The sequence below is a fragment of the Thalassotalea euphylliae genome (assembly GCF_003390395.1).
Lineage (GTDB): Bacteria > Pseudomonadota > Gammaproteobacteria > Enterobacterales > Alteromonadaceae > Thalassotalea_F > Thalassotalea_F euphylliae_C.
On the sequence record NZ_QUOV01000001.1, the window covers coordinates 3690973 to 3806315 of the forward strand.

Annotated in this window: 102 protein-coding genes and 4 pseudogenes (2 of these 106 only partly in view); 42 read left to right on the forward strand and 64 right to left on the reverse strand. The window is 41.7% G+C overall.

Annotation, left to right across the window (positions count from 1 at the left end):
- A protein-coding gene (locus tag DXX92_RS16175) for an efflux RND transporter periplasmic adaptor subunit (RefSeq protein WP_181901770.1) crosses the window boundary here: on the forward strand, positions 1-106 show its 3' portion. 1022 nt of this gene lie to the left of the window's left edge; 106 of the gene's 1128 nt are visible here — the last part of the coding sequence; its start codon lies beyond the left edge, outside the window; its stop codon occupies positions 104-106.
- On the forward strand, positions 103-3201 hold the full coding sequence (locus tag DXX92_RS16180) for an efflux RND transporter permease subunit (protein ID WP_116001539.1): 3099 nt from the start codon (positions 103-105) through the stop codon (positions 3199-3201). Before DXX92_RS16175 ends, DXX92_RS16180 begins: the two co-directional genes overlap by 4 nt.
- 134 nt (positions 3202-3335) lie before the next feature.
- Here the strand turns inward: DXX92_RS16180 and DXX92_RS19110 are convergent, their stop codons facing one another.
- From DXX92_RS19110 to DXX92_RS16200, 5 genes are all read right to left on the reverse strand, one after another.
- Positions 3336-3494: a hypothetical protein gene (locus DXX92_RS19110; RefSeq protein ID WP_181901565.1), complete on the reverse strand. Its 159-nt coding sequence runs from the start codon at positions 3492-3494 to the stop codon at positions 3336-3338.
- Between the two features lie 49 nt (positions 3495-3543).
- Positions 3544-3894, reverse strand: a complete 351-nt coding sequence (gene rraB / locus DXX92_RS16185; RefSeq protein ID WP_116001541.1) for a ribonuclease E inhibitor RraB — start codon at positions 3892-3894, stop codon at positions 3544-3546.
- 1 nt (position 3895) lies between these two features.
- Positions 3896-4648, reverse strand: coding sequence for a 1-acylglycerol-3-phosphate O-acyltransferase (locus tag DXX92_RS16190; protein WP_116002476.1), 753 nt, complete (start codon positions 4646-4648; stop codon positions 3896-3898).
- A 231-nt stretch (positions 4649-4879) separates the two neighbouring features.
- Positions 4880-5635 (reverse strand): MlaA family lipoprotein, encoded by a 756-nt coding sequence (locus tag DXX92_RS16195; RefSeq protein WP_116001543.1) that lies wholly within the window; start codon positions 5633-5635, stop codon positions 4880-4882.
- Positions 5632-6951 carry an alpha/beta hydrolase gene (locus DXX92_RS16200; RefSeq protein WP_147301978.1) on the reverse strand — a complete coding sequence of 440 codons (1320 nt, stop codon included), beginning with the start codon at positions 6949-6951 and terminating at the stop codon, positions 5632-5634. The genes DXX92_RS16195 and DXX92_RS16200 overlap by 4 nt, the downstream gene beginning before the upstream one ends.
- A gap of 474 nt (positions 6952-7425) precedes the next feature.
- Here DXX92_RS16200 and DXX92_RS16205 point away from each other — a divergent pair, with 474 nt between their 5' ends.
- Positions 7426-8193, forward strand: coding sequence for a hypothetical protein (locus tag DXX92_RS16205; RefSeq protein ID WP_116001547.1), 768 nt, complete (start codon positions 7426-7428; stop codon positions 8191-8193).
- Positions 8194-8306: 113 nt separating this feature from the next.
- On the opposite strand, the gene DXX92_RS16210 is transcribed toward DXX92_RS16205, so the two are convergent.
- The 3 genes from DXX92_RS16210 to DXX92_RS16220 form a co-directional block, all read right to left on the reverse strand.
- Complete coding sequence (locus DXX92_RS16210; protein ID WP_116001549.1) at positions 8307-9335, reverse strand: HD-GYP domain-containing protein; 1029 nt, start codon at positions 9333-9335, stop codon at positions 8307-8309.
- A gap of 233 nt (positions 9336-9568) precedes the next feature.
- The gene (locus tag DXX92_RS16215; protein WP_116001551.1) at positions 9569-10147 is read right to left on the reverse strand and encodes a glutathione S-transferase family protein; all 579 of its coding nucleotides are present in this window, start codon (positions 10145-10147) and stop codon (positions 9569-9571) included.
- A 239-nt stretch (positions 10148-10386) separates the two neighbouring features.
- Entirely contained in the window at positions 10387-12168 is a 1782-nt protein-coding gene (locus tag DXX92_RS16220; RefSeq protein ID WP_116001553.1) for an acyl-CoA dehydrogenase C-terminal domain-containing protein, read from the reverse strand.
- Positions 12169-12343: 175 nt separating this feature from the next.
- Between DXX92_RS16220 and DXX92_RS16225 the strand changes: the two genes are divergently transcribed.
- Positions 12344-13285 (forward strand): hypothetical protein, encoded by a 942-nt coding sequence (locus DXX92_RS16225; RefSeq protein WP_245961504.1) that lies wholly within the window; start codon positions 12344-12346, stop codon positions 13283-13285.
- On the opposite strand, the gene DXX92_RS16230 is transcribed toward DXX92_RS16225, so the two are convergent.
- The 3 genes from DXX92_RS16230 to DXX92_RS16240 form a co-directional block, all read right to left on the reverse strand.
- The gene (locus tag DXX92_RS16230) at positions 13282-16662 is read right to left on the reverse strand and encodes an ATP-binding protein (RefSeq protein WP_147301979.1); all 3381 of its coding nucleotides are present in this window, start codon (positions 16660-16662) and stop codon (positions 13282-13284) included. The genes DXX92_RS16225 and DXX92_RS16230 overlap by 4 nt on opposite strands.
- A gap of 150 nt (positions 16663-16812) precedes the next feature.
- The gene (locus tag DXX92_RS16235) at positions 16813-18240 is read right to left on the reverse strand and encodes a coniferyl aldehyde dehydrogenase (protein WP_116001557.1); all 1428 of its coding nucleotides are present in this window, start codon (positions 18238-18240) and stop codon (positions 16813-16815) included.
- A 52-nt stretch (positions 18241-18292) separates the two neighbouring features.
- The gene (locus DXX92_RS16240; protein ID WP_116001559.1) at positions 18293-18850 is read right to left on the reverse strand and encodes a TetR/AcrR family transcriptional regulator; all 558 of its coding nucleotides are present in this window, start codon (positions 18848-18850) and stop codon (positions 18293-18295) included.
- Positions 18851-19319: 469 nt separating this feature from the next.
- On the opposite strand from DXX92_RS16240, the gene DXX92_RS16245 reads away from it, so the two are divergent.
- The 3 genes from DXX92_RS16245 to DXX92_RS16255 all read left to right on the forward strand — a co-directional run bounded on the left by DXX92_RS16245 (position 19320) and on the right by DXX92_RS16255 (position 23323).
- Complete coding sequence (locus DXX92_RS16245; protein ID WP_181901771.1) at positions 19320-21158, forward strand: tetratricopeptide repeat-containing diguanylate cyclase; 1839 nt, start codon at positions 19320-19322, stop codon at positions 21156-21158.
- Between the two features lie 490 nt (positions 21159-21648).
- Positions 21649-22458, forward strand: a complete 810-nt coding sequence (locus tag DXX92_RS16250) for a spondin domain-containing protein (RefSeq protein ID WP_116001563.1) — start codon at positions 21649-21651, stop codon at positions 22456-22458.
- Positions 22459-22474: 16 nt separating this feature from the next.
- Complete coding sequence (locus tag DXX92_RS16255) at positions 22475-23323, forward strand: spondin domain-containing protein (protein ID WP_116001565.1); 849 nt, start codon at positions 22475-22477, stop codon at positions 23321-23323.
- A 104-nt stretch (positions 23324-23427) separates the two neighbouring features.
- On the opposite strand, the gene DXX92_RS16260 is transcribed toward DXX92_RS16255, so the two are convergent.
- Together DXX92_RS16260 and DXX92_RS16265 are read right to left on the reverse strand one after the other, a co-directional pair.
- Positions 23428-24213 carry a ParA family protein gene (locus DXX92_RS16260; RefSeq protein WP_116001567.1) on the reverse strand — a complete coding sequence of 262 codons (786 nt, stop codon included), beginning with the start codon at positions 24211-24213 and terminating at the stop codon, positions 23428-23430.
- 229 nt (positions 24214-24442) lie between these two features.
- Positions 24443-25150 (reverse strand): PEP-CTERM sorting domain-containing protein, encoded by a 708-nt coding sequence (locus DXX92_RS16265; RefSeq protein WP_116001569.1) that lies wholly within the window; start codon positions 25148-25150, stop codon positions 24443-24445.
- 678 nt (positions 25151-25828) lie between these two features.
- On the opposite strand from DXX92_RS16265, the gene DXX92_RS16270 reads away from it, so the two are divergent.
- On the forward strand, positions 25829-26719 hold the full coding sequence (locus tag DXX92_RS16270) for a substrate-binding periplasmic protein (RefSeq protein ID WP_116001571.1): 891 nt from the start codon (positions 25829-25831) through the stop codon (positions 26717-26719).
- A 167-nt stretch (positions 26720-26886) separates the two neighbouring features.
- Here DXX92_RS16270 and DXX92_RS16275 read toward each other — a convergent pair whose 3' ends face one another.
- The 4 genes from DXX92_RS16275 to DXX92_RS16290 all read right to left on the reverse strand — a co-directional run bounded on the left by DXX92_RS16275 (position 26887) and on the right by DXX92_RS16290 (position 33024).
- Positions 26887-28074, reverse strand: a complete 1188-nt coding sequence (locus DXX92_RS16275; protein WP_181901772.1) for an ABC transporter substrate-binding protein — start codon at positions 28072-28074, stop codon at positions 26887-26889.
- Between the two features lie 325 nt (positions 28075-28399).
- Positions 28400-29548: an alpha-hydroxy acid oxidase gene (locus DXX92_RS16280; RefSeq protein ID WP_245961505.1), complete on the reverse strand. Its 1149-nt coding sequence runs from the start codon at positions 29546-29548 to the stop codon at positions 28400-28402.
- 17 nt (positions 29549-29565) lie between these two features.
- Positions 29566-31266, reverse strand: a complete 1701-nt coding sequence (dld, locus tag DXX92_RS16285; protein WP_116001574.1) for a D-lactate dehydrogenase — start codon at positions 31264-31266, stop codon at positions 29566-29568.
- Between the two features lie 57 nt (positions 31267-31323).
- Positions 31324-33024 carry an L-lactate permease gene (locus DXX92_RS16290; RefSeq protein ID WP_116001576.1) on the reverse strand — a complete coding sequence of 567 codons (1701 nt, stop codon included), beginning with the start codon at positions 33022-33024 and terminating at the stop codon, positions 31324-31326.
- Positions 33025-33231: 207 nt separating this feature from the next.
- Between DXX92_RS16290 and DXX92_RS16295 the strand changes: the two genes are divergently transcribed.
- Complete coding sequence (locus tag DXX92_RS16295) at positions 33232-34137, forward strand: LysR family transcriptional regulator (protein ID WP_116001578.1); 906 nt, start codon at positions 33232-33234, stop codon at positions 34135-34137.
- A gap of 95 nt (positions 34138-34232) precedes the next feature.
- Here the strand turns inward: DXX92_RS16295 and DXX92_RS16300 are convergent.
- Positions 34233-34772 (reverse strand): annotated as a pseudogene (locus tag DXX92_RS16300) (PhoH family protein); the annotation flags it as partial.
- Positions 34773-34883: 111 nt separating this feature from the next.
- Here DXX92_RS16300 and DXX92_RS16305 point away from each other — a divergent pair.
- The 11 genes and pseudogenes from DXX92_RS16305 to DXX92_RS19360 form a co-directional block, all read left to right on the forward strand.
- Entirely contained in the window at positions 34884-38162 is a 3279-nt protein-coding gene (locus DXX92_RS16305; protein ID WP_116001580.1) for a hypothetical protein, read from the forward strand.
- On the forward strand, positions 38146-40515 hold the full coding sequence (locus DXX92_RS16310; RefSeq protein WP_116001582.1) for a hypothetical protein: 2370 nt from the start codon (positions 38146-38148) through the stop codon (positions 40513-40515). Before DXX92_RS16305 ends, DXX92_RS16310 begins: the two co-directional genes overlap by 17 nt.
- Positions 40508-41212, forward strand: coding sequence for a hypothetical protein (locus DXX92_RS16315; RefSeq protein ID WP_116001584.1), 705 nt, complete (start codon positions 40508-40510; stop codon positions 41210-41212). The genes DXX92_RS16310 and DXX92_RS16315 overlap by 8 nt, the downstream gene beginning before the upstream one ends.
- A 3-nt stretch (positions 41213-41215) precedes the next feature.
- Positions 41216-41659: a hypothetical protein gene (locus DXX92_RS16320; protein WP_245961506.1), complete on the forward strand. Its 444-nt coding sequence runs from the start codon at positions 41216-41218 to the stop codon at positions 41657-41659.
- A complete protein-coding gene (locus tag DXX92_RS16325) occupies positions 41659-43890 on the forward strand; it encodes an ATP-dependent DNA helicase (RefSeq protein ID WP_116001587.1) in 2232 nt (743 codons plus the stop codon). The genes DXX92_RS16320 and DXX92_RS16325 overlap by 1 nt, the downstream gene beginning before the upstream one ends.
- The gene (locus tag DXX92_RS16330; protein ID WP_116001589.1) at positions 43883-45232 is read left to right on the forward strand and encodes a hypothetical protein; all 1350 of its coding nucleotides are present in this window, start codon (positions 43883-43885) and stop codon (positions 45230-45232) included. Before DXX92_RS16325 ends, DXX92_RS16330 begins: the two co-directional genes overlap by 8 nt.
- A 496-nt stretch (positions 45233-45728) precedes the next feature.
- A complete protein-coding gene (locus tag DXX92_RS19355; RefSeq protein WP_281269088.1) occupies positions 45729-45863 on the forward strand; it encodes a hypothetical protein in 135 nt (44 codons plus the stop codon).
- A gap of 153 nt (positions 45864-46016) precedes the next feature.
- Positions 46017-46394, forward strand: coding sequence for a MerR family transcriptional regulator (locus DXX92_RS16345; protein ID WP_116001594.1), 378 nt, complete (start codon positions 46017-46019; stop codon positions 46392-46394).
- 59 nt (positions 46395-46453) lie between these two features.
- Entirely contained in the window at positions 46454-46843 is a 390-nt protein-coding gene (gene merC, locus DXX92_RS16350) for an organomercurial transporter MerC (protein ID WP_116002479.1), read from the forward strand.
- 149 nt (positions 46844-46992) lie between these two features.
- Positions 46993-48170, forward strand: a protein-coding gene (locus tag DXX92_RS16355) for an IS3 family transposase (protein ID WP_115999378.1) whose coding sequence is annotated in 2 segments (ribosomal slippage) — positions 46993-47260 and positions 47260-48170 — 1179 coding nt in all. Because the reading frame shifts where the segments join, the coding sequence is not laid out codon by codon here.
- A gap of 10 nt (positions 48171-48180) precedes the next feature.
- Positions 48181-48312: pseudogene (locus DXX92_RS19360) on the forward strand (GDCCVxC domain-containing (seleno)protein); the annotation flags it as partial.
- A 22-nt stretch (positions 48313-48334) separates the two neighbouring features.
- Here the strand turns inward: DXX92_RS19360 and DXX92_RS16360 are convergent.
- The 7 genes and pseudogenes from DXX92_RS16360 to cadR form a co-directional block, all read right to left on the reverse strand.
- Positions 48335-48874 (reverse strand): annotated as a pseudogene (locus tag DXX92_RS16360) (manganese efflux pump MntP family protein).
- A 51-nt stretch (positions 48875-48925) separates the two neighbouring features.
- A complete protein-coding gene (gene qatD, locus DXX92_RS16365; RefSeq protein ID WP_116001596.1) occupies positions 48926-49657 on the reverse strand; it encodes a Qat anti-phage system TatD family nuclease QatD in 732 nt (243 codons plus the stop codon).
- Entirely contained in the window at positions 49654-50988 is a 1335-nt protein-coding gene (qatC, locus tag DXX92_RS16370) for a Qat anti-phage system QueC-like protein QatC (RefSeq protein ID WP_116002480.1), read from the reverse strand. The genes qatD and qatC overlap by 4 nt, the downstream gene beginning before the upstream one ends.
- Positions 50981-51868, reverse strand: coding sequence for a hypothetical protein (locus tag DXX92_RS16375; RefSeq protein ID WP_116001598.1), 888 nt, complete (start codon positions 51866-51868; stop codon positions 50981-50983). Before DXX92_RS16375 ends, qatC begins: the two co-directional genes overlap by 8 nt.
- Position 51869: 1 nt before the next feature.
- Positions 51870-53630, reverse strand: a complete 1761-nt coding sequence (locus DXX92_RS16380; RefSeq protein WP_116001600.1) for a KAP family P-loop NTPase fold protein — start codon at positions 53628-53630, stop codon at positions 51870-51872.
- An 18-nt stretch (positions 53631-53648) separates the two neighbouring features.
- Complete coding sequence (locus tag DXX92_RS16385; protein WP_116001602.1) at positions 53649-54218, reverse strand: recombinase family protein; 570 nt, start codon at positions 54216-54218, stop codon at positions 53649-53651.
- Between the two features lie 129 nt (positions 54219-54347).
- Positions 54348-54737: a Cd(II)/Pb(II)-responsive transcriptional regulator gene (gene cadR, locus DXX92_RS16390; protein ID WP_116001604.1), complete on the reverse strand. Its 390-nt coding sequence runs from the start codon at positions 54735-54737 to the stop codon at positions 54348-54350.
- 82 nt (positions 54738-54819) lie between these two features.
- On the opposite strand from cadR, the gene DXX92_RS16395 reads away from it, so the two are divergent.
- From DXX92_RS16395 to DXX92_RS16425, 7 genes are all read left to right on the forward strand, one after another.
- Positions 54820-55476, forward strand: a complete 657-nt coding sequence (locus tag DXX92_RS16395; protein WP_116001606.1) for a cation transporter — start codon at positions 54820-54822, stop codon at positions 55474-55476.
- Positions 55477-55488: 12 nt separating this feature from the next.
- The gene (locus tag DXX92_RS16400) at positions 55489-56217 is read left to right on the forward strand and encodes a transglutaminase-like domain-containing protein (protein ID WP_116001608.1); all 729 of its coding nucleotides are present in this window, start codon (positions 55489-55491) and stop codon (positions 56215-56217) included.
- Complete coding sequence (locus tag DXX92_RS16405) at positions 56210-57109, forward strand: cation diffusion facilitator family transporter (RefSeq protein ID WP_116001609.1); 900 nt, start codon at positions 56210-56212, stop codon at positions 57107-57109. Before DXX92_RS16400 ends, DXX92_RS16405 begins: the two co-directional genes overlap by 8 nt.
- 45 nt (positions 57110-57154) lie before the next feature.
- On the forward strand, positions 57155-57517 hold the full coding sequence (locus tag DXX92_RS16410; RefSeq protein WP_116001610.1) for a hypothetical protein: 363 nt from the start codon (positions 57155-57157) through the stop codon (positions 57515-57517).
- A gap of 70 nt (positions 57518-57587) precedes the next feature.
- On the forward strand, positions 57588-58916 hold the full coding sequence (locus DXX92_RS16415) for a TolC family protein (RefSeq protein ID WP_211185362.1): 1329 nt from the start codon (positions 57588-57590) through the stop codon (positions 58914-58916).
- A gap of 2 nt (positions 58917-58918) precedes the next feature.
- Positions 58919-59833 carry an efflux RND transporter periplasmic adaptor subunit gene (locus tag DXX92_RS16420; RefSeq protein WP_116001611.1) on the forward strand — a complete coding sequence of 305 codons (915 nt, stop codon included), beginning with the start codon at positions 58919-58921 and terminating at the stop codon, positions 59831-59833.
- A 54-nt stretch (positions 59834-59887) separates the two neighbouring features.
- A complete protein-coding gene (locus tag DXX92_RS16425; RefSeq protein WP_116001613.1) occupies positions 59888-62998 on the forward strand; it encodes an efflux RND transporter permease subunit in 3111 nt (1036 codons plus the stop codon).
- A 105-nt stretch (positions 62999-63103) separates the two neighbouring features.
- On the opposite strand, the gene DXX92_RS16430 is transcribed toward DXX92_RS16425, so the two are convergent.
- The 31 genes and pseudogenes from DXX92_RS16430 to DXX92_RS16580 all read right to left on the reverse strand — a co-directional run.
- Entirely contained in the window at positions 63104-63478 is a 375-nt protein-coding gene (locus tag DXX92_RS16430) for a hypothetical protein (RefSeq protein ID WP_116001614.1), read from the reverse strand.
- Between the two features lie 18 nt (positions 63479-63496).
- Entirely contained in the window at positions 63497-63754 is a 258-nt protein-coding gene (locus DXX92_RS16435) for a DUF5676 family membrane protein (RefSeq protein ID WP_116001616.1), read from the reverse strand.
- A 36-nt stretch (positions 63755-63790) separates the two neighbouring features.
- Positions 63791-64144 (reverse strand): hypothetical protein, encoded by a 354-nt coding sequence (locus DXX92_RS16440; RefSeq protein WP_235938782.1) that lies wholly within the window; start codon positions 64142-64144, stop codon positions 63791-63793.
- Between the two features lie 44 nt (positions 64145-64188).
- Positions 64189-64560: a cation transporter gene (locus DXX92_RS16445; RefSeq protein WP_116001620.1), complete on the reverse strand. Its 372-nt coding sequence runs from the start codon at positions 64558-64560 to the stop codon at positions 64189-64191.
- Positions 64561-64570: 10 nt separating this feature from the next.
- Positions 64571-64993, reverse strand: a complete 423-nt coding sequence (locus tag DXX92_RS16450; RefSeq protein WP_116001622.1) for a hypothetical protein — start codon at positions 64991-64993, stop codon at positions 64571-64573.
- Positions 64977-65642 (reverse strand): methyltransferase family protein, encoded by a 666-nt coding sequence (locus tag DXX92_RS16455; protein WP_116001624.1) that lies wholly within the window; start codon positions 65640-65642, stop codon positions 64977-64979. The genes DXX92_RS16450 and DXX92_RS16455 overlap by 17 nt, the downstream gene beginning before the upstream one ends.
- Complete coding sequence (locus DXX92_RS16460; protein WP_116001626.1) at positions 65635-65970, reverse strand: DUF2933 domain-containing protein; 336 nt, start codon at positions 65968-65970, stop codon at positions 65635-65637. The genes DXX92_RS16455 and DXX92_RS16460 overlap by 8 nt, the downstream gene beginning before the upstream one ends.
- Positions 65960-66313 carry a P-II family nitrogen regulator gene (locus tag DXX92_RS16465; RefSeq protein WP_116001628.1) on the reverse strand — a complete coding sequence of 118 codons (354 nt, stop codon included), beginning with the start codon at positions 66311-66313 and terminating at the stop codon, positions 65960-65962. Before DXX92_RS16465 ends, DXX92_RS16460 begins: the two co-directional genes overlap by 11 nt.
- An 8-nt stretch (positions 66314-66321) precedes the next feature.
- Entirely contained in the window at positions 66322-66675 is a 354-nt protein-coding gene (locus tag DXX92_RS16470) for a cupredoxin domain-containing protein (protein WP_116001630.1), read from the reverse strand.
- 24 nt (positions 66676-66699) lie between these two features.
- Positions 66700-68943 (reverse strand): heavy metal translocating P-type ATPase, encoded by a 2244-nt coding sequence (locus DXX92_RS16475; RefSeq protein WP_116001632.1) that lies wholly within the window; start codon positions 68941-68943, stop codon positions 66700-66702.
- A 101-nt stretch (positions 68944-69044) separates the two neighbouring features.
- Positions 69045-69458, reverse strand: coding sequence for a MerR family transcriptional regulator (locus tag DXX92_RS16480; protein ID WP_116001634.1), 414 nt, complete (start codon positions 69456-69458; stop codon positions 69045-69047).
- Positions 69459-69540: 82 nt separating this feature from the next.
- Positions 69541-70068, reverse strand: coding sequence for a c-type cytochrome (locus tag DXX92_RS16485; protein WP_116001636.1), 528 nt, complete (start codon positions 70066-70068; stop codon positions 69541-69543).
- Positions 70069-70081: 13 nt separating this feature from the next.
- Positions 70082-71146: a porin gene (locus DXX92_RS16490; protein WP_245961507.1), complete on the reverse strand. Its 1065-nt coding sequence runs from the start codon at positions 71144-71146 to the stop codon at positions 70082-70084.
- Between the two features lie 253 nt (positions 71147-71399).
- Positions 71400-71822: a hypothetical protein gene (locus DXX92_RS16495; protein WP_116001640.1), complete on the reverse strand. Its 423-nt coding sequence runs from the start codon at positions 71820-71822 to the stop codon at positions 71400-71402.
- Positions 71823-71928: 106 nt separating this feature from the next.
- Entirely contained in the window at positions 71929-72402 is a 474-nt protein-coding gene (locus tag DXX92_RS16500; protein WP_116001642.1) for a YybH family protein, read from the reverse strand.
- A gap of 29 nt (positions 72403-72431) precedes the next feature.
- Positions 72432-72902 (reverse strand): YybH family protein, encoded by a 471-nt coding sequence (locus DXX92_RS16505; protein WP_116001644.1) that lies wholly within the window; start codon positions 72900-72902, stop codon positions 72432-72434.
- Positions 72903-72917: 15 nt separating this feature from the next.
- Positions 72918-73814 (reverse strand): copper resistance D family protein, encoded by an 897-nt coding sequence (locus tag DXX92_RS16510; RefSeq protein ID WP_116001646.1) that lies wholly within the window; start codon positions 73812-73814, stop codon positions 72918-72920.
- A gap of 18 nt (positions 73815-73832) precedes the next feature.
- Positions 73833-74180 carry a copper resistance CopC family protein gene (locus DXX92_RS16515; RefSeq protein ID WP_116001648.1) on the reverse strand — a complete coding sequence of 116 codons (348 nt, stop codon included), beginning with the start codon at positions 74178-74180 and terminating at the stop codon, positions 73833-73835.
- Between the two features lie 24 nt (positions 74181-74204).
- A complete protein-coding gene (locus DXX92_RS16520; RefSeq protein WP_116001650.1) occupies positions 74205-76037 on the reverse strand; it encodes a 2Fe-2S iron-sulfur cluster-binding protein in 1833 nt (610 codons plus the stop codon).
- Positions 76037-76744, reverse strand: a complete 708-nt coding sequence (locus DXX92_RS16525) for a PepSY domain-containing protein (RefSeq protein WP_116001652.1) — start codon at positions 76742-76744, stop codon at positions 76037-76039. Before DXX92_RS16525 ends, DXX92_RS16520 begins: the two co-directional genes overlap by 1 nt.
- Positions 76737-79901: an efflux RND transporter permease subunit gene (locus DXX92_RS16530; RefSeq protein ID WP_116001654.1), complete on the reverse strand. Its 3165-nt coding sequence runs from the start codon at positions 79899-79901 to the stop codon at positions 76737-76739. The genes DXX92_RS16525 and DXX92_RS16530 overlap by 8 nt, the downstream gene beginning before the upstream one ends.
- A 15-nt stretch (positions 79902-79916) precedes the next feature.
- A complete protein-coding gene (locus tag DXX92_RS16535; RefSeq protein ID WP_116001656.1) occupies positions 79917-81674 on the reverse strand; it encodes an efflux RND transporter periplasmic adaptor subunit in 1758 nt (585 codons plus the stop codon).
- Positions 81674-83101 carry a TolC family protein gene (locus DXX92_RS16540; protein ID WP_116001658.1) on the reverse strand — a complete coding sequence of 476 codons (1428 nt, stop codon included), beginning with the start codon at positions 83099-83101 and terminating at the stop codon, positions 81674-81676. Before DXX92_RS16540 ends, DXX92_RS16535 begins: the two co-directional genes overlap by 1 nt.
- Complete coding sequence (locus DXX92_RS16545) at positions 83101-83598, reverse strand: DUF411 domain-containing protein (protein WP_116001660.1); 498 nt, start codon at positions 83596-83598, stop codon at positions 83101-83103. The genes DXX92_RS16540 and DXX92_RS16545 overlap by 1 nt, the downstream gene beginning before the upstream one ends.
- A 107-nt stretch (positions 83599-83705) precedes the next feature.
- On the reverse strand, positions 83706-84086 hold the full coding sequence (locus DXX92_RS16550; RefSeq protein ID WP_116001662.1) for a hypothetical protein: 381 nt from the start codon (positions 84084-84086) through the stop codon (positions 83706-83708).
- A 172-nt stretch (positions 84087-84258) separates the two neighbouring features.
- Positions 84259-84591, reverse strand: coding sequence for a hypothetical protein (locus DXX92_RS16555; protein ID WP_116001664.1), 333 nt, complete (start codon positions 84589-84591; stop codon positions 84259-84261).
- Positions 84592-84604: 13 nt separating this feature from the next.
- Positions 84605-84922 carry a hypothetical protein gene (locus DXX92_RS16560; protein WP_116001666.1) on the reverse strand — a complete coding sequence of 106 codons (318 nt, stop codon included), beginning with the start codon at positions 84920-84922 and terminating at the stop codon, positions 84605-84607.
- 2 nt (positions 84923-84924) lie between these two features.
- Positions 84925-85956, reverse strand: coding sequence for a hypothetical protein (locus DXX92_RS16565; RefSeq protein ID WP_116001667.1), 1032 nt, complete (start codon positions 85954-85956; stop codon positions 84925-84927).
- A 208-nt stretch (positions 85957-86164) separates the two neighbouring features.
- The gene (locus tag DXX92_RS16570; protein WP_116001669.1) at positions 86165-86527 is read right to left on the reverse strand and encodes a hypothetical protein; all 363 of its coding nucleotides are present in this window, start codon (positions 86525-86527) and stop codon (positions 86165-86167) included.
- A gap of 194 nt (positions 86528-86721) precedes the next feature.
- The gene (locus DXX92_RS16575) at positions 86722-88104 is read right to left on the reverse strand and encodes a PhoH family protein (RefSeq protein WP_116002482.1); all 1383 of its coding nucleotides are present in this window, start codon (positions 88102-88104) and stop codon (positions 86722-86724) included.
- Between the two features lie 258 nt (positions 88105-88362).
- Positions 88363-89217: pseudogene (locus DXX92_RS16580) on the reverse strand (PIN domain-containing protein); the annotation flags it as partial.
- 772 nt (positions 89218-89989) lie between these two features.
- On the opposite strand from DXX92_RS16580, the gene rapA reads away from it, so the two are divergent.
- From rapA to DXX92_RS16595, 3 genes are all read left to right on the forward strand, one after another.
- On the forward strand, positions 89990-92893 hold the full coding sequence (rapA, locus tag DXX92_RS16585; protein ID WP_116001673.1) for an RNA polymerase-associated protein RapA: 2904 nt from the start codon (positions 89990-89992) through the stop codon (positions 92891-92893).
- A gap of 26 nt (positions 92894-92919) precedes the next feature.
- Complete coding sequence (locus DXX92_RS16590; protein WP_116001675.1) at positions 92920-93606, forward strand: RluA family pseudouridine synthase; 687 nt, start codon at positions 92920-92922, stop codon at positions 93604-93606.
- Between the two features lie 96 nt (positions 93607-93702).
- A complete protein-coding gene (locus tag DXX92_RS16595; RefSeq protein WP_116001677.1) occupies positions 93703-94683 on the forward strand; it encodes a DUF3530 family protein in 981 nt (326 codons plus the stop codon).
- A gap of 68 nt (positions 94684-94751) precedes the next feature.
- Here the strand turns inward: DXX92_RS16595 and DXX92_RS16600 are convergent, their stop codons facing one another.
- The 4 genes from DXX92_RS16600 to DXX92_RS16615 all read right to left on the reverse strand — a co-directional run bounded on the left by DXX92_RS16600 (position 94752) and on the right by DXX92_RS16615 (position 98080).
- Entirely contained in the window at positions 94752-95327 is a 576-nt protein-coding gene (locus tag DXX92_RS16600) for a YSC84-related protein (protein ID WP_245961508.1), read from the reverse strand.
- 109 nt (positions 95328-95436) lie between these two features.
- A complete protein-coding gene (gene djlA / locus DXX92_RS16605; RefSeq protein WP_116001679.1) occupies positions 95437-96258 on the reverse strand; it encodes a co-chaperone DjlA in 822 nt (273 codons plus the stop codon).
- Between the two features lie 56 nt (positions 96259-96314).
- Positions 96315-97037 (reverse strand): N-acetylmuramate alpha-1-phosphate uridylyltransferase MurU, encoded by a 723-nt coding sequence (gene murU / locus DXX92_RS16610; protein WP_116001681.1) that lies wholly within the window; start codon positions 97035-97037, stop codon positions 96315-96317.
- Positions 97034-98080: an aminoglycoside phosphotransferase family protein gene (locus tag DXX92_RS16615; protein WP_147301980.1), complete on the reverse strand. Its 1047-nt coding sequence runs from the start codon at positions 98078-98080 to the stop codon at positions 97034-97036. The genes murU and DXX92_RS16615 overlap by 4 nt, the downstream gene beginning before the upstream one ends.
- A gap of 172 nt (positions 98081-98252) precedes the next feature.
- Between DXX92_RS16615 and lptD the strand changes: the two genes are divergently transcribed.
- From lptD to DXX92_RS16655, 8 genes are all read left to right on the forward strand, one after another.
- On the forward strand, positions 98253-100532 hold the full coding sequence (gene lptD / locus DXX92_RS16620) for an LPS assembly protein LptD (RefSeq protein ID WP_116001685.1): 2280 nt from the start codon (positions 98253-98255) through the stop codon (positions 100530-100532).
- Between the two features lie 12 nt (positions 100533-100544).
- Positions 100545-101846 carry a peptidylprolyl isomerase SurA gene (surA, locus tag DXX92_RS16625; RefSeq protein WP_116001687.1) on the forward strand — a complete coding sequence of 434 codons (1302 nt, stop codon included), beginning with the start codon at positions 100545-100547 and terminating at the stop codon, positions 101844-101846.
- A complete protein-coding gene (pdxA, locus tag DXX92_RS16630) occupies positions 101846-102829 on the forward strand; it encodes a 4-hydroxythreonine-4-phosphate dehydrogenase PdxA (RefSeq protein WP_116001689.1) in 984 nt (327 codons plus the stop codon). Before surA ends, pdxA begins: the two co-directional genes overlap by 1 nt.
- A gap of 78 nt (positions 102830-102907) precedes the next feature.
- Positions 102908-103735, forward strand: coding sequence for a 16S rRNA (adenine(1518)-N(6)/adenine(1519)-N(6))-dimethyltransferase RsmA (gene rsmA / locus DXX92_RS16635; protein WP_116001691.1), 828 nt, complete (start codon positions 102908-102910; stop codon positions 103733-103735).
- Positions 103736-103758: 23 nt separating this feature from the next.
- Entirely contained in the window at positions 103759-104157 is a 399-nt protein-coding gene (gene apaG, locus DXX92_RS16640) for a Co2+/Mg2+ efflux protein ApaG (RefSeq protein ID WP_116001693.1), read from the forward strand.
- A 47-nt stretch (positions 104158-104204) separates the two neighbouring features.
- On the forward strand, positions 104205-105011 hold the full coding sequence (locus DXX92_RS16645; RefSeq protein ID WP_116001695.1) for a symmetrical bis(5'-nucleosyl)-tetraphosphatase: 807 nt from the start codon (positions 104205-104207) through the stop codon (positions 105009-105011).
- Positions 105012-105229: 218 nt separating this feature from the next.
- Entirely contained in the window at positions 105230-107248 is a 2019-nt protein-coding gene (locus DXX92_RS16650) for a methyl-accepting chemotaxis protein (RefSeq protein WP_116001697.1), read from the forward strand.
- A 167-nt stretch (positions 107249-107415) separates the two neighbouring features.
- Positions 107416-107928 carry a putative 4-hydroxy-4-methyl-2-oxoglutarate aldolase gene (locus DXX92_RS16655; protein ID WP_116001699.1) on the forward strand — a complete coding sequence of 171 codons (513 nt, stop codon included), beginning with the start codon at positions 107416-107418 and terminating at the stop codon, positions 107926-107928.
- 95 nt (positions 107929-108023) lie between these two features.
- On the opposite strand, the gene folA is transcribed toward DXX92_RS16655, so the two are convergent.
- Complete coding sequence (gene folA, locus DXX92_RS16660) at positions 108024-108515, reverse strand: type 3 dihydrofolate reductase (protein WP_116001700.1); 492 nt, start codon at positions 108513-108515, stop codon at positions 108024-108026.
- 213 nt (positions 108516-108728) lie between these two features.
- On the opposite strand from folA, the gene DXX92_RS16665 reads away from it, so the two are divergent.
- Positions 108729-109535: a MipA/OmpV family protein gene (locus DXX92_RS16665; protein ID WP_116001702.1), complete on the forward strand. Its 807-nt coding sequence runs from the start codon at positions 108729-108731 to the stop codon at positions 109533-109535.
- 85 nt (positions 109536-109620) lie between these two features.
- On the opposite strand, the gene cgtA is transcribed toward DXX92_RS16665, so the two are convergent.
- The 3 genes from cgtA to rplU all read right to left on the reverse strand — a co-directional run bounded on the left by cgtA (position 109621) and on the right by rplU (position 111597).
- Complete coding sequence (gene cgtA, locus DXX92_RS16670; RefSeq protein ID WP_116001704.1) at positions 109621-110784, reverse strand: Obg family GTPase CgtA; 1164 nt, start codon at positions 110782-110784, stop codon at positions 109621-109623.
- Between the two features lie 225 nt (positions 110785-111009).
- Positions 111010-111267: a 50S ribosomal protein L27 gene (gene rpmA / locus DXX92_RS16675; RefSeq protein WP_116001706.1), complete on the reverse strand. Its 258-nt coding sequence runs from the start codon at positions 111265-111267 to the stop codon at positions 111010-111012.
- Positions 111268-111285: 18 nt separating this feature from the next.
- Positions 111286-111597 carry a 50S ribosomal protein L21 gene (gene rplU / locus DXX92_RS16680; protein WP_116001707.1) on the reverse strand — a complete coding sequence of 104 codons (312 nt, stop codon included), beginning with the start codon at positions 111595-111597 and terminating at the stop codon, positions 111286-111288.
- Between the two features lie 230 nt (positions 111598-111827).
- Here rplU and ispB point away from each other — a divergent pair, with 230 nt between their 5' ends.
- The 3 genes from ispB to ccoG form a co-directional block, all read left to right on the forward strand.
- Positions 111828-112799 (forward strand): octaprenyl diphosphate synthase, encoded by a 972-nt coding sequence (gene ispB / locus DXX92_RS16685; RefSeq protein WP_116001709.1) that lies wholly within the window; start codon positions 111828-111830, stop codon positions 112797-112799.
- Between the two features lie 123 nt (positions 112800-112922).
- The gene (locus DXX92_RS16690; RefSeq protein ID WP_116001711.1) at positions 112923-114398 is read left to right on the forward strand and encodes a sigma-54 interaction domain-containing protein; all 1476 of its coding nucleotides are present in this window, start codon (positions 112923-112925) and stop codon (positions 114396-114398) included.
- A gap of 219 nt (positions 114399-114617) precedes the next feature.
- A protein-coding gene (ccoG, locus tag DXX92_RS16695; RefSeq protein WP_116001713.1) for a cytochrome c oxidase accessory protein CcoG crosses the window boundary here: on the forward strand, positions 114618-115343 show its 5' portion. The gene runs 657 nt beyond the window's last position; the window shows 726 of its 1383 coding nt (coding positions 1-726); it begins with the start codon at positions 114618-114620; its stop codon lies off the right edge, out of view.

Consider the following 115343-nt stretch of genomic DNA (forward strand, 5'->3'; position numbering starts at 1 on the left):
GGCTTACATCACTGGCCTAGATGAAACTAAGATAGCCATTGTCGAGGAAGGCCTTCATCGCTATGTACCCGGCCAAGTCGTCAGAGCTGCTGGAGCTGAACAATGATCCGTTCATTTGTTCGCAATGGCCGCGTAATGTCGCTGGTTATTGCCTTACTGATAGTTTCGGGCCTTGGCGCACTTTCCACATTACCGAGAACCGAAGACCCGCATATTGAAAACCGTAACGCCAGCGTGCTGACTCGTATGCCTGGTGCAAGTGCCGAGCGAATTGAGGTACTAATTACTGAGAAAATCGAACAGAAACTGCGGAAAATACCTGAAATTGACCTCATTACCTCAACATCTAGGCCAAGCCTTTCCGTTGTTCAAATCAAACTTAAAGATGAGATTGTCAATACCCGCCCAATATGGTCTCGAATTCGCGATTTAATTGCGGAAGTTGAACCTGAATTACCTAAAGGCTCGCTCTCGCCAACGTTAGAAGACGATCGAGGCTACGCCTATACCCAGCTCATCGCGTTAAACTGGCAACAACAAGGCGAGCCTGACATTGCCAGCCTAGGCCGCTACGCTAATGATTTACAAAACCGCTTAAGGCTTATCCCTGGCACCGATATCGTCACAATATTCGGACAGGGGGAGGAAGAAATCCTAGTTGAAGTTGATGACAATAAAAGTGCTCAACTTAAACTAAGCTCTGCGCAAATTTCTCAAAAAATACTGATGGCAGATGCCAAAGTCGCAGCAGGTCAACTGGTTAACACTAACAATCAAATGCAAGTAGAGCTAACGGGAGCACTCGAAACTGTTGAGCGAATACGCAATATTCCCTTAAAAAAGAATGAGCACGGCGGCTTAATCACCTTAGGAGATATTGCTGAAGTTGATAAAACGCTGACTTGGCCAGCTCGTGAAATTACATTAGTAAATAACCAAGCGTCGCTGGTTGTCGCCACACGAATGCTGCCTGACTTACGCATCGATAAGTGGACTAAAGAAGTAGAAGCAGCGCTTGAAGAATATAAAGCTAAGCTACCGTCCTCAATTGAGCTAGAAGTGCTCTTCGATCAAAACACCTACACGGAAACTCGCCTAGGCGAATTGGTCAGCAATATTGCGCTAGGCTTTGTGCTTATCTCCTTAGTATTGCTGGTTACCCTGGGTTGGCGCAGCGCAGCAATTGTTGCAACCTCATTGCCATTAACCGTATTTTTCACGCTCGCTGTCATGAATATTTATGGTTTGCCGATTCATCAAATGTCGGTAACCGGCTTAGTTGTGGCATTAGGCATTATGGTTGATAACGCGATTGTAATGACGGATACGATCCAATTTAAACGCCAGCAAGGTATGCGACGCCTAGACAGTGTTGCTTACGCCGTTAAACACTTATGGCTGCCGTTATTAGGCTCAACCGTAACCACAATATTAGCCTTTATGCCTGTCGTACTCATGCCTGGGCCAGCTGGCGAATTTGTCGGTGGTATTGCGCTCAGTGTTATCTTTTCACTGATAGGCTCTTATATTATTTCCCACACTATCGTTGCTGGCCTTGCCGGTCGTTTTGTCGCCAAGAAAATGGGCGATAAGCACGTTTGGTATAACTCAGGCATTAAACTGACGCATCTTAGTAAGACATTTGAAAAAAGTGTCAACCTTGCCCTCAACTATCGCAGGACAGCGGTTATTACCGTGTTTTGCTTACCGCTATTTGGCTTTATTGCAGCGCAACATTTAACAGAGCAATTTTTTCCGCCTTCGGATCGGGATATGTTTCAAATCGAGCTCTTTATGCCCGCACAAAGCAGTATCGATAATACTCGCGCTAAAGCAGAGCAAGTCAGCCAATACCTATATCAGCTAGAAGGTATCGACAAAGTACGCTGGTTTATCGGCAAGAATGCACCGTCGTTTTACTACAACATGATCCCCAATAAAGACGGACTGCAAAACTATGCCCAAGGAATGATCACCGCTGTTGATTTTAAAGCCGCGAATAGACTGCTCCCCATTATTCAGCGAGAGCTTGACGACATGTTTCCCGGTGCACAAATTTTGCTGCGTAAACTTGAACAAGGGCCCCCGTTCAATGCCCCTGTTGAACTGCGTATTTTCGGACCAAACTTAGATACGCTCAAAACCATTGGCGATGAAGTGCGCCGAATTATGATGGCAACAGAAGACGTTGTTCACACCCGCGCAACATTGCAACCAGGCACCCCAAAGGTATGGGTGCAAACCGACGAGTATGCGGCAGCATTAACAGGTTTAAACTTGGTCGATATTGCCCAGCAAATGAGCCAATCGTTATCTGGCTTAGTCAATGGCTCAGTTATTGAAGCAACGGAATCTATTCCTGTACGCGTGCGCATTAGCAATGAGGCGCGTAATGAGTTAGTTGATGTTGCTAATGTTAATTTACTTGCGGCTAATGGTACTGCCATGGTGCCGCTAACAGCCCTGTCTGAGCTAACGATTAAGCCTTCACGTGGCGCTATTCCACATCGTGACGGGATGCGTGTTAATGTCATCGAAGGCTATTTACGCGCAGGTATATTGCCCTCTGTGGTGCTAAACCGCGTTCAACAAAATATGGCCAATGCCAATTTTAATATTCCAAGTGGCTACCGTATTGAGGTTGGCGGAGAGTCTGCTGAGCGCGACACGGCCGTTGGCAAACTACTCGCGAGTATTGGCGTTATCCTTACCTTGCTAGTGACTGTGGTCGTGCTGTCGTTCAATTCATTTAGAATCAGCGCTATTATTTTTCTCACAGCCTTCCAATCGATTGGCTTAGGCTTATTAAGTGTTTACCTATTTAATCACCCATTTGGCTTTACGGTAATTATTGGTTTATTAGGTTTGATGGGCCTCGCCATCAATGCAGCTATTGTTATTATTGCTGAGCTCAAAGCAGATCCACTTGCCGTTCAAGGAGATAAACAAGCCATTGTTAAAGGTGTGCAAAATTGTACTCGCCATATCACATCGACAACCATTACGACGGTTGGTGGTTTCCTGCCGTTAATATTGGCAGGTGGGGGTTTTTGGCCGCCATTTGCTATCGCGATTGCCGGCGGTACTGTGCTAACGACCTTGTTGTCGTTCTATTTTGTGCCTGCTGCATTTTCATTGTTTAGCTGTAAAACGCCATTCGAGCTAACCGAGCAAGGTGCTCACAGCAGTATTAATACGTAGTGTTTATTAGGGCGTGTTAATACAGATTGAAAATAGCTAGCGACAAATACAAAAAAGAGCCAAGTTCAAATGAACTTCGCTCTTTTTTGCATATGTCCCAAATTGCGGGGATTGATATTGCAGTGTTTTGAGATTTACTTTTCCGGGTTAAATCCTTGCTTAATCTTCTCAATGCGCTCTTGATGTTTATGGTGTGCGTTAAGCGCTGCTACAGCAAACGCACCAACAATTGCGACGATGGGAATTAACAATGATAAAACTTCTGGTTGTAATAACTGACTAAACCACTCCATCGGTACTCTCCTAAAATCAGCTGTATATTCGCGTTAGCCTATTCGCTAACTATTCTTCAAAATAGGTGCCCCAGCCGTCATAGTCAACATTACACTGCTGAGCTAATTGCACCATTTTTTGGGTTTCGTCTAAAATTAGTTCACTGTCTAAGTATTGCTCGGTAATTATGTCAAAGGCAAATACTTTTTCACCTGTTTCTAATTCTGCTTCTTCTGGCTCTTCTACTTCTAGTCCCATCTTAAACGCGGCAATGGCTGCTTTTTCCAATAGATTAAAGTCAGCAGACGAGAAATGATGCTCTATGGTGTGATACACCTCATCGTTACTACCGTCTTCGAGTAGTTCATTCACCAAAGACTCTGTGTACTCGGTCCAATGGCTTAGCTCTTCATTTGTCATCTTATTTACCTTTACTCTTTACATTGTTCGACGGTAATTCGGTGCCCGCTTCTAAACTTAGTGCTTGGATTCTTTCCAGCATAGACGTTCTTACGCGATCAGCCATAGCGCGAATATTTGTTTTATCTTCTTCTGTGAAGTGCACTGGTGGCATAAATTCAATAATCATTTTGCCATTATTCCAACGGTTAAGCTTTACCACGCCGTGGGTATTACTAGCGCAAATAGGCACGATTGGCGCATCAGCTTGTAATGCGGTGCGAAAAGCGCCCGTTTTAAACGGTAATAAACCGCGCCCGTAGCTACGTGTACCTTCGGGAAACAGCCATACAGACAAGCCCTTCTCTTTCATTTTATCGGCACTTGAAGCAATGGTATTGATTGCTTTGCCCGTATTTTTACGGTCGATTAGGATGTTGCCAGTTAGCCAGTACATCTGACCAAAAAACGGGATCCATTTAAGGCTTTTTTTACCAATACTCACAGTATTAGGCTGAACCGCACCGCTTAATGTATAAATGTCGTAAGTATTCTGGTGATTACAGACATAGACAACGGGCTCATGCTTGCTGACATCATAAGGTAGCCTTACTTCGACATCTAAACCGATAACTTTTGACAACTTGCCAAGGAGTTGTGCCGCATGACAAACATTATTACGGTGAAATGGTCGTAACAAACTAAATATGCAGGCATAAATAGAAATCGCCATTAACGCGATTGCTAAGATGATAATTCGTACTACTGCTAACAAGTGATTGCCCCAATCTGATCTAACAAAATGCAAGGGGCGCAAGTATACATGGATTTAGGTGAATGTTTAATCGGTAGTACACAATATTGCTAGCCTAACTCGCGAGTAAGTCACATCAAGTTAACTGAGGAGGGAGCTCTTGGGGTAGCGAGAGCTGAAAGTAATATCAAGCGAGCTGCAACACAACGCTTAACAGCTCGCCCTGAAATATTAGCTAGTTTACTGGTTCAGTTAGCGCTTTATTTGTATCTCTCTAAATTTCATATAGAGTAGCTTAATACGCTCATATTCAAATGCAGAGCCTGTTTGGTAATATTTGAATGGCACATTAGCACGCCCGTTAACACTGCGCAGAGCATCCAAAAACAGTTCTTCTTCACTGGTTAAATCTAACTCTTTAACTAGCTCTCGATAGCCAAGCGTGTCAACAGCTAGCCCAGTAGCGTCCCTCATTGACGATGGCCCAAGTAAAGGTAAGACCAAGTATGGCCCAGAACCTACGCCCCAGTAGCCAAGGGTTTGGCCAAAGTCTTCATTTTGCTCTTTTAAGCCTACTGGTGAAGCGACATCAAACAAACCAACCAGCCCAATGGTTGAATTGAGTGCAAACCGGCCAAAAGATGTAGCAGCCACATCAAATTTCAATTGCAAAAGAGCGTTAGCCAGCGTTGGTAACTCGCCTAAATTACTGAAAAAGTTACTGACACCTTTTTCAACGGGATCTGGCGTAATCGCTTTGTATCCAGAAACAATAGGCAGCAGCACGTATTCATCCGCTTTGGCATTAAAGTAATACATGCGACGGTTAAATCCTTCAAATGGATCGGCATAACGCTCAAATAACGAATGTTGCTTGATGTCGTCAGCGATTTTTACACGCGGCGGTTCGGTATTTTCGGCCAGTTGAGGCTTTGCTGAGCAAGCTGATAGCAACAGGGTGATGATTACCAATGCAGTATGCTGAAAGTTTAGTGTTTTACGCTTCATAGGGTGCTAGCTCCAACAAATTGGCCACGCATATATTCAACAAAACTGTGACGATCCATATTTCCGCAATGACCACCACGTTCAAAGATTTGGGCGCGTGCTCCAAATACCTCTCGTAAATAGTCCACTTCACCTTCCGCTAGAATGATATCGTCTTGGTTTGTCACCACAGTGACTTTTTCCGCCGATTTTAAGTAGTCTTCAATTGCCACTAAACTCAAGCGCTCAATCATGTCGTCACGAGTAACGTTTGGCTCTAACTTCTGTGTCCAAGGCAACATATGGCGATCAAAGTATCGGGTAAAGGTAATGTCGTCAGCACGATGCATTGAGTGCGTAATGCTTTCAAATTTGCTGATGTCATGATTTTTATAGATTAATGCACCAATATTGTAGGTTGCATCAATCGCAAACATCATATCTGCTGAAGACATGCGAAATGATGCGCCAATAAGTAACTTCAGCTCTTGTTCAGTCATCTTGGCACCAGCAAATAGCGAATAAATGCTTTCCTGTGAAAGCTCAGATGATTCTTGCAATGCATATTGCTCTGCTAAGCGATCGAAGATACGGTCAACCATGGCGACCGCCGCTGGGCGGTTGTACTCCAAGTCCAAATAGCCATCTAGTATTTGCACTGAATTGTATAGACTAACTGGCGGGTTAATGAGTACAACCTTTTCAAAATTAAAAACTTTAGCCTCTTCATCTAATTGAGAAATAAAAGCGGAGTGTGCTCCGCCCAAACTGTAACCCGTTAACGAGAAACTCGTCGCCTCAACGTTGTGACTCGATTGCAGTTGCTCATAAATTGCCGACATCTTGGCATATAACGACTTAGCATCTTTGGCTAAATCGCCAACCATATCGTCGCGAGTTGTCGCATTAATTATGTAGTTCGGATAAGTTGGTGACGACAATGAAACAACATGGTAACCCTGACTAAACAGCGTTTTTTGCAGTGTCTTCATTTTTGGGCTGTCATGAGCCGCGCCAGTACCAGCAATAACAAAGGCTAAAGGTGCTGAGTTAGGCTGCTGATTTAGCGTGTAGGCTAACTTTTGATTAAACCAAAAGACTTCAGGGATTTGTTCAACGGGACGAAATTCAAGTGTTAAGGTTTCACTGGGAATCGTTTTTGGCAGTTCTGCTGCGACTTCTTGGCAATACCCAGTCACCGTTGACTGGAACTTGGTATAAGGTAGATCACAAACCTTAGTTTCTTGATTCGCTGCCGCTTGTTGTTCAGGCTGCGTGGCAGTATGGCTGCAAGCTGTTATTGTAAACAACAAAGCTAGCCCTATTAAATTCCGCACATATCCTCCTTTTAGTAACGCTTTTGAACGTAACACAATATTGCTCATTCAATTAGACGATATTGTGACACAGAATCAGTAAATTGCCTCATATACCAAAAGATTTTCTTTTTTATCAAACAAGTAAAAAGCATGACTTAAAAAGCACTCACGCACTCCAAAATAGCAACTATACTCGTTTATATAACCATAATAACGATAAATCAGCGGCACCTGCCCGCTCAGCATTCAACTTTTACTTACCTTACACATATTGGTGAGTTGCGAGCTGGAATGGCATTAGTTAAAAAGCAATGAGTTGGAAGGTGATAAGTTGGAAGGTGATAAGTTGCCCAACATAAGTTACTTAGGTTAAGTGAACCACGTTAACGCAAAAAATACCGCTGAAAAAATTATCGCAAAAAAGTTACCAAATATAATGGTTTTCTACACTAGATGACCCACGTTCGGCAGTTGAAGTACCAAGGGGATTTCATGGTTAAGCATTTGTTTATTGCGGCACTGTTGATGTGTTATTGCACCATTGTCTACAAAGCAGTGGCGTTCGAGCATAGCCAACAAACTCATCAGGGTTTAGTTACTCAACAAAGTGCTCCTAATCCATCAAGTGGTAGTTTATTTGTTGAGCCTTCACTTATTGATAGTGGTTCGCCTGAAACCTCTGCACAACAAACCATTCAAGAGACACCAAAGTCACAGCGCACATTCAATACTGAAGTAAGTTGGCTACAGCACAACGAAATATTCGCAGCACAAGCGCTCCAAGCCGTAACAAATAATAAAGGAAGTGTTGAGAGTGAACCCAATATCGCCACTGATGCACAATTTTTATCGCCAGCAATTACGCAATATTCATTGATGCAGTTTTCTACTCAGCCACTTGCCTTAACACCACAAACTGCTGAACTGGCAAAAGACAATGCCTATTTGCAAACAAGCTATGTGGTCGCTTCCTACCAAGCACTAGACATTGCTTTGTCAGCCAAAATTGAGCAACTAGATACAACCGTTGCCACGTCATTCTACGGCCCCGTTCCCAACTTGTTTGAAACACAAAACCTTATCGGCACTGACATTACCAGTGCAACATTTGGCATTATCGGTAACTATCAACTCACACCAAATTGGTCTATTGTGGGTGCAATTACTGCGACATCAGTTGCCGAAGATACAAAGCTTTCAACATTGGATGCCGACGCACTTGCTCATATGGCTCTTATCGGCGCAAGCTATTCCTTCTAAATATATTGTCAGCTAGTGAACGAAGCTTAAGGCGAACGACTTAAAGAAGTGAAATAAGAGGCTATTTTAATCAATGCTAACGCTAACTTTTTCACAGTTAACTGAAATCACTTTTACTCATCTGAAAACTGTGCCTTGACCTCAAGTACCTGAGGCATACAAGCCAAAAACTCTGGCACAAGCGCTGGGTCAAAATGTTTACCGGCTTGTTCATTCAAAAAAGTAATAACCTCTTCGTCTGACCAGGCTTTTTTATATGGACGTGTTGAAGTCAGGGCATCAAAGACATCAGCAATAGCAACAATGCGACCACTTAACGGTATTTCCTCACCTTTCAAACCGTTAGGGTAACCACTACCATCCCATTTTTCATGGTGGGTTAAAGCGACTTCCCGAGCTAGCGAGAGTAGCTCTGAATCATGGTTACCTAAAATGTCGGCACCGTATTCAACGTGCTTTTGCATAATTCGCCACTCATCTTCATTTAACCGACCTTCTTTGAGCAAGACATGATCAGGAATGCCGATTTTGCCAATATCATGCATGGGTGCGGCATAAAACAATAACTCTACCCATTCGGGCGCTGCGCCAATTCGCTCTGCTAAGAAACGTGCATAGTAGCTCATGCGAATAACATGCATACCTGTTTCATTGTCTTTGTATTCAGCAGCACGCCCTAAACGTTTGATGATTTCATGGCGTGTTTCTTCTATCTCCTCAGTTCGCTGCTTAACTTGCGCAGCTAATTCCCGCTGCTGATCATAAAGAGCCAAATGGGTGCGAATTCGCGCCAACACAATTGGCATACTCACTGGCTTAGTAATGTAATCAACAGCGCCTAATTCAAAACCTCTACGCTCGTCTTCAGCTTCACTTTTGGCAGTCACGAATATCACTGGAATATCGCGCGTAATAGGATTGGCTTTCAATTGTTCACAGACTTGATAGCCGTCCATTTCAGGCATCATAATATCGAGCAAAATGAGATCAGGCTTTTGCTTGCCGCCTGCAATTCTTAACGCTAGCTTGCCTGATACTGACGCTTTGACCTTATATTGAGGTCTTAGAATACCGCTCAAGACATCAATATTGTCAGGGTTGTCATCAACCACCAAAATGGTTTGTAAATCAGTATCGGCCATTACACTACCTTAGGTAAATCCTTCTATTTTTATAATATGAGTTCGTTAATAGACTTTTTTGTTCAAAATTAATTCAATTTATTAGCTCGGCATTCGTACACAAGATAAACCCCGTATGGCTTTTGCATCATTACTTTTGAAAACGAACAGCTAGTCCAGCCGTTAGCAATACTAATACATTAATGCCTTATTTTCATAGAGTTACCTTACTACACAAGCGAAGATTCGCTTTGCTAATTGCGAGGGTTGGTATCAATGAAAAATTGGCTACTCTGGTATTTAGCCACAAATGCGCTTAACCCTGGGTAGTCCCGGTACGTTTTCAGCTCTCTAAACTCTGCCCAATCCAGCAAACAATAAAGGCAAATGGTTGGGTAGTGACTGTGATCAAATGCACCGTTTAGCACTTCTTGATCCAGTACTTGATAAATATCGGCTATTCGTTCACGCTGAATTGCATAGAACATATTATCAGCGTTGATATCGATGCCTGAGCGTATTGAAATCAGCTGCGTCACCAAAGAGTCATTGGCGGCATCAATTAAGGTAAGTAAATTTTCTTGTGACCAAGAGAAAGCGCGAATTCCAGCCTTATTCATAATATAGCGGGCAATAACACGTGAGTCGTAAATAGTTTGCTCGTCGTCTACAAGTGCAGGAACTTTAAGTACCGGATTCTTTTCTTTGAGTTGTTCACGCCCTTCAGGAGAAAAAATATCAAGACTATCAAGCTGGCATTCAAGCCCATACTGCATACAAAGTGCACGAATTCGACGGACGTAAGGAGAAGTAGAAGAACCGAGAAGCTGCATAATTACCGTGCCGTTATCACTGAGACTAACTATTAGCCTACTGCATAACTGATAATTAGCAATCGCTCTGTCTTAATTTAAACAAAGGGAACTAACGTAGCGAGAGTTAACCGAGCAAGAATTGACTGAGCAGGAATTAATACTAAGTAACTTGGCTAGCACTTTTTCTAATTAAGGATATAAAAAAGGAGCACCGCAGTGCTCCTTTTTCTTTGGTATTTATTATTCAATCAATATGATTAGAATAATTCGTCTTCAATATCGAATAACACTTCGCTTGATTGACGAGCGGTTTCGATCAATGACAAACGACGCGGTAACAAGCGAGCGAAGAAGTAGCGTGCTGTTTTGATCTTGCTTTGATAGAAGTCATCACCACTGTCTACTTTTGCTAATGCCGCTTTAGCTTGCAGTGCCCACGTGTAAGCCATTGCTGTGTAACCAAACACGTGTAAGTAATCATTTGCTGCTGTACCTAAGATATTAATATCGTTTTGGCTTTGCTCGATAAGGTGAGCAGTTAACGACTCTAAGTCACCTAAGGCTTCAGCTAGTGGTGCAACGAACTCTTGCAATTCAGCTTGTGAATTTTCAGCAACAAAAGCTTTCACTTCTTCAGCAAATGGTTGGAACAATGCACCTTTAGAGGCCACAACTTTACGCGCTAACAAATCCATTGCTTGAACACCGTTAGTACCTTCGTAAATCTGTGTGATTCGCGTATCACGAACTAGTTGTTCTTGACCCCATTCACGAATGAAACCATGACCACCGAATACTTGTTGACCTGTAACCGTTGATTCTAAACCTAAATCAGTAAAGAAGGCTTTAGCAATTGGTGTTAATAAAGCGACTAAAGACTCACTTGTCTTCTGTGCATCACCTTCACCGTAGGCAGAAATATCAAGCTTCATCGAAATGTATGAAGCAAGTGCACGCGAACCTTCAGTTAATGCTTTCATGTTCAATAACATGCGGCGAACGTCGCCGTGAACCATGATTGAATCAGCTGGTTGCTCTGGAGATTTTGCACCGGTTAATGCACGGCCTTGTAAACGCTCTTTTGCGTATTCAACAGCATTTTGGTAGCTGCGCTCAGCAGCGGCCATACCTTGAATACCAACGCCAATACGCTCGTAGTTCATCATAGTGAACATACATGCCAAGCCCTTGTTGATTTCACCAACTAAGAAGCCTTGTGCGTCGTCAAAGTTCATCACACAGGTCGCTGAACCGTGAATACCCATTTTGTGCTCAATTGAGCCACAGCTAACGCCGTTTGGCTCAGCTAAGCTGCCATCGTCGTTAACATTAATTTTTGGTACTAGGAATAAAGAAATACCACGTGGGCCAGCTGGCGCGTCTGGTAATTTAGCTAGTACTAAATGAACAATGTTTTCTGCTAAATCATGCTCACCTGCCGTGATAAAGATTTTGTTACCTGTGATGCGGTAGCTACCATCTTCTTGCGGAATAGCTTTGGTGCGAATCATACCTAAGTCAGTACCAGAATGTGCTTCAGTTAAACACATGGAACCAGTCCAATCACCGGCGTACATTCTTGTTAGGTATTTTTCTTTTAATTCTTCGCTACCGTGCTTGGCTAATGACAACGCCGCACCAGCAGTTAATGTCGGGTATAAAGAGAAAGAGATATCACCTGAGCACAACATTTCTTCATGAAGGCCAGTGATCATTTTCGGCATGCCCATACCACCGTATGCTGGGTCGCCGCCTAGTGCTGTCCAACCACCTTCAACGTAAGTTTGGAACGCTTCTTTGTAGCCAGTTGCAGTGGTCACTTTACCACTGTCAAAGCTTACGCCTTCTTCGTCACCAACACGAAGTAAAGGTGCAACTTCTTGCTCAGCAATTTTTGCACACTCTTGTAAGATGGCGTCCGCAGTATCGCGGTCTACGGTTTCAGCAAGCGCTGGCAATGATTGCCAAAGCTGATCCGCTTTTAACACATCATACAAAATAAAACTCATGTCTTTTAACGGTACTTGATATTCAGCCACGGTAAACCTCGGTAATATTAAACAGGCAATTTAAACACGCGTTTAAATATAGTAAATTCACGCTGAATGTAAAGTAAAACCGCAAAAAATAGTGCTTTTAAGCATCAACTTAAAATTCGCTGGATTTCGCGGTATAGTCCACAAAGCCAGTAATTTTCAATTTTGGAACTGCTCTTTGAAAAAGATTTTATGTCTTTTAATTACTTACCTCAGCATTGTTGCAAGCTCAGCGTTTGCCGAACAACTGCGCTTTAGTAAATCTGATGCTGGCGATGGTTATGAGTTTAGCTATCAGTGGGTCGACTATGCTCAGCAAACTCAAAACATGCGCTTTACCCTTCCAAAAAAAGCGCTATTTTCAAAGTTTCGTAAGTTTCGTGCTTACAACCCAGATTTCGCAGTAAAGCATGTGCAGCGAGAAGTACGTAAGTACCTTAAGCAAAACCCATTATCAGGTATTAACATTAGCTATGGTAATGAACTCAGCGACATCAGTATCTCAGGGCGTAACCCAAGCGATGTTGCTAACGCAAGCCGAGAAATTCGAGCGCAAGAAACAGCCATTTTTAACGATTACTTAGCGAGCCAGTTTTATCATCAATTTACGGACCACCAAAATTCGCCTGGCATTAAACCGGATCACGTTCGCATTGCTCAAGAATCTGTTGCCATGCTCGCCTCCACCAAATCTGTGATCTTAGACATCGTGAATGTTAAAAATATCCGTTTGGTGACTAATTATGTGCTTGGTTTTGTGCAAAACATTCCTTACTCGCCACTCGAGTCACGATTAACATCTTCTGGTGCAGGCTTTAATGTGCCAGCGAAAGTGTTGTGGGAGAACCAAGGGGATTGTGATAGTAAAATGACATTAACCATTGCCATGTTGCGGGCATTAATGCCGCGTATAAAAATGGTGATGATTTATATCGACCAGCATGCTTTTATTGGTCTTGAAGTATTACCCGAACCAGGTGATGTCACCATAGTGCATCAGGGCAGAACCTTTTTATTGGGCGATCCAACAGGACCACGCTTAATGCCGCTAGGCCAATTATCTTTTGAGTCAGAACAAGCAATTCGCGCCAAACACTATACTGCCGAGATATTTGACTAATCTACCGCGCTAAACTGCATGACTTTTATAATACTCTGGCAAAGATCTTCCGCACTTACCGGCTTAGCAATATGTAAGTTCATTCCCGCAGCTAAGCTTGCGCTTTTATCTTCAGAGCTTGCGTGTGCCGTCATCGCAATTATGGGTAAGTCTTTGAACTTATCTTGCTCGCGTATCTTTCTTGCGGCCGTCAAGCCATCCATTTCAGGCATTTGAATGTCCATCAACACCACATCGAAATGTGATTGCGCTAAACACTCAAGCGCAACGCGACCATTTTCAGCAACAACAACCTCTGCCCCCATTGAGGCCAATAATTCTTGGGCAACCATTTGATTTACTAGGTTATCTTCAACAAGCAATACCAAAACGCCAGCTAGTGTGCCCGCTAAAGGTGCATTCGCTGGTCGCTCGCTCTCTGCGCTCGGTAAACCAATTACCTCAGGCTGTTCTGCTCCTGCATTAACTTGAATTAGCTCAGGAGCATCGGTCACGACAGCCTCTTTGGGCGTATGTTCGAGTACTTGCTCAGTATCAGTGGCCGCTACTTTTTCGTGCTGCAAATGATGATTTATCTTAGCTAAGGTGTGACGATATAGCGGACTATCAAACAATAAGTAAGATGAACTTAAGCTGGATAATTGATTCGCAATCGACGGTGAGATATTGGCCATAATTGGCTGGCATAGACCAATAAGCGCAATGTTTTCACATGCCTGCTCAATCGCCACCAGGTTATCATTAGCCGAGGCATGCTGTGCCTTATCATCAGTACTAACTAAGACAACTGCCCTACCGCCTAGCTTAAGCACTTGTAATTGCACTAAGCTTTCAACGAAATAGTACTGCCAATGATAGCTAGCAATAGCTTGTTGCATAGACTCAGGCAATTCAAAACCCAAACTAATAATGCTGATATCTGAACAAACCTTTTCTGTGCTCGGTGCAGCCAGTCGCAACGGGATTACAAAGCTAAACTCGCTGCCTTGCTCGGGCGTAGAACTGACCTTAATTTGCCCGCCAAACAACTCAATGATTTGTTGACTAATTGATAGCCCAAGGCCAGATCCCCCGTATTCTCGCGTCATTGATTCATCTGCTTGCACAAACGCATCAAACAATCGAGCTTGTTTGTCTAAAGGAATACCTATGCCAGTATCTGTCACGGCAAACTTGAGCAGTACATTTTGCTCATCTTTGCCCGCAACGGTGACACTGAGTGCAACCGAGCCTTGATGTGTAAATTTGATAGCATTGTTAATCAGGTTGGTCAGTACCTGAGTTAGGCGCATTTCATCAACGATAACTTGAGCAGGTACATCAGCATCTATGTCAACAGCAAGCGTTAGTGCCTTTTGATGTGCCGCTAGTGTGTTAAGCTGTAAAACACGATCAACAATGTCATCAAAGTGCGCTGGTTCAAGGTTCAACCTGAGCTTGCCCGCTTCAATTTTGGCTAAATCTAAAAGTTCATCGATTAAGTGCAGTAAGGAAGAAGAGGCACTTTGTGCATTGGTCAAGTATTGCTGTTGGAACGCACTCAAGCGAGTGTTTGATAACAGCGCAATCATACCTTGAATTGCATTTATTGGCGTACGGATTTCATGACTCATGTTAGCCAAAAACTGACTTTTCGCCTGACTCGCTTGTTCTGCTTGCTCTTTGGCTGTTTGTAACGTTGATTGCACCGCGGTTTGTACCGAAACATCCCGTAAAATAGCAATTGAACCTAACGGTTGGCCTGCTTCATTAAAATAGCGGGTACAGAAAATCTCATAGGTGTCACCGCTTGTTTCAATCAGATCTTGATAACCAATGCGGCTTTCTTGTTCCGGTAGTTCACTGAAGTTTTTCAATGCTTCTTGAACCGGTGGTAATAACAAGTTGTGAATATTCTTGCCAAGGAGCTCTGTTTCTCGGCTGCCGATATAGTGCTCGAAAGCTTTGTTACAGCCCGTTAGCAGATGCTGATCGTCGTAAAATATAATAAATTCAGGAATGCCATTAATCACTGAGCGCAGCAATACATAAGCCCTTTTTTGCTCTTCACTACGCTCAATTAAGGCTTGTGTTTTCTCGGCTACACGCGAGTCCAGTGCAGCGTTTTGCTGCTTTAATTGCAATAATAAACTACTGTTTTCACCGAATATATTTTCGACTAAACGAAACCATGGCAACCATTCTTTTGTTGGTTTTACCTTACCTGGGCTACCCTGTGCACAATGCTCAATATGACTGATAAACTCTGTTGCAGGCTTAATAAAGGTTTTGCGTGTCATGACATAAACTAGAGCTAGGAACGCCACTAAGCCGCAGTTAAACATGGTAATGTTAAAAGTGATACGATTTTTCACTTGTCCAGTAAAATCATCATACGCTTGATATTGAATTAAGCTCCAACCGTTTACCGCTAAATAATGCTTTTGCAGCAACCAACCACGATAAACCATATCTCCTTTAAAACTCATCAAATTCACTTGAGGTAAGGTCTGTAAGCTGTCTGGGACGATATCACGCCATGTGCTATTGGCAGTCATCTCTCTTTGATCTGAGGCTCGATGAACAAGCGCACTACCAACGCGATTAATCAACACATAACCTTGCCGCTCACCTTTCAGTGTTGGAAGCTTTTGCTGCAAGCTGGCAAGGTCAACATCAATAACAATCGCGCCTTTAAAGTTACCATCAAGAAATACCCCAGTGCCGATTGCCGCTTTTAGTCCTTGACCCGCAGCATCTTGATAAGGCTCTGACCAGAAAAATGGCTCACCGGCTAAATTTTGCTGCCGCACTTGCCAAACAAAAGTTTCATTAAGCATGTGATCAGAGTAGCGCCACGCTTGATGACCAATCCAAGGAAAAATACTGACAAAACGGTTCAAGGATAGGTAATAAAACCAAGTCGCATCAGGGTTATTATGGCTTGCAGTGACAAACCCCGGCGTTAATGCATTTGCCATCGCCAGCTCTTGCCACATGGCTTGATCAAAGCCACTAATTTGGCCTCGCCCTGTGATATTGCCGCGCAAGCGTTTGCGTTTTGTTAGCTCATCACGTGATGGGCTGTTTAGAAAATAACTATCCCCTTGCTGGACAAGCTCAGGCTGGTTTGTGAAAAGCTCTTCTGGGTGGTCTAGGTAATATTGTGCAAATTGCTTCAAGCCAAGCAAACTTTGCTGGCTTTGCTCAAGGCTGTGATTAAGAATTTTGGCTTGTTCAGCAAGTTCCTGCTGATTATGTTCAAGGCGATGTTCTAGCTCGTGATAATAGCGATATACACCGACAGCAATGGCAAATAATGACAATAAAACAAACAGCACAAATACCGCTAGGTTATAGCGACTAAACAAATTTACTTGTGGGATGTTTCGGTTCACTGAGCTGTCTTTACGATGCAAATCAATATCTTTGGCAGTATATACGTAACTCAGCTATGGCGCACAGCAAATACTAATGTAGAGTGTGTAAAACTCATAAAAAAATAGCCGGCAGATGCCGGCTATTGGATAGTTGTGCGGGTTGAAAGCTTATCTTAAGAATAAGCCTCGCAACGCTTTAAACATAACGTCACGGTACTTCAAGATAAAGCGGTTTTTAGGTAACCAAGCTTTTGAATGTAATACTGTTTTTGCTTTTGAGAAAGTTAAGAAACCTTCGTGGCCATGATAGTGACCAATACCTGAATTACCTACGCCACCAAATGGGGCGTCATCCGCCATTACGTGCATTGCCGTATCGTTAATTGACACACCACCACTGTGGGTGTTTTTCAGAATATGGTCAATCTTCTGTGCATCTTTCGACATGATATACAGCGCTAATGGACGTGGACGATCATTAATAAAGCTTATGACTTCACTAATGTTTTGGTACGTTTTAATTGGCAAAATAGAACCAAAGATTTCTTCCTTCATCACCTGCATACCATCATGCACATTCGTTAATAAGTGCGGGTAGATCAAACGGCCATCACCTTCTTGTCGCTCTTTAACGGCATGAATATTCGCACCTTCAGCTTTCGCATCTTCTAGGAAGCGTTCAATACGTGCAAATTGGCGATCACTGACAATATGCGTTTGGGTATTGTTGTTTTTAGTCTCAAAGTGATATTCGCGGTAGCGCTTAACAAAGGTTTCAACAAACTCTAACTCGCGGCTTTCCGGCACAAACACATAGTCAGGAGCAACACAAATTTGCCCAGAGTTCGTTGACTTACCCACGATTACTGCGTCTACAGCAATATTCATATTGGCTGTTTCATCAATGATCGTCGGTGACTTGCCGCCCATTTCTAAAGTGATCGGTGTTAGGTTCTCAGCAGCGGCTTTAGCCACCATGCGGCCAACATTTGTTGAACCGGTGAAGATTAAATGGTCGAATGGCAATGCCGAGAATGCCGCACCAACATCTGCTTCACCTTCGATAATGCTGATGTGATCACTGATCACAGAAACGACTTTACGCAATGCTTGGTTGGCGTGAGGCGTGAACTCACTCATTTTAATCATTACACGATTACCCGCTGCAATCGCTTGAATTGCCGGGCTAAGTGCAAGGAAAATTGGGAAGTTCCACGGCGTGATAATACCAACCACACCAAGTGGTTGATAATGTACTCTAACCGTTGATGGCGCCAACATTAAGCCAGCGTGACGCTTTGAAGGCTTCATCCACTTCTTCACGTTTTTTAGCGAGTAGTTGACCGCCATTACCGTCGACAGTAAATCAGAAATTAATGTGTCAAACTCACTGCGGTAACCGTAATCTTGCTTAAGTGCGTCGTAAATTTCCTGCTCGTGAGCAATCAAGGATTTTTTAAGTGCTAACAATACGTCTTTACGTGCTTGCAAACTTGGGTATGGTGTTTGTTTAAAGTTTGAGGTCATCACCTCAAAATCATTGTTGAGCTGAGCTAGGTTATCTTGATGCTCGGCAAGGTTTGCAACATTACTCATAATATTCTCCACTCACGGTAGCTAAATCTTGAATTCTTTTAACTTCAAATAGTTAATTTTTAACAGCGACAACACTGTCGATAATAATGCTCATTTCCTTAAGAAACTGGTCACGGGAAGACTCTTCCAGTAACAATCCTTTGCCTGCGGCAATCAAAGTAAACGCGATACCATCAGCATGCTCACTGGACACTAGATTATGGCGAGCTAAAAAATCAGCGAGTCGCGTTTTTAAACGCAATGGCCAATCATCCCCTGAGCACTTTTCTGACTGAAATACATCGTCTAGGATTTCAGTGCCATGCGGGTTACTGACAATTTCAATCGCATCACCAATAAATATGTCAAACACTTGATGCAAGGTTTGCATTGGAGGCTGTTGATCATTGGTTAACGCCGCAAATATTCGGCCATACATCACCGAAAGATACGTATCTATTGTCCATTCATGACAACGTGTTTTAGAGCCAAACTTTTTATAAATCGACTGTCTTGAAACTCCCGCTGCATTGGCAATTTCTTCCATCGATGTTTTGCGAACCCCATAACGGGCAAATGTTTCCAGAATATTTCTGGCACTTTCTTGTTCTTTAGTAAGTACAGCAGACAACGTCTAACCCTCAATAGATTGCAGACATAAATAACAAATTTGACGGTGGCCAATAATACACCACAACCACCCTATGTCAACAAAAGGGTTACAAAAAGAATTAAATATGTAAACATTGTCAATTATGAATGGGCTGTTCTAGACTGTTAAGCCACCAACACAAGGCTAGTTTGAGTGTGATTCAACACCAATTATTTGTTTGCGTTACGAATTTATAGAAACGTGAGTTAACCAGACCAGAGCTGTTCGGTTAGTTTTAATGCTTTCAGTGGCTTGATAGGGATCAAGCAAAGTTATTTTTTGTGGACTTTCTCTCGCGAAGAAGGAACCAATATCGGGTAGCTTGCTATGATAAGCTAGCTAAATTTTTACGCCGGATACATTACACATGGTAAACAACGCACATCGGTTATAACGAGGAGATTAAGGTATCAATAATTTTTATCGACTTTTATTTATGCTAAGCACCTTGCTTATTAGCCTGGATAGCCATGCCAACGACGAAGATTACCAAAGTAATGAATATTGGCAAACGCTGGCTGATCGCATTAAAGAAGATCCTAACCTCGTTATTGAAAAAGCGCTCACTTTGCAGCAAAAGTTTAAGCAAGACCACCAAAGCTACAACGAGCTACAAGCGATGGCAGTATTGAGTAGCGCCTTAGTTGCAACCAGTCAATTTGATCACGCAGAAATGGTGATTAACGAAGGGCTGGCGCGCGTTGACAAAGAAGGCTCTAGCATGCTCAAAATGCGATTTTTACGTGAACAAATCTTGCTTACCCATGAGCGTGGTCAGTGGCAACAGGTGATTATACTGTCATCTCACGCATTAGCACTTGCTGAGCAAGAAAATATGCCACAAATGATCGCCCACTTTCTTCACAATCGTTCGCGAGGATTAAGGGCATCAAGCCAGAACCAACAAGCACTAGCAGACATGCTAGCGGCTTATCAAATTGCCAAAGCGCACGATATGAGGCTTATTTTAGCGGAAATCGTAAATAGCATTGCGTTAGTGCACCAAAATCTTGGTCAATTCGACGAAGCAATTCATTATTTTAAAGAAGCACTGACATTTATCGATGCCGACAAAGACAAATTTGGCACCTCTATTTTACTTTACAACATCGGAACGCTTTACATACACAAACAAGACCTAACGCAAGCGAAAGAATATCTGCAACAAAGCTTAGCATTAAGCTTAACTTTGAATGACGAAATAGGCGTCGCTTACGTACACAGTCAACTCGCCACTATTGCCTATAACACTGGCGACTACCAAAGAGCATTAAATCATATTGAGCAATCACTACCGGTATTTGAACAAGCAAAAATTTACCAATCGATCACTTTAGGTAAATTAAATTTGGCGAAAGTAACGCTCGCACAAGGGGATCACCAAAGGGCGCTAAATATGTTGCTCGCCCTTGAAAATGACATCGCTAACTTAAACAACGATACCCATAGCAAGGGCTATTTGCTTGCTTTAGCACGCAGTTACCAAAAAAGTAGGCTTTTTCAACAGGCATCTGAGCAGTACGAGGCTGCCATTGCTCATATTGAACAAACCGCTAGCAAAAATAACAAAGAGTCACTGCAGAAAATTCAAACGCAGATGAATATTCAGCACGAACAGCAAAAAACTGAATTGCTAAAAAAAGAAAATGAACTGCAAAAGCAACGTATTGCGCAGCAAGATTTAAGGCAAAAGCTAGTCTACCTTGTCGCCACCACTGTCGTGGTGTTGATCTTAGTGATTCTGGTGATTTTGTTTCAGCAAATTCGATCACGCCGCAAGTTTCTTCGTTTGGCGCTAAGTGACGAACTGACGGGCGCCCCTAACCGCCGAAACATTCGTGAAAAAGGCGCAGTCATGTTTAGCCAAGCAAAAACAAATGCCACTGAGCTGGCAGTTGCTGTGATTGATTTGGATAACTTTAAAACCATTAACGATAATTTTGGTCATGAAGCCGGTGACAACGTACTTAAAGCCTTCTATCAAGCATGTAAGCACAGTATTAGGTCGTCAGACAACATAGGTAGAATTGGCGGTGAAGAATGGTTATTAATCATGCCAGCGGCTAGTGAACAAAACATCACAGATGCATTCAAGCGAATAAGACAGACATTAAGCCAACAACAAATTGCTGGTGTTCCATCAACCCACCCAGTGACATTTAGTATGGGAGCTGCTGCGATAAAACCTGATGATAAAAAACTCGACGACGTGATTAGACGTGCTGACAGCGCTGTCTATAAAGCAAAAGCACAGGGCCGCGATCAACTGACCTTAGCTGCCATTTAACTTAGTTTTACACAAGCAGTAATTGGTTGGGGAAGTATTATAGATCAAGCTTACTTTTGTTTCAGGCTTACTTTTGTTTCAGGCTTACTTTTATTTCAGGCTTATAGGATGAGTGTATTTATATTTATCACAGCGCTGTGATAAATATGAAACCATTTAGAAACTACAAAATAGCTGCGATTTAACGTAACAATGACTGAGATTGCTAATCTTGCCGGTTCGTAATACAGTATTCTAACATTGTGATGTACAGTGATGCTGTATTGCAGGCATTTATAGTAGCCTCAGAATCAGCTTCATAAGCTCTTCTTGCAAGTCACGTTAACACCACCAGACCTACCGAAACGCCTTTAAATTCGTTGCTTTTAAACCACTTGTATAAGCCTCAGATACTTTTGTAATCAATTCGTTATAATTTTGTGAAGATTAGTTAGAAACAAACCTCTACTTTTAGATTGTTGCTCAGCACATAAAATAAGAGGAAACAAAAATGAGATTTAACAAAGTTGTAACAGGCCTAGCGTTCGGGCTCGCAGCTTCAAGCTTCGCCAACGCGCAAACTATCGATATTAGCATTACCAACCTTACACACGCACAAAACTTCACACCACGTTTAGTGATTGCTCATGACAACACAGTTGACGCATTTGAAGTGGGTGAAGAAGCTTCAACAGCACTAGCATGGTTAGCAGAAGCAGGCGTTATTGAAGACGAGCAAAATGCAGCTTCTAGCGGTCAAAACTTCGAAGCCTTACTAGGACCAGAAGATACTGACAATGGCTCAAACACTTGGCACCGTTTTGGTGGTTTACTAGCACCATCAATGACACTCAGCTACCCGTTCGATACCATGGACAAGCCTTACTTATCTTTACTATCTATGTTGGTACCTACTAACGATGCTTTCGTTGGTTTAGACTCAATTGTCATCCCAACAGAACCAGGCACATACACTTACTTCCTAAACGCATATGACGCTGGTACTGAATTAAACGACGAGTTAAACAGTGCACGTACCGATGTTACCGAAGCAGGTACAGGTAATGCATTAGGCGGCTATGGCGTACCTGGTGTTGCCGGTGGCGGCGCTTCTCCAGTGCCATTAGGCACAGGTGGTACAGGTGTTGGTGCCGTTATCGAAAGTGGTCAAGTTGAAGATGGTACAGATGGTCCAGTACATATTCACCGTAACGTTTTAGGTGACACAAGCGATTCAGGTGGCGCTAGCGACCTTGACTCTACTGTACACCGTTGGTTAAACCCTGTTGCTCGCGTTACTATTACTGTACCAGCACCATAAGTTGGAGGAGTAAATCATGAGAAAGTCAACACTTAGCGTGAGACTCCTGGTTTTGTCATTGGCATTAGGCCTAGGTGGCTGTTTCGATGACGGTGACGATGGCGCTGACGGTGCTCAAGGCCCACAAGGTGAGCAAGGACCAGCAGGTCCGGCTGGCCCAGCAGGCCCTGCGGGTCAAGATGGACAGGACGGCACTGGCACTACAGCAGTCTACACAGTACAAATTACTAACTTAACTTACGCTCAACCATTCTCGCCAGCAGCAATTATTTTGCATGAGGCAGGTTACAGCGCATTCACCGATGGTGAGCCAGCGAGCGTAGCGATTGAAGAATTAGCAGAAGGCGGCAGCAACGCAAGTTTACTTAGCGAAGCGATGGGCTCTGTATATTACCTTGACTCACAATCAGGTAGTGGCCCAATTCCACCGCGTTCAATTGGTAATACTTATACGCTTGTTGTACCAGCGTTAGACACCGATAACCTTCGTCTATCGTTTGCAACTATGCTAGTGAATACCAATGATGCTTTTACCGCATTAAATGCGATGGATGTGAGTAACATGACGGTCGGCCAAAGCGCGAGCTTTATGACACCAACATGGGACTCTGGCACAGAAGCGAATACTGAAACGGCTGATACTATGCCTGGGCCTGCAGCAGCGGCAGCAGGTGGCGGCGGTGCAGCAGCTGGCTTCGATGCAGCACGTGATGATTTATTTGATCGCGTACACTTCCATCGTGGTGCAACGACTAGCGCCAATGCTACCGACCCAAGCATGGAAGGTTTAAGTACTTCTGTGTTAACTGAAGGTCACCGTTGGGATAACCCTACGGCAAAAGTCACCATTACTCGTACTCGATAATAATTGTGACTTTATTATTAACTTACTCTTAGCGGCGTAAGAAAAGTAAAAAGGCTTCCATTGGAAGCCTTTTTTATTGCCCTTGACCCGTCTGACGCACAGCGCTATTGGGCACTAGCTAACGCTTGCTCTTCAATAAAGTCATAGCAGGCTGCCACAGCCAATGTCAGCTTATGCTTTGGCGCCATATGAATTAGTGGTGATTTTTGTTGATGTGATTCACGCATTTTTACCGACTGTGGAATATAGTCAGCAATAACCGGGTATCCTTCGTCAATCAGCTCTTGAATAATGCGACCCGGTAAATTGGCATTCGCCATGTACTGGTTGGCAATAATACCTTCAACGTGCAAATTTTCGTTGTGATCTTCTTTAATCTCTTGAATTTGCTGCTGCAAGCTATACAGGCCCTGACGCGCAAAGTCGTCACAATCGATAGGAATTAAGCAACTATCTGCCGCAATTAACGCAGACAGGCTGTAAAAATTCAGCGCAGGTGGTGTATCAATGTAAATGCGGTCAAAATCATCACGTAAAGTCGCTAGTGCATCGCGTAATTTATAGATTTTGTGACGACTATCGAGTTCACTTTCAAGCTCTTTAATTCGCTCAGAGCCACGAATAATAAACAAGTTCTCGTAACTCGTTGGTTGGCAATACTCAATGATAGGACGTTTGCGTAAATGAAAGGTAATGGTCTGTTCAAATAGCGCCGCGATAGAGTCATCATCGCTAATATCAAGTGCGGATAAATAAGAAGAGGTATTGCACTGCGTATCGAGATCTAACACTAAGGTACGTAAACCACTTGCAGCCGACATCGCGGCAAGATTAACAGCAAGGCTTGATTTACCTACCCCACCTTTTTTATTAAAAAGCACTCGGATCATGAACTTCCCTATCAACTCTTTGTAAGTAGTAACAATTAATACTTACTCACGTTAACAAATAATAAGCAACGTCGCTATGTCGAAAAGTACTAAATAAGTTCAACTATTGCTGACAATAACCAGAATAACAGAGCGGTGGGGGTGGTTTTATTGAAATAACCGAGTGACTAGCTGATCTGCTTGATAGCTCAAGACAAATCAGCATTCACACTATTAGCCTGACATTGGTTTAACGGCGAGATTTACGCACCGCGACGCCAAGTAAAACTAAACCAAGCAAGGCTAAGGTATCTGGCTCTGGAATTTCAGCACTGTTTGGACGACCAGCTAAGCTCGAAAAGCGCGCGGTTTGACTCTCTGTGTAAAAGCCAACATGGCCAGCAGTAAAGCTGTTATCGGTAAACGACTGCTCTACACCACCTAAGCTAAATGAAATTTCCTCACCTGAACGTGCAACGTTAAAGCGGTAATTAACATCATCTTGCCAAAATAATTCCTGCTCGAACAAAGTGCTTGAAACACCATCGACTTCTTTAACTAAAAACAGACCACTTGAAACGGAGAATCGGCCGTCACCGCGATCACCACGATCGTTTAAGCCACCTTGCTCCCAACCCAAGCGGTAGTGATTGCGTTCGTCCTGCCAGCCAAACACAACACCGAGAATATCGTCATCATCAAATAAATCCGATGTCGGTGTCATAAAGCCACTAAATACAAAGTCGCCATCAAAGATGAAATCACTAATTAAAGCGCCATTGGCATTATTATTTTGTATTGCTTGATTACCATTTGCACTGGTAATACCTTGCGAGCCACCACGTGCAGGGGATTCTGCTAATGTCCACAAACTGGTATCAATAATAATATTGGCTTGCGCATTAGTAAAAATTAGGAATAGAGATAAAAATGAAAGGCTTTTAATAGACTTCAACATGCTACAACCTAAAACAAGTTAATTAAAAGATAAAACAGTAATGTTTTCTATGTTAAACAACTAGTTAGTCTGTTCAACATGATAGTTAACAGGTGCTTAAGCAAAAACAACACCATTATAAAAAGTTTTTAATTATCATGAGGTTAAAAACCTTTCTTTTTATCAGCAAAAGAAAGTGTTAAATAACCTGACACTTGGTAGTAATTATTTACTGTTCAATGAGTTAAAGAGTTAGAAGCCAGATATCGGACAGCTACCCCCTAAGAAAAACAGCCGCCTTGAGCGAAGAGCACTATAATTAAAAGAGAGCACTTAAAGTAAAACACGTAAACCAAAACAAAGCGCCCGAGTCAAAGCAGGGCATGACCTTCAGCTAAGTATTACTAAATCAGCTAGCTGACTTTTGCCATAACATCGCCTGACCAAATAGGCTGGAGATCAGGGCGTGTTGAGCTTTCGAGGTTGAATTTTGTTCAATCTAAACGCTTTCTGATCGCGACGCTCGTTTTGTCGCATAGTTGTTCTCGGCTTTGTCTCCTGAGTCGCTCTACCTCCTGCATCCATGCAGTCGTATGTAAAAAGCGAGCAACAATGAGCAGGAGGCGTTTAGATGAACCCAATCAATTAAAATAAAAGGGCAGCGTCTGTTTGAGTTTTCTACTTTGTTGGCACTTATTTATGGAGAATGACTACACTGCACAAGTGCCGCCTTGTATAAAACCCAAACAGACTGCTGCAAAAACAACCCTGAAAGATCAACACGCCCTAATACCAACAACAAGTGTTCAAACCAACATTAGTGGAAGGCTTTCGACATTGCGCACCATGAGCTATCGCTTAATAATCATACTATTGTCAGTGTTTTTTACACTGCCTGTTACTCTGTTCGCCCAAGACACTGCTTCGCATGCCGAAGGTTGTGAAGTTACCGCATCGGTATCACCAGATTTTCCCAAAGGTTTACACGCCAAATATATGCGCTATCTCGGCCAAAAGCTCAACCTGAAAGTCAATATCAAACCTATGCCATTGGCGCGGCGAATCAAAGAGCTTGAGAAAGGCACTATCGATATCATTATTCTCAACTACCGAGAAAATCCAGCACTCACCTTTTTGCAACCCGCCTACAGCCCAATTACCGAATATCTGTTCGTCAATCACGATGACAAAGATAAAATCACCAATTACCGACAACTCATCAACGCTGCCATTGGCTTAAACACTGGTTCAGAAGTCTTTCCGATATTTGACAACGATAAGGCATCGAAAAAAATCACGGTTAATACGTTAGAACAAAAAATATTGCTGCTGAAGCACAATCGAATTGACGGTTTTTTTCATACGAATCTGAGTACTAAGGCTGTACTGCAACAAATGGGTTTAACTGAAGATATAGTCAAGTCTACTTGGCAGCCTCAATACTTGAGAAAGCAATCACATTTTGTCATTTCGCCAAATTCAAAGCTCTTTCATCGTAAAGCTGAGTTAGAGAAGATTATCGAGCAGGGAGTTGCTAATGGCGAGTTTCTTGAGATTCGGCGAGTTCACTACAAAGCTACCAACAAGTAGTGATCCCAAAAAACGTAGTCTTCTTGTTGGAACAATCAGTACATGCGCTTAATAACAAAAACGCCCCTTTGCTAACCCTTGGGCTAGGCGCTAAAACATGAGTTAGCCATATAACGGCGTAATCAAGTCATCTGGACACCAAACCAACCCCAGCGTGTTAACTACGCTCACTTCGGTAACTCATTGTAAAGGTTAAGCATACTCGTTATCGAAAGTCTTTGTGGCGCGAGCCCTACACCATGATAAAGGTAACGTTGATAAGATAAAGATTGCCAGCCTTTGCGTTTGATAAAACGGCTAAACTGACGAACATTCGTTTGTGTGATTAACTCAAAAGAATATTTTTCTAATGCCCCCTGATAGCGCTGAGGATTTTCAGCTAGCTGGTGTTGTGCAATTCGCAATACAGCTTGTCCTGCCATTAAAAAATGTCCACCGACTGATGCTGTCAGTTTACCTTGCTCGATACTATCAATAGCACCTGGCAGCCAATCAAAACCACCAATAAAGTATGGCTGGCTTTGTTGATTACTAGCTAATTGATAGGCAGTCAGTGCCAAGTCGTCGTTAGCGCACCAAATTAATCGAGCTTGTGGGTAGCGACGTAAAATCTCGGGCAATTTGTCCTGCGCAACTTGCTTATCCCAATTAGTCGAAAAGACCTGCTTTAGCTGGAGCTTTTGCTTAGCGTCCATATCCATCAGTATTTGCTCGCGCTGCTTGGAAACGGAATTAAAATTGCCACCCAAACCCACCACATTTATTGGCTTATTTGGATATGCATTTTGATGCTCACGCATCAAAGCATCCAGCAGCAGTTGACTACCTTGTTGATTATCATAAACAACTTCCCCTATCCAATTAGGATAAGATTCAGTGGGGTATTTAATAATGCCATCTTGGTTATCAAAATCGGTATCTTCTAATGTGATAAATTTAACGTTTGCTTGGTTAAGTAGATCAAACAATGATTTGGCATTACCTTGGTAGGGGCGAATAATGACATAATCAGGTCTTTTATCCTGACGGAGCAGATGACTAACGGTAGCCAGCAACGAAAATCGGCTTTCTACTGATGAATAAGTTTGGATATTAATATCAAGATCAGCAGCCACTGCAAAAGCGACATCTTCGACGATTCGCCAAAATCCGTGCTCAGCAGCTTGAGGTAAAATTAACGCAATGGAGAGCTTGTCTTGAACAAGCGAGTCACCATTTTTTCGGGCTTGTTCGTTTGCTTCTTTGCTAAATACCAAGCTACTAGCGCTGGCATTAACGCTTACGCAGAGTAATAGTAATAAAACATACCAATACAAGCGAGCAACTTGGCGAGTTAGAATATTGATATGTAACACCCCATCATTGCCAGCACTTGTAACAAGATTAGCACAGAAGACAAAGCATATTTTTATCTTTACTTATTGAATAAGTTTCTTCAATTCTAGAATTATTTATTAGCTGTTCGGCAGCTAATAACAGCACTTTCAGAAATCTAGATTAAAAGTAGCTATGCCAGCGTGCAGCATTTTGCGTGCAATTCCGACTCGCTAAAGTGACTTTCGAATCCTTTAACAAGCATCTGAATTTTATAGAGAGGTTTTCTTGATAATGTTGAGAGAATGGCAATAACTGAACAAATCAGCAAAGGCAGCATACACTGCCTAAGCTCATCACCAAGGATTATCTAAAACGTAGATTACCTCGCGATAGTTGATCTAGTGAGTTGCAGCCCATTAAGCGCATATCACGTAACAATTCTTCTTTCATTAAGCCAAGCATACGCTCAACACCCGGTTGACCGGCTGCGGCTAATGGGTACAAGTAACCGCGACCAATACCGACCGCTTTTGCACCAAGTGATAAGGCTTTAAGCACATGGGTACCGCGCTGCACACCGCTGTCGAACAACACATCAATACGATCACCAACGGCATCAACAATTTCTGCCAGTTGGTCAAATGAGCTGCGAGAGCCATCAAGCTGACGGCCACCATGGTTAGAGATCACGATACCGGTACAGCCGATATCAGCAGCGCGTTTCGCGTCTTCAACCGTCATAATGCCTTTTAAGCAGAACTCGCCATCCCAGAATTTCACCATCTCTTCAACGTCTTGCCAATTCATTGATGGATCAAGCATTTTAGTGAAGTAATCACCAATTGAGCTACTGCTATTGCCCATATCAATATGCGCATCGAGCTGAGGTAGGCTGAAACTCTCATGGGTAACATAGTTAATGCCCCACATTGGCTTAATGGCAAATTGGATCATGCCTGCAAGGGTTAAGCGGAACGGAATTGAAAAACCTGTGCGCAAGTCACGTTCACGGTTACCACCAGTGATTGAGTCAACGGTTAGCATCATCACTTTAACGCCGGCCGCTTTGGCACGCTCCATCATGGCTTTGTTCAAGCCGCGATCTTTGTGGAAGTAGAACTGGTAAACTTGCGGAGTATCTACTAGCTCGGCAATTTCTTCTAGACTAACCGTACCTAGTGAAGAAACACCAAACATAGTACCGTATTTTTCTGCCGCTAGCGCTACCGCGCGCTCACCTTTGTGGTGGAATAAGCGTTGCAGTGCTGTTGGTGAGCAGTACACTGGCATATCCAGCTTTTGCCCCATGACGGTAGTTGATAAATCAACATCTTCAACGCCAGTTAGTACGCTTGGCAATAAATCACAGCTTTCAAACGCATCAGTGTTGCGACGATACGTGGTTTCGTCGTCGGCACCACCATCAATGTAGTTAAAGATAGGGCCTGGTAGGCGCTGTTTTGCTAGTTTTCTAAAATCATGAAAGTTATGACATTGTTTTAATCGCATCATTAGCAATTCCTCATTGACTAGCAACAAGCACAGTTGCGTTTGTGCTTGTCCATTTGACCAACGCCTGGATTAAAGCTATTGGTTGGATCAAGCTGTTGATAAAAGGCTTTTACACCCGGTTCTGCTTCATAAAGGTGACCGACGTTGTGCTCAGCAGGGTATTTAGCCCCGCGAGAGTCGAGTAGCGCGAGCATTTCTTTTTTCACTTTTTTTGCATCGGCACCTTTTTTCAGGACATAGTCTTGATGGAAGACATAGCAGAAGAAGTGTCCATAATATAATGACTTATCGATTTGGCTGGCGATCGACTCTGGCAATTCTTCTTGCCACAGTGGATCGTTGCGCTTAAGCGCAATATCTAACGCTAAGATATCGCCAACTGTTTTATCGTGAAGCGTTTGATAGCGAATGGCAGCACCCGCCGCAGCAAAACGCTGCAAATAAGCTTTCGCCGCTTCGTCTGGCAGGCATTCAAAGTAATCTCCTGCGTCAGGGTTTTCTTTGAAATAGCTCGCCAAAAAGCTAGACGCTTCGGCAATGCCTTCATCACTCATCTTCAAAATTAAGTGATGTTCGTACTTGTCACGATAAGCCAACATTCGCTCAGGTAAATGCTGTGGAAAACACTTACTTGCCACTTGCAATACGCGATCGCTCATATACTTAGGCAATAATGGCACCTTGTTTAAGGTGGCATCCACACGACCTTTTAAGGCAAACAGCTTAGGTAACCTGTCGGTACCTAAATGCTCAATACTTAAGAAAGTGTCTTTACCGTATTTCGCCGCGATATCGAAAATATCACGGTGCATATACTCACCCACTTCTGGCAGATGCTTGAAGGTGCTAAGAATATGTCGACGCAAGTGGGTTAAGGTATCGGGATTATTGGTACCGATATAATAAGTTTGCTCTTGTTTAGCCACTTCAAAGGTGTCTAAACGCACCGCAAAAACAGCCACTTTACCGGCACAGCCACTGGCTTCATAAAGACGAGTCGTATCGGCATTAAAACGACTTGGCGTGTCGGCATCGACATCGCGTAAACGCTCAAGGTAGTCGCTGGCACTGGCTTTTTCTTTGGTCGCTAAACTTGCCAGCGAGAATTTTTCTGCTTCTAAGTTCGCTAAGATTTGCTCAGGCGTATCACCCAAGTCGATACCTAAGTGATTGACGAGTTCCAGTTGGCCTTGCTCGTTCACCCAAGCATAAAGTGATAATTCGGTATAGGCAGGGCCACGTTTCACCAGTGCGCCACCAGAATTATTGGCAATGCCACCAACAATGGATGCTCCTAAACAAGACGAGCCAATTACCGAATGCGGCGCTCGGTTAAGCGGCTTAAGTGTTTTTTCCAAGGTATGTAAGGTTGTACCCGGGAAGCTGATCACTTGCTCACCTTCACCCAATACCAAGAGCTTATTCATCGCCAAGGTATTGATGATGACAATTTCTCTGTCGTAGTCATCACCACTTGGGGTTGAACCTTCCGTCAGGCCAGTGTTCGCCGCTTGCATAATCATAATGCAGTCAGCAGCAACACAAAGTTTTAATACTTGCCAAAATTCAACCAGTGTTTCAGGGAAAACAACAGCTAGCGCGCTACCACCACCTGAGCGCCAACCGGTGCGAAAATGCTCGGTGCTTTTCTGGCCAACGCGAATTTTGTTTTCACCTAACGCATCGGTTAAATCTGAAATAAGTCGTTTCTTATCCATATTAATCTCGAATCAGTAATCGTTAACACGTGTGTAACGGATTAACTTTTCTAACGTTTAGCCAAGTGGACCAGTCAGTTGCAAGCCGTATAAGGCAAACATGACTAACGCGCCAGCAAATAACACATAGTAAATCGTTGGCAATACTGTTTTTCTTAAGGTTGCCCCTTCTTGGCCAAGCAGGCCGACAGTAGCACTGGCCGCAACAACGTTGTGAATGGCAATCATATTACCGGCAGCAGCGCCAACCGCTTGGGCTGCAATAATAATCGCAGGCGATAGGTGTAAGCTGACTGCTGCTTCATATTGGAATTGGCTGAACATCATGTTCGAAACAGTATTTGATCCTGCGATAAAGGCACCTAGTGCACCAATGGTTGGGCTGATCAGTGGGAAGGCATCACCAAACCAAGTGGCAAACATTTGCGCGCTGCTCATTGGCATGCTTGGTAAATCAGCCATGTTCACACCCGAGTTAATAAACAAGCGCACCATCGGGATAGTGAAAATCAGCACGAAGCCAGCACTGAAAATAGTTTTGCTCGACTCTTTAAACGCTTTGCTTAGCGCATCGCCACGCGTAGTTGTGCTACCTTGCAACATTACCGCTGCTAGCGCGCCAATGAGTAATAAACCACCCGGCAAGTAAAGCGGGCTAAATGCTGTACTCACACCGGCTTCACCAAGAATGTCGGTAAAACCAATACTGACGCTGTTGAGTAGTGCTTTGAAATCACCAAACACACGTGAGCAAACTAAAAGAGCAGCCACTAGTAGATAAGGCGTCCAAGCAACGACTTGTGACATTGGCTTGGTCACTTTCAGATCGTTATCAGCAATTTCCAGTTTACCTAACCAGTTTTCTGGCCATTGTGACTTTTCAGGGAATTGCCAATGTTTTTTAGGGGTTAAGAAACCCTTTTTCGCAGCACTGACGACAATAGCCATGCTCACTAAACCACCAATTAATGATGGGAATTCTGGCCCTAGGAAAATACCTGTTAACGCATAAGGAATGGTGAAGGCGATACCGGCGAATAATGCGAAAGGTAAAATTTCTAAGCCTTCTTTCCAGCTTTTATTTTTGCCGAAAAAGCGGGTTAGCATCATCACCATAAACAATGGCATTAAAGTACCAATAATAGCGTGAATAATGGCAACGTCAGCCGTGATAAGCTGTAGGTACTGATCCCATGTCCAACCTTGGCTGGCTAATTGCGCTTCAATAGCAACTGTGTCTAAACCTTTGTTAACACCAATAACAATTGGCGTACCAACAGCACCAAATGACACTGGCGTACTTTGGATCATCATTCCCATCAGTACCGCAGCTACTGCTGGGAAACCAATAGCCACCAATAATGGCGCGGCAATCGCAGCAGGTGTACCAAAACCTGAAGCACCTTCAATAAAAGTACCAAAACACCAAGCAATAACAATCGCTTGGATACGTCTATCAGGGGATACTTGGGTAAAACCTTGGCGAATAACGGCAATAGCACCGGTGTGTTTTAACGTGTTAAGCAGGAAAATAGCGCCAAAGACAATCCATAGAACAGACACGGTAATCCCCATACCCTGTAAAATAGAGGCAATAACTCTATTGGCGCTCATGTCCCAAACTAATAACCCTAATAAAGCGGTCACCAATAGTACTACTGGCATCGCTTTTTTCGCTGGCCAGTGCAAACCGACCAATAATAATGCTGAAAGAGCAATTGGCATCAACGCCAAAAAGCCCAGAGTAAGTTCACTCACTCTCAAGTCTCCTAATCGTTATATTCTTAGATGTTTGTTTACCAGTCCTTGCGTTCTAGTGATTGTTTTTCTAGTGCTTGCTGTTGTAGTCATTTTGGTAAACAAAATTAGCGGGAATGTACAATTATCAGAACTATTAATATATATTAATAAAAGAGAATCATTTTTTCCTTTTTTGACATAATCACTCCTTTATTTGGTTAACGCATGGTTAAAGCAGACGACATTTTTCTTTTTGTACAAGTAGTTGATGAAGGCTCTTTCTCAAGAGTGGCAGAAAAACTAGCAATGACAAATTCAGTGGTGAGCAAGCGTATTTCGCGCTTAGAGCAAGAATTAAACGTACAACTTTTCTATCGCACCACGCGCAAGCTCAATCTTACGGAGGCAGGCCATGCGCTTTATGGCAAAGCGCGGTTAGCAAAACAAGCCCTACAAGACGCACAAGACACAGTAACGGGCTACGGCGATGCCGTGCGCGGTAAAATAAAGGTGACAGTTCCCGTTGTCTCGGCTCATGTTATTTTAAGTAGATCTATCGCTGAATTCTGCAAGCTATACCCCGATGTTGAAATAGAGCTAATAGTCACCAATCGCATGGTTGATATTATTAATGACGGCTTTGACTTAGCCATACGTACTGCAGATTTGGAGGATTCTTCACTCATTGCTAGGCGCTTGATCGACTCGCGCTGGGTCGTTTGTGCAAGTCCCGGCTATGTTGCTCAGCACGGCAAACCGCCGCACCCAGCACAGTTAAAAGATCATCAATGTTTGATCTACAAGTATGAAGGAGTGGGGCCAGATAACTGGCAATTTAGCGATCATGAACAAGACTTTTATGTGCAAGTGGTTGGTCGCTTTCACGCCAATAGCTTGGAATCGATTAGGCAGGCACTGTTGAATGATTTTGGCATCGCCTATCTACCACAAGTGTTAATACACGAAGATTTAAAAAGTGGCCGCCTTGTGCCGTTATTAGATGACTACGCGGCAAAAAATTTAGGGGTGTATGCTGTCTACCCACGTTCACGACAACCAGATAAAAAGCTTAACTTATTAGTGGAGCATTTTCGCGACGCTTTTCAACATAAGAAAGAGTATTTTTATTAAGAAGCCGCCAGTTGTCGCATGAAGTGACACCAATAGATTCCACGATGCACTTTCGGTGCTAGCTGCACCGAAAGCGCCATACTCTGCAATGAAAACTACAAATTTTCTTCCGCAAATGATGCTAAACGACTTCTTACTACACCGTTAAGATTAATGGTGGCACTTCCTGGGAAGTCTTTAAATCGCTCGACAATATAGGTTAAACCAGAGGTCACGGCGGTTAAGTAGTTGCTGTCAATTTGTGCCAAGTTACCCGAGCACACTAGCTTAGTCCCTTCACCACAACGAGTAATGATGGTTTTTAGCTGAGAGGCCGTGAGATTTTGACATTCATCCAGCAACACAATGGCATTTTGAATACTACGACCGCGCATAAAGTTGACTGACTTAAACTGAATATTGGCTTTTTCCATAATGTAATTCATGCTGCCACTCATGCTTTCATCTTGCTTGTGCAAAACTTCCAACGAGTCGGTAATGGCCGCCAGCCAAGGAGCCATTTTCTCTTCTTCTGTGCCCGGCAAGAAACCAATTGATTCGGCAATTTCTGGTGTGCTGCGAGTCACAATGACTTTATCGTAGAGGCCACGTTCAATCACTTGCTCTAACGCGGCGGCCAAGGCCAATAGTGTTTTGAGGTATTATAAATTAAAAATAGACACACCGACCGACCGATTAAATGCTATGATTTATATTTATTTATCTGAAAGTCGATAAAAATTTTAAAGTATACCCAAGTTAGCCCTATGAAAAACTATAAAAATAAAAGCATCCTCAGCATCGACAATACAATTTTCCAAACCTTAGCCCCAAAAGGCAGCTTTTTACAACATTGTTTAATCAATTCTAAATGGGATGATGAAAACGAAAAAACCTCATCTCTTGCGCATTACAATTTACGATTAGCAATATCAAAGTTACTGCAACTGATAAATGCTAACGAAGAAGATCACCGAGCATTAATCCATTTATTAGTGAGTAAACCAGAGACTATAACCATCACAGATCTTATCCAAGGTTACAAGTCAGTTGAGCTAGCATTAGTAAACAGCTTTCCGTTGAGCAGAGCCAAAAGCTACAGCACCGCAGTCAGAAACTTTTTCAATTCATTCAGTGCCTCCATAGAAAATGGATTTAATGCATCAGAACTAGCTTATGAAACACTATTATCAACAAATGTAGACTTTAAGAAAAACCCTAACATCGACCTTTTTACAATTGATGTAAAAAATAAAATTAAGTTTACCGTTATTGATCCCGATACTTTTCCAAATCTATTTGTTAAGAACTCGGTTTTACACAATCTTTTAATCAATTTAGAAAACGCTTCAAAAGAACAGCCCTTTGAATACTCCGTCATTGCTGGCTTTAAAAAAGTGTTACGCGAAATTGAGCATTGGCCTGAAAATTCTCAAATAAAAATACTACTCAACAGCCCATTAAACCAATTAACGCTAAATACAATTATCGATGCGCTAATCGATTTTGAGAAAAACTTACATAAAGCGTTGCCAAATAGAAAGTTAAATCAGCTAAGTACACTATTTAGACAGAAGCTCTTTGATCATGGGCTAACTGCTCCTGTGCTAAATAAAGCGAAAGACCTTTTCAAAACCAATTTCAACAGCTCAGGTCAGTTAAAATTTAAGCCACGCTTCATAATACAATGTGAAAACAATGAGCATATTGTAGATTCATTCCAACTACCATTGGTTCTGCCGTTGGAGAGTGTGGGAGAGAATTGTTTTAATCAGTTAGAAAAAATATCAGAAGCCAGCGCTGCCGATACGGACAGCGTAACTGACCTAATAGAAATCTTGATGCTGCTTCAGCAAGGAGGATATAGTGATGCGAGATTACTATTTGCTAAAAAGTCCGAAGACTTGATTACTTATAATGTTTCCAAGGGCTTAATAGATCTAGAGTTATTAATCACCGAACATTTCCCAAATAAGAAGCAAGAAAAGCTGCAACTCATTCGTGACTTTCTGAACCTATGCGATAGTCCAACTCAAAACGGGAGGTTACTAAAAGATTTTGAGATTGATTCAACCATTAATCCAAAAGAAAAAATTAACACTATGGCTTTTCAAGGTTATTCCAAAGCTAACGGTAAAAAGTATGATGTCACCGTAAAGTTTAACCTTACTAAATTAGCGCCATTGTTAAAGCCAAATAGCGTTCTGGTTACAGCATTGAACAACCTACAAACTCACACAGCGACCACGCCAATGCCTGCCCCATCGTTATCTGATATAGAGCGAACTTTGGGCTATGTCGTAGATACATCATTAGAGTCGGCACAAATAAAGCATATCCTTAGCAGCCCATTGTCTGAATTAGAGCAGCGAGATTTCAGGTTGGGTTTTGCTCAGCTTGAAGACATCATCGATGAGCAAGATATACAATTAAAAGCTCCTAGAAGCCAAGGTTTACGTACATTCTTAAGTAATCATGCGGGTAAAATCAACGGCCTGATTGATATAAAAAACTGTGGTTTCAAATCTCGGTTTAGCGCTTCTGATGAAATGAATGCTCAAAAACTAATTGAGCCTGTAGATGAGAATGGCGATGTCTTACCCAGCCCTATTTTAAACCAACAACAATCGCTGTCAGAGCTAAGAAAAAGTGTACAAGAGTACTTTGAAAAGCCAATTAACCAGATACTAAATGCGTGTAAGAAAGAAGTTGAATGCTATAAACAGCTTGTATCTACTTTTAACGATTACACGAAAAAAGACGAAAATGGGGTTTACATCAAAGATATCCCAGAAGAAGTTCTTGCTTTAGTTAAAAACAATCAAGTTGACGAAGGTAGAGGAATTCTAAAGTCACAAGCGAGTTCCATCCGAAAAGAATTTACAAATGAAGTTGTGATGGGGGCTTACCTTCGACATCAACTATCCATTGGCATATCAGGCTCAACTTACTGCTCTCAAAAATCTGAATTAATCCCAACTCATGTGAAACACTGGTTTCCTAACTCAAGTACAGGTATGAGAGATTTTTTTTGGTCAGGCATATTTTTACCAAAAAACATTCTTCTTGTGTGCTTTATCAGATTAGTTACTAGAACCACTTGGAATAAAGATGTAATAGCTACATTGACTCGTGCAAATTTGCCAGAGCAAATGCCAGAAGGACCTTTTGTACTTGCTGGCTTCAAAGAAAAAGTAGGTAAAGAGACTACGCCCGTTACGATTGAGCCACATGAAAAAGAAATTCGTGAGGTGATCAGCTTTCTTATTCAACACCATGACAACATGATACGAATGGACTTTCAACCAGATAGTATTTGGGATACTCCGGGTTCGACAAAACTAAATTTCCTATCGGCAGCTATTATAGACAGGCTACGTGATCACTACACCCTTCCATATTTTCGGATGGAGTTATTAGCCAAACATCAAATGAACCTTAGAAAAGGTATCGACGGTAGCTTGGTTAATTCACAACGAGAACGGAATCATGCAAGCAGTAGAGTCACTTCTGCTTATCTAACGCACCCTATCGCCGTGATTGAATATGAAGCCAACAATGCTGACTTTCAGCGAAAATTTGAGACAACCGTTCAGTTTAGACATAAAGAAGCATCTATAGAGAAATACGGCTTAGATCGTAGCAACATTGACGAGGATTTGATCGTAGCACCAGCGGATCATAAAGAAGAATTGCCAGATTGGTTCATTTTAGCAGACGGTTCATCTTGCACAGATATCTTCGCTGCTGTTGATAAATCTAAGCAAGATAGCATTTGTAAAGGTCGAAAGTGCCATTCAGGGGAAGGCTGCGAGTTTAATCGCGTTGAACTGGGTGTTGATGAATTTGTACGAACCTTGCGACATCAGGCTTATTACATAGCACGCGGTGAGGTGCTGTTGGCAAAGCATGGTAGAGAATATTTTGATGAATATATTGCACCTGATATGCGATTTACATTTGGTTTAGTGAAGTATGTAGAGTTATCCAATCCTCTAATGTTCAAAGAAGCTAAAGGGAGATTAGAAAATGAACAGCAATCTTAAGTACCAGTTCTTAGAAGACATAAAGCCGGAAGATATATTGGAAGAGCATGACGACCTGCTTTTAGAAAATGCAAAACTGTTGCAAGTTACAGATGAAAAGCTCGCTATTGTAGGTACTGTTTTACATTATCATGCAAAGATCACTGGCGCGAAAGCCAATGAAACGGTATTGCAAAAAGGCTCTATAGATCTACGTGATATATGGGTTCCCGGTGCTGCGGGGTGGCAGCACCCAGTGCCTATTTTGGTTTACCCTGACTATGCCAAGGCACTTGTTGAAATCATCGATATCTATGCAAACAGAGCTAAACATACGCCGACATTTGTAAAAACAGGGGTAATGTCGCAAGTTAACGTTGCAGCGCAATTCATTGAATATATGTGCTTACATGGTCATCTCGTACTAAATGGAGTAAATCAAAAGCAAATCGATAAGATGAAAGTAACGCTCAAAGAAGGCGGTATCCCAGCAACACTGGCCTTGCATGAACGAGTTAATTCATTTGTCGATTTGTTAATCGAGAATGACGAATTAGAGCCATTTTTAATCAAAGACGGTAATACCGAAAACTCTAAAGTAACTAGTATAAGAGTACCTAAGATTGCCCAATGTATCGGGGCAGTCAGTCTTGAAAATCAAGTTCCAACTAGTGTTTACCAAAAGGTAACTGAACACCTAAAATCAAAGGGAGTTAAATTCAGTGCTCGTTTAGCATCCAAAGGAGCACCCGCACCTTCCCAACCAGCCGTTAAATCTTTAAATAACTGGTTTGGTACTTGGAATAGGTTTGCAAAACTAGATAATGAAGATCGGATGCAGTTTATTCCTTTTCCTAACCCCAACCAGCTTTCTAAAAAACTAGGTAAAGTAGCTGGTCGCACAAAAAACTTGGATTTAGAGCATGTTGTTGATCTATTGGGCGGTTCACACCTTTGGGTATATGAATACTCATCAAAAATAATCTCTTTGGTAAATGAGATTACCAGCTTAAAAAATCAATATCTTGATGAAGGGCTTCGCCATCGCACACTTACTGAAGGTAGATTTCCAGAATTTTTAGTTAGTTCGAAAAAAGTTAAAGAGCTTGAAAAGCTGTTAGGCATTGAAATCCATAAATCGAGTTTAACCGCTTCAGATAAAGATTCTGAGGCATTCTCTGTAACTGAAGTAATAACATTATTGATGACCGCTTGTTATGTCATATTGCAAACTTATAACGCAAGAAGGCAAGCAGAAATCCAGCACCCTCTTATTGGTATTACGGAAGAGTTCTTCCGCTGCAAAGATAAAAAATTCAATTGGTATCAAGCATGCTTCTATAACGAAAAAAATGGTGAGCGACGTTGGTATACAACCAACAACGGTAGCACTAAAGCGATCCAATGTTTAATCAAATTGAAAAAAGCATGGGGCGCTGTTGATGTTGACGGTTTGTTTAATGTGCCAACTTTTCGAATTGATGAACAAGGTAACTTCAAACACTATAAATATCATTTTAATAAGGGTAAAGATTCAAAGATCACTGGCAACGCCTTCTTAAAAATGATGCTAGGTGATGCCGAAGTGGATATGAAGAGTCACCCATTCAGACGTATCTACGCAGTAATTTATCATTATCAGTATAAAAACGCAGACCTACTAGCGTTATGTCATCAGCTAGGGCATGTTGATCCTGAAGAAACAACAGTATATGTGACAGAGCCTGCCGCTAGAGAAGCCCATGAGCAACTTCATCATAAAACCAAGCTGACTCGAAATGAGAAAGCTGAATCAACCATTGCAATAAAAGAAGAAAATAAAGCTCTAGATAAAATCATCGCTGAAGTAGGTGTTGAAACAACGGCAAAAGACATTCTGGCTTTACTTATGGGCACCGAAGAAATGGCAGGTAAATATACGTCTTATTTGAAAAAGGTTTACCGCGTTTTACAAAAGAGTGTCAGGTTTAACAACTATACCAAAGACAAGTATGGTAAAGACTTTAGTGAATTACATGACGAAGAAAAAAGTAATGAAATGGCTCAAGTGCTGGATGCTAGGGGGCACAAACACAAACCTAAACCACATGCTACTTGCCATAAAAAAGAGGGAGAAGCTAAAAAGCATAAAGCACCATGTGAACCATCTGTATGTAAAGGTTGTGCATACCAAGAAGTAAAGCGAACTCAGCTCAACATTATGAAAGAAGACTTAATCGCACTAAAGGCAGTCCAAGCTGATTATTTGACGCTCCCCGTTGAACGTATGCGAGCTAAGGAACAAAGCGTCAATTTAGCGATTTTAATTGAAAGCCATGAACGCACAATGGAAAGAAGTAAGAGTATTTTCAAAGGGGGTCAACCTAATGGCTAAGACAAATCAAACCCAAGATCCCCAACAAAAAGAAGCTTTTGAGCGCATTGAAAGAAAAGTGGAAATACTTGAAAAGTGGGCAAGCGAGGGAATCCCCTTTGTATTAGTTAATGGTAACAAACAGGTTGATGACAAAGGAAAATATGTCCTTGAATTCTTCCCTAGCAGCCCTACAGGACTTAGAAAGTGGAACGGTAAACAAAATAGTAAGGATGTTGTTAAGCAATATGATATTCCGCCATATACAACATCAGCAAAGTCTCTGGATGCAATACCAACGGGCTTAAAACTCAGAATTTATGGCGACGATAATAAACTTAACATTTGGGAAAGGCTGAAATTTAAGGCCAAGCTGCAAAGCAGCGCTAAAGAAAAAAATGCTCTGCAAGAACTAGAGGAAGAGCTAAAAATATCTGAAGCCAATCATCAGGGATTAGCGTATGAATTAATTGAACTTCGAGTGACTAACAAACACTTAGAGGAAGAAAACAGCACGTTAGAAAACCAGATTGAAAGTGTCCGCTTGTCTATCAAATCACAGCTTGATCTCAAGAAAAAACAACTTAAGCAGTCTGATCTAAAGAACAAGCAGCTCAGCATCGAAAATGCAAAGCTGAAAAAGCTTTTAGACGAACATGGTATCGACTACGAAAATGCTGACGAGAGCACCTCTATTATAGATTTTCCGGGGAAGTAAATCATGGTGAATAAGCGCAGAAAATCTTCTCAGGATATCGGTAAACAGAATGCTAAAAAGATAGCAGATTGGGTAAATACTTCGCCTATTATCCCTTTGTATCAAGGTCGGATTAACAAGACTCAAATTTTCAAAATGCATAATGTGCCTAAATCAACGCTTGATACGAATGAAGATCTACAAAAGTTATTTGCTCCTGATGGTCCAATAGAGAAGCTTGTTCGAAAACAAAAAGGACTTGAGATTGAGTTGCCTGAAGATGTTGAAGAAGAAAGTTCAGCAAAAGAAGATTTAAAAAACACAGTTTCCAATAGTGAGCTTGAATTGAAAGTTAAGGCATTAGAGACACAGCTTAACTCTATTCAATTAGATCTAGCTTCAGAAGAGTTTTTGTTGGCAACAGGTCGGTATATTCCAAAGCTTTACTTGGATGATGGTGACGTGTGATGCAAATAAGCAATATATCGTTTCACGAAGATGTTAAGCAATTAACAGGCGTAGTAACTTTAGTCCGGCATCACACACAAGATAAACGTGGTATTTCTTCCATATTTTTATTAAAGGTTGCCCGTGAGAAAATAGTCGTTAAGGCTGAATTCGGCGCGATCACCTCAATCCCACAAACGGGAGAAATCTGGAAAGCTACTGGTGACTATTTCTTTGATAAAGAATATGGCTCACAGTTCATTGTTGATGAGGCTTTAAAGCTGCACCCCAACGCAGAAATTTCAACAGATGTTCTTTGTGATTTTCTTATCTACAACGCTCATTTTGTCGGTATAAATAGCTATTGGACCAAGAAACTTAAGGTCGCTTTTGGTGAAGGTTTATTTGCAGTTTTACAAAGTTACTCAGCTAAAAAGTTATCTAACTGTAAAAAGCTAAAAATCTCACCAGTTATGGCTCAAAATCTTTGTGATGGTTGGGCTAAGGCTGTTGGTGAAAGTGAATTAAATCTATTTTTTGGACGGCACAAATTACCAGTTGAGTATGTTGAAACGACTCGTCAGCTATTAGGACATGACGCAAGCAGCCTGATAAAAAAGAATCCATATCTGCTCTATCCTATAGCCTCTGTAAATGCTGCAAAGCGGACATGGAAATCACTAGACAAAAAATTAAGAGCTAATTTTGATATCAAATTAAACGATAAGCGCAGAGCTATTTCGTTTATTGAATCAATACTGTATTCGTCATTCAGTAATAACGGTGATATGGCATTACCTGCTGATGAAGTGAAAGCTGAGCTGATTGAAGCGGGAATTGAGCTAGAACTTGATGAAGTTGAAGACTGTGCTTTTCAGACGCTTTGTTTCAACAAACAAAATAACACTATACAAATTTTAGGTCATCAGGCGATTGAGAAGGCAATAAATGCATTATTTCACAGGCGTTTATCTAAGATAAAGCAGCTATTTGATAGGAGTTCATTGGCGTTTGGCGAAACGTTATCAGTACTAGAAAACAATAATATTGAGCTAAACCCTCTCCAGTTACAGGCATTAGGTAATGTCTTTAATCAGCCTGTTTCTTTTATTGTCGGGGAAGCTGGAACAGGAAAGTCTTTGCTATCCCAGATCATCATTGATGTAAGCCTTAATAATTGTATCAACGTTTGGAGAGTTAATTCAGTTGTTTGTAATGAAGACAATATACTGCCTAATTTAAAGGGAGAGTCTATTAATCGCTTCATTTCACAGGCAAAAAAGCGAAACCTAAAAGGCGCATTGTCTGGGGCACTTATCCTGATAGAAAATTCAAATTCAGTTGATATGTTAACGCTGTATAAACTATTAAAGGTTATTCCTCTTAATGCTCACATTTGTTTCATTGGTGACAAATTTACATTACCGCCTATAGGTCCGGGATCGTTTTTCAAACAGGCTGTTGACTTAAAAAGTGAAGCCATAACAGAGTTAGTTGAAGTCAATAATGCCGAGTCCCAACCTGATATCCAACGGCTGTATAGCTCTTTAATTGGCAGCACTGCATCGTCAGTATTTGATGCTATTCCTGCATTTGACGTGTCAGAAGAACAAAGCCTAAGTATTTACCATACTGAAGATAAATCTCACGAGATACTTAGTACCATTACAATCAATATTTGGTTCGAATTGACTTCAATGTTAAGTGATGTACCTAAGATCATTTGCTCTAGTCCACAATTGTGCGATGACATAAACTCTCAAATTCAGCGGGTTCGTTTTGATCGGAAAAAAGTAGCAAAGCTAGAAACAGGTGAATCTGTTTTCTACGCAGGTGAACCAATTATTTTTGCTAAGCCTAATAAATTTGTTGATGTGTCGGTTGGTACGTTGGCAAACATAGTAGAAGTTTACGAAAAGCCTGTCGTTGCATATGGGCGTGACTGTTGGATGAAAATAGAGATTGGCGGTGATTGTATCGATTTGTCTATAGAAGATATTGAAAGCATTGCTCTTTGTTATGCAATTACGGCGCACAAAGTTCAGGGTAATCAATTTAATCATTCCTTGGTTATTTTGGATAATTTCTATTTGATTGATAAATCATGGCTTTACACATGTATAAACGCATCTAAAGAGTCGATGTTATTTATCGGCAAGAGGAGTCAATTAGTCAACACGGTTGATGCCACAGAGTTTAGCGCTAAAAGACATTGTGGTGTTCCGCTTAAACTGGAGGTTTCAGATGAGTAACGGTATTACTGAAACAAAGGTACGCTATGATCGTCGAGATCATTATGTTTACCAAGATATAAGCGGAGAGGTTCTTTGGGCACCGACAGATTTTATCATTGAGCTGGATAGAGATCCTAAAACTAAGCGTACTTATCGAAAGGCTATCAGACGATTATTTAAATTCTTAAACTCTGGCAAACATAAACTAAGCTGGCTTGAAATGAACGACTCACGGATGAGGGAATTTAGGGCATTCTGTTTAAATGAAACAACGGCAGATTCACGCTACAGAGGTAATGAAAACGTTGCCAAGCAAACAGTCAACAGTGATTTTTTGATGCCAATCTATAATTTTTATCATTGGGTACAAAAGCAAGGTACATATCACCCCAATATTCTTGGTTTTGATCCAGCCAATAGGTTTTCATATCAGATCACATCATCATTACTTTTGAAGGAAATTGCTGTATCTAGAAATGAAAAGCCAAATAATAATTCACTTTATCCAGAATTATTCCGAGATTGTGATACCAGAAGCCGAAACAGAAAAGATGCAAGTGAATATGAACTAGAAGAGCTAAATAATTACATAGTTAATGAATATCAAGGCTATGAGCGAGCGTCACTATTGCTAATTGCGCAGATCATGAATGAAACGGGTAGCCGCCCGATTTCAGTTAGTAGCTATCGTAGGCTTCAATTTTCTAAAGAAATCATCGAAAGAGAGTTCTTCCTCAACAAGCAAGATAGTTTATCAATTGTTCCAAAGCTGGCTAAGCAAGGAAATACTATGCCAGTGAGCTTTAGATTCTCAACAGTGCTCGCTGTCAGGAATTTCATTGAGAATGATTTGGAAGAGTTTCTCACCAACAATGATACTGGCAACTACGATGGTCATTTGTTCATAGACTCCAGCAGCTTTAAACCGTTAACGGCGGAAAATATAAGTAAGATCTTCAGTGAAATCACTACAGAACTTGGCTGGCCTAAAGGTAAATCGATTTATTCATTGCGCCATAAATTTGCTGGAGACAGCCTTGATAAGCATTTGGACGCTGCAAAAGAGTTAGGGTTGAACGTCAATGAAACGGCTACAGCACTTCAGATGGAAAGAGAAATGACCCACCGCAGCTCTGGCTCTCTAGAAGACTATATTTCGAGCCGAAAAAGAATGATGCAAGAAACTGATTCATTTAAAAAGTCATTAAAGATTAACGAACTAGAATCAGACAAAACTCGCCTTGAGCTAGAAAGGCAAAAAGCAATAGAAAATGCAGAGCAAAAAGATGCAGAGAATCAGGCACTGTTATTAGAAATTCAAAAGCTACAAAGCCAACTAAAAGACGGCGATATTAATTAGTAAATATCTGAATCGGGGATTTCAAGATCTCCTAGATCACCAACCTGCGAATAAAAAGGATGAGTCTCAAATGTATATATTTTATCATCATCAGACTCGTTATCTTTCGAAACGGCAAAGTCATAGTTTGTAATATCGGATTCTAATGAGTCGAGAACGTCACTAAGTTTTGGGTACTTGAATTCAAGTTTCTTATTCATCGTAAATCTCTATAGTTCGCCCTGAATAGTCATAGTATAGAATGAGAGTCATGGACTCTCCAGTTCAGAAAATGCTAAGAAGTAGTGCTTACGATTAACTTTTTGAAAAGTAACCTATGAGTGGTTACTTTTCAAAGGAGTACAAAATAGTAACCGTTGAAAGGTTATTATTTGGCGGCAAATAAAACATATAGTAGATCTCAATTCTAGTTTTGGAGTTTTTTTAAATACGCAAGCTTAAGGCCAAAATAGTGAAAATAAAAAATCCACACACGCTCAAGCAAGCTTTAGCAAATATGAAGCTCGAAAACTTGTCTCCATCTCCTGAAGTTAGTGTACTTCTGCAACAAGCATTGGTAGATGAGAACATTGACACAGAGGACATAAGAAGCCTATTACGTGCTGCGCATCGTACTGATGAAGTGCGTTAGTATACTGAATATTAATCTTCACGGTTAGCAATTACAAAACCGTGACCGATAACATCCAATAGATAAAGTAATAATTGAGAGAATTATTTCTTCTACATTAAGGTCAATTTTGAATATTGCTATAATGACACTTGTTAATTGAAGAGTCTGTATATGAAAACCATAGGTAAACTTGCTAAAGACCTTAACATTAGCGTTGAAACAATCCGTTTCTATGAGCGCCAAGGTCTGATAAAGCAACCTTTAAAACCAGAATCAGGTTACCGAATGTATGGCGATGCCCTTGTCAATCAACTCAAATTTATTCTGAAAGCTAAAGCATTAGGGTTTACGTTGAAAGAAATTGAATCGCTTATGTCACTAAGTGACAGTTGCGCTGATATTGAGTCGATGGGGTTGCAAAAGCTTAATCTCATTCGTAATAAAATTGCTGATTTACAGCGGTTAGAGAAAGTAATTCAAGATATGACTGATTCTTGCAAGGCCAATCAAGACCCTCAGTCCTGCCCGGTAATAAATTCACTTAAATAGCTATTGACCCCGTACTTATGTACGGAGTTTATACTACCTCAAAAGTTGGGTGGATAGTTATGATCAATAAAATTCTAGATAAAGTAGGCTCTAGTGGCGTTTGGCTAGCCGCCCTTAGCTGCACAGCATGTTTTCCTGCGCTAGGCTCATTGGCATCTGCTCTTGGGTTAGGTTTTCTTTCACATTTTGAAGGAATAGCTGTTAACACCTTATTGCCCTTGTTTGCTTCACTAGCGTTGTTAGTTAATTTCTATAATTGGTATCAACATAAGCATGTGGTAAGAGGCATTTTAAGTGTCATTGGCCCAATTGCTGTATTGTTAACCCTGTACCCTTTGTGGCAGTACAATTGGAGCACTTATCTATTTTATTTTGGGATCATCTGGATGGTCGTTATGTCTGTTTTAGATATTGTTAAGCCCGTTAAGGAACCAGTATGCAAGGCATAGAGTTAGAATCTAAGATAACTTGCCCTGAATGTGGATTTAGCAAAGTTGAATCCATGCCTACAAACGCTTGCCAATTGTAGTGGTATAACAAATTTGGCCACCTAGTTAGAGGTGGTATCATCACCTCATAAAATTGATTAGGTGACAAAATGACAAGAACAGGCAAACGTAATTTCACACCAGAATTTCGATTAGAAGCTGCTCAATTAGTTGTTGATCAAGGTTATTCCGTTCGAGAAGCAGCAGAAGCGATGAGCGTTGGTAAGTCGACAATGGATAAGTGGGTGCGTCAGCTTCGTAATGAACGCAAAGGCATCACCAGCAAAGCCAGCCCAATGACACCAGAGCAGTGTAAGATTAAAGAGCTTGAGAAAAAGATAAAACGCATTGAATTAGAAAAGGAAATTCTAAAAAAGGCTACCGCTCTCTTGATGTCGGACTCGATGAACAATTTAAACTAATTAAACGACTCAAAGAGAGCTATGCGGAATTCACCATTTGCCAAACATTTAATGTTCATCGCAGTAGCTTTAAGTATTGGAATAAGCGCTCTAAGAAGCCGAATAGCAAGCAATTAAAAGAAATCGCTGTCGTTAAGCAAATCCACCGTGAAAGTAATGGCTCAGCGGGTTCTCGTACAATATCCACGATAGCGATAGACCGTGGCTATGATATTTCACGTTTCAGGGCGACAGGCTATATGAAACGTTTAGGCTTGGTGAGTTGCCAGTTACCGAAGCACCGTTATAGAAAAGCAAATCAAGAGCATGTGGCGACACCTAACCATCTCAATCAGCAGTTTGATGTGGTTAAGCCGAATCAGGTTTGGTGCGGTGATGTTACGTATATCTGGGTTGGCAATCGCTGGGCTTATTTAGCAGTTGTTATTGATTTATTTGCGAGAAAACCGATTGGTTGGGCAATGTCACTATCGCCTGATACAGCATTGACGAGCAAAGCACTGATGATGGCTTATGAGATGCGTGGTAAGCCTAAAGGTGTGATGTTCCATAGCGACCAAGGGACGCATTACACCAGCCGAAGCTACCGTCAATTGCTATGGCGTTGTCAGATAAAGCAAAGCATGAGTCGCCGTGGTAATTGTTGGGATAATAGCCCGATGGAGCGATTCTTTAGAAGTTTAAAAACAGAATGGATACCCACAACGGGTTACCGTTCCTTTACTGAAGCTAGAGCTGAAATAACACATTATATTGTTGGTTATTACAGCTCAGTTAGGCCGCATCACTACAATGCTGGTTTAACCCCAAATGAGTCAGAGAAAAGATACTGGCTTGAATACAAAACCGTGGCCAATTTAAGTTGACCACTACAAATGGTATTACGAATGCGAAAGCTGTAAAGCACTACTTAAACCGTTAAAAGGTGATTGTTGCGTTTATTGCTCTTATGGAACAGTAAAGTGCCCTCCTATACAAGAGGGCAATTCATGTTGCTCAGGTAAGTAGCCTAATTTTCGGTGGTTCAGTGTTAGCCAATTAATACTTTAAATGCGATTGCGATTAACACTAAACCACCAAAGAGTTCTGCTTTAGATTCTAACCATACACCACTTTTTTCGCCGATATTCACTCCAATCCAGCTAAAAGCAAACGTCGTGATACCTATTATTAGGCAGGCTAAGAGTATATCTACCTCAAGCAAAGTGATTGCATAACCTGCGGCCATAGCATCAATACTGGTAGCTATAGCGAGAACAAGTAGCACCCGATGAGTAACTTTCGCAATATCTTCTTCAATTCCTTCGGATAGGGACTCATAAATCATTTAGCCACCGATAAATAATAGCAAAATAAAAGCTATCCAAGGTGCATAATCTTCAATCCAAGATGATAATCCTTTACCGCTGAAATAGCCTAAAATAGGCATGAAGCCTTGGAAAAAACCAAAGTAAGCAGCGGCTTTTAAAAAAAGCTTTTCAGCATTTACTACTTTTTTAGAACCTAAACCTATGGATACTGCAAACGCGTCCATACTGAGTGCTATAGCTAACACAAATACTTCAAACAAACCGATTAAACCTGAATAAAATTGTTATAAGATTACGTGACGTATAATGAGTTACTTGACTGATGTTAAACACCTAAGATTTACTGACAATTTTTCAATTATCGAAGCCTTATTTTTACACCAAATTTCAGCCAGATATTCAGTAACAGTGCCAACACTTGAAGGAAACAGAATATTCCCCGCCACTTTGGCGAAAGGTCCATCAGTTTCGAGTAGAACTCTATCCTGAGGTATCCACGATATTACTTTTTTAGCTCTGGCTGAAGTTAGCATGGCTGGCCCAATAGAAAAGAAACAGCCTAGCTCGACGGCTTCTATAACTTGCTTCTTAGTACCTAAAAACCAATGAAGAATAGAAGTACCAGCATTGGGATGTAACTTAAGTTGTTCAAGCACTTCACCAACCGCGTTAAGGCTATGGATGGTTAGTATTTTGTCATCAAAGCCTTCACATTTTTTTAGAATATGCGTGAAAACCTCTAATTGATCATCAAAGTAATCAGCGTAACCTTTCGAGCCATCGAGTCCAATTTCTCCAATATATCTAGTTCTATCAACTAGCTTATCGAATAGTGCTAATTCATTTTTTCTTAGATGAGCAAGTTGAGGGTGCAGCCCCAAAGCCGTTTTACAGTGTTTTATACCACTTGTTAACTGGACAGTACCTTCAAATGCTGAAGGCACCGTAGTTACTGATAGCACGTAATAATTACTGCTTTTTATGTCGTTCAATACCTCTTGATGATCTGGATATAAATCAACATGGCAATGAAGATCCATCATGACGATTTGTCCGCTTGGAGAAATAATTCAACCTCTGCTAATCCTCGCTTAATAGTTGATTCTAATTTTTCTCTTATATGTTTAGCTTGCGGTATCGGCCCCGACATTCGTAACCAAGAACGATAATTATCAGTCTGTTTCAATCTAATAATGGCCGTTTGAACCGCTTGCAGATCATCACGAGTATCTTTTTCTTTGATAAGCCCTTTCAACCGCTTTGTTTTGTATGGCGCATCTTGTGTAAAACCAGCATGAAAAACTGACGCTCTTCGAATAAGGCAAGGCACACAATGCCCACACTGTTTATGCTCTCTGTGCCAATGACTACATGAAACACTCAGGGGAACGGCTTTTCTAATTGCGTCTTGATCAACACATTCCGCTAACATTTCACCTTTAGTTTTGAATTGATAAGGGTTAACAAATTTGACGTGGAACCCGGTATCTTTTAGCAAAGATTCAAATCTGCTTAGAAAATTCGGGTGTGTAGTTCTGGTACTATGGCTACCAATCCGTCTTCTGGTAAGCGGTGGATTTATAGAAATATAGCCATTCTCTGGGACGACAATAGTTTCAATACTGCTATCGCAATTAGCATTTCTTAAGGCTGATATACCAAGTACCGCCATAGCTAGGAAGTTGAAGCTTCTTCCCCTCATGCTTATGTCAGTTTTACCTTCTAAATGCTTAATAATATGAGGAGACATTGAATAGGACAATTCGCCGAATGGCGGGGATAATAATTGCTTAATATCTTCCTGTTTAGCGCCATCACCACGATAAGCGTGACTAACCAAAAGCGGTTTTAAGTCTGACTTTCCGTTTAAAATATCAATTGCACCAACTGCGCTATCAAGACCTCCAGAAAAAAGGCAGACTGAGTTGAGTCCTATTAGTGATTTTGCCTTTGCTTTTGCTTGCTCACTTTTTTTAGGAGCAGGCATCGGCATAGTTGTTTTTTCAAACGTAAATTGCCATTTATCGCCTGTAAGAAAGTTAAGCAATGAGCTAAGTTCAGGTTCAACAGTATTCCACATATCCTCATCTGTAACAGGAACATGCAAATGCATTTTTCTAGCCCATGCATTTTCTGCATTATCCCTCAATTCAAATGTATCAGCGGCGGTAACGGCGGTTGCAATTGTTATCAGATCTATTGCATCAGCATCTACATTCAATCCTAAATCACGAACTGTTTGTAGTAATTGTTTTGACACTAAGCTGTGTTTAGTGATGTCATTTTGATGCGTATGGAACATCTGGACAGGATGACAATCATCAGAAAAATCAGGCAAGTTAGCTGGGTCATGGTTAAAATAAAAATTAGTCATCAAAGCTCTCCCATTCATCAACCGTCATGGCAATAGCATCTGCTTGAATTTTAGTAATATTTTCTTTGCTAATAGTACTGGGGTTGCCATTAGTTACTTTGTCTAACTGCTCTTGTGTGATCACTTTTATTAATTCCCTTAATTCAACTTCCATTTGATGATGCTTGCTTGCAGGCTCAACATGGAACCAAGCTCTGCCCATGCCTTCAACCACATCCTGAAAAATAAGATCTGTTAAATAACAGCCTATGGCTTCTTGAATAACTTCGTCAGTAAAACTGTTTGGGTCAAATTCTTCAGTATCGGGTAATGCTTCTTCTAACGCATAGTCTAATGCAACTCTAACAGCATCCGAATCGGCATTATCAGGTGCTAAATGACTAGCAATTTTGTCAATTGCTTGGTCAGTCGATAACCCCGTTAAATCACCTAAGGATAAGCTTTGATTATTAATCGTTACGGTGTCGCCACGCATGACACCAAGCAATCCAGAACCAGCAGTTATGCCACTTGCTAGTCTCCGACTGGTGCTTTTACCTCCGCCAGAGCCTTTTCTAGAATAACTTTTTAATGAACGCCTAAGATCTGAGGTTGAGCCACCTGTTTGAGCATATTTACCAAATGCTCTTCTGGCACTGGCAAACCTATTTGGAGGCGGCGTTGCTGTAGGTGAACCACCGATTTCTTGTTGAACCTTGTCATTGTCTATATCGTTACTATTGTCATTTTGATCATCTGCTTGATTATTGTCAGAGCCAGTTTGATCATCCCCATCAGTACCTGATGCAGGTTCTATTGTGACGGTATCTCCTTGCTCTGCCCAAGATGGAATGAGTGGACTTTTGTTATTTGGTCCTGTTGACGAAGCGGACGTACCCATATTACTTAGTTCCCTCTAGTTCTTTTAAAATTGGATTAAGCCATCTTTGGCGAGGCAAGCTTTTTAAAAATGTAAGAAGACTTAAGCAACATTTATCATCCTGCTTGGCAAGTAGAACGGCTCCATAGATGCCTGTTGGTCTTTCAGTCCAATCACCAATCAACTTAAAGTTTTCAATCAAACCATCCATGACTGACATGTATTCTTCCTTCGGAGTTGTGGTAATCGCAGTAGAGTTAACGCCACTAACCCTTACCTTTTGCTTCATTAATTCTTCTACGAGTTTTTGAGCAGCTCCCGACATTACCGCATTAACAGCGCCCATTGGAATGCTTTCTCGACTCAGGTACGCCGCCGGAGTCAAATCCATCTCAGTAAACATTGGAGGTAATTTTGACCATTTATCAATAAAAGCTAGGTCGAGTTTCCACTCTTCAGGTAACTTAATTTCGTCAAATTCGACTTCTGAATTTTCGAGATCTGCTAATACTTTTGGATATCCGTTTTCCTTATCAATTAATTCATAAAGCTTGTTGGTAGCCTGAGTACCTAAGCACCTCTCAAAAATCACCAGCTTAGTGATGGTTTTTTCATCTAGCTGCATTCCTCGACGGTGAGCGGTTTTCTTTCTCATCTTAACTTGATTAAGTAATCGCTTAACAATGCGAGGGTTGCCGTTAATGTTTGTGGATTCGGCTAATAGTGGAGCTAACTGTTCAGCAACTACAAATTTACTTCTGAGTTCTGAATGCTTTTCGATAGCGTGATCTTGAAGTAGCTCATCAACGGTAATTTGTGGCTGTTTCCACGACAGCCTTAATGACTCTTCAAGGGCACACCTTATCGCTTCTAACTGAGCATCGGTAACGCCGTGATCTTGGGCGGTGAGCATCATTAAATATGCCCTTATTTCAAGAACTCCGGGTCTTGGCACATGCACAGGAATTTGAATAAGCTTGTCTAAATAATCAGTTTGATGTCGTTGAGATGCACCTTTGTGATATTCAGGTACTGCCAAGCGGATCATGTCTTCATCGGCGGCAATAACAAATGCGGTATTTGGTAAAAACAGAAATAATCTGATCGCCTCAAGTGTTGAAATGGCATTAAATGGAGAACAGCGATCTAAATTATCGACATAGACAATAAGTGGTTTATCAAACTCCTTTAGCAGATCTGAATATGCCTTTCGGAATTCTTTAATTTCTTTAGGGGGGGAGAACGATTTCTTATCTTTGATTAGACCTTTGTTTTTCTTAGCAACATCTTTAGCACCGTCCACAGCATCCTTTACATCAGCAACATCCAGTTCACCATCATCACCTCCACTGAATAATCCCATAAACTTCTGTATACCACCCATAGTTGGTATACCCGCTAATGCTGCACCACCATCCATTAATAGCCCCATTAGTCTGATCTTATCTATTCGTCCAGCAAACTCTTTTGCTTTTGCACTTAGGTTTTTATCGTCTGCTGCTTTTTTAACTAAAGTCGATGCGATTGTTTCTAATAGCGCAGCTTTCGCATCATCGTATCCTTGGAAAGTCCATGCATCAAAATGCACTTGGATATATTCTTGTTCATCAGTTTCCAAAGATGCTTTGGTAAGTTCAAGAATGGTAGATTTTCCTGCGCCCCAATCCCCAAAGACACCAATGCTAATAGGCATTAATTCCTTTTCAGTTATAAGATCTTTAATCGACTCAGCCGTTTCATTAAAATTTAAGAAATCAATTTTTGATTCTTTATCAGACCACATAACATCTCCTTTTATTTATTATTTCTTTTGTTCCATTCTTTCTAAAGTACGGTGAACCGTAGGTCGGCTAACAGAATATTTTTTTGCTAATGCTGAGATTGACTCACCATTTAATTTATCTTTATATAATTCTTTCGCTTGCTTGTCTGACAGTGCAGGCAATCTGCCCATATGCTTGCCTTTAGCTTTCGCTTCTTCACGACCTTCTGCCGTTCTAGCTTTTATAAGATCCCGCTCAAGTTGAGCGAATACCCCACATAGGTTGATCATGGCGGTAGCAAACGGGTTATCATTTTTAGTATTAAGAGAACCGTCGATAATATTTAGACAAGCACCTTTCTTATGGATGCTTTCAATTGCCTCAAGAATAGATTTTAACGACCGTCCCAAACGGTCGAGGCGAGTAACAATAACTTCATCACCTTCCCTGATAAAATCGATGAGTTCCTTTAGCTTTTCTTCATTTCTAACTGAAGCACCAGACTGTTTCCCTTGGAATATTTTTTCACAGCCGTAAGCGTCCAACTTGGACAGTTGAACATTCAAATCTTGTTCTTTAGTTGAGACTCTTGCAAAACCAACTTTCATATGTACGAAACCTGTACCTTTCGTACACCTTACCAAACAAGTGAACGAAAGTCGACCAAATGAAATTCGTACATGAACGAAACTTAATACCAAAATTCGTTCACATAAAAAGTGAAATAAATGACAATTCTAACTATCAAGTGACTTAATTATTCCGCACGCTTCAACGGTGTTTTCAGTTGTACACGAACTTGCCATTTGTTGAAGCTCAGCTTTTAGTGCTTTGAGTTCTCTCATTCGATTGTTAACTAAGGCCAATTGTTGAGCAATGAGCTTATTAACACTTGCACAGCTTTCTTCTGGCTTATTTTTCAGTTCTATAAGGCGTTTAACATCTGTTAGAGGGATATCCAAACTTCGGCAATGCTTTATAAACTCTAACTCTTTTAAAGCCCGTTCACCGTATAACCTGTAATTCCCTTCAGTACGTTCAGGAGTTGAAAGCAACCCTTCTTTCTCGTAATACCGAATTGTTTGTATCGAACACCCTGTCGTTTTTGAAAGTTCACCTATTTTCATAAAACTTTAGTCCTAAAGCTTGACTCTATAGTCACTATAGACTTTATAGTTGAATTATTAAACAAATAACTAAGGCCGTGTAATGAGTGGTTGTGGTTGCGAAGTCGAACTAAAAGATGCGAAACAAAAATATGTGCTGTATTGGTTGCTCGGTATTAATGCGGTTATGTTCTGCGTTGAGATTACTGTGGGCCTATATGCAAATTCAACGGCTTTGATAGCAGATTCAATGGATATGCTGGCTGATGCAATTGTCTATGGTATTGCTCTGTATGCAGTAAGTCGATCTTTAAAGCATAAAGCCAATGCAGCCCTTATCAGCGGTTACTTTCAGCTTACACTTGGACTACTGATAATCTTTGACATAGTAAGAAGAATAATCGGAGCAGGTGAGCCTCACTCTTGGTTCATGATCGGCTTTGGTTTTATTGCATTAGTAGCAAACGTTATTTGTTTAGTTTTAATCAGAAAGCATAACAATGGTGAAGTGCATATGCGTGCAAGCTGGATATTTTCAGCCAACGATGTGATCGCAAACATGGGCGTAATTGCTGCTGGTGTTTTGGTGATGCTAATTGATTCACGCTGGCCTGACATTGTGATAGGTAGTGTGATTGCAACCCTAATTTTAAGAGGGGCTTACCTGATTATTACTGATGCGAAGAAAGAGCTGAGCAACGCAGAGTTAACAAGCGAAAACAATAGCTGTAGTGGAAGTAAATCAAAATCATGTTCTTAAAGGAGATTAATAATGAGTGCTAATTATTTAGAGAAAACACAAATAATAGATTTTGATGATCACTGCATCCAATCGGTAATAGCGGAGCGAAATTGGCAAGCTTTGGATGAGTACAACAAGATTGGAGCTGCTTACACCTTTGTTAAAGATGAAATTCAGTTCGGTTACAACCGCAGCGATGATATAGCAGCAAGTGAAGTTTTAGCTGATGGCTATGGACAGTGCAATACAAAGGGAAACTTGTTAATGGCTCTATTACGGGCGCTTGGTATTCAGTGCCGATTTCATGGCTTCACGATTGACCAACAGCTTCAGAAAGGCGCTATTCCCTCTTATGTATTTTGGCTTGCCCCTAAATACATTATCCATAGCTGGGTTGAAGTTTTCTTTAATGGTGAGTGGATCAATTTAGAAGGCTTTATTCTCGACGAAGCTTATCTAAGTTCAATTCAATCCAAATTCAGTCAAGCTAAAGATAGTTTTTGTGGTTATGGCATCGCTACTACCTGCATAAGTAACCCAGAGACTAACTGGGCAGGGAAAGATACTTATATCCAAAAAGAAGGCATACATGACGACTTTGGCCTATATGATTCACCCGATGCATTCTATGCTGAGCAGGGAACCAATCTAACGGGTATAAAACGTTGGGCGTACCAAATCTTTATCCGCCATATCATTAATTGGAATGTACAAAGGCTTAGAGGAAAAAATGTAAACGCTGAGGCTCAACATGCATAGCCACTCTCACGGTCATAATCACTCTCACAATGATGAGGACGCTTCGAGGCGTATTGGCTGGGCTTTTTTTCTCAACCTCACGTTTACCATCATCGAATTTATCGGAGGTTGGTTAACCAATAGTACGGCAATCATGGCAGATGCAATCCATGATTTAGGAGATAGCATTTCCATAGGCACCGCATGGGGATTAAATAAGCTTAGTAACAAACCTGCCTCTAGCCAGTTTTCATATGGTTACAAACGCTTTTCTTTACTTGGCGCATTGATTAACGGCTTGGTATTAACTGTTGGTTCTATTTTTATACTAATTGAAGCTATACCAAGATTGGCTAACCCCGAAATGCCTCAAGTCGAAGGAATGCTCTTATTAGCTATTTTTGGCATGGTTGTTAACGGTTACGCTGCCTATAAGCTAAGTCATGGAAAGACCCTAAATGAACGAGTTTTAAACTGGCACTTACTTGAAGACGTTTTAGGCTGGATAGCTATTTTTATCGTATCAATTGTATTGATGTTTGTTGAGTGGCCTATACTCGACCCTATTTTATCGATTTGTTTTACTCTTTTTATTTTATTTAACGTTGTAAGAACATTAAAATCGACACTTATGCTGTTCTTGCAAGCGACACCAGATATTGAGCTTATTAAAAGTATTAAATCGAAAATAGTGTCTAAAGCCATTGTGGGTGAAGTACATCACTTGCACATCTGGTCACTTGATGGTGAAAACAACGTTTTGACCGCTCATATTGTTTTAAACACTGAAATATCTAACGAAGAACTGAAATCGTACAAACTAGAGTTACAGCATGAGCTTAAAGAGTTTGATTTTGCTCATACAACAATTGAGATTGAGTTTATGAACGAGCCATGTCGTGACGCAAGCTAATCGATAGTGTTAACATTGACATAACTAAGAGATAGTTGAAACGAAATGAATATTAAACAATTTCCTGCATACATCATGATAGTGCTGATATTACTTCAGTCATTTTCTGCTGTGGCAAAAGTTGCGGATGTTCATATTGTTGATTCCGAGCATATAAAAACCGAGCATGTTCATGCTTTAGATGACCATATTTCTTCTGAACAATTAGCACATTCATCAGCAGATAATGACCAACACAACCCTGCTGACTGTCATCATTGCGGACACTGCAATGGCTCGCATGTTCAGTTTGCTACGCATATTTACATCAGTGGAAACATAGATTTCAAATCAAGTCAGCTATTTGATTATTTAAAAGTAGTCATTGAAGCTCCCCCTTCCAGATTACTTCGACCTCCCAAAAGTTAGTCCTTTTATTTAATTGGCGCGTTAGGCGGTAAAGCCAACGCTCGTTTCAAAAAAATAAACAGGACAAAATATGAATATGTCTTATTTTAAGGCTGCCGTGCTTGCTTGGAAGAAAGTAAAACGGTTGCTTATGTTGTCATTTTTAGTGACAACCAATAACGTAGTTGCAAATGACTTATCCGTTGATTCAGTTTCATTATCAGACGCGATACAACGAACACTTGCAAACAACCCTCAGCTAACAGCTTTTGAATACAAACAAAAGCGCTTAGACGGCGAGTTAGCTACCGCAGGATTAAAACCTGAATATAACATCAGTGTTGAATTGGAAAACTTTGCAGGTACAGGCGATGTATCTGGATTCAACGACGCTGAATTAACCTTATCAATATCTTCCGTGGTGGAATTGGGAGATAAGGTAAATAGCAGAAAGTTTTATGTTAATGCCCAACAGCAAGCTATAGCTGTTGAAAAAAGAATACAAACACTCGATATTTTGGGTGAAGTAGCAGTTCGCTATATCGATGCTTTGACCTTACAACAAGTCATGCTTGTCAATGAAAATGCAGAAAAGCTAGCACGAGAAACCTATCAAACTGTCTCCAAAAAAGTTCGTGTTGGTTCAGCACCGTCATCAGAGCAAAAACGAGCTGAAGCTGCTCTGGCAACAGCTAGATTAAAGACACTAACCATTGCCAAGCAATTAGAGGCCAGTATTCGTAAGTTAGCTATTCTGTGGGGAGAGCAATCACCGCAATTCTCTCGTGTATCAGGCGATTTATTTGCATTTCCCAAAACAATATCGCTCGATTACATCATGGCTCAACTTTCTCAAAGTCCTCATATATTAGCTTATGCAGAGCAATCGAGAATTCAGCAAGCTCAATTACAGTCAATCAACACGCAAAGTCGCGCTAATATAACGTGGAGCGCAGGTGTAAAAAGACTTGAAGGTAGCAATGATACTGCGTTAGTTGCAGGAATTAGCGTCCCTCTATTTACGAGTGATAGAAACAGAGGCAATTATCAATCTCAAAAAGCAAAACTTGATGAAGTTGAGCAGCAAAGGAAAGCCAGTGAGCGAGCAATTTACAGCCAATTGGCGACATTATATGCGGCTCAAGAAGAGGCTCGCCTTACAGTTGAAACCTTACAAACCAATATAATTCCACCACAAGAAAGTGCTTTGTCATTAGTTCAAAAAGCCTATTCGGACGGGCGATTTAGTTATTTGGAGCTTGTTTCAGTTCAAAAAGAGCTTATTGATATGCAATACGCGCTTATTTTTGCCGCAAGTGAGGTTCACAAACAAAGCGCCTCCATCGAGTCCTTATCAGGCATTCCATTAATTTCTTCCGGCAATACAGAAAGCCAACTTTCAAGCTTTATTGAGAATTAATCATGAAAAAGAAAAAAATATTAAATTCACCAATCAGCCTTTTCAAATTAGTGCTTGTTGCTGTAATTGGTTTCACCTCCATCACGACTTCAGCCAGTGAAGAACACGAAGATGAATTTGTGTCCATGTCTGCTGAAATGGCTAAACAAAATGGCATTGAAACAGTAGCAGCAACTAGCGGTGTTATTCGTAACGAAGAAGTTGTATATGGAAAAATCGTTGCCGATCCAGCATCACTTGCACATGTTAACGCGAGATTCGATGGTGTTATTAAGGAAGTAAAAGTTAATCTCGGAGAAGAGGTTAAAAAAGGTGAAACGTTGGTCGTCATTGAATCCAATGAAAGCTTAAATCAATATTCGATAAAAGCACCAATGTCTGGACGTATAGTCGCTAGGCAGGCAAATATTGGCGAACTTACAAATGGTGAAAACTTGCTGACAATAGCCAACTTTGACGTGATTTGGGCACAGCTATCTGTATTTCCTACTCAGCTTAGTAAAATTAACACTAACCAGCAGGTGCTAATCCAAAGCACTGAATTTAATCAAAGTGCGCAAATTAGCTATTTAACACCATCACTAAACAACAAGCCTTATTCGTTGGCATTTGTAAAGTTAGGTAACAAAACGAATAACTGGCCGCTTGGCACTGTAATTAAAGGTGCGGTTACGACCAGTCAACACTCTGCTCCAGTTGTTGTGCCAAAAGAAGCCATTCAAGAGTTTGAAGGTAATGATGTTGTTTTTATTAAAGAAGGCAATGAATACCACCCTAGCGCCGTAAAAACTGGCGCTTCAGACGCTATCAATATTGCTATCATCGACGGTTTGAACGTCGGCGAAAGTGTGGTTGTAAAGAACAGTTATCTGCTAGTTGCTGATCTAAAAAAATCGGAGGCTGGGCATGAACACTAAACTCCGACCTTTTTATCCACTTCATATTGGCTTCAGTATTATCGAGGTGAAAATATGATCGCTTGGATACTAGAATTATCTATCCGTAGACGTGGCACTATGTTGCTAATGGCGTTGTTTATCATCGCTTTAGGAATGTGGAACTATCAGAAGCTACCTATTGATGCTGTGCCAGATATAACCAATGTACAGGTACAAATAAACACGCAAGCTCAAGGTTATTCACCGTTGGAAACAGAGCAACGGATCACGTTTATCGTCGAAACAGGCTTGGCGGGTTTACCTAAGCTGGATTATACCCGTTCACTTTCTCGATATGGCCTGTCGCAAGTGACTGTTGTATTTGAAGAAGGCACAGATTTGTATTTTGCCAGAAACCTAATCAATGAGCGACTTAGCGCAATTAAGGAGCAACTACCGTTTGGCATTGAACCAGAAATGGGGCCAATTGCTACGGGCCTCGGCGAAATATACATGTACAGTTTAACTGCCGACGAAAGTGCAAAGCAGAATAGTGGCCTACCCTATGATGCGATGGCGTTAAGGGAGATCCATGACTGGGTAGTGAAACCACAACTTGCATTGGTTAAAGGGATTACGGAAATCAATGCAATTGGTGGCTATAAAAAGCAATACCATATCAATCCTGATCCGTTAAAGATGTTGCACTTCGGTGTTACCAGTGAAGCGCTATCAAATGCAATAATGCGAAATAATGCAAATCAAGGGGCTGGATTCATCGAAAGAAGCGGACAGCAAATTCTTGTTCGTTCACAAGCTCAGTTGCAATCTATTCAAGACATCCAAAACGTCATTATTAAAAGCGACGACGGCACACTTGTAAAAGTTAAAGATGTCTCCGAGGTTGCGATCGGAAAAGAGCTTAGGACTGGTGCCGCATCACTGAAAGGCAAGGAAAGTGTGATTGGAACAGCAATGATGCTGGTAGGAGAAAATTCACGCTCAGTGGCTTTGGCTGTTGGCGACAAGCTTAGTGAAATTCAAAATAGCTTACCTCAAGGAGTGTCAATAGTTCCCTTATATGACAGGACAACTCTGGTTGACAAAGCAATTAGCACCGTACAGAAAAATCTCATTGAAGGCGCGTTGTTAGTTATCTTCGTATTGTTCCTATTACTAGGTAATATAAGAGCCGCTCTAATTACTGCCGCAGTCATTCCTTTGGCAATGTTGGCAACAATCACGGGCATGGTTCAAAGCAAGGTCTCTGCGAATTTAATGAGTTTGGGAGCTTTGGATTTTGGATTAATTGTCGATGGAGCGGTAATCATCGTTGAGAACTGCATTCGGCGCTTAGCAGAAAGCCAAAAACGAAATGGTTCAGTCATTTCTCTGAAAGAACGGCTAGACATTGTTTATTCTGCTACCAATGAGGTAATACGACCTAGTGTTTTTGGCGTATTGATCATAACGATTGTCTATGTGCCTTTGTTTACCTTGACGGGTGTAGAGGGCAAAATGTTTCATCCGATGGCCGCAACGGTGATCATCGCTCTATTGTCTGCAATGGTATTTACCTTCACACTCGTCCCCGCTGCGGTTGCTTTATTCTTGAAAGGCAAAATCAGCGAAAAAGAAAGTCCGATAATTGTCGGTGCTAAGTCAGTATATCGTCCGGTTTTGAAGTGGGCTTTAAAACTACGTTGGCTAGTTGTTTGCGGCGCTGCTTTACTTGTGACATTTAGCATATTACTTGGTAGTAAATTAGGATCTGAATTTGTTCCTCAACTTAATGAAGGTGACATTGCACTGCACGCGATGCGTATTCCGGGCACGGGTATTGACCAAGCTGTAGAAATGCAGAAGATACTTGAACAACAAATTGTGAAATATGATGAAGTTGTTACGGTGTTTTCAAAAACGGGCACAGCAGAAGTGGCGACAGACGCGATGCCGCCAAATGTGACTGATACTTTTCTGATATTAAAGCCTAGAGAGCAATGGCCCAACCCCAATTTAACAAAAGCGGATTTTGTTGAAAGACTGGAAAAAGATCTCAGTTCCATTCCCGGCAATAATTATGAGTTTACTCAACCAATTCAGATGCGATTTAACGAATTAATTAGCGGAGTAAGAGCTGATTTGGGGATTAAGCTCTACGGTGATGATCTATCCCAACTTGTCAGCTCTGCACAAGAAATTTTGACTACACTCAATACCATTTCAGGTGTTGCTGATGCGCGGCTTGAACAAGTTGATGACGTGCCTATATTTACCGTTAACCCCAAGCCTGAAGCACTAGCGCTATACGGGTTAAATGCAAGCGACTTACAATCTTGGTTAAAAACAGTCGTGTCAGGTGAAGGCGCAGGGTTAATATTCGAAGGTGATCGTCGATTTGAAATTGTAGTTAGATATCCAGAGCTGTTGAGAGCCAACCTTGATCAGCTAGGTAATTTGCCAATCGCAACAGGTAGTGGTGAGTTCGTACCTGTAAGCGAAGTTGCAGAGTTAAATTATACGACGGTTCCAAGTCAAATAAGCCGAGAAAATGGTAAGCGACGAATTGTAGTTACAGCAAATGTTAGAAACCGAGATCTAGGCTCATTCGTACAAGAGGCACAGCAAAAAATTCAAAAAAATGTTGAATTGCCTGCTGGTTATTGGCTTGAGTACGGCGGAACATTTGAGCAACTTGAGAGTGCAACTCAAAGGTTATCCATTGTAGTTCCTGCCACATTATTTGTCATTTTGACACTGCTAGTCATAGCGTTTAGTTCAATAAAAGATGCGCTGATCATATTTAGTGGTGTGCCTTTAGCACTTACAGGCGGTGTATTGGCTTTGTGGTTAAGAGACATGCCTCTTTCAATCTCTGCTGCTGTTGGGTTCATTGCCCTTTCAGGTATCGCTGTATTAAATGGACTGGTCATGCTGTCATTCATTAAACAGCGATTATTTGAAACGGGAGAATTAATTAACTCAATTATCGAAGGCGCAACTATAAGGCTACGCCCTGTACTAATGACCGCTTTGGTTGCAAGTTTAGGATTCATTCCAATGGCGTTAAATGTTGGAACTGGAGCTGAAGTTCAGAGGCCATTGGCAACGGTGGTGATTGGGGGAATTATTTCCTCAACTTTACTAACTTTAGTTGTATTGCCTGTTCTTTATCGAATTGTTTTTAGTAAATACAAATCTTAACTTTAATTTGAAGGCTTCTCGTAATTTTTTAGAGAAGCCTTTTAATTTAATTGTCCTGTTTTACTCAATTTACAGCAATTTTTAAAATCAGGCGAATAGTAGACATCATTGAATCCACTTTAACGCGCTACTCAAGTCACTAAAGTGTTCCGTATTATTAATAGAGCATTCCGGAAACTCAGTTATGTCTATTTGAACAACTTTTGACTTATTTCCAACAATAGCTTTTCTCGCTGAAGTCACTCCAGTAGAGCGTATTTGCATTGATATTGGTTCTACGTTACAGCAACGACTAACAACTACACCTTTAAAACAAGATAGATCCAAAATAAAATTAACAGGCTGGTTAACCGAAGATAGCTCATCGGTAATCTCTTCCAAATATTGGTTTATTCCAGTAACGGTTAATTCACCAATTAACTCGATAATTAGTGTACTGCCCAACCATTGCTTCAAATAATGACCTTGAGATAATTCCACTAAAATTAACCTTCTCTGCTAACTTGATTGCATATTATAGATTTTAGCGATCAGCCAGCCAGTGATCCCCATCAATAACGCCCATAAAACACCACCAATAAATACCCCTATAAAGGACATATGCCAGCCCATACTTTTCCAATCCGTATGTAACATGTTTCCAGTCATACTGGACATCATATCTGGCATCACCATAACCAGAGCTGAACACACAACCCAAACAATGGCAAAGGCGGCAGCACAAGCCAACGCAAAAGCTTTTTCATTAAGTTTCATCGTTATTCTCCTGTGGTGGCTTTCGCCACCACTTCATTACTCTTCAAGTTCCACCATATCTTTCGCCGCGATGTCACCAGATATTAGTTTTACCGTCGCGAAGTGATCATTCACAATTTTAGTAATTTGTACCGTTCCCACTTTTTCAATGGTGTACGGATCATCACCTTCACCCGGCGCAATTTCCTCATGGAATCTAATAACACTGTATTTTTGTCCAACCTCTGCTCCATGTTTGGCACCAATACAAATCAGAGTTCGATCAGTAGACTGCTCAACCACTTGGCCCCTCATCATATTTTTGTGATAAAACGCAGTATTCGAACAACCTGCCAAAAAGATACCGAATACAACAAGCAAAAGAATTTTCATATTGGATGTTTTCATCATTTTTTCCTCATCTAACTTATTAACAGAGCAAGCTCTTCGTAAGCTTACTTATTTTTCCGGCTTGCACCCGGAGGAACTTTGTGACAACTCCACGGCTTATGTGCAGCATTGTCTTTAACATTCTGATCAACAAATTTGTAGTAACTTTCTTTCGTGTGTGTCCACCAATCATCATGAACATCGGCACCATGTTTGCGAATAACTTCCTCAATCCCATCAAGGTTTATATTTGCCGCATCATATGCGAGGTGTATTTCACCTTCTTTGATGTTGTAACTGACTTCATCTATACCAAAAAGCTGATCAATTTCTTTTACTAACTCGTCACAATTTTCTTCTGTGACATTACTTAGCCTCAAATTACGCACAACTAAATTCTGCTCTCTAACGCCAACTCTATGCTCTAAATCGCTCATAATTTATCTCCTAATGCTTGTGCGAATGCTGTTGTTTTTTGTCTTTCATTTCTGCCATTTTGTGTTTCATTTGTGGCATCATGTTTTCCATCATTTCCAGATGATGTTCAGCCATTTTAATTTGCTTATGCATTGGCATTGCTTCCATGTTTTTGTGCATGGATTGCATCATCTTCATCATTGAGCGGTGATGTTCGGCCATCATCTGCTTTTGCTTTTCAGGATTATTTTCAGCTTTAATGGCATGGACTTCCTTTTTCATTTCCATCATTTTTGTATGCATTTTTCCCATGTTCTCATGCGACATTGCCATGCCTTGATGCATATCCGATTTGTTCGCACCTTCATGTTTATGCTCATTGTTTTGAGCAAATAAACTTGTGGCCGCCAATAGTGAGCTGACAAATAAAATTGATTTACCTAACGTTTTCATGATTTTTACCTTCTATGTTCTTATTAAAGTTTGGAATCCAACTTGGAGTCGATTCCATATATCTTTGATACTCTGAACCAAATTCAGCAATCGCTTGTGCCTCTTCGCGTTTCGCTAGCTTGACGTAAACAACGACTAAGATTGGAAACATCGCAAGCGTTGGGATGGTCGGCCACTGTAATAAAAAGCCGAACATGATTAGAATGAAAGCTACGTACTGTGGGTGGCGACACCTTGCATACCACCCTGTAGTAGCCAATTGATGGTGTTTTTGCGCGTGGTGTAATACGTTCCATGCTGATGACAACATAAAGAAACCTGCAACAATAAACACCATACTCGTTATATGAAATGGGTCCCAATGGGCATCACCTTCAAAACCAAAGAAAGTATGTAATAAGTGCCCATTTTCATGCGCAAAGAAGTTTACTTCTGGATAGGTCTCCGTCAGCCACCCCGATAGAAAATAGATAGTTAAAGGAAAGCCATACATTTCAGTAAATAAGGCGACAACAAAAGCTGAGAAAGCACCAAGGCTTCGCCAATCAGTTGATGTTTTTGGTTTGACAAAACTAAATGCAAAAAAGATAAAAATTGCTGAGTTCAGTATCACCATTGACCATAAGCCATAATCATATGTCTCATTCATCACTGTTCTCCTTTTTATGAAATTCTTTTCGTCCTTCTTCTAAACCTTGTATGTAGCCGTCACGATAGGCAGCATTTTTATCCGTGAGTTCTTGAAAGCTCTCTTCCTTTTTGTCATCAGGCTCATGTGAATGATCGTGACCATGTTTACCATGACTGCCATGCATAAATACGTGCATCAAGGGGCATAGCAATAAAATCAAATAAGGAAGAAATTGCAGAACATGTTGTCCATGTTCAAAGATTAAAAAATAGGTTGCTGCGGCAATAAGCACCAATGCAGCCCAACCTGTGGGTGTAGACCAAAATTTAGGGTGCTCATTTTTCATGTTGGCCTCCTATTGACCGTAAATCTTCCGCTGAAGCTTCAGACTTAGAATTTATCCAGTAGAGATTATCCACAGGAGAGACGCTAACTAATCCTTCTCCTTCAACGTTGGTATGCGCTGCATCAAGCAAAACTTCAGCAACATGCTCTGCATCGTCGAAGGCGACGTAAATGGTCATCACTATATGTTCTGATAAGTGATTTCTGTTATAAGTATCAGCATATGCGCCTCTTCCCATCGCTTTATGGATAGTAAAGCCTTTATAGCCATGTGAAAGTAGTGCCTCTTCTACTCGCGCTAATACCATTTCATCAAAAATGGCTGTCACTTTTTTCATGTTCATAAACCCTCCTAAACAACCTTTAAGACACCGCGATACATTTGCATCTGACAATGAAACTCATGCTCTCCCGGTGATAAGTTCAATAAGGTTATTTGAGTAATTTCATTTAATTTAAGCTGCTCGCTTATCTCCAATGATGGAATAAGCATTGTTTCAGCGCAGGGTGATTGATCTTTGCGCATAAACTTCAGAGTGACAGGTTGACTAGCAGACACTTGGATTGAGGATGGTGAATACACGCCATCCCTCACTTCAATGAGTACTTCATTATCTTGAACAATTGTTTTATTGGGTTTGTATAGCCAAAACCACCAAACAATCAGTGCGATTAACACTAAGCCTAATAAGTTAATTACCATCATCGTGTTTCTCCTAATGCTTACTTTCTATGAGTTTTGGGCTTTAAAAAAGCGAAGTCGATTCGCATTTGACACCACGGTCAATGACGAAAACGCCATTGCCGCCCCTGCTATAACAGGGCTAAGTAGAATGCCAAAGAAGGGGTATAAAACACCTGCTGCAAAAGGCACACCCGCTACGTTGTAAATAAACGCGCCAAACAGGTTTTGTTTGATATTTCGTAAAGTGGCTTTGCTTACCGCTATGGCATCAGCAAGGCCATGAAGTGAACCACGCATCAGGGTAATGTCAGCACTTTCTATGGCTACGTCTGTACCTGTTCCTATGGCGAAACCGACATCGGCTAACGCTAGTGCTGGAGCATCGTTGATGCCATCTCCTGTCATACCAACGATCTCGCCACTGTCTTGCAGCTCTTTAACCTTGTTGGCTTTATCTTCTGGCAGCACTTCAGCAAGAAACTCAGTAATACCCGCTTTTTTAGCAACAGCGGCGGCGGTTTCCTTGTTATCACCCGTTAGCATGATAACGCGTATACCGTTAGCTTGAAGGCGTTTGATAGCCGAGATTGAGTCTGACTTGATTGGGTCTGCAACAGCAATAATAGCCGCAAGCTCACCATCTACAGCAAAGTACATAGGTGTTTTGGCTTCTTTTGCTAAAGACTGTGCTTGTTCAACAAAGCCAGTGAGGTCTATGCCTTTTAGCTTCATTAGTTTATCGTTTCCGAAAAGCAGGGCTTTATTGTTGCAGTTTGCTTCTACACCAAAACCCGTAATGGCGTTAAACGATTCAATTTTTAGTAACTCAATATCCTTATCTAACGCACTTTCAACAATCGCTTGCGCTAAGGGGTGCTCTGAGCCACTTTCTAAACTTGCTGCAAGCTGTAGTACGTCTTTTTCGTCAGTAGCTTTTGCTAAGACAATATCGGTTACCTTAGGCGAACCTTCAGTAATAGTGCCCGTTTTATCTAAAATCATGGCAGTGATTTTAGAGGCGGTTTGTAACGCTTCTCCGTTTCGAATAAGCACTCCTGCTTCTGCGGCCTTTCCTACTCCGACCATGACAGACATGGGCGTTGCCAAGCCCAAAGCACATGGGCAGGCAATAATGAGTACAGTAGTTGCTGATACGATGGCAAAAGCAATTGCTGGCTCAGGTCCAAAGTTAAGCCATGCTAGCGCACTTAACACAGAGATGATCATGACAACAGGCACGAAAAAAGCTGAAATAACATCGGCCAAGCGGCCAATCGGCGGTTTTGAATTTTGTGCTCGTTTAACCATATTGATGATTTGTGCAAGCGCCGTGTCTTTACCAACGCGTGTGGCTCTAAATAAAATCATGCCTGATTTGTTCAAAGTACCAGCGACAACCTCATCTTCTTCGGCTTTTTCAACAGGCATAGGTTCGCCTGTCAGCATGGACTCATCAATAGAGGTGTGCCCTTCCAATACCACACCATCGACGGGAATTTTTTCACCCGGTTTTACCTTCACAATATCGTTAAGTAAAACCTGCTCAATACCAATCTGAACTTCTTTGTTGTCACGAACCACGGTTGCTGTTTTAGCCTGCAAGCCGATAAGACGTTTAATGGCCTCAGAGGTTTTGCCTCTGGCTTTTATTTCTAATGCTAGACCTAAATCAATTAAGCCAATGATCATGGCGGTAGCTTCAAAATAAACATGCCGTGCCATCAATGGAACGGTGTCAGGTGCAAACACCACCACCATCGAATACACCCAAGCAGTACCTGTTCCCAACGCTATTAGAGTGTCCATATTAGCGGAGTGGTTTTTAAAGCTTTTCCATGCGCCAACATAAAAATGCTTACCTGAAAAATACATAACACCAAAAGTTAAAATGCCTACAATCAACCAAGACATGCGTTCAAGGTTTGTTTCAACCGTCATTTCTCCAACCACAATGCTGTAGAGCATCAAAGGAACACCGAGTGAAAGGGCAATAAACGTATCGCGCATTAGCTTTTTGTAATATGCCCAATCCGCCGCCTCTTTCTCGTCAAGCGCATCTGTTGCTGAGCTATCATCAATTGGCTTCGCGTTATCCCCCACAGACTCAACAGCTTTGATCAATGCTTCTGTCTTGGCTGTCCCAGAAACTGTTACAGTCCTATCAGCAAAATTCATTTCCGCACTGACTACACCAAGAGTTGCCTTTAACGCTCCTTCAATTTTGCCTACACAGCTAGCACACCCAGCTCCTTCAATGATAAGTTGTTGGTTATGTGATACTTTCTCCAACGTATTCTCCTTACTTTTACACGAAGAGGAATGAGCTTTTTCCTGACAGCAACAGCCTGATTCGGTTTCTATATTTGTATTAGTAGTCACCATTTTTCCTCCTATGCCGTTTTAATTTGTTCAAAGTTTTCGATGAGATGACAAACCATATTTGCAGTCGGTGCTTTGTCTTCCATTTCTTCCCATTGAGAAAGAGCTGAAGACATTTTTCCTCGAAGTGCCAACATTGCTTGAAACTGTTTTTCTGTTTCTTCAAGCCGCTCTTTGATCAGGCTTCTGACTAATGGGCACGCACTTTTACCATCTTCAGATTCATTAAGAATTTGCTTGATATCAGCAACGGAAAAACCAAGGTTTCTGGCACTTAAAATGAATTTAAGTCTCGATACCTCCTTATTCGAGTATGACTTGTAGCCGTTCACTGACTTAGCAGGTTTTAACAGTCCCAATCGCGTGTAATAGCGCACCGTATCAGCAGTCGTTCCAAGGCTTTTTGCCAGCTCTGTTACTTTCATATTTACTCCTTAGTTTTTCACCTAAGTTTGTACTCTCACCTACAGCTTAGACCTGTGTCTAAGACACAGGTCAAGCACATCCTTATGATTTAATGTACTCAGCTATCGCTTTTATCTGTTGCTCGTTTAGCGGCATTTTAGGCATAGGAGAAGATGAGTTATTAAACTGAGGGTTTTGGAGCTTCTTAATAAAGAAGCCGATCCCTTTGTTTTTAATCGTTTCATCTAACGCTGGCCCAACAGTGCCACCATCACCTTTCAATGAATGGCAGCCTTGGCAACCAAATTGAGTAAACAATTGCTTTCCATCAGGCGCTATCATCTTTTCTGGCGCTACTTTTTTTGCCAAAGGTACGCTTTGGCTAGTTAGTTCCAAAAACTCAAGAACAGCTTGCGTTTCTTTACCTGTTAAATGCGCCTTTTCTCGCATATGCGGCATAATGACTTTCCATTCGGGAATAGAAAATTCATGAACAGCGCGAGCGTTATGGCATCTTGCACAATTGTTGTTGATCACTTCCGCACCGGAAATTTTCTCTTCTGCATGAGAGCTAAAAGCAGACAAAAGAGATAGGCTGACAACCAGTAATATTTGTATAACTGATTTCATTTAAGTATCCCCCTTAAAAGCCATAGCTGTATTGAATAGCGAAACGCTTATCATCTTCACCATCGTGAACGATGGTATCTTCGTATGTCGCCTTAATGACAGCTCGGCTGTCTAACCAGTAATTAACTCCATAAGCCCAACGCTCTGCTTCGTTAATTTTATTGGTCTCAGCATATTCAACGACGAAATCTGTTCCCTGTAACACATTGAACATTTTTCCTGCCATAAAGGTTGCTTGGAGATACCAGCCATTGCGATCAAATGTGATCACTTTGTTTTCTTCATGTTCATCTTCTTCGAAGGCATCGGTTTCTGTTTTGATGTATTCCCCTCTGACGATGTAATGGTTACCAATCCAGTTGATATCAAAACCAGTTGCTGTAAACCCTAGCTTTTCATCGTCATCGTATTTTGCCGTGTAATAAGAAGCGCCAACCTCAATACCGGGAAGAAAGGCATACGCAATACGACCGCCAAACGCTTTATCAGAATTGTTATCCGCACTCGTCGCTTCAAACGCCAATTCAGGTAGTTCCAAAGCATGATCATCTACTTCTTCATGCTCGTCTTCCTCTTCCTCATGTTCATCAACAACCTCTTCTTCGTGTTCATCCTGCACAGGCTCTTCATCATGGGCATCTTCTTCATCGTCATGTGGAGCCTCGGCAGCAAGCCCGTTTGTCATGTATACATCAAAGAAAATTTTCTGATTTTTACCCAAAGGAATTATGTGTTGAATGCCAACACCAATATCACTCATCACAGGCAGTAAACCTTGCATGGGTTGATAACCACCATGACCTCCTAACCCGCCATAAATACCGGGAGAGAACGCTGAGCGATTTATCCAACTAGGGTGTTGATTCGGTCCATACTGGCCGAATGGGAGTAGAAATTTACCAGCAGTAAAAGTAGTTGTATCGGAAAGAAAATAATGAATATCAGCGTATTCAAGCTCGACTTCAGTTTCCCCGTTTTCATCGACTGAGATCTCAGTTTCAGCTTCTATATGCATTTTGTCATTGAGACTAAACAAGAAAATAGGTACAAATCGCGCACTGAATGCACTTGTATCCATCAATTTACTGTCTTCGTATTTTACGTCTCCATACCCCGCTAACGCGAAGCGACTATTATTTTGTTGTTCATTCGCTAAGAGATGTCCACTCGCAACGGCGGTAGCTATTGCAAATGGCAATAATTTGAGCATGTTCATCATGCCTCCCAAAAATATTGTGCTAATTGTTCAAAACAGTTGGTTATTTAAACCAATGAATAAATCGTTCTATTTTTGATGGGACTGGCGAAAAAAAGACGCACTGATCCCGTGATTAGCCAATAATTGGAGGACGATAAGGTAAGAGATGGATGCCAGAGGCTGGCGGGGGTATCCGTTGAATAATTAAGTCTAAGTTAATATTGTTGCTATTTTCTCCTTCCTCTTGCACAAGATAGGCATTTAAATGAAAGCTTGCACAAAAGCCACCTTCGCAGCATAGGCAATCACCCGCTTTACATTTTTCACACTCTTCACCGGCATGATTGTGTTTAGAACCTTGCAAATTTTCAGTGTGATGGTGGGTATTGTCATGCATTGTTTGATGGTGCATATTTTTGCTTGGTTGCATAATATGCGTATCGGAAGAGTCCTTATGATGTTCTTCACAATTCATTGGTTTAGCAGTAGCAAAGCCATGCTGCGTAAGCAACACAGTAATCACCACTATTTTAAACCACCTGAAAAGTCTAAACATTTTAATTCCTTCTATAACAGCATTAACACTAACAGCTTATGCAAATATTTCCATGACGCAGGTCAATATTTGTACTGAAAGCTATGTTTTCCACTGTTCTACTTAACTATTTCTTCACTCGATTTCTGCTAGAAGAGTGTGTATGAAGCACCTTCCAATCACCATCTACCTTCTTAAGCAGAAATGTTTGAAAACCAGTTTTATCAAAGGTTTTTCCTGATTTTCTCACTTCGCCTTTGACCGCTGTATCAGCTAGCGCCCAAGCAAAACCATCTTCAATATGAATTTGGATATTGGAGAAATTCAAGTTCAAGAAAACCAATGCGTCTTTTTCTGGTTCAACGTGATGCTCTACTAAATCGTTAAGTCCAACATTTTGACCGCCCGATTCAAAATACCTTGCCCCTTTAAAATCAAGAAAGTGCTTGCGAAAAGGCTTACCATCACCATTTTCCCAGCCATATTTAATTTGATGAATGATATGAGTAATTTGCTTTTCATCATCCATGTGGCTTTTATCATGTGCATTTGCAAAAAAAGCCAACATACTCAACATCGTTATTGCTATATATTTAGTCATTTAAAATTCTCCGTTGTTTGACTATTAAATTAGTGTGACCAATGAATGTGCTTGATTTTCCATTTACCGTTTTGCTTTTCGAGAACCATTGTTTCCATGCCTTGATAATCACGCTCTTTGCCTTTGTATGTACCTTGAGTGTGGCTACGTGAGGCAGATATAGCGGTGTTTCCAAGTACCGTCACTTGGTGTTCTAGTGTTTTGCTCTTCATAGAAGCGAGATATTTCATATCCGACAGCATATGGTGATGGGCGTATTCATCAGCACTTCTTTCAACACGACCTCCCTCGTAGATGGTCACATCATCAGCCAACTGTGCTCTTGCTAGATCCTTATTACCCGTTTCTAGTGCTTGATGAAATGCCAAAACAACTTTTGCGGCAGGGGTATCTATACCTTTAAACAAACCTTTGTCTTTGTTCTTATCACCATGAGCGTTTGCTGCGAAACTAAACGTCATTAATAAAACGAGTAATATATTTATTGTTTTCATTTTCATTCTCTCTTTTAGGTTTTAATTTGCAGGGCCAACAACACTAGTAAGCCCAGCCGTTACAGATAAAATGGCAAAAGCTACTACCATTTCTATTGATATAGATTTAGATAGAGCTTCTCTACCATCGTTATTTTTAAGTTGTGGGACGAGTTTTAATTTATGCTTAGCTGCGATGCCCAATATCGAAGTGACGATAACTAATTTAAGCAGCAGTGTTTGCCCATAGCTTGAACTAAACAGCTCTTCAACATTTCCAACTAATTGAAAAGCTAACCAAAGGCCAGCAATTAGCAATAGACTCACCGCGATGCTTGCTTGCCTTCCAAACTTGTCCATCAATGAGTAGAGCTGTCCATAGTCCGATTCATGGCAAGCTTCTTTAAGCGGAAACAACGCTCCGAACCACCAAGCCATAACAAGCACATGGAGCATCAGCAATACTTTTTCGCCCCCCCCTAGCTCAGATACATGGCCGATTAAGGTAAAGGTGTATGCTAGTAAAAATAAACTAGATACCAAAATGCCTTGTTTTAGGTAATTGTTCAGTACTACTGATTTGAGTTTGAACGGTGATATTAATGCCAATATTGCTATCATTAATCCTATGGTTCGAAGTAAAGTTCCATCACCGATAGAAGAGTCCCACATTATGGCTAAGATATCAGGGTCAAAGGCACCTTGAATGCCTTCTTCTGCCATCGCACCAGTACTAGCGAAGAACCAAAGACCATTTGCAAGCAAAGCGATGACTATTGAACCTCTTATCCATTTTAGGTTCGCTATTGCCAAGTTATTATGAGACTCACTTTGTTCAAAAACTTGCTTGAAAAATGTATAACCAGCAATACAGACAAAACCGACGTAAAATACAATTTTTGACAGTACAATGACTGTATTCCAGATATACATTTCCATAGCAATCACTCCATTAGATTAGTGAACCATAAAGCCAAAGCTATCTTTCATTTTGTGCCCATCTTTACCTAAGAAAGTAACATCAACAACATAGTTAGCAGGTGTAAGTTTCGGTAGCTTCCACGTAAATTCGGTATTGGTTTCTTTAGTAGGTTTGAAGCCAAATTTAACCTTTTTACCTTGCTTATTTTTCAATGTAATTTTGACTACACGAACCTCTTTGCTAAATGCCAACGTTAACTCTTCTGGAGTCTTCATTAACATTGCATTATCAGCAGGCACACTTTTTTCAAGATGAACGTGCGCGAACACCGCACTACTAAAAACAATGCTGATTACGGTCAAAAATTTAATTAATATTTTCATATTTACCTCTATTTAATTTATGTATTAACGACTAAATTTGTCTTTGAAAATTTGATTACTGGGTATACCAACATCAGTAATTATTTGTTCCACTTCACTCATCATTGCTTCTGGGCCGCACAAGTAAAATTCTGTAGACAGGAATTTTGCTTTCTGGCTCAAATACGGCAGAAGTACTTGCTGTACATAGCCAGAATGCCCTTGCCATTGTTCTGAAGGGTTAGAAAGTGTAGGAATATAAGAAAAGTTTTTATACTGCTCACTCAATGAGTTCAATTCATCGCGGTACAGCAAATCATCTTCAGTTCGCGCACCATAGATGAGAGTCAAGTCACCTTCATCTTGGCGTTTTTTCAACTGTTCAAAAATGATAGCTCTGAGTGGGGCAAGTCCTGAGCCAGCACCAATAAATATGCGAGGAACCTTTTTATTTGAAGTAGCGTAAAAGTCAGAGAAAGGACCTTTTGCGATTATGGTTTCTCCAACTTCAAGTGACCCTAAATAGCTTGAACCTATACCTGCTCTAAAACCATCCTTAGCAGTTTGCCAGCGAATATTAAACGTTAACTCATCTGATTCCTCGTCAAAGTTAACTAACGAGTAGTGACGAGTTACACCGTCATGAGAAAACCTTCCATGAGAATAACTTTCCCAGTATTTTTCATAGTTCTCTGGCATCTCCTCTGGGCGCAATCTATTCATCCCTGCTGGTACTTCAAATTGCATATATGCACCAGCTTTAAATGCCAATCGTTTTCCTGATTTCACCTTAAACTTCACTTCCTTGATAAAAGGAGTAATGAAATTAGTCGCAACCACAACTAGCTCATGATTTTCAATATTGAGATCAATATTAACTTCAATCGAACTAATTTCAGAGAACCTATGCTGACATCCAAGCCGATAGCCTTCCTTAAGTTGCTCCTGAGATAAATGTTCCTGTTCAGATAGTGTGATAGGTAATTTAGTTGAACTTAAGAACACGCATTTGCCACAAGTACCGCCACCACCGCAACTTGAAGGAAGGTATACATGTGAACTAGCTAGCCCTTCTAATACAGTTGAGCGGCCAACTGCTGAGATGTCAGTAATAGTATTTTCATTGGAAAAAGTCACTGCCACTTTTTGCCTGTTAGTGCCCCAACCTAGCTTCAGTAAACCACTTCGATACTGTTGTATCAGCCAAGTAACACCAGTAACTGAAAGGAATAGCGTTGCAAAAGCAAATGCAATGATCAACCAATGGTTAAACCCTCCAGAATTGCCATAGTCCATAAAGTGGAGCTTCATCATCAGATCTTTTAGCCTGAAATCATCATTGGCATGGCGAAGTACCTGACCTGTAATACTATCTAAATAAATAGTCGTATTATTCTCATCCTCAACAACAACTCGCCACATAGGGTTTTGCTGCCTTACGTGATCAGAAAACGGTGGCTGAGATAACACTGGAGAAGTTAACTTCCCTTCACCTGAGTAGGAGTTTTTTGCCAAAGTTAGTACTTGTTCTTCAGACAGATTAAATGGCTTTCCTGTTACAGCATCAAATAGCATTGAGTGACTTTGTTGGTAGCTATGCTGTCCTTTATCGAACACAAAATGATAGTAAGGCTGATGTAAAATCCATATAAGTTTTACTTCTTGAGGTGCTTCACTCGTAATGTCTTTAATAGGTGTAAAGGTAAAGTCTGTAATGTTACCTTCATGATGAGAATGAACTCTAAGCTCATTACCACTTGCTTTACTGTGATCCATCAAATTGAAGTAAAGGCCCGTTCCCAACCAAATAAGCAGTTGTAAACCAACAAATAACGAAAGCCATTTGTGTAGCGTTGTATTTAACTTAAAAAATCGCATCAAATGACTCCCTTTTTATTCGCAGAGAACACTCGAAAATACGTCAATACTGTGCCTGTAATAGCTGCCATCAAACCTAAAGTTGCAACTAAGAACAAAAACCAGTTGGATACGTTTTCTCCATCATCGTAATCCATAATGTGAAAACGCCACATCCAATCAAACAAGCGCCAGTAATCATGACGCTTGGCTACAATTGCCCCTGTTTGTTGACTTATATAAAATGTCGGTGTGGCGTATTGCTCAAACGTTACTCTCCAAACGGGCAAGTGCCTTGGAGACAACTCAGCAGGCATATCTGTGACTGATTGAATCAGCCTTATGCTGTCGATGTCATGATTCAGCGTATAGTGATATTGCGCGATTTCTTTAGCCTTGATTTCATTTACAAGGGCCTGAACAGCCCCAGTTTTAGCATCAATTGCAACTTTCCCCTGTTCTCCATTAATAAAAGAATACAAAGGACGGCCCATGCTTTGGGTAAGCCTGACTTGACTAGCTTCAGGATAGTCAGCAGCAAGTTCTACAATGGAGTAATCCACATCAGCTAAATCTATTTTGGCTTGCTCACTCTTAGCCAATGTTTCGCCGTGTATATAGTGAATATCCATAGTCACCATATACACGCCAGTAATAGACCAAAACAGAAATTGTATTCCGACAAATGCCATAAGCCATTTGTGATATTTTCTAACTTTGCTAAGCATTATTCTCTAGCTCCAAGTTAGAAAGCCCTTTGTTAAAGGCATTTACTTCAGGCTTTTTAACGATTGAGTAAATCGCAGGAAGTACAATAAGAGTGAGCAGGACAGCACTTGTCATTCCGCCTACCATAGGTGCAGCAATACGACTCATGACCTCAGAGCCAGTGCCTGTACCATATAAAATAGGCATTAAGCCGATAATGATTGTGGCAACTGTCATCATTACTGGACGAACACGTAAGCCAGCACCGTGTAATAATGCCTCTTGGTAAGCGTCATCTGATATAAGTTCCGCTCGCTCTTCGGCTTTTTCTTTAAGCTCAGCAAGTGCTTGATTGAGGTAGACCAGCATGATCACGCCAATCTCAACCGCAACACCAGCCAGCGCAATAAAGCCCACACCAACGGCTACTGAGAAATTAAACCCTTCCAGATACATTAACCATAAGCCACCAATCATTGCCATCGGCAAGGTAACGATAATGATAGCCACTTCACTAAACGCTCTGAAATTTAGGTAAAGTAAAATCACAATAATGGCGAGTGTTAATGGCAGTACATAGGTGAGCTTTTCTTTTGCTCTTTCCATATATTCGTACTGCCCAGCCCAATTGATTGAATATCCTGCTGGTAAAGTCAGGTTACTTGCTAAGTATTCCTTGGCATTTTCTACATAAGTACCAACATCAACGCCATCTATATCAATGAAAGTCCAGCCATTGATTCTGGCATTCTCACTCTTAATACCCGGAGGACCATTTTCCACTCGAATATCAGCAACATCACCTAGTGCAATGCGTTGACCATTTGGTGTTACAACGGGTAATCGTGATAGCTGCTCAGGGGAGTCTCGATAATCTTGCGGGTAACGTAAGTTAACGGGATAACGCTCTTGACCCTCTATTGTTTGAGTTACATTCATTCCACCAATAGCGGTAGAAACCACTTGTTGGACATCTTCGATATTTAACCCAAAGCGACTTGCCTTATCTCGTGAAATATCAACCTTGATATATCGTCCACCCGCAACTCGCTCAGAGTAAACCGACGCTGTGCCTGTCACTTCTGGCAAGAGTTGTTCTATTTGTTGGCCGATTTCCTGAATTACATCAAGCTCTGGTCCGGCGACTTTAATACCCACAGGCGTTTTTATACCTGTAGCTAACATATCGATGCGGGTCTTGATTGGCATAACCCAAGCATTCGTTAAGCCCGGAAACTTAACTAATTTATCAAACTCTGCTTTTAACGATTCGGTAGTCACGCCTTCTCGCCACTGTTCTTGTGGCTTCAATTGAATAAAGGTTTCAATCATAGTTAGAGGCGCTGGGTCCGTTGCAGTTTCGGCTCGTCCTACTTTACCGAAAACATTTTCAACCTCTGGTACAGTGCGGATAAGCTTGTCCGTTTGCTGTAATAACTCTCTTGCTTTACCAATGGAAATACCGGGATAGGTAGTAGGCATATACATGAGATCGCCTTCATCCAATGGAGGAATGAATTCACTACCAATTTTATCGACAGGCCAAAAACCAACGATAGTCACTAATACTGCTGCTACTATTGTCGATTTTGGAAACTTCATGACCTGCTTTAAAACAGGCATGTAGATAGCAATCAATAATCGGTTTAACGGGTTTTTCTTTTCAGAGACGACTTTGCCTCGAATAAAGTAACCCATCAAAACAGGCACCAATGTTATTGCCAAGCCTGCTGATGCTGCCATTGCATAGGTTTTAGTATATGCAAGAGGTGAGAACATTCTGCCTTCTTGCGCTTCCAGAATAAAAACAGGCAAGAACGAAACAGTAATTATCAGTAAGCTAAAAAATAATGCAGGTCCTACTTCACTCGCAGCCTTAGCGACAATTTGCCAGCGGTTTTCATCTGTTAGCGGTGTTTTCTCCATATGTTTATGCATATTTTCAATCATCACTATTGCACCATCAGTCATCGCACCAATCGCAATAGCGATACCGCCCAACGACATAATATTGGCATTGATGCCTTGCATATACATGATGATAAACGACACCAAGATGCCTAATGGTAGAGTAACAACTGCAACAATTGATGAACGAAGATGAAATAGGAAAGCAACACAGACAATCGCAACGACTGCAAGCTCCTCAAGCAACTTACTCCAAAGGTTATCAACAGCACGATCTATTAACTTCGATCTGTCATAAACAGGGACAATCTCTACCCCCTCTGGTAGAGAAGATTTCAGTGACTCTAGCTTTTCTTTTACACCATTTATGGTTTGTTGTGCGTTTTCACCAAAGCGCATAACGACAACACCACCAACAACTTCGCCTTCACCATTTAGCTCTGCGATACCACGGCGCATTTGTGGTCCTAAATTCACGGTAGCAACATCACCAATACGCAACGGTGTACCTTGCTCGTTAATGCCAAGCGGAATTTTCTCTATGTCACCAACTGATTGAATATATCCCGTTGCAGTAACCATATACTCAGCTTCCGCCATTTCCACAACGGATGCGCCAGTTTCTTTATTGCCTCGTTTAAGTGCCATTTGAATATGACTTAACGGCACGTTATAAGCTCTGAGCTTGTCGGGATCGACTTGCACTTGATATTGCTTAACCATACCGCCAACGGCTGCAACTTCTGACACGCCCGGAACAGTTTGCAATTCATACTTTAAAAACCAATCTTGAATACTTCTTAATTGGCTTAAGTCAAGGTTACCTGACTTATCTGTCAAAGCATAAATGTATACCCAGCCAACGCCTGTTGCATCAGGTCCTAATTGAGGCTTTGCTGAATCAGGTAAGCTTGATGCTACTTGGCTTAAGTATTCAAGCACTCTGCTTCTCGCCCAATACAAATCAGTATCATCATCAAAAATGATATAGACGTAGGAGTCACCAAAAAATGAGTAACCACGAACAGTTTGCGCTCCCGGTACAGACAACATGGCTGTAGTAAGAGGGAAAGTCACTTGATCTTGCACAACCTGTGGCGCTTGTCCCGGATAGCTTGTCTTAATAATGACCTGTACGTCTGAAAGGTCTGGAATTGCATCTACGGGCGTTTTTTGTAAAGAATACAAACCGCCAAAAGCAATAATTAAGGTAACCAGCAACACAAAGAAACGATTGCCGATTGACCATCTAATAATTGATTCAATCATCACTTATCTCCCAACTTAATGATTCGAATGGTCAACAGCACTTTTTTGTTCATGCTCGTGTTGATCATCAGATTCAAGGGAAATTTCAGTTATCACTAAGTCATCTCTTACCTCAAAGGTGAAAGTGACATTATCACCAACATTGAAATCAGCCATTTCTATATTGTCCGCGACGATAAAATCCATCGTCGCAGAAGGTCTATCCCATTTCTCTATTGGGCCTCTGCTAATATTTAGAATCCGTGTATCAATATCAATCGCATTGATCAAACCTGATACGGTTGCTGATGATACTTCAGGCTCACTCATGATATGAATTCCAGTAACTTCATATCCACCGTCTTCGGTTTTGCTCACTTCAAAGTGCAAAGATTGACCAGACTTCAGTGAATCAATATCTACCTTTTCACCCACATCGAAGTCCATTGTCATTTCAGGCCAACCCCAAGCCTCAGCAGGGCCATGAGTAATATTAACCATACGATGCCCCGCCATGACGCTGTTGATTTCGCCTTCCATCCAAACAGAGTTAGGCACTTGGTCATGAGTCATTCGTTTAAAATCAGAGTTTTTACTTGATTCAGAATCAATCAAGAATTGAGCTGATGTCACCACAACGTCATCTTCATTTAACCCGTCTAATATTTCGATACTGTCGATATCAACCCGGCCAATAGTCACTTCGATAGACTTAAATTGCCCATCCCCCAACGCAAGTACTACTCTGTCTTGTTTACCTGTGCGAATGACGGCTTCTTTAGGTACGAGTATCGTGCTATCATCTTGATTAGCGTGAATAGAGACTTGTGCAAACATGTTTGGTTTTAGTCGATAGTCTGGGTTGTCAAACTTCAGTCTCACTCTGAGTGTGCGTGTTTTACTGTTTAGTGTGGGATAGACATAATCAACGACACCAGCCCAGTCCTCACCGGGTAAATAATCCAGTGTCATTGATACAGGAAGTCCTTCTTTAATTAAGGCTGCGTCACGTTCAAACACTTCTGCTTCAACCCACACCTGATCTAGCTGACCAATGCTTAACAAGGTATTTCCCGGTTTCACGTAAAAACCTTCTCTAACTTTCAAGCCATCAACAACACCCGCCTGAGGGGAGTAAAAGGTGATGGTTTGCTGTACCTTTCTTGTTTTTTCTAGCTTTTGAATAAAGTCTGCTGAAAGCTGCAACGCTTTCAGACGATCTTTAGCTGCTGAAATTAAAGAACTGTTATTGCGTTTTAACGCTATTAACAGTTCTTCTTGCGCGTTAACTAACTGAGGAGAATATAGCGTGTAAAGAGGTTGCCCTTTTTCTACAGGGTTACCTGCTGCTTTGATGTAAAGCTTTTCAATCCAACCATCAACACGTGGGTGGATATGAATTAGCTTATCTTCATCATATTGAACGTAACCTACCGTTGAGATTTCAGTATGCATATTTTTTAGTTCAACAGGTGAGGTGCGAACCCCAAGGTTATTCACGACATGAGGCGCAATTTTTACTGCTCCGGGGCCAAAGTCATCACCAGATGATTCTTCCTCATACACAGGAATTAAATCCATCCCCATAGGCGACTTACCGGGCTTGTCCCGGCGGTAATTAGAGTCCATCGGTGCTACCCAATACAGCGGCTTTTTCTCTGCTGATACAGCTTCATCAGTATTACTGTTTGAACCTGTACCTTGATATAAGCTCAATGCTCCTGCACCTAGTGCTGCCCCAATAATGACGGCAACTATTAGTTTCAAATTTGGTGTTTTAGAATTCGTTGACATTATTTTTCTCCAAATTGCTGATTGGATAAGTGCTGATTAGTTTTGTGCGAAGTGTGCATAGGCTTATGTTCAGCATTTGATTTAGATTGAGAATGCGCAAAGAAATAGTTGATGCGAGCTACTGTTTTAAGTGCATCAACATCAATTCTTAAGGCTGATATTCTGGCGTTTAATTCTGCGATTCTTGCACGAACAACTTCGGCAAAATCACCATCATCGTTGGTGTAGGCCGTCAAAGACGCTTCTGCTTGGTCATGAGTTTGTTTAAGGAGTTGTTCTTGATAGATAGATTGTCTATCAGATAAGCGTTTAAGCTGTCTAAGCTCCTTTTCCAACGCACTGATCATTTGTTTTGTCAGCAATAACTTCTCGGTTTTAACCGCTTCTGATTCAGCAATAGAAGCTGCAACTTGCTTATCTTGTCTATTCTCTGTGAACAACGGTAAGTCAAACGTTACCCCAACAGAAAATAAGTCAGCTCGGTTATCACCAGAAGGCATATTGTCACGATAGGCATAGCTTGCATTCACACCCCATTGCGGCTCATATTGCTGTTTAGCTAATTCAACACCTTTTTCTGAAGCTTTGCGTTTCACATCAATTGCAAGTATTGCTGGATGATTCGCAAGTTCCTGAGCCAATATATTCCTTGAGTAGTTAGATGCTTTAAGGACGGTTGGATTCTTCAATCGAATCGAAGGCAATTCTCTTGAGACACTAAACTCAAGTGGTTGAGCGTCAAAATCGAAAGATTCATTTAAGCGAGCAGCATCGTAAATATGAAGCCACTCATTGAGACGAACAATTGTCGTTTCTAGTTTCTGCTTTTGCGAAGTTAACCTGTCATCTAACTGCACGATTTCTAACTGAGCACGAATAACATCTTGCTGTCTAGTTTTACCAACAACGTTTGAATAGCTAGCTTTAGCCACTTCCGCCATTTGCTCAAAAAGCGCCCAATCCGCTTCTATCAATTTAATGGTCTGTTGGGCTAAGTAAGCATCTAGCCAAAGCTGTGACACTTGGCTTTTCAACTTCGCTTTACGATCCTCGCGTAGCAGGGGAAATTTCGTGGACTCTATTTTTAACTGGTCTTGTTTGATCTCTAGGCTATCTCCTCTCGGAAACATTTGAGAGACGCCAACCTTTAGCTGAGTCATTCCTTCCTGATCTAAGTCCCAAGTATCTGTTGGTAAATTCATTATTCCTAGCGATATTTTCGGATCAGGTAAAGTACCAGAAGCAATACTTCTATTTTCAACCGCACTTTGTTTCAATCGACTACCATGAAGCCAAGGATCATTTTGCTGAGCTAAGCTGATAGCTTGTTCAAGTGACACTACTTTCTCAGCTTGAGCTGAAAATACAGATAAGCCGAGTATTAGTGCAGTTGAAAGTGAAGTAAGGTTTGAAGCGTTCAATTTCATTAGAATTGCTCCTCGTATGTCTTAACTTTTGCATAGACTTTGCTCGTTCCATCTTTCAATAGAATTAACACGTTGTATGGCATAAAGCGGTCACCAACTTCCATACCGGGAGAGCCAACTGGCATTGCTGGAACTGATAGTCCAATCGCATTCGGGTGATCTTCTGATAAGAACTGCTGAATAAACTTAGCGGGTACATGACCTTCAAAGGCAAATCCATTTCTGCTCACTGCCGTATGGCAAGAGCGGTAATTAGGCTTAATACCATACTTAGTTTTGATATTGCTGATGTTTCGGAAATCTTTGGAGTGCGCAACGATCCCTTCGTCTTCAATATGAGTTATCCATTTTTTACAACACCCACAAGTAGGGGTTTTGTAAACGATTAACTCCAAAGGTGTTACGTCGTTATTGTGTGCATGTTTATGTTCATTAGCGTTTGCAAACGCAGGTGAAAGCAGCATTACAACTGCTATTTTTAAATACTTATTGATCATTTTTGCCCCCAGACATCGCTGGAAAATAGCTATAGCGCTACGACGCTATATTGACTAACAGAAAAATTAATTACATGTGCGCGAAATTTGGACGCACTAATCCTGTATTAGGCAAAAATTGGTGGACGATAAAGGGAAGTGGAAATTGAATGAGGTTGTTTAGATTGCAGAGCAGCTACAGATTCACTCAATATTTGAATATCTGTCGAGTCAACACTGGAATTTAGGACTGTCGTAGATGAGCAAGCATTTGCAGGACAAACACATTCAACATCACAACAATCTTCTGATTGACCATTACTGCTTTTATTCATTTCACCGTGGTTCATTCCTTCATGATGACTCATCTTGGAATGATCCATGCTCATGTGTGACTCGTGAGAGCCTGAAGACATTTCGCAAGACATAGCAGAATACGCAAATGCTTGCCCTACAAAGGCAACCAGCATAAGCGTTATTACTAAGACTTTTGAAAATGCTCTAGACATAAAATTCTCTTACAAATACACAACTCCAATAGTAATGTAAGTTTTCGAATAAGTAAATTAATGTCATGTAAACATTTATGAATATTTGATTATCGTCAAATTTTTCAACGGTATAAGTGACACATAATAATCTCGTCAGACTTCTTATTTTCGTTATTCAATGACTTTTATTTCAAGACTTTAGTTGCTCCCTCATTTCTAAAACTCGATCTGCTGAATAAGCTCCTGCTCTCATAACAACCAGTTCAACAAACGAAATATCAATTAACTTATGATCAGCATCAATCACATAATAACTCCCACTATGTGTGGTTATTTCTAACTTATCCTCAACAGCAGATTTGCTAATAACCTTTGAAGTTACTATTTGCTCAAATGGCCGAAATCTGAATGTTTCGTCGTCAATGACAACACCAGATAGAAACTCGCCGAGAAATAGCTTTTCAAATTCTTTATAATCATAGACCGAGAGTATGTAAGCACTCTTTAAATATGTTTTGTCCATTTGTTACTCCCTACTAATAGCCAGCAGGGAGCATTTCTCTCAGCTCTAATAACTCATTAGGAGAGTACATACACTCATGCATTAAATTGAATTCAAATACATTTACATCAAACTCTTTGGGTTCAGCATCTAAGGTATAAAAATCCGCACCGAAAGTTCTATATTCAAGACCGTTTACTTCCATGACTTTCGTGGTGAACAAAGCCTCACCTTTTTTACCGTTCTTACTATCCTCAGCAAAAGTTGCGTAAAGCACCTGTTCAACCTTATCTTTTAAGTCAGATTTAATTGAAATGAGTGTTGCGTTAGTTAGTTTTACTCTTGGTCTCATGCTTATGCTTCCTTCTTATCTTCTAAGCAAAACGGGCGGAAAAAACTAAGGTACTTAACTCCATTAACTTTTAGTAAATTGTTGTCAGCATCAAAATGTGACAGAACGCTAGCCTGATACAACGAAATATATTTTTCATAATCGATGGTGTTAAAAAAATTGGTATCGACACGGCGTGCATGGAAAACAAGAGCTTGCTGATCAACACGAACAATGAACTTCTGATCGCCATCTAGATTTTTGACTCGTAGACATAAATCAGGTTTGTGCCAATCAGATACAAAGGAAGGAATCAGTGGGAAGCCATATACCAAATAGCGCATACCTTCGATTTTGAAGGTTGTTGGATTGAACTGAGCCTTATTTACTTTGCCGCTACTGAATAATTCAAGTGTCAACACCAGCCAGTGCTCATGCTTAGAAAATGTATTACCTTCAGAAATACAGCCTTCGAACTCACCATCATGGTTTACATGATTGATGTACATGTATTTTTTAATGTTATCCAAGGAAAACTTTTCAAACGGAAACTTGCACGCGATTAGCCTGAAATAGCAATCATGAACTTTTAAATCAGCATATTGGACTATCAATGGATCATCAAACGCATCAAAATATGGTCGCCATTCTAGACGGAAATCAGGACCTGTATTTATGACAAATTTAGCGTCATCAGGTAGCCCTAAGACTTTGTATATCACTGAAACTAACTCTAACGTTTCGATATCTACCAGCATCAGGCTTTCAATACGGTTTGCCATTGACTCAACTTCTTTATGAAGCGACTCAATGATTTCTTGATCATCATATTCGTTGATCATTAAGTATTTCAGGGAATCGTGCTTTAGAATTGAGTCCAGCTTTTTCTGTTCAAATACCTCAGATAGACAATTATGAGTATCAGAAAAGTGAGGGCTGTTATAAACACATCTGGCCCACAAACCTTGGGCGTAAAGATCAGGAAAATCTAATAACTCAGCAAACTCTTTTGCTTGTTTGTTAAGCTTATTCTTTAATTGATAAAGTGAGATCATTTAGTTCTCCAAACAACTTTCAAATAAACAATGGCCTACCAACACATTGCTTTATTTATTGTTCAAATAACCAAATTTTGACGGATGCTCCGCTTCACTGTTCACGTTTTTCAATGCGAAAAACATGTGTAGGCGTAGGCTGTCCGTTCAGCCTTCATCTAATAATATCGCCAAAAAACAAAATGACAACTTACGTATTTGTACAACTTTAGGTAGATATTTTGAGTTTGAACTCTGAAAAGCTAAGCCCAAATAGGGATACGACCATTTCTTCATTTATATTGGAGCCGGGAAATTTTTTTTCAAAATTTCCAATGATGCTATCTAGGTGGCTAGCTAATATTTTTACTAAAAATATTTCCGAGCTTGGTGAGAGAGCAGACATTGCTATCAGTGGGTTGTCAAAGGATTCAGCTTTTATTTTTACTAGTAAATCGCTGTAACTGTCACAGCCGTAAAGACAAATAGATACCCCTTCTTGGGCCTGTCCAAGGGGAAGTGATAATTTTTTTGACAACCTCTTTGCCTGACGCTTTACGTTACTTATAAGCGCTTCTGATTCAAAAGACATACGCACACCAAAACATAACAACTAAGGTCCACAGCACCCAAGTCATTACATCTTCAATGTATAATTAATCTTTTAAACCCAGAGTAAATCCATTTCGTCCGCATTTGTGGAAACTGGCTTCTCTGAAAAGCCACTGCAAAAAGCAGTGGCTATTGTCGCAATATTATAAGGAAATGTGAATTGTAGTTTGATGTCTACATATTCTTTTCAGTGAACTCAGCCAAGCTACTACGTTCTACCTCATCAAAAATCAGAACTGATCCTTTCTCATAATTTCTATATACATTAACAGCCGCACTTGCACCAGAAGAAGCAGGTGTTACAAACTTATCGTCAATCTGGGCTAGGTTACCCAATACAATAGTCCGACAATTTTTACCTCCACGACTTAACATACCCTTGATTTGCGCTCTAGTCATGTTTTGAGCTTCATCAATGATTAACACAGCATCGTCTATTGAACGGCCCCGAAAGTAAGCCATACTAGTAAATTCTATATTGGCTTTTTCGATCACGTGTTCAACTGTAGCGTGGATATTTCCTTCGTGACTATCATCCGAGTGCATCGAGATAAGTGCGTCTGTAATGCCTGCGAGCAAAGGCATCGATTTTTCTGTTAAATCCCCCGGAAGGAATCCGGGGTCATCATCCATAAAGTCTCTTGACCGCACCACAACAATTTTTTTGTACTTTTTCAACTCCAATACTTGATGCAGCGCCGAAGCAACTGCCAAAAAAGTTTTTCCGGAGCCAGCAGGGCCAAGGATGATATTTAAGTCATAGTAAGGGTCTGTTAATTGGCTTAAAGCTACCGCCTGACGCTGGTTTTTAGGCAATATGCCCCATACTTTTTCTTGCTTACGCGGCAATAACTTCGTGAAAACTTCAGTGCCTGTTACCTCTGAAATCCGGCCAATGTGTCCGGCTTCATCGTACCAATACATGTTTGGCTGAACTTCATCGTTGAACAAGCTTATTGGAAATGTATAAACCTCTCCTGAGACTTTGAAATCTTTATCTGATTCAATTCGATCAAACAGATCACCTTCAAAAGCCTGTACTCCTGTATATAACAAATCTATATCTGCGATTTGATTATCAACGGATACATCTTCGGCCATAACACCAACAGTTCGAGCTTTTAGTCGCATATTGATGTCGCGGCTAACGATGGTAACGTCTTTATCTAACTCTTTCTGAAGATGTAGTGCATAGTTAATTATTCTATTATCAGCATCGCTACCAATCGTGTGCTTTAACTCTTTGGCCATGTCTAATTGGGTATCTATTCCAATAAACAACTTGCCTCTTTTAGCTGTCTCAGTTGAAGGCAGAGGAATACCAGCTTCCATTTCTTCTGCACTATGCCCGTTTATGATGTCTTCAAGCATACGAATACATACACGAGCATCAGCACTTACCGATTTATTGGTTCTCTCTTTTAAGTTATCTAATTCTTCTAAAACTGTTAGACAGATGTATACATCTTCACTGTAAGCGAGCAATGACTTTGGATCATGAACTAGTGCCGATGTATCTAATACTCTTGGATTTCTATTTTCACTTGGATTATTCATTTTAGTTCTCCTTTGAGAACGATTTTCATTAATTAGCATTTTAGATTTACCTTAGCTTTATTATTTTTGTTTGTGCCTTCTTGCAGGTTAAATCCGTTATTTATATTTATTGATTAATGGTTCTATTCTTTAAGTCACACTTAATGACATGTTTGAGAAATTAGATCTTAGCCTGTTATAAATACTCAATTTCTTCAGTAAGAATAAGGTCTGTAGATAGGTCTGCACAAATATTGAAAAAAAGCTTGCAGTAATACCTGTTTTACCACAACCTGCTGGGCCAGTCAGAATCACCAAATCAATTGTTGGGTCAAGCAAGGCGTCCATCGCCATGCCTTGGTAAATGTTTTTCGGGTGAATACCCCACGCTTGTTTCGCCATTAAGCGCTCACGCGATAAATCTTGAATCGCTAGTTGCTCTTCGTCCCAACCGACAATTTTGCCGGCAAAATGCTCACCATCATCCAGCAAGTATTCATTCATATAGGTGGCGGGTAAAATGTCCCGTTTGACATAGTGCGTGGTATTACGCCCTTCACTTTCGCTTTCACATTCTTTGATGTTGTCCCAAAAGTCCCCGTCAAACTGGTGATAACCCTTCGTTAAAAAGCGAACATCGTCAATCAGCTGATCGGTTCGGTAATCTTCAACATGCGCCATCCCTGCCCCTTTCGCTTTTAGGCGCATATTGATGTCTTTGGTCACCAACACGACTTTGCGATCGGGGTGATGATTCTGAATATTGATGGCGGCATTGATAATACGGTTATCATTTTCGTTAAATGACAAAGTTGACGCTTTTTGCTCAAGCGCATAATCATTGATAATCGACAGCGCCCCACTGGGTGATTGTTCTTGGCTGCCTAAACTAGTCGCCAGTGGCACCCCTGCAATGATTTGCTCAGGTGTCGAATTGGCCAGCACATCTTCTAGTGCACGAATGGCAACGCGAGCATCGCGGCTGACATCTTTTTTGCGGTCTTTTATCGAGTCTAATTCTTCCAGCACTGTCATCGGCACGACAACATCATGTTCTTTAAAGGAGAGAAAGGCGAAAGGTTCGTGAAGCAGGATATTCGTATCTAAAACATAGATTATGGTTTCGTCAGACATATAGGCACGCTCGCTTAGCATAGAGCCATCGTAGTCAGACGAAAGCGCATGGGGCAGGTGTCAACAAGCCCGTACTGTCACTATCAACCTAAGCTACGATTTTTCTAGCGGTTGATGAATTCCTTGTCATACCAACTGAATTAATGAATTACTCAATTCAGAGCGCTGTCAGCGGTGAGAGAATAAGCTAAATTTGTGCCGATATAGTTATTCTACATCTAATAAATTTGGCGCAATTATCGCGCCGCTGACACGCTCCCAAAGGGCGAGTTTAAAAGGCTCATATGCTGCGTTATTGATTTAGACAAGGGAGCAACCATTCTCTACAATCAATGCCTTGCCTCTAAGCCTTTTAATTCTCGCTGAATAGCTAATTCACTAGTTCAGTTGGTATATGTTCAATTTCACTCTGACAGTTTCAGTGCCTGCTAGCAAGCAAATTTTGGTGATTTTACACGCAATTTTTTCAGCTATTGACGCGCCCTAAAAAGCTGTCATAGTAGGGAATTACCAAGCGCAATTATCTGCGTAATTTCTTGTCTGACAAACACATTCCTATACCATTAACATTAACGCTAAAATTCTCCTCAACCACAGTCGTTACTCTCCCCCTTTCAAGCGCACAGAAAAAACACGAATTTTTTGGTGATTACAACTAGTATTAACGGTAATATGTCGCCCCTTTTTTGCCTGAGCCAGTGGCGTTGCTGCACGAATTAAGCAATGCGCGTTAACTCTTTTACTGGCTGAATCGTTTTTGGAGTGTGTCAATATGCATTTTTTTCCTGGCCAACGTTGGATCAGTGATAGTGAATCAGATCAAGGTCTTGGTACAGTTACCGGTGTCGAAAATCGTCATGTCACGATAATTTTTACCGCCACTGGTGAAGCGAGAAAATATGCAATCGACAATGCGCCATTAACCCGCGTAGTTTTTAATCCTGGTGATTTGGTGCCAAGCCATGAAGGCTGGATGCTAAAAGTTGAAGATGTCATCGAGCAAGGTGGCTTACTTTCCTACACAGGCACACGCGTTGATACGGGCGAGCAAATCCAGTTAAAAGAAGTGATGATAGATCACTTTATCAAGTTCAATAAGCCGCAAGACCGCTTAATCAATGGCCAAGTAGATCGCCTTGACTGGTTCCGTCTACGCAAAGCCAGCCTTAAACATCAATACGAGCAACAACAGTCACCGCTAGTTGGCTTAGCGGGCGGTCGCGTTAGCTTAATTCCACACCAACTTTATATCGCTGAAGAAGTCGGTAGCCGATTCGCGCCAAGGGTATTGCTTGCCGATGAAGTTGGTTTAGGTAAAACCATTGAAGCTGGTTTGATTATCCATCAACAACTCGTCACAGGCCGCGCCCAACGTGTGTTGATTGTGGTACCTGATTCGCTAATGCATCAATGGCTCGTAGAAATGCTACGCCGCTTTAACTTAAAGTTTGCTATTTACGATGAAGAGCGCTGCCAGCAAAGTGGCGACGAGAACCCGTTTAGCGCCGAGCAATTAGTCTTAGTAAACCTAAGTTTCATCACAGAAAGTCCGCAATGGTACGAAGCACTCATTGCCGAAGACTGGGACTTAATGGTTGTCGATGAAGCGCATCACCTTAACTGGTCAAAAGAAGCACCTAGCATTGAATACCAGTGTATTGAACAGCTTGCACAAGTGATCCCAGGTGTATTGCTATTAACAGCAACGCCAGATCAATTAGGCCACGAAAGCCACTTTGCCCGTTTGCGTCTGCTTGACCCTGATCGTTTCTACGATTACCAAGCCTTTATTGAAGAAGAAAGCCACTACACCGAAGTTGCCGATGCTGCTAATGCCTTAGTTGCCAAACAAGCGCTAAGCGCAACACAGAGCGAAACGCTGAAAAAGCTACTACATGAAACTGATATTAGCAGCCAGCTAGCCGAACTAACGGGCGATGATGAAAAGGTGCAAGAAACGGCGCGCCAAGGCTTAATTAAGCAATTACTCGATCGCCATGGTACTGGGCGCATTCTGTTTAGAAACAGCCGTAATACCATTAAAGGCTTCCCAGAGCGAAAAGCACTGCCTGCGCCACTTACCTTGCCAGAAGCTTACCAACAAAGTATCAATGATTTAGTCGCAGATAAATCAGCCGACGAGTTAGTAGAACTTAAACAAAGTAAGCTCTTAAACACGCCAGAGCGTCTATACAGCTTAAGCTCAGCAACAAGCAATTGGTATGATATCGACCCTCGCGTTGACTACTTAATTGACCTATTAAAATCACTAACTCAAGAAAAAGTGTTAGTAATTTGTGCCCATGCCGATACAGCGATTGAGCTCGAAAACGCCTTGCGCGTAAAAGAAGGTATTCGCGCGGCGGTATTCCACGAAGGTTTAAGTATTTTCGAACGTGACCGCGCCGCTGCTTACTTCGCCCAAGAAGAAGATAGCGCACAAGTGCTGCTTTGTTCAGAAATAGGTAGTGAAGGCCGTAACTTCCAGTTCGCTCACCACTTGGTGTTATTCGACCTGCCAACTAACCCTGATTTATTAGAGCAGCGCATTGGTCGTTTAGATCGTATTGGTCAAACACAAACCATCAAGTTACATATCCCGTATTTTGAGCAATCACCACAAGCGCTGCTCTACCGCTGGTACCAAGAGTCATTAAATGCCTTTGAACACACTTGTGTAACGGGTCGTGCGGTATTTGAAAGCCATGGCAGTGAGTTACAAGCGGCAATGTTTGCGCAAAACTGGCAAGGTGATGCCATTGATGCTGTGATTGAAGCAAGCCATCAGCAACATCTAACCATCAAGCAAGAGCTTGAAAGTGGCCGTGACAAATTGCTCGAGCTGAATTCAAGTGGCCAAGGCCGCGCGCAAGAAATTGTTGAACAGGTAGCAAAATTAGATAACCAAATCGACTTGCCACAGTATATGTTCCAAGTGTTTGATGTTTTTGGTATTCAGCAAGACGACAAAGCTGACAATGCCATTGCCCTAAACCCAACTGAGCATATGCTATCGCCAAACTTCCCGCAGTTACCGGAAGATGGCACCACAGTGACCTTTGATCGCGAAACTGCCTTGGCATGTGAAGACTACCAGCTACTTTCATGGGATCACCCTATGGTGCGTGGCGCGATGGATTTAGTGCTCAGCGACGAAATTGGTAACGCCAGCATCGGTTTATTGAAAAACCCAGCACTGCCCGTTGGTACATTCTTCCTAGAGTGTATTTTCACCGTTGAAGCAACGGCGCCAAGCCACTTGCAACTGGGCCGTTACTTGCCAACTACGCCGATTCGCGTGTTAGTGGACAAAGCGGGGAATAACTTAGCGAGCAAGGTGTCTTCACAAGTGCTTGAGCAGCAATTAACGCCAGTGAAAAAGCAAGTGGCGACTCAGCTGATTAAAGCACTAAAAGGTGAAGTGCCTGCATTGGTGACTAAAGCAGAAGCACATGCACAAGCGCAAATTCCGGCGATCACACAAAAGGCTAACGCCAATATGCATCAAACACTTGATCAAGAGTTTGATCGCCTTCAAGCATTAGCGGCGATTAACCCAAGTGTTCGCCAAGCAGAGCTCGACTTTATTAAAACGCAGCAAAGCCAATTAACTGATTACTTAGCCAAAGCACAGTTAACCTTTGAAGCAATTCGCTTGATTGTGGTGACTCACTAAACCGAGTATTTGCAGAGTTTGTTGTTATGGTAGCCAATCCTGATTTTATCTATCGACCACCAATGTCACCTTATTTAGACATCATCTATCGAGACGATGACTTGGTAGTGCTAAATAAGCAAAGTGGCATTTTATCGGTGCCCGGTCGTTTAGCTGAACATCAGGACTGTTTACAACACCGCGTAATGTCGGTCCTGCCGACAGCAACTATAGTACACCGCTTAGATATGGCGACATCAGGTATTATTGTGATGGCACTTAATAAAGCCGCTCATGTCGATATCAGTCGCCAGTTCGAAAAGCGTCAAACTCAAAAAAGCTACCTTGCTCGCGTCTATGGTCAACTAGACGAGCCTTCAGGTGAAGTAGAATTGCCGCTCATTTGTGACTGGCCTAATCGCCCTAAGCAAAAAGTCGATCATGAGCACGGTAAAAAAGCGCTGACCCGCTACCAGCTTATCCGCCAAGAGAGCGAAACTGCCTTGGTTGAACTAACGCCAGTGACTGGCCGCTCTCATCAATTACGGGTGCATATGTTAGCCCTTGGTCACCCAATTATTGGCGACCGCCTCTATGCCCATGACCAAGCATTAGCACTAAGCAATCGTCTGCAACTACATGCCCACTCTTTGACCTTTGCACACCCTGTAACTAAAGAACGTTTAACCTTTACCGCACCTTGCCTGTTTAAAGACCATATTCCACAAGCCTAAAGGCGTGTTAGTATTGGCCGATAACCTGTTTGCATGTCGCCAACTGCTTGGTACATGGTTTATTCGGTAGATAGTTACTCGGTAGGTAATCGATAAGTGAAGCATTCTATTTCTGTCATTTTCTTTTTCGCGATTAGTTTTTTACTAAGCACAACAAGTGTTAACGCACAGCAAGCCCCTGATGCAGATCAGGCTGCTAGCGACAGTGCTATGCAAGATAAGTCAATGCAAGAAAAGAACATGCAAGACAAAAACATGGCCGACGGTGATATGAAAAGTAGCGACATGGCTGGTAAGGGCATGGCTGATGACCAATCCAACATTCGCCCACCAGTTTCACTTATCGAGCAGTTTACCCAAGACATAGAACGAAGCCTTGATAGTGGTCTAGTCAACCCTATGCTGGCAGGTACCGAAGATTTTCTGACCATTCTGCAGCCTGACAATCACAGTACCGATCGCGGTATCGCGATTTTACTACCTGAATGGAACCAAGCAGCAACAGATACTCGTGCCATTAATTATTTGCGGCAGCACCTGCCCAATGAAGGCTGGACAACGATTGCGATCCAACCTATCACTAAACCGGAAAACTACCCTAGCCAGCAACTAAAACCTTCGCTAGCTGCTGAAGAAAACAAGGAAATGTTGACGAAATACGCTGAGCAACTAGCGCCCATGCTTACTAGTGTGATGGAGAAAGCAGCGGAGTACCCCGGTGTATTCTTAGTAATAGCGCAAGGAAATAACGCTGCAATTTTGCTTGATTTGTATGAACAAGCCGCCGTTGAACAGCCCAATGCCTTGATTACCTTGAGCGCTCATCGGCAAAGCGCGGCAGGTAATCAGCGTTTAGCAGAGCAGATTGCAGGCTCTGAGCTACCTGTATTAGATATTGTCCTGAAAAAAGACGTTCACTGGATCAAATACTTTGCTCAAGACCGACAAAAAGCCGCTAAGCGTGAATTAAAGCCCATCTATCGCCAACGAGAGTTAACCAACTTTCGCGCGGGCTATTACCCAGAAGAGCGCTTAGCAAAAGAAATTAAAGGTTGGCTGACCACCGTTGGTTGGTAGGGTTAGAAGTAGCGTAAACCACAACTAACCGATAACCAGAACTAATCGATAACCAGAAAATCTATTCGCTAATTCAATTTATCATTTTTCCAGTATTTAGTACCTTGCAGTGTCGCCTGCAATGCTAGGCCATTTTCCGTCATCTGATAAACGTCCACTTCCTTGATAACAGTTACCGCAGCGCTGCCCTCACTACCTTTTTTACCAGATTTAGCGGCGGCATCCGCTTGACCAGAAAAGTCCCAGCCGTATTCAACAAAATTATTCAGTGCTTTTTTCGAATGAAACACAAACACCGCGCTAAAATCTTTAACACCTAAGCCGATACCCACGCCTGCCGTACCCATTTTCATATAAATGTCTTGACCTGTAGCGTTATCTCGAACCACACCACTACCGCCGCCTGCAGAGAGAAAAATCAAATTAACACCGATATTTGAAAAGGTTGCGTAGCCAGCCGCTTTGCGAATAAGTGCCTTGGTGCTTGGCTCTTCTTTATAGAGTCGCTGCAGTATTTGCGTGCGCATCTCGTTAATTTCCTTGCGATCTTCATCAGCACTTGCCAAGGCAGCCTTAGGCGAAAGGCAAGCAAGTAGCGCTGCACAAGCAAATAATTGAATTTTTAAAGGCATTGATAAAGTCATTAAGTGCTCCTGTAATAGCTCAAAAGCATTCTTTAATAGTTTCTTTTATTTATACTAGCAGAGGCCACTGGCACTGTTGCAAAAGGCAGAGTTTTAATAGAATTCTGGCTTACAAATGACGATTAATAAGATCGTAAGCGGCTTGAATATCCTGAGTTTTTTGTTTGGCTAATTCCATCATTTCTGCAGGTAAGCCTTTGGCAACAAGTTTGTCTGGGTGATGCTGAGACATCAGTTTTTTATAGGCTTTTTTCACTTCTTGTTTAGACGCAGATTCACTCACACCAAGCACTTTATAAGCATCTTTTAACAATGACTTAGAACCGGTTTGTCTACTGTGCTGGCCACCTCGACTTTGTTGCTGTTGATGGCGTTGGAAAGATTCACCAGCAATAATCATTTCCAGTAATCGATCTAAATCTTGTGCCGAAAAACCTAAATGACCAGCAATTTTATGCAGTACTTCACGTTCCGCAGGGTCAAGTGAACCATCAGCAAAAGCAACTTGGATTTGGATTTCCAAAAACATTAACATCAAGTCATTGCGGGCACGACAGCTTTGCTTAAATTTTTGCAAACGCTCTTTTAGCGGAAAACCAGCAACTTTACCTTCTCGGAATGCTTCTTGGGCTTGCTGACGTAATTCTCCTTTCAAACCCAGCTTATTCATATAGGCGGTAGCAAAAGCAATTTCGTGCTCGGTAACTCGTCCTTTGGCTTTTGCGATATGGCCCATGACAGAAAAAGAGGTATAGAAAAATGCCGCTTGGCGAGTCATTTCATCCTGCTCGTTAACACTGAAGCTTTCGAAATTCAGGCCGACACCCTTGTCAAATCTGTGGCCTAGCCATAGGCCAAGTAGCGCACCAAATATATTTTTAGTGAGCATAAAGCCAAATAGAAAGCCTAGTAACTTACCCCAAATTCGCATCTTTGTTCCTACTCTTTATCCTTAGTTTGTTTTTGCTGTAAGCCTTGTGAATATGCTTATTCCGCTGTTTGGTTGAGCAAGGCTAATCGCTCTGGCGTACCCACATCTGTCCAGCCAATATTTAATAACTCACCCGAAATTCGATGCTGCGCCGCTAAAGCACGCAGTGATGGCCCTAATGCTAATTTTTGAGCTGTTTCGCTCGCCAGTGCGCTAAAAAACGCTGGTCGATAGAGGGCAATACCACTAAAAGTAAACCGCGTTGCATTGTCAGCAAAATCATTTATGACCAGCCCGTCATGCAAATAAAAGTCACCTTCTGGGTTATGTTCAGGATTTTCAACAAGCCACAAGTGCGCCAATTTATCTTCTGCTAGCTTAGGTAGCTGAGTAAATTGACCAGACAAAAACACATCGCCATTAATCACTAAAAATGGCTCTTGTGCTGCATTTGCCGTTGACTCCTCTTCAACTAAGCTCTGGTCTATTAGAAGTGGCAATGCTTTAATGATGCCACCAGCAGTTTCTAATGCGCCATCAGACTCAGCACTATAGTGAATGTTTACGCCATATTTACTGCCATTACCTAGCTTTTGTGGGAATTGCTCTCCTAGCCACGCATGGTTAATTACCACGTCAGTAATACCAAGCTGATTGAGCTGCTCTAGGTGATATTCAATTAGTGCTTTTCCTTTAACTTCAAGCAAGGGCTTAGGCGTATGGTCAGTTAATGGTCTCATTCGCTCACCACGGCCAGCCGCTAATATCATGGCTCTCACGAAACTTGCTCCTGATTAAGCTCAGCAACGGCAGGTATCACTCGGCTTTCAACAAATTGTGCTAACGGCGTAAGCTCTTCGTACTGGCTGGCAATATCAACAATATAAGATAAGGTAAGTGGGATATCTTTGATATAACCCGCTTTGTTATCCCGAAGCAGCAATCGGGCAAAAATACCACTGGCTTTGATATGGCGTTGCAAGCCGGTTAGATCGAACCAGCGTTGCCAAGTGGTAAACGGAATGTCGGCTAGCGATGTTGTTACACTGGCTTGCGACATTTGCGCGACAAAATATTCGAACAGTGGCGCTATTTGCTCCGCAGGCCATTTAACATAGCAGTCACGTAACAGTGACACCACATCATAAGTAATCGGGCCAAGTACAGCATCTTGGAAATCAATCACCCCAAGCTGAGCGGCGCTGCTCTGCTTGTCGCCTAGCACCATTAGGTTACGACTGTGAAAGTCGCGATGCATAAACACTTGCGGCTGCTCTAGAGTGTTATCAACAAGGCAAGTAAAGCTTTGCTCAAGCATTGCTTGTTCGTCAGCACTTAATGTGAGCCTTAAATACTTCGCCAGTAACCACTCAGTAAATATCGACAGCTCAGTTTCCACAAATGCGCGATCAAATACAGGCATATCAGGTGTTTTTACGGTCTGCGCAATACTTGGCAATAAATCAATGGCCTCTTTATACCACGTTGGCATCGACTCATCGCTTAGTACATCAGCCAATAGACAACGACCAAAGTCCTGTAAGCAGAAAAAGCCCTTTGCTAAATCATAGGCATAGATTTTAGGTACGTTAATACTATGCTCGGCAAGCTGATTGGCAATCGCTAAAAATGCACTGTTATTGCAGTATTTAGGAGGGGCATCAACCGCAATATAATCAACGTTTTGAAAACTAAATCGATAATAGCAACGAAAGCCTGCATCACCCGTCATGGCGACTAATTGAGGTGACGAGAATCCCGATTGTTCAAGCCATTGAGCTAGTTCATGAATGCGGGGTACTGCGTGGGGAACTGAAGACAAGAAAAATCCCTGAATATAAAATGGTTGAATACTAAAAAGTCAATATAACCAATTAGCGAGTTATTGAAAATTACGATATTATAACGGGATTTAGCAAAACAATAACAATCAAACGCAACAGTGTGTGGATAACCGACCTGTTTTTGTGCTGTAAATTAACCTCGGGATCTGAATGCCTTTTCCAACTAAAAAATTGTTATTAGCGAGTAGCTGTTACCTTATTGTCTCGCCAGCGATCGCACAACAAACTGCTGAAGCTCCAACCGGTCTGATTTGTCCATTACCTGAATTTGATGTCATTCAAGCACCAGTGCAGGCGGTGGAAAAAGACAGCATCAGTATCAGCTCTCGCACCACTAGCATTGAAAAAGACCAAGTTGCGGTTTTTCGTGGTGGCGTTACTTTAGTAAAAGACGATCAGAAAATTAGCGCAGATGAAATTGCCTTTGATCGCCTAAAAGCGCAAATTAATGCCTCGGGCACCATTCACTTTCAAAACAGCGGCGTTAACGTATTTGCTAACCAGTTGTCAGCCTCAGAAGCCGACAATTCAACTGCCTTAGCTGATACTTCCTATTATCTAGCAGACAACCCTGGCCATGGTAGCGCTGGTAAGCTAGTCATTACTGCTGATGGTAATTTGGCTTTACTCGATTCCACTTTTACCACATGTCACGGTGAAGTGCCTGATTGGCAAATTAAAGCCAGTGCCATCAATATTTCGGTTGCCGAGAACCAAGGTGAAGCATACAACGCCAGACTAGAGCTATTTGAAGTTCCTGTGCTTTACGTGCCTTATTTTTCCTTTCCGGTCACGAACGAGCGTAAATCAGGGTTACTTGAACCTACATTTAAATCTTCAGGCAACTCAGGGGTTCAAATTGAACTGCCTTATTACTTAAACCTGGCTGAAAATTACGATGCCACCATTACGCCGCGATATATGTCAAAGCGCGGCTTACAATTGCTCACTGAGTTTCGTTATTTGGTCGACGATCAATTTGGCCAAATCGACCTCGAGTATTTGCACAAAGATGACGAAATTCAAACCAATAATGACGCGCGTTATTTGTGGCGCTATCAGCACATTGGTAACTTCTCAGAAAACTTCCGTGCTCACATTGATTATACATCGATAAGTGATGATAACTACCTCGTCGATATTGGTAGCAGTCATTACAACGACAATGATGCCTACTTGTATCAGTTAGGCGAACTCGCCTACTTTGGCGAAAACTGGCAAGCACTTATTAAGCTGCAAGATTTTGAAGTTTTAGGTAATCACACACCAAGCTACAAAACCGTGCCGCAAGTTGAGTTTTCAAGCGCAACCCCACTCGGCTTATTTGACGCTAGCTTTGATGTTTATTCTGAATTGTCGCGATTTGAATCGCCTAACCCCGACTTGGTCGAAGCAAATCGCTACCATATTGAAGCTGGCTTTAATGTTCCAATTACCACACCAGCGTACTTCTTTAATTCAGAGTTTAAAGTACTGAATACCTACTACGACCAAGAACAAGTGCCACTGGGCAGTGAATTGGAAGAAAGTGTAACGCGTACACTACCGAAAGTGCGTTTTCATGGTGGTGTCAACTTTGATCGTGAAGCCGAGTACTTTGGCAATAGCTTCACTCAAACCTTAGAGCCCCAACTGCAGTATTTATACATTTCAGATAAAGACCAAAACAACATTGGCCTTTATGATACCGCCAGACTGCAAGATGATTTCCAAGGGCTATTTAGAGACCGTCGCTTCAGTGGTTTAGACCGCATTGCTCAAGCGAATCAATATTCTTGGGGTTTAACATCGCGTTTACTGGATGAAGCTAATGTTGAACAGTTTCGCATGAGCCTCGGCCGCATTGTGTACTTAAATGACAGTAATATTGCCGCTGACGATGCACGCGGTATTTCGGCGGATAAATCATCGCTTGCTGCTGACTTATTCGTGCGTGGTAACGAGCAATGGCAGTTTAGTGGCAACATTCAATACAACACAGAGACCGACACTACGAATAAAAGCCAAGTCAACGTCGACTACCGTCAAAGCCGCGATAACATCTTCCAAATAAACCACAGGTATTCACGTGACGTATCCGGTGTTAGTATTGAGCAACTTTCTTTGCTTTCAAGTGTCAGAATAAATCCGGAATGGCAATTTGTTGGTCGTTTTACCCAAGACCTTCAGCAAAAACGCAGTCTGGAAAGTTACGCTGGTTTTCAGTACGAAAGCTGCTGTTGGGCAGTTCGAATTGCCTACCATCGCCATATCAACTCAAATGTTGATAGCGAAAATTTTGGCATTGAAAACCGCGATGAATTCAATAGTGGATTCGTGCTAGAGTTTGTCATCAAAGGGTTTGGTGGCCAAACAACTACTGTTGGCACACAAGATATGTTTAATTCGAGTATTTTTGGCTATAAACGCCCATACTTTCTCAATAATTAAGAAGTTAATTTCATGAAGAAAACGTTAACCGCAATCACCTTAGTATCTTCAATGATGCTAAGTCTGCTGAGCAGCGCTAAGGCTGAAGTTGTAGAGCTTGACAAAGTCGCTGCCATCGTCAATTCAGGCGTGGTATTGGAATCAGAAGTCAAAGACTTACTAGACAATATTAAAGGCAACGCCGAGCGCAATAACCAAGCCTTGCCTTCAGATCGTGCATTACGCACTCAGGTAATGGATAAATTAATCAACGACAGCCTAATGCTGCAAATGGGCGAGCGTATGGGTGTACAAATTAGCGACGCCCAGTTAGACGAAACCATCAACAACATGGCACGTGAGAACAAGCTGACTTTAAGCCAGTTCCGCGAAGCATTAGTTGCTGAAGGGGTTAACTATGAAAAATACCGCGAGAACATCCGTACTGAGCTAATTTCTGGCGAAGTCCGCCGCGCTAATGTGCGTCGCCGCGTTTATATTTCGCCGCAAGAAGTTGCGAATTTGCTTGATGAAATGAAAGCACAAACCAACCAAGACATTGAATATAACCTTGGTCATATCTTAATTGAGTTCCCACCAGAGCCTAACCAACAAGATATGAATGACGCTAAAACTCGCGCTGATAAAGTCATTGAATTGCTGAATAACGGCTCTGACTTTGCCAAAATCGCGATTGCTTCATCAGGTGATGCCAACGCCCTTGAAGGTGGTGAACTGGGCTACCGCAATATTAATGAATTACCCACCTTGTTTTCAGAGCTTGTTGATGGCAAAGCGAAAGGTGAAATTTTTGGCCCAATCCGCACAGGCTTAGGTTTCAGCATTGTGAAAATTATAGATATTCGCGGCCGCCAAACCGTTGAAATTGAAGAAGTACAAGCACGCCATATTCTGATCAAGCCATCAATTATCTTAAGTGAAGCAAAAGCAGAAGAAACGCTGCAAGGTTTCCTTGATCAAATCAATGCTGGAGAAGCTGATTTTGCCGATTTAGCTAAAGAGCACTCTGAAGGTCCAACGTCAGTTCGCGGTGGTGATTTAGGATGGGCAGATCCTAAGTCTTACGACCCTGCGTTTCGAGATGCCCTAGCCCGCCTATCTATCGATGAATACCACAAACCATTCCGCTCTTCATTTGGCTGGCACTTAGTGCAACTTACAGGTCGCCGTATGCTAGATGCTACCGATCAAATGAACGAAAACCGAGCTTACCAATTACTGTTCAACCGTAAATTTGGTACGGAAAGCGCTCGCTGGATCAAAGAAACACGCGACGAAGCTTATATCGAGATTTTCGAACAGGAAACAAACTAATGGTCAAACGCATTGCTATCACGCCGGGTGAACCGGCAGGGATTGGTCCAGATCTGGCTGTTGCGATTGCCCAGCAAAATTGGCCAGTGCAACTCGTTGTTGTTGGCTGTCGTAAAGCCATGACCGAGCGCGCTCAGCAGCTTGGCTTGCCACTTTCACTCACAGATTACGATAGCAATGCTCAGCCTCAGCCACAAAAAGCAGGCACTCTAGTTATCAAGGATATTCCAACAGCAGCCGAGGTTGTGCCGGGAGAATTGAACCCAAGTAATGGTGCTTACGTTGTTGAAACACTTCGTGTTGCCAGTGAAATCAATATCTCTGGTGAGTTTGACGCAGTGGTTACAGGCCCGGTACACAAAGGGCTAATCAACCAAGCTGGTATTGCCTTTAGTGGCCATACGGAATACTTTGCTCATCAAGCAAATTGTTCAGATGTGGTGATGATGTTAGCAACACCTGGCTTACGTGTGGCTTTGGTGACCACTCATATTCCACTCGCTTATGTGTCAAAAGCCATCACCCCTGAACGTTTGCAAAAAGTCACCCGTATTCTCGATCACGACCTGCGTGAAAAGTTTGGCATTGAGCAACCAAAGATTTACGCCTGTGGCATTAATCCACATGCTGGTGAAGACGGCCATTTAGGCCGCGAAGAAATTGAAGTGATGAACCCAGCCTTTGCTGAGCTCCGCGAAGAAGGCATTAACGTGATTGGTCCACTGCCAGCCGATACCATTTTCCAAGAGAAATATTTGCAAGATGCTGATGCAATTTTAAGTATGTATCACGATCAAGGCTTGCCAGTGCTAAAATATAAAGGGTTTGGTTCATCAGTAAACATCACCCTTGGTTTACCTTTTGTACGCACCTCAGTAGACCATGGCACTGCACTTGAGTTAGCAGGCACAAGCCAAGCCGATACTGGCAGTATGATTGAAGCCATCCAAACGGCGATTGATTTAGCCGAAAATCACTCATAATAAGTGATAGTTCGATTAACTCAGCCCACCTGCTGAGCCGAGTTAAGCAAAGCCCAAATACACAAGTAAAAAGAGTAGATGAGTAAGAATACCCATTTAGGCCATCAGGCGAAAAAGCGTTTTGGTCAAAACTTCCTGCATAACGATGCCATCATTAGTCGCATTGTTGATGCCATTAACCCAGAGCCAGGTGAGAACCTAATTGAAATTGGCCCAGGCTTAGGTGCCTTAACAGAACCTGTTGTAGAACGTGCAGGCAAGCTTTCTGTTGTTGAACTTGATCGCGACTTAGCGGAGCGCTTGCGTCATCATCCATTTTTGGCAGAACATTTAACGATTCATGAGATTGACGCGCTAAAGTTTGATTTTGCCCAACTTGCGACAGACGAAAAACCGCTACGGGTATTTGGTAACCTACCCTATAATATTTCAACGCCACTGATATTCCATTTGCTTAGCTTTAAAGCGGATATCCAAGATATGCACTTTATGCTGCAAAAAGAAGTGGTTGACCGCATGGCAGCGCAACCTGACTCAAAGGCTTATGGTCGTTTGTCAATTATGACGCAGTACCAATGTCAGGTTGAATCCGTAATGGAAATTGGTCCGGAAGCGTTTCAGCCGCCACCCAAAGTAGATTCTGCAATTGTGCGTTTGATCCCTCGTCGTGAAATCAAAAATGAAGTCGCCTGTTTAACCACCCTAAATAGTGTCTGTGTCACAGCATTTAATCAACGTCGTAAAACGATTCGCAATAGCTTTAAAAAGCTAGTAACAGCTGAAGAGTTAGAGTCACTTGGGCTAACACCAACATTGCGACCAGAAAATTTAACAATTGATAACTACATCAGCTTAGCTAATTATATTCATGCCAATAAATCGAGCAGTGATTCTTTAGCCGAATAAGAAGTAGTCGAGTAACCTAGTTGATGAATAATCCTTCGCCATACACAGCGGTTACTGATGATGTGTCAGTATCCGTTGTTAGCCAGTACCTTCCCAATCAATCTGATGCCGACAAGCAACAGTATGTGTTTAGTTATACTATTAGCATAGAGAATTTACGCAGTACGCCAGTGCAACTGCTCAGCAGGCGCTGGTTGATCACCGATGCAGACGGCGAGCGTTCGGAAGTTGAAGGCGAAGGCGTTGTTGGTCAGCAGCCAACAATAGCTCCTGGGCAAACCTATACCTACACTAGTGGTTCGGTGTTTAACACACCTGTTGGAACAATGCAGGGACAATACCAAATGATTGCGCCGAATCAGCAACAATTTTGGATTGATATTCCTGTGTTTCGCCTCGCATTACCTAATATTCTCAATTAATCACCATATTTAAGTCATTTAGGAAACTGTTAAACAAATAAAGCACTATGGCGTTATATTTAGTTGGCGATATTCAAGGCTGCTTTGATGAGCTAGATGCCTTGTTAATAAAAGCAAAATTTAACCCAAAGCAAGATCAACTGTGGCTTGCTGGCGACTTAGTGGCGCGCGGAAGGCAATCACTAGAAACGCTAGAATTTGTCAAATCGCTAGGCGCTAGTGCTAATTTCGTATTAGGCAATCATGATCTGCATTTACTTGCCATTGCCGCTGGACTAAAAAACGCAAAATCCTCTGATCATCTATCACCGCTGTTAAATGCTCCTAATTTTTCATCCTTGTGTGACTGGCTCGCTCAACATCCATTGTTACTAGAGTTGCCGAACCAAGACGGCTTTATGTCTCACGCTGGTTTAGCGCCGCAATGGTCCATCAAACAAGCGGTTAAGAACGCAGCGTTTGCGCATAAGAAAATTGCAGGGAAGAAACGTGAAAAGTGGTTGTCTATCATGTACGGCGAACAGCCGAACGATTGGCACTTAGTCACTAATAAGGAAGAGCGCTTTCGTTATACCGTAAATGCCTTCACCCGCATGCGTTACTGCTATGCTGATGGCACCTTAGACTTTGCCTGCAAAGAACAACCACGAAAAGCTCCTAATGGACTAAAGCCTTGGTTCGAACTCGCTAAGCTAAAAAATAAAGCTTGGATATTTGGCCACTGGGCCGCGTTAATGGGCGATTGCCCGTATAAAAATATTTACGCTTTAGATACTGGCTGTGTTTGGGGAAACTACTTGACCATGCTCCGCTGGCACGACAGAAAACAATTCACCCAACAAAGGCTTAGCTAGTTCAAACGATAAGCTAATACTTTGCTATCTTTTAATGAAAATCTTAATGCGCTTGTTATAATGACGGCGTGCAGCTAAATATTGAGCAATTTAATAGACAATATAAGCCAAATATATTTAGCCAAAAACAATAAAAATAAAGATCTCGCACACTAGCATACAAATTATTGGCCAAAGTAACAGATAGTGCTTTGCCCCGAATCCAGAAGGTAGTGTTTATGAATTTAACCGTCGCAATAAAGATTATTGGTGGTTTTAGTATTCTTGCGGTAATGCTTGTAGTTACCAGTGTTTCTTCATTGTTCAACCTCAACACCATTCACGACTCAACAAATAGAGTAAGTGAACTAGCGATTCCAACCCTAGCAGGTAGCAACCAATTAATGGTTGAGCTAACCCAAATGGGTAATATGACCTTGCAAGGTTATCACAAGGATGAGCTTGGACCACTGAACGAGAATAGACAAACTTACGAAGCCGCTAATGCAAAATTTAGCAGTCAATTAAAAGCACTCAAGTTAGTTGTTAAAGGTGAAGCCGAGCTTAAAAACAACTTAGACAAAGTTGATGCTGTTTACGCAGCATTCGACAAAGACGTTAAACTGGTTTTTGACAACCGTCAGCAGGCAATCGAGCAAGGTAGTGAGTTGTCAGACAATGTTGATAGTCTTGAAGAAACCGCTGATGATGCGGCAACTTTGTTACTTGACTTAGCTGACCATGACCTAGCAGATTCAAAATTACAGCGTGCTGTAGATATGGGTGAAGTTATTGAAACCTCACTAAACGGTATTGTTAGTTCAGCATTTGAATACCGCGATGCCTACAACGCGCAAACCGTTGGCTTAATTAGCCGAGAAATTAACAACGCGTTCGGCGAATTAGAACGTAGCATCAATGACGTTAAATCAGAGCTTGCAAACGCTGGTGCAACCTCTGAAGCTGACGACTTAGCCAGTGCCTTTGAACAAATTAGCGAACTGATTGGTGCCAACGGCAGCATTATCAATAATAAATCCTCTGAGCTTACTGCGATCGCGCAAGCAACAGCTGCTTTAGACGCTGGTAAAGTCGAAGTTGCTAACGCTAATGAAATTCTTGCTAAGCAAATTAAACTGGCGAATGAGACTACTAACACCACTAACCAAATGGTAAGTGATGCGGTCAATTCAGGTAACACGCAAACCATCGTAATCATGATTATTTCAATCATTGCTGCGATTGCAATTACCCGCATTACACTAATCAGCATTACGCGCCCATTAGGTCGTGTTAATGACATGCTTAACATTGTTGCTTCAGGCGATCTTTCCCATAAGCTTGACGACAGTGGCAGTGACGAATTTGCACAGTTATCACGCAACTGTAATGCGTTAATTGACAGTCTGCGTAACCTGATTGAAGGCATTGTTAGCCGCTCAACGCAACTAGCAGCAGCGGCGGAGCAAACGTCAGCAGTAACGGCTCAAAGCACAACGGCGATTGAAGAGCAGCGCAATCAAGTAGAGCAAGCCGCATCTGCAACCACAGAAATGAGCAGTACGTCACAAAGCGTATTATCAAGTGCTAATGACGCACTTGGTGAAATTAAGCAAGCTGACGATGAAGCTGAGCGTATTAAGGTGATTTCAGGTAAAAACCGTGAAACCATCCAATTGTTAGCAGAAGAAGTCGAATCGGCTTCACAGGTAATCAACAAATTACAGCAAGACAGTGCCTCGATTGGCGGTATCTTAGATGTAATTCGCGGTATTGCCGAGCAAACTAACTTACTAGCGCTAAACGCAGCTATTGAGGCCGCGCGTGCTGGCGAACAAGGCCGCGGTTTTGCCGTAGTAGCCGATGAAGTTCGCACGCTAGCAAGCCGTACTCAAGAGTCGACACAAGAAATCCAAAACATGATTGAAGTGTTACAAACAGGTGCGGAAAAAGCAGTATCTGTGATGGAGACTGGTAAGTCACAAGCCGCTAACTGTGTTGAGCAAAGTGAAAATGCAGATAAGGCGTTAGAAACGATTACCCATGCTGTTCACGAAGCCTTTGATCGCAGCTCGCAAATTGCCACAGCAGCCGAAGAGCAAAGCGTGGTCGCCCATGAGATCAGTGAGAATCTCGAGTCAATTGTAGCCATTGCCGAGCAAACCACGGCGGGCTCTCAGCAAACCGCAAGTTCAAGTAGCGAAGTGGCTCGTTTATCTGAAGAATTACAGCAATCTGTACAAGAATTTAAGTTGTAATTTAAGCCGCAGATAATTTACGAAAAAGCCGCACAAGCGGCTTTTTTTATAACTGAATTTCACGCCATATAGTTGCATGGTCATTATTAGTGAGAATAATTTACTTTCCCTTATCAGCTAAGTTATCTTGGCTATTCGACTCATTTTTTATGGACAATGGCTAGCACATGCAAACGATCCCAACACGCGATTTCGATCTTCTTCCTGATCTTTGTGATCACTTTCCTAATGACGTAAATGTTTTTGAAACTCAATTTAATAGCTATGGTCAACATCAGGTATTTTGTGGACAAGCAGTGACAGTAAAGTGTTTTGAAGACAATTCTGTAGTCAAAAAACTCGTTGGCACACCTGGTCAAGGTAAAGTCATGGTTGTTGACGGTGGTGCTTCGATGCGCAGAGCCTTAATTGGCGATATGCTCGCAGAAGAGGCAATTGCTAACGGCTGGGCGGGGGTTGTCATTAACGGCTGTCTTCGTGACGCTGCTACTATCAACCAAATGGCGATTGGCGTCAAAGCCTTAGGCACCATTCCTATTAAAACTGATAAACGCGGTTTAGGGGATCAAGATATTGATATTCGCTTTGCTGGTGTAACCGTAAAACCTGGCGATTGGGTGTATGCCGACCTTAATGGTGTTTTGATCTCAGCGAAAAAGCTAGAACTACCGGAAAGCTAATCTAGTTTTACGCTATACAATTAAAACATTTATAAAAAGCAGTAGCGATAACGCCTACTGCTTTTTCTTTTCTACAGAGCTATATAACGATTTGCTCACTTGCGCTCATAAACACAAAAATTAAGTGCGTAAGCATTTTTCTCATCCGCCGCTCGCAATGTGCTTGAGGTTAACAACCAGTCCTTTTCTACGTCGTATTCAGGAAATTGTGTATCGCCCTCAATATTTGCTTCAATATGGGTTACGTAAAGTTTATTAGCCGCTGGCAAGCAGTGCTGGTAAATTGCGCCACCGCCTATCACCATAACTTCTTCAACGCCTTTCGTTAGCGCTAATGCAGCTTCGATCGAATCAACGACTTCAACACCGTCAGCAACATAAGCAGCATTGCGTGTAATCACTATATTTTGACGCCCCGGTAGTGGCCGACCTATCGACTCAAAGGTTTTACGTCCCATGATCACAGGTTTACCAAGCGTGGTTTGCTTAAAGTAGGCAAGATCAGCAGGTAAGTGCCACGGCATGTCATTATCTTTGCCAATAACTCTATTGTCAGCATGAGCCACTATCATCGAGAGTACAGTCATTATTTATTTACTTACAAAACCTAAAGGCCAGATTCTAAAACAGAAGCTAGATAAAGGCCACGCTCGAAAAATCACTAATTTGTGTCAGAGAAAAGTTTTAGCGCAAATGCCATTAAGCTTTTGTGTATTCAGTTATTTACGACTATATATTTACTTGAGTCATACATGGCGAGTTAAGTAATAAAAGGCATTAACGACTATAAGGGAACAAGCATGAAAGTAACTCTGCGAGATCTTGGTTTGATCATCGTCTTATCAGTAGCTAGCACAACAAGCTATGCCAATTTAGGCGAGGTGCCTGACATTGATACAGCAAAAGGCTCTGGCCTTAAAGGAATGTTAGGGCTAGGCGCAATGTCGGTACCCGAATACATTGGTGGCAACGAAAACGAAACAGAAGTCTTACCTATCATCAATTTAACTTATCAAGATAAATTCTACTTTCGCTTTAATCGCGGAGGCTGGTGGTTTTGGCAACCACAAAATAGTCACCTAAATGCGGGTCTTGAAGTCGGCTTTCGTCGCGGTTGGGAGCGCGAAGACTTAGTGACTAGTTTGAGTGATTCTCTTGATCTTTCAGGGCCTCAATTTAATGAAACCGATGACGCAATTTTAGCAGGGGTCAACGTCGAATATAGCAATAATGGTTTTAGTACTGAAGTTTCGCTACTTACAGCGAGTGCCGACGAAAATTTTTATGGCGAGGATCCTGGCATTGAGTTGATCCTTAGAGCTTCTTATACGATGGTTTTCTCGCCTAAATTTTCCCTTTCGACATCAAGTAAGATTGAAGTACTCAGTAAAGACACAGTGAACTACTACTACGGAGTTAATGGTTATGAAGGAGACTTAGCCTTAAATGTCTCACTCGCAGCTATTGGCGCTTATCGAGTGACAGACAATTGGCTGGTGCTTGGTAGTTTAGGAGTAAACTTCTTAGGTAGTGAAATTGCTGATAGCCCGCTCGTAGCAGACGATAGCCAATCAATTGCAATTTTAGGGGCCGCTTACTCTTTTTGATAAACCCTAAAATCATATCGCCAAAAAACAAAAGAGCGGATGAAACCGCTCTTTTTAATTTGAAATTAATAACTTAGCAATATACTTATTCTTTGGTGTATACGACGTTTTCATCCCAGTAGTCGTCATCATCGTCATCCCAATCATCGTCGTCTTCGTCGATATCTGACATGGCGTCTTGATGGTAAGTATCCCACTTAAACTCGACTTTTTGATCGTCGTCTTCCGCTTCTTCTTCGGCAGGTAGCGCATCAATAAAGTCCATCAAATCAGCACACAGCTGCTCTGTGCCCATTTTGTTGAATGCTGAAATGGTGTGTACTTCACCTTCCCAGCCAAGTCCTTCGATGATTTCTTGCTTAAGTTCTTCGGCTTCTTCATCAAGCAACAAGTCTAGCTTGTTAAGCACTAGCCAACGCGGCTTGTCTGCAAGTTTTTCCGAATGCTGCTCTAATTCACCAATAATGGTTTTTGCATTCTCTACAGGATCGCTGCCATCAACGGGCATAACGTCAATTACATGCAGCAATACACGACAGCGCTCAAGGTGACGTAAGAATGTTGTCCCTAAGCCAGCACCATCGGCAGCACCTTCAATTAGGCCCGGAATATCGGCAATCACAAAGCTACGCTGTGAATTTAAACGCACCACACCTAAGTTAGGTACTAAGGTAGTAAATGGATAATCAGCAACTTTTGGTTTAGCTGCCGACACACTGCGAATCAACGTTGATTTACCGGCATTAGGTAAACCCAGTAATCCAACATCGGCAAGCAACAATAACTCAAGCTGAAGATTGCGTATCTCGCCCGGTGTACCATCAGTTTTTTGGCGTGGTGCGCGGTTCGTACTGCTCTTAAAGCGGTTGTTGCCTAAACCGTGCCAACCACCTTTAGCCACCATTAACTGCTGCTCGTGCTTGGTTAAATCACCTACTTGCTCGCCCGTATCAACATCCACAGCGCGCGTACCGACGGGCACTTTTAAAAACAAGTCTTTACCGCCTTTACCAGTACAGTTACGCGACATGCCGTTTTGACCGCGTTCAGCTTTGTGGAAACGTTCAAAGCGGTAGTCAATTAGCGTATTAAGGTTTTCGTCGGCAACCAGGTAAACGTCACCGCCGTCGCCGCCATCACCACCGTCTGGGCCACCAAATTCGATATATTTTTCTCGGCGAAAGCTTACACAGCCATTACCGCCATCACCCGCTTCGACGCGGATCTCAACTTCATCAACGAATTTCATTTAAGTGTCAAATGCTCCGAACTAATCATTTCCACTGTCTAAAAATGACAGCTGAACGCCTACTTTATCTAGCGTAACGCTAATTATAAGCGATTTTAGCTTGTTGCCCAATTGGACAATTGTATTTACTTGTATACCCCCAATGCCCCTTCGAGAGGCATGGATGTAGACAAAAAAAAGCCCCGCTACTTAGTAGCAGGGCTTTTCGATAGGTTAAACAGTAAATTATTCAGCAACGATGCTAACGAACTTACGGTTTTTAGGACCTTTAACTTCAAACTGAACTTTACCGTCAGTTAAAGCGAATAATGTGTGGTCTTTACCAATACCCATGTTGTTACCAGCGTGGAACTTAGTACCACGTTGACGAACGATGATGTTACCAGCTAAAACTGACTCACCACCGAAACGCTTAACACCTAGGCGTTTACTTTCTGAATCGCGACCGTTCTTGGTACTACCTGCTGCCTTCTTATGTGCCATCTTGAAATGCTCCTAAAATTAGCCGTTAATACCAGTAATTTTCACTTCAGTGAACCATTGGCGATGACCCATCTGCTTGCGTGAATGCTTACGACGTTTGAACTTAACGATTTTAACTTTATCGCCACGACCTTGAGAAACAACTTCAGCTGTAACCTTGCCACCTTCAACTAAAGGCGCACCAACTTTGATGTCTTCGCCGTTAGCGATCATTAAAACATTATCGAATTCAACTGTAGCGCCAACTTCTAGTTCAAGCTTTTCTAAGCGAACTGTTTGACCTTCAGTTACACGGTGCTGTTTACCACCGCTTTGGAATACCGCGTACATAGCTACTCCGTACCGCACCTGCTTGTTTTGTGAACATTCTAGGTGCTTAAATTTAAAAATATAGGGCGCGAATTCTACGCGAAGGAATCTATGATCGCAAGGCTAAAATCACTTTTATTGTTGATTATTTGTCAAGCCCGTAGGAAGCTCGCTTTAGCCCTATTCATTGCTAGTGTTTTTCGTGTAAACTTAGCGCTAATCAACATCAAAAAACTCCTCTTTTCCCTGCTATGAATTTAACCGATATTCAGTCACTTGCCCGTCAAGACATGACCGAAGTGAACGATCTTATCTACAGCCAGCTAAATTCCGATGTGGCATTAATTAATCAATTAGGTGTCTATATTGTCAACGCCGGGGGCAAGCGCATGCGCCCATTATTGAGTGTTTTAGCAGCACAAGCGATCCAATATCAGGGAAAGGATCATATTGCGATCGCGGCGATCGTTGAATTTATTCATACCGCGACATTATTGCACGATGATGTAGTTGACGAGTCGTCCCTACGCCGTGGTCGAGAAACTGCCAACGCCTTATTTGGCAATAGTGCCAGCGTATTGGTGGGTGACTTCTTATATACCCGTTCATTCCAGATGATGGTAACGCTAAAAAATATGCGTATCATGGAAATTCTGTCAGATACGACTAATGTGGTTGCAGAGGGTGAAGTACTGCAATTAATGAATTGTAATGATCCTGACACCACAGAAGACAGCTATATGCAGGTGATTTACTGCAAAACAGCCCGCTTATTCGAAGCAGCGACTCAATTAGCTGCGGTGATCGCAGGATCTGATCCTAAGATCGAACAAGCACTAGCAGATTACGGCAAGCACTTAGGTACAGCGTTCCAGCTAGTCGATGACATTATGGATTACACCGCTGATGCCAAAGAAATGGGCAAAAATGTCGGTGACGATTTATCAGAAGGGAAACCAACATTACCACTATTATATGCAATGGCAAACGGCAGCGAAGCACAACGTCAGCTGATTCGCGACGCTATTGAACATTGCAATGGTATGGAGCACCTTGACGAAATCTTAGCAGCGTTAGATGAAACTGGTGCATTAACCTATACCCAACAAAAAGCAGAAGAAGAGGCTGATAAAGCTATCTCTGCTCTTTCTGTATTACCTGATAACGATTATAAAACTGCATTGATCGCCCTTGCACATATTGCCGCAAATCGCAGCGCATAAAGGTTAATAGCGCGAGCTACAAATCCACCTCAATTTATTCTAAAATAGGCCACGACATTTCGTGGCCTATTTACTTTGTGGCTTAGCTTTTTGTGGCTTAACTTTTTGTGGACTGATAACTAAATGACCGCTGCCAATTTAAAACAACTGCTCGCCAACTCTGATCTTTTACTCAACGCCGTCGGTGAAGGGGTTTACGGTTTCGATACCCAAGGCAATGCGATTTTTATCAACGCCGCAGCTGAGCGCATGACGGGTTGGGACGCAAATGAGCTGTTGGGCAAAAAGATCCACCAATACCATCATCACACCCGCGCTGATGGTAGCCACTACCCTGCTTGCGAATGTAATATCTATGCAACCGCACAAGATGGCATTAGCCGACAAATTAGTGATGAAGTGTTTTGGCGAAAAGACGGTAGCGCTTTTCCCGTGGAATACACTTCAACCGCTGTTTTTCATAACAATAAAGTGATCGGTGCAGTTGCGGTATTTCGAGACGTTACTGAGCAAAAAAACAATGAACAGGCACTACAAATTGCCCTGAAAAAAATTCAGTCACTAACCGAGCAGCTGCAAGCAGAAAATCATTACCTGCAGAGTGAGCTAAAACAGCAATGGACGGCCAGCTCGTTAACTGGCAATAGCCTTATCATGCAGCGATTAGTCTCACAGATTAAACTAGTGGCTAACACCAACTCAACCGTGCTGATTTTAGGTGAAAACGGCACAGGTAAAGAGCTTGCCGCCAGACAACTACACGCTCACAGCAGTCGCGCGAAAAAGCCGATGATCAAAGTCAACTGCGCAGCTTTTACCCCTAGCTTGTTAGAGTCCGAGCTATTTGGCCATGAAAAAGGTGCATTTACCGGTGCTAATGAAACACGCAAAGGTAAGTTTGAACTGGCCAATCATGGCACGCTATTTTTAGATGAGGTGGGTGAGCTATCATTGGAAGCGCAAAGCAAGCTACTGCGCGTTATCCAAGAGCAAGAATTTGAACGAGTTGGTGGCAACAAAACCATTAAAGTCGATATTCGTTTGATCGCTGCTACCAATCGCGACCTTAAAGCTATGGTGGATAATGGCGAGTTTCGTATGGACTTATTTTATCGGCTCAACGTTTTTCCACTGGAGATGCCGCCGCTCAGAGCACGCGTTGATGATATTCCATTATTGTGTGAACAAATTATCGAACGCTTAAATCGTAAACTAGCCAAGCAAGTTACCGCCATTAGTAAAGATAGTCTTAACGCTTTAACTGGCTATCACTGGCCGGGCAATGTAAGGGAGCTGCAAAACATCATTGAGCGTGCGATGATCCTATCCACCAGCTCAGAGCTAAATTTAGCGCTACCTAACGAGCATATTCAAGGTTCAACAACAGCTCCGCAGTTTAGTATTCAGCAATCAACTGCCATTAATAACACGATTGCCCAAACACTTGATGAAGTGCAGGCTAGCTATATTCGCCAAGTACTTGAGCAATGCCAATGGCGTATAGGTGGCGAGTCAGGTGCAGCTAAACATTTGGGCTTAGCCGACAGTACGCTGCGCTCTAAAATGCAAAAGTTAGGGATTAAACGTGCGTCGAGCTAGCACGTATCACTGCCTTACTAACGCAAATCAACAAATCTGATACAGCAGCTTAGCTTTAAACCACGATATATCGTGCCACAAGCATTTTAAACCACGATATATCGTCGATCACATCTTTTCAAAAATAACTAATAGTTAACAAATTCAATACGTTAAAAGTTTTAAGAGGTTGGCACTTAAATTGCGATATGCCCTGTGATGTAGTTTAGAGGGCACACCATGAAATTTGATATCAAAGAAGAAGATATGATCATCAAGCCATACAAGCATGATGAAGGTATCTATGTTCGTCTTCAGCAAGGGTTTTACGCCAAGCTGCGTAAATACAGCAGCATGATCCTAATGCTGATCTTTGTCTTGATCCCTTGGATCCCCTACCAAGGCCAACAAGCCATCTTGCTCGATGTGGCAGCCCAGCAATTTCGTATTTTTTCCATTACCTTTTTTCCGCAGGATCTTACTGCGTTAGCAGCACTCTTTATGGTCGGTGCCTTTGCGCTGTTTTTCTTTACTACCTGGCTAGGCCGGGTGTGGTGCGGTTTTATGTGCCCGCAAACCATTTGGATGTTCTTATTTATTTGGGTAGAAGAAAAAATTGAAGGTAATCGTAATCAGCGTATCCGCCTTGATAAGCAGGAATGGAACGCTGACAAGGTCAAAAAGAAAGGCGCAAAGCATCTTATTTGGTTAGTGCTTTCCTTTTTTACTGCCGTGACATTTATGTCGTATTTTATTCCAGTAAAAACCTTATATAGCGAGCTCTTCACCCTGAGTTGGTCTGGCTTGGTTTATTTCTGGGTTGGCTTATTTGCACTTTGTACTTGGGGAAATGCTGGCTTTTTACGCGAAAAAATGTGTATTTACATGTGCCCATATTCACGTTTTCAATCGGCCATGTTTGATAAAAACACCTTGCTAATTGCCTATGATAAAGTCCGTGGTGAA

What these genes read in the sequence shown, in the direction of transcription:
- DXX92_RS16305 (WP_116001580.1), top strand. Translation starts at nt 34,884, where the DNA reads ATGAAAAACTATAAAAATAAAAGCATCCTCAGCATCGACAATACAATT.
- DXX92_RS16375 (WP_116001598.1), bottom strand. Translation starts at nt 51,868, where the DNA reads ATGGGTACGTCCGCTTCGTCAACAGGACCAAATAACAAAAGTCCACTC.
- merC (WP_116002479.1), top strand. Translation starts at nt 46,454, where the DNA reads ATGATCAATAAAATTCTAGATAAAGTAGGCTCTAGTGGCGTTTGGCTA.
- DXX92_RS16310 (WP_116001582.1), top strand. Translation starts at nt 38,146, where the DNA reads ATGAACAGCAATCTTAAGTACCAGTTCTTAGAAGACATAAAGCCGGAA.
- DXX92_RS16545 (WP_116001660.1), bottom strand. Translation starts at nt 83,598, where the DNA reads ATGATCAATAAGTATTTAAAAATAGCAGTTGTAATGCTGCTTTCACCT.
- DXX92_RS16295 (WP_116001578.1), top strand. Translation starts at nt 33,232, where the DNA reads ATGGTTAAAGCAGACGACATTTTTCTTTTTGTACAAGTAGTTGATGAA.
- DXX92_RS16255 (WP_116001565.1), top strand. Translation starts at nt 22,475, where the DNA reads ATGAGAAAGTCAACACTTAGCGTGAGACTCCTGGTTTTGTCATTGGCA.
- DXX92_RS16250 (WP_116001563.1), top strand. Translation starts at nt 21,649, where the DNA reads ATGAGATTTAACAAAGTTGTAACAGGCCTAGCGTTCGGGCTCGCAGCT.
- cgtA (WP_116001704.1), bottom strand. Translation starts at nt 110,784, where the DNA reads ATGAAATTCGTTGATGAAGTTGAGATCCGCGTCGAAGCGGGTGATGGC.
- DXX92_RS16590 (WP_116001675.1), top strand. Translation starts at nt 92,920, where the DNA reads ATGGTAGCCAATCCTGATTTTATCTATCGACCACCAATGTCACCTTAT.
- dld (WP_116001574.1), bottom strand. Translation starts at nt 31,266, where the DNA reads ATGGATAAGAAACGACTTATTTCAGATTTAACCGATGCGTTAGGTGAA.
- DXX92_RS16325 (WP_116001587.1), top strand. Translation starts at nt 41,659, where the DNA reads ATGCAAATAAGCAATATATCGTTTCACGAAGATGTTAAGCAATTAACA.
- ispB (WP_116001709.1), top strand. Translation starts at nt 111,828, where the DNA reads ATGAATTTAACCGATATTCAGTCACTTGCCCGTCAAGACATGACCGAA.
- DXX92_RS16575 (WP_116002482.1), bottom strand. Translation starts at nt 88,104, where the DNA reads ATGAATAATCCAAGTGAAAATAGAAATCCAAGAGTATTAGATACATCG.
- DXX92_RS16215 (WP_116001551.1), bottom strand. Translation starts at nt 10,147, where the DNA reads ATGCAGCTTCTCGGTTCTTCTACTTCTCCTTACGTCCGTCGAATTCGT.
- DXX92_RS16410 (WP_116001610.1), top strand. Translation starts at nt 57,155, where the DNA reads ATGAATATTAAACAATTTCCTGCATACATCATGATAGTGCTGATATTA.
- DXX92_RS16555 (WP_116001664.1), bottom strand. Translation starts at nt 84,591, where the DNA reads ATGGACAAAACATATTTAAAGAGTGCTTACATACTCTCGGTCTATGAT.
- DXX92_RS16490 (WP_245961507.1), bottom strand. Translation starts at nt 71,146, where the DNA reads ATGGATACAAGTGCATTCAGTGCGCGATTTGTACCTATTTTCTTGTTT.
- DXX92_RS16525 (WP_116001652.1), bottom strand. Translation starts at nt 76,744, where the DNA reads ATGCTTAGCAAAGTTAGAAAATATCACAAATGGCTTATGGCATTTGTC.
- rapA (WP_116001673.1), top strand. Translation starts at nt 89,990, where the DNA reads ATGCATTTTTTTCCTGGCCAACGTTGGATCAGTGATAGTGAATCAGAT.
- DXX92_RS16600 (WP_245961508.1), bottom strand. Translation starts at nt 95,327, where the DNA reads ATGACTTTATCAATGCCTTTAAAAATTCAATTATTTGCTTGTGCAGCG.
- DXX92_RS16460 (WP_116001626.1), bottom strand. Translation starts at nt 65,970, where the DNA reads ATGAAAAATGAGCACCCTAAATTTTGGTCTACACCCACAGGTTGGGCT.
- DXX92_RS16485 (WP_116001636.1), bottom strand. Translation starts at nt 70,068, where the DNA reads ATGAAATCAGTTATACAAATATTACTGGTTGTCAGCCTATCTCTTTTG.
- pdxA (WP_116001689.1), top strand. Translation starts at nt 101,846, where the DNA reads ATGGTCAAACGCATTGCTATCACGCCGGGTGAACCGGCAGGGATTGGT.
- DXX92_RS16520 (WP_116001650.1), bottom strand. Translation starts at nt 76,037, where the DNA reads ATGCGATTTTTTAAGTTAAATACAACGCTACACAAATGGCTTTCGTTA.
- DXX92_RS16510 (WP_116001646.1), bottom strand. Translation starts at nt 73,814, where the DNA reads ATGGAAATGTATATCTGGAATACAGTCATTGTACTGTCAAAAATTGTA.
- surA (WP_116001687.1), top strand. Translation starts at nt 100,545, where the DNA reads ATGAAGAAAACGTTAACCGCAATCACCTTAGTATCTTCAATGATGCTA.
- DXX92_RS16470 (WP_116001630.1), bottom strand. Translation starts at nt 66,675, where the DNA reads ATGATGGTAATTAACTTATTAGGCTTAGTGTTAATCGCACTGATTGTT.
- DXX92_RS16495 (WP_116001640.1), bottom strand. Translation starts at nt 71,822, where the DNA reads ATGTTTAGACTTTTCAGGTGGTTTAAAATAGTGGTGATTACTGTGTTG.
- DXX92_RS16400 (WP_116001608.1), top strand. Translation starts at nt 55,489, where the DNA reads ATGAGTGCTAATTATTTAGAGAAAACACAAATAATAGATTTTGATGAT.
- DXX92_RS16560 (WP_116001666.1), bottom strand. Translation starts at nt 84,922, where the DNA reads ATGAGACCAAGAGTAAAACTAACTAACGCAACACTCATTTCAATTAAA.
- qatC (WP_116002480.1), bottom strand. Translation starts at nt 50,988, where the DNA reads ATGACTAATTTTTATTTTAACCATGACCCAGCTAACTTGCCTGATTTT.
- DXX92_RS16380 (WP_116001600.1), bottom strand. Translation starts at nt 53,630, where the DNA reads ATGTGGTCTGATAAAGAATCAAAAATTGATTTCTTAAATTTTAATGAA.
- DXX92_RS16655 (WP_116001699.1), top strand. Translation starts at nt 107,416, where the DNA reads ATGCAAACGATCCCAACACGCGATTTCGATCTTCTTCCTGATCTTTGT.
- rsmA (WP_116001691.1), top strand. Translation starts at nt 102,908, where the DNA reads ATGAGTAAGAATACCCATTTAGGCCATCAGGCGAAAAAGCGTTTTGGT.
- DXX92_RS16195 (WP_116001543.1), bottom strand. Translation starts at nt 5,635, where the DNA reads ATGAAGCGTAAAACACTAAACTTTCAGCATACTGCATTGGTAATCATC.
- DXX92_RS16435 (WP_116001616.1), bottom strand. Translation starts at nt 63,754, where the DNA reads ATGAAACTTAATGAAAAAGCTTTTGCGTTGGCTTGTGCTGCCGCCTTT.
- DXX92_RS16180 (WP_116001539.1), top strand. Translation starts at nt 103, where the DNA reads ATGATCCGTTCATTTGTTCGCAATGGCCGCGTAATGTCGCTGGTTATT.
- DXX92_RS16265 (WP_116001569.1), bottom strand. Translation starts at nt 25,150, where the DNA reads ATGTTGAAGTCTATTAAAAGCCTTTCATTTTTATCTCTATTCCTAATT.
- DXX92_RS16500 (WP_116001642.1), bottom strand. Translation starts at nt 72,402, where the DNA reads ATGACTAAATATATAGCAATAACGATGTTGAGTATGTTGGCTTTTTTT.
- DXX92_RS16515 (WP_116001648.1), bottom strand. Translation starts at nt 74,180, where the DNA reads ATGAAAATATTAATTAAATTTTTGACCGTAATCAGCATTGTTTTTAGT.
- DXX92_RS16550 (WP_116001662.1), bottom strand. Translation starts at nt 84,086, where the DNA reads ATGTCTAGAGCATTTTCAAAAGTCTTAGTAATAACGCTTATGCTGGTT.
- cadR (WP_116001604.1), bottom strand. Translation starts at nt 54,737, where the DNA reads ATGAAAATAGGTGAACTTTCAAAAACGACAGGGTGTTCGATACAAACA.
- DXX92_RS16385 (WP_116001602.1), bottom strand. Translation starts at nt 54,218, where the DNA reads ATGAAAGTTGGTTTTGCAAGAGTCTCAACTAAAGAACAAGATTTGAAT.
- DXX92_RS16205 (WP_116001547.1), top strand. Translation starts at nt 7,426, where the DNA reads ATGGTTAAGCATTTGTTTATTGCGGCACTGTTGATGTGTTATTGCACC.
- DXX92_RS16235 (WP_116001557.1), bottom strand. Translation starts at nt 18,240, where the DNA reads ATGAGTAATGTTGCAAACCTTGCCGAGCATCAAGATAACCTAGCTCAG.
- folA (WP_116001700.1), bottom strand. Translation starts at nt 108,515, where the DNA reads ATGACTGTACTCTCGATGATAGTGGCTCATGCTGACAATAGAGTTATT.
- qatD (WP_116001596.1), bottom strand. Translation starts at nt 49,657, where the DNA reads ATGATGGATCTTCATTGCCATGTTGATTTATATCCAGATCATCAAGAG.
- DXX92_RS16315 (WP_116001584.1), top strand. Translation starts at nt 40,508, where the DNA reads ATGGCTAAGACAAATCAAACCCAAGATCCCCAACAAAAAGAAGCTTTT.
- lptD (WP_116001685.1), top strand. Translation starts at nt 98,253, where the DNA reads ATGCCTTTTCCAACTAAAAAATTGTTATTAGCGAGTAGCTGTTACCTT.
- DXX92_RS16540 (WP_116001658.1), bottom strand. Translation starts at nt 83,101, where the DNA reads ATGAAATTGAACGCTTCAAACCTTACTTCACTTTCAACTGCACTAATA.
- DXX92_RS16330 (WP_116001589.1), top strand. Translation starts at nt 43,883, where the DNA reads ATGAGTAACGGTATTACTGAAACAAAGGTACGCTATGATCGTCGAGAT.
- DXX92_RS16345 (WP_116001594.1), top strand. Translation starts at nt 46,017, where the DNA reads ATGAAAACCATAGGTAAACTTGCTAAAGACCTTAACATTAGCGTTGAA.
- DXX92_RS16415 (WP_211185362.1), top strand. Translation starts at nt 57,588, where the DNA reads ATGAATATGTCTTATTTTAAGGCTGCCGTGCTTGCTTGGAAGAAAGTA.
- djlA (WP_116001679.1), bottom strand. Translation starts at nt 96,258, where the DNA reads ATGCGAATTTGGGGTAAGTTACTAGGCTTTCTATTTGGCTTTATGCTC.
- DXX92_RS16645 (WP_116001695.1), top strand. Translation starts at nt 104,205, where the DNA reads ATGGCGTTATATTTAGTTGGCGATATTCAAGGCTGCTTTGATGAGCTA.
- apaG (WP_116001693.1), top strand. Translation starts at nt 103,759, where the DNA reads ATGAATAATCCTTCGCCATACACAGCGGTTACTGATGATGTGTCAGTA.
- DXX92_RS16445 (WP_116001620.1), bottom strand. Translation starts at nt 64,560, where the DNA reads ATGAGCGATTTAGAGCATAGAGTTGGCGTTAGAGAGCAGAATTTAGTT.
- DXX92_RS16270 (WP_116001571.1), top strand. Translation starts at nt 25,829, where the DNA reads ATGGAGAATGACTACACTGCACAAGTGCCGCCTTGTATAAAACCCAAA.
- DXX92_RS16650 (WP_116001697.1), top strand. Translation starts at nt 105,230, where the DNA reads ATGAATTTAACCGTCGCAATAAAGATTATTGGTGGTTTTAGTATTCTT.
- DXX92_RS19355 (WP_281269088.1), top strand. Translation starts at nt 45,729, where the DNA reads ATGAAGCTCGAAAACTTGTCTCCATCTCCTGAAGTTAGTGTACTTCTG.
- DXX92_RS16260 (WP_116001567.1), bottom strand. Translation starts at nt 24,213, where the DNA reads ATGATCCGAGTGCTTTTTAATAAAAAAGGTGGGGTAGGTAAATCAAGC.
- rplU (WP_116001707.1), bottom strand. Translation starts at nt 111,597, where the DNA reads ATGTACGCGGTATTCCAAAGCGGTGGTAAACAGCACCGTGTAACTGAA.
- DXX92_RS16570 (WP_116001669.1), bottom strand. Translation starts at nt 86,527, where the DNA reads ATGTCTTTTGAATCAGAAGCGCTTATAAGTAACGTAAAGCGTCAGGCA.
- DXX92_RS16465 (WP_116001628.1), bottom strand. Translation starts at nt 66,313, where the DNA reads ATGAACATGAAAAAAGTGACAGCCATTTTTGATGAAATGGTATTAGCG.
- DXX92_RS16505 (WP_116001644.1), bottom strand. Translation starts at nt 72,902, where the DNA reads ATGAAAATGAAAACAATAAATATATTACTCGTTTTATTAATGACGTTT.
- DXX92_RS16425 (WP_116001613.1), top strand. Translation starts at nt 59,888, where the DNA reads ATGATCGCTTGGATACTAGAATTATCTATCCGTAGACGTGGCACTATG.
- DXX92_RS16440 (WP_235938782.1), bottom strand. Translation starts at nt 64,144, where the DNA reads ATGATGAAAACATCCAATATGAAAATTCTTTTGCTTGTTGTATTCGGT.
- DXX92_RS16480 (WP_116001634.1), bottom strand. Translation starts at nt 69,458, where the DNA reads ATGAAAGTAACAGAGCTGGCAAAAAGCCTTGGAACGACTGCTGATACG.
- DXX92_RS16455 (WP_116001624.1), bottom strand. Translation starts at nt 65,642, where the DNA reads ATGAATGAGACATATGATTATGGCTTATGGTCAATGGTGATACTGAAC.
- DXX92_RS16535 (WP_116001656.1), bottom strand. Translation starts at nt 81,674, where the DNA reads ATGTCAACGAATTCTAAAACACCAAATTTGAAACTAATAGTTGCCGTC.
- rraB (WP_116001541.1), bottom strand. Translation starts at nt 3,894, where the DNA reads ATGACAAATGAAGAGCTAAGCCATTGGACCGAGTACACAGAGTCTTTG.
- DXX92_RS19110 (WP_181901565.1), bottom strand. Translation starts at nt 3,494, where the DNA reads ATGGAGTGGTTTAGTCAGTTATTACAACCAGAAGTTTTATCATTGTTA.
- DXX92_RS16665 (WP_116001702.1), top strand. Translation starts at nt 108,729, where the DNA reads ATGAAAGTAACTCTGCGAGATCTTGGTTTGATCATCGTCTTATCAGTA.
- DXX92_RS16530 (WP_116001654.1), bottom strand. Translation starts at nt 79,901, where the DNA reads ATGATTGAATCAATTATTAGATGGTCAATCGGCAATCGTTTCTTTGTG.
- DXX92_RS16405 (WP_116001609.1), top strand. Translation starts at nt 56,210, where the DNA reads ATGCATAGCCACTCTCACGGTCATAATCACTCTCACAATGATGAGGAC.
- DXX92_RS16320 (WP_245961506.1), top strand. Translation starts at nt 41,216, where the DNA reads ATGGTGAATAAGCGCAGAAAATCTTCTCAGGATATCGGTAAACAGAAT.
- rpmA (WP_116001706.1), bottom strand. Translation starts at nt 111,267, where the DNA reads ATGGCACATAAGAAGGCAGCAGGTAGTACCAAGAACGGTCGCGATTCA.
- DXX92_RS16450 (WP_116001622.1), bottom strand. Translation starts at nt 64,993, where the DNA reads ATGAAAACGTTAGGTAAATCAATTTTATTTGTCAGCTCACTATTGGCG.
- DXX92_RS16565 (WP_116001667.1), bottom strand. Translation starts at nt 85,956, where the DNA reads ATGATCTCACTTTATCAATTAAAGAATAAGCTTAACAAACAAGCAAAA.
- DXX92_RS16690 (WP_116001711.1), top strand. Translation starts at nt 112,923, where the DNA reads ATGACCGCTGCCAATTTAAAACAACTGCTCGCCAACTCTGATCTTTTA.
- DXX92_RS16420 (WP_116001611.1), top strand. Translation starts at nt 58,919, where the DNA reads ATGAAAAAGAAAAAAATATTAAATTCACCAATCAGCCTTTTCAAATTA.
- DXX92_RS16395 (WP_116001606.1), top strand. Translation starts at nt 54,820, where the DNA reads ATGAGTGGTTGTGGTTGCGAAGTCGAACTAAAAGATGCGAAACAAAAA.
- DXX92_RS16210 (WP_116001549.1), bottom strand. Translation starts at nt 9,335, where the DNA reads ATGGCCGATACTGATTTACAAACCATTTTGGTGGTTGATGACAACCCT.
- DXX92_RS16280 (WP_245961505.1), bottom strand. Translation starts at nt 29,548, where the DNA reads ATGATGCGATTAAAACAATGTCATAACTTTCATGATTTTAGAAAACTA.